General features: G+C 67.2%; 104 protein-coding genes and 1 riboswitch (2 of these 105 running past the window's edge). Of the genes, 44 read left to right on the top strand and 60 right to left on the bottom strand.

Annotated elements, in window-relative coordinates; all coding sequences use genetic code 11:
* Positions 1–1,331 carry the 5' portion of a tRNA (N6-isopentenyl adenosine(37)-C2)-methylthiotransferase MiaB gene (miaB, locus tag ABKS89_RS03825; protein WP_348589710.1) on the bottom strand. 7 nt of this gene lie to the left of the window's left edge, so 1,331 of the gene's 1,338 nt are visible here — the first part of the coding sequence; the start codon lies at positions 1,329–1,331; its stop codon lies off the left edge, out of view.
* Between the two features lie 136 nt (positions 1,332–1,467).
* Between miaB and ABKS89_RS03830 the strand changes: the two genes are divergently transcribed.
* Positions 1,468–1,800, top strand: a complete 333-nt coding sequence (locus tag ABKS89_RS03830; protein ID WP_138216935.1) for a DUF1820 family protein — start codon at positions 1,468–1,470, stop codon at positions 1,798–1,800.
* Between the two features lie 142 nt (positions 1,801–1,942).
* Here ABKS89_RS03830 and ABKS89_RS03835 read toward each other — a convergent pair whose 3' ends face one another.
* The 4 genes from ABKS89_RS03835 to ABKS89_RS03850 all read right to left on the bottom strand — a co-directional run bounded on the left by ABKS89_RS03835 (position 1,943) and on the right by ABKS89_RS03850 (position 5,486).
* Complete coding sequence (locus ABKS89_RS03835) at positions 1,943–2,485, bottom strand: tetratricopeptide repeat protein (protein WP_017521798.1); 543 nt, start codon at positions 2,483–2,485, stop codon at positions 1,943–1,945.
* 229 nt (positions 2,486–2,714) lie between these two features.
* Complete coding sequence (hemL, locus tag ABKS89_RS03840) at positions 2,715–4,001, bottom strand: glutamate-1-semialdehyde 2,1-aminomutase (RefSeq protein ID WP_081517168.1); 1,287 nt, start codon at positions 3,999–4,001, stop codon at positions 2,715–2,717.
* Positions 4,002–4,042: 41 nt separating this feature from the next.
* A complete protein-coding gene (gene thiE, locus ABKS89_RS03845; protein ID WP_348589708.1) occupies positions 4,043–4,672 on the bottom strand; it encodes a thiamine phosphate synthase in 630 nt (209 codons plus the stop codon).
* Positions 4,673–4,688: 16 nt separating this feature from the next.
* On the bottom strand, positions 4,689–5,486 hold the full coding sequence (locus ABKS89_RS03850; protein ID WP_138216938.1) for a hydroxymethylpyrimidine/phosphomethylpyrimidine kinase: 798 nt from the start codon (positions 5,484–5,486) through the stop codon (positions 4,689–4,691).
* 208 nt (positions 5,487–5,694) lie between these two features.
* Between ABKS89_RS03850 and ABKS89_RS03855 the strand changes: the two genes are divergently transcribed.
* Positions 5,695–8,085 (top strand): hybrid sensor histidine kinase/response regulator, encoded by a 2,391-nt coding sequence (locus ABKS89_RS03855; protein ID WP_348589707.1) that lies wholly within the window; start codon positions 5,695–5,697, stop codon positions 8,083–8,085.
* Between the two features lie 223 nt (positions 8,086–8,308).
* Here ABKS89_RS03855 and ABKS89_RS03860 read toward each other — a convergent pair whose 3' ends face one another.
* Complete coding sequence (locus ABKS89_RS03860) at positions 8,309–9,328, bottom strand: branched-chain amino acid aminotransferase (protein ID WP_192404775.1); 1,020 nt, start codon at positions 9,326–9,328, stop codon at positions 8,309–8,311.
* 372 nt (positions 9,329–9,700) lie between these two features.
* Positions 9,701–10,516: an IclR family transcriptional regulator gene (locus tag ABKS89_RS03865; RefSeq protein ID WP_348589706.1), complete on the bottom strand. Its 816-nt coding sequence runs from the start codon at positions 10,514–10,516 to the stop codon at positions 9,701–9,703.
* Positions 10,517–10,657: 141 nt separating this feature from the next.
* On the opposite strand from ABKS89_RS03865, the gene ABKS89_RS03870 reads away from it, so the two are divergent.
* From ABKS89_RS03870 to ABKS89_RS03935, 14 genes are all read left to right on the top strand, one after another.
* Entirely contained in the window at positions 10,658–11,044 is a 387-nt protein-coding gene (locus ABKS89_RS03870) for a Zn-ribbon domain-containing OB-fold protein (RefSeq protein WP_348589704.1), read from the top strand.
* On the top strand, positions 11,041–12,192 hold the full coding sequence (locus tag ABKS89_RS03875; protein WP_348589703.1) for a thiolase family protein: 1,152 nt from the start codon (positions 11,041–11,043) through the stop codon (positions 12,190–12,192). The genes ABKS89_RS03870 and ABKS89_RS03875 overlap by 4 nt, the downstream gene beginning before the upstream one ends.
* Before the next feature lie 112 nt (positions 12,193–12,304).
* Positions 12,305–14,440, top strand: coding sequence for an acetate--CoA ligase family protein (locus ABKS89_RS03880; RefSeq protein ID WP_192224575.1), 2,136 nt, complete (start codon positions 12,305–12,307; stop codon positions 14,438–14,440).
* On the top strand, positions 14,424–15,305 hold the full coding sequence (locus ABKS89_RS03885; protein WP_081518147.1) for a MaoC/PaaZ C-terminal domain-containing protein: 882 nt from the start codon (positions 14,424–14,426) through the stop codon (positions 15,303–15,305). Before ABKS89_RS03880 ends, ABKS89_RS03885 begins: the two co-directional genes overlap by 17 nt.
* A gap of 39 nt (positions 15,306–15,344) precedes the next feature.
* Entirely contained in the window at positions 15,345–16,712 is a 1,368-nt protein-coding gene (locus ABKS89_RS03890) for an MFS transporter (protein ID WP_151189319.1), read from the top strand.
* A 50-nt stretch (positions 16,713–16,762) separates the two neighbouring features.
* Positions 16,763–17,167 (top strand): PaaI family thioesterase, encoded by a 405-nt coding sequence (locus ABKS89_RS03895; protein WP_348589790.1) that lies wholly within the window; start codon positions 16,763–16,765, stop codon positions 17,165–17,167.
* Positions 17,168–17,171: 4 nt separating this feature from the next.
* Positions 17,172–18,230, top strand: coding sequence for an acyl-CoA dehydrogenase family protein (locus ABKS89_RS03900; protein WP_348589702.1), 1,059 nt, complete (start codon positions 17,172–17,174; stop codon positions 18,228–18,230).
* Positions 18,231–18,238: 8 nt separating this feature from the next.
* On the top strand, positions 18,239–18,994 hold the full coding sequence (locus ABKS89_RS03905) for an enoyl-CoA hydratase/isomerase family protein (RefSeq protein WP_348589788.1): 756 nt from the start codon (positions 18,239–18,241) through the stop codon (positions 18,992–18,994).
* A 15-nt stretch (positions 18,995–19,009) separates the two neighbouring features.
* Positions 19,010–20,155, top strand: a complete 1,146-nt coding sequence (locus ABKS89_RS03910; protein ID WP_348589701.1) for an acyl-CoA dehydrogenase family protein — start codon at positions 19,010–19,012, stop codon at positions 20,153–20,155.
* A 49-nt stretch (positions 20,156–20,204) separates the two neighbouring features.
* Positions 20,205–21,122, top strand: a complete 918-nt coding sequence (locus tag ABKS89_RS03915; protein ID WP_348589700.1) for an SDR family NAD(P)-dependent oxidoreductase — start codon at positions 20,205–20,207, stop codon at positions 21,120–21,122.
* Between the two features lie 19 nt (positions 21,123–21,141).
* Complete coding sequence (locus ABKS89_RS03920; RefSeq protein ID WP_348589698.1) at positions 21,142–22,119, top strand: NADH:ubiquinone reductase; 978 nt, start codon at positions 21,142–21,144, stop codon at positions 22,117–22,119.
* A 246-nt stretch (positions 22,120–22,365) separates the two neighbouring features.
* The gene (locus tag ABKS89_RS03925) at positions 22,366–23,616 is read left to right on the top strand and encodes an OprD family porin (protein WP_348589697.1); all 1,251 of its coding nucleotides are present in this window, start codon (positions 22,366–22,368) and stop codon (positions 23,614–23,616) included.
* A gap of 121 nt (positions 23,617–23,737) precedes the next feature.
* A complete protein-coding gene (locus ABKS89_RS03930; protein WP_138212035.1) occupies positions 23,738–24,421 on the top strand; it encodes a TetR/AcrR family transcriptional regulator in 684 nt (227 codons plus the stop codon).
* Positions 24,418–26,067: an acyl-CoA dehydrogenase family protein gene (locus ABKS89_RS03935; RefSeq protein ID WP_348589695.1), complete on the top strand. Its 1,650-nt coding sequence runs from the start codon at positions 24,418–24,420 to the stop codon at positions 26,065–26,067. The genes ABKS89_RS03930 and ABKS89_RS03935 overlap by 4 nt, the downstream gene beginning before the upstream one ends.
* A 26-nt stretch (positions 26,068–26,093) precedes the next feature.
* Here the strand turns inward: ABKS89_RS03935 and ABKS89_RS03940 are convergent, their stop codons facing one another.
* From ABKS89_RS03940 to ABKS89_RS03950, 3 genes are all read right to left on the bottom strand, one after another.
* Complete coding sequence (locus ABKS89_RS03940; RefSeq protein WP_138212037.1) at positions 26,094–26,393, bottom strand: HigA family addiction module antitoxin; 300 nt, start codon at positions 26,391–26,393, stop codon at positions 26,094–26,096.
* Between the two features lie 12 nt (positions 26,394–26,405).
* On the bottom strand, positions 26,406–26,684 hold the full coding sequence (locus ABKS89_RS03945; protein WP_138212038.1) for a type II toxin-antitoxin system RelE/ParE family toxin: 279 nt from the start codon (positions 26,682–26,684) through the stop codon (positions 26,406–26,408).
* 207 nt (positions 26,685–26,891) lie between these two features.
* On the bottom strand, positions 26,892–27,362 hold the full coding sequence (locus ABKS89_RS03950; RefSeq protein ID WP_348589693.1) for a BRO-N domain-containing protein: 471 nt from the start codon (positions 27,360–27,362) through the stop codon (positions 26,892–26,894).
* 548 nt (positions 27,363–27,910) lie between these two features.
* Between ABKS89_RS03950 and amn the strand changes: the two genes are divergently transcribed.
* From amn to ABKS89_RS03965, 3 genes are all read left to right on the top strand, one after another.
* Entirely contained in the window at positions 27,911–29,386 is a 1,476-nt protein-coding gene (gene amn, locus ABKS89_RS03955; RefSeq protein WP_138212040.1) for an AMP nucleosidase, read from the top strand.
* A 175-nt stretch (positions 29,387–29,561) separates the two neighbouring features.
* The gene (gene deoC, locus ABKS89_RS03960; protein WP_348589692.1) at positions 29,562–30,338 is read left to right on the top strand and encodes a deoxyribose-phosphate aldolase; all 777 of its coding nucleotides are present in this window, start codon (positions 29,562–29,564) and stop codon (positions 30,336–30,338) included.
* 116 nt (positions 30,339–30,454) lie between these two features.
* Positions 30,455–31,018, top strand: a complete 564-nt coding sequence (locus ABKS89_RS03965) for a hypothetical protein (protein ID WP_348589691.1) — start codon at positions 30,455–30,457, stop codon at positions 31,016–31,018.
* Between the two features lie 221 nt (positions 31,019–31,239).
* Here ABKS89_RS03965 and ABKS89_RS03970 read toward each other — a convergent pair whose 3' ends face one another.
* On the bottom strand, positions 31,240–32,292 hold the full coding sequence (locus ABKS89_RS03970) for an MBL fold metallo-hydrolase (protein ID WP_348589689.1): 1,053 nt from the start codon (positions 32,290–32,292) through the stop codon (positions 31,240–31,242).
* Between the two features lie 151 nt (positions 32,293–32,443).
* Between ABKS89_RS03970 and ABKS89_RS03975 the strand changes: the two genes are divergently transcribed.
* From ABKS89_RS03975 to ABKS89_RS03990, 4 genes are all read left to right on the top strand, one after another.
* Entirely contained in the window at positions 32,444–33,010 is a 567-nt protein-coding gene (locus ABKS89_RS03975; protein ID WP_348589787.1) for a pseudouridine synthase, read from the top strand.
* A 155-nt stretch (positions 33,011–33,165) separates the two neighbouring features.
* Positions 33,166–34,074 (top strand): LysR substrate-binding domain-containing protein, encoded by a 909-nt coding sequence (locus ABKS89_RS03980; protein ID WP_348589687.1) that lies wholly within the window; start codon positions 33,166–33,168, stop codon positions 34,072–34,074.
* A gap of 110 nt (positions 34,075–34,184) precedes the next feature.
* Positions 34,185–35,501, top strand: a complete 1,317-nt coding sequence (locus ABKS89_RS03985) for an MFS transporter (RefSeq protein ID WP_138212046.1) — start codon at positions 34,185–34,187, stop codon at positions 35,499–35,501.
* 12 nt (positions 35,502–35,513) lie between these two features.
* On the top strand, positions 35,514–36,755 hold the full coding sequence (locus tag ABKS89_RS03990) for a metal-dependent hydrolase family protein (RefSeq protein WP_348589685.1): 1,242 nt from the start codon (positions 35,514–35,516) through the stop codon (positions 36,753–36,755).
* Positions 36,756–36,779: 24 nt separating this feature from the next.
* On the opposite strand, the gene ABKS89_RS03995 is transcribed toward ABKS89_RS03990, so the two are convergent.
* Both ABKS89_RS03995 and ABKS89_RS04000 read right to left on the bottom strand, forming a co-directional pair.
* Positions 36,780–36,983 (bottom strand): DUF2788 domain-containing protein, encoded by a 204-nt coding sequence (locus ABKS89_RS03995; protein ID WP_015475469.1) that lies wholly within the window; start codon positions 36,981–36,983, stop codon positions 36,780–36,782.
* Between the two features lie 265 nt (positions 36,984–37,248).
* Positions 37,249–37,728: an Lrp/AsnC family transcriptional regulator gene (locus tag ABKS89_RS04000; protein ID WP_017521771.1), complete on the bottom strand. Its 480-nt coding sequence runs from the start codon at positions 37,726–37,728 to the stop codon at positions 37,249–37,251.
* Between the two features lie 442 nt (positions 37,729–38,170).
* Between ABKS89_RS04000 and ABKS89_RS04005 the strand changes: the two genes are divergently transcribed.
* Positions 38,171–39,325, top strand: a complete 1,155-nt coding sequence (locus ABKS89_RS04005; RefSeq protein ID WP_348589683.1) for a DUF6515 family protein — start codon at positions 38,171–38,173, stop codon at positions 39,323–39,325.
* A 6-nt stretch (positions 39,326–39,331) separates the two neighbouring features.
* On the opposite strand, the gene ABKS89_RS04010 is transcribed toward ABKS89_RS04005, so the two are convergent.
* From ABKS89_RS04010 to pmcY, 3 genes are read right to left on the bottom strand one after another with little or no spacing between them, the layout of a single operon-like run.
* Positions 39,332–40,228, bottom strand: a complete 897-nt coding sequence (locus tag ABKS89_RS04010; protein ID WP_138212049.1) for a cation diffusion facilitator family transporter — start codon at positions 40,226–40,228, stop codon at positions 39,332–39,334.
* Positions 40,228–40,740, bottom strand: coding sequence for a DinB family protein (locus ABKS89_RS04015; RefSeq protein WP_081517196.1), 513 nt, complete (start codon positions 40,738–40,740; stop codon positions 40,228–40,230). The genes ABKS89_RS04010 and ABKS89_RS04015 overlap by 1 nt, the downstream gene beginning before the upstream one ends.
* A 1-nt stretch (position 40,741) precedes the next feature.
* Entirely contained in the window at positions 40,742–41,158 is a 417-nt protein-coding gene (gene pmcY, locus ABKS89_RS04020) for a periplasmic Zn2+ metallochaperone PmcY (RefSeq protein WP_138212050.1), read from the bottom strand.
* A gap of 193 nt (positions 41,159–41,351) precedes the next feature.
* On the opposite strand from pmcY, the gene hrpB reads away from it, so the two are divergent.
* Positions 41,352–43,883, top strand: coding sequence for an ATP-dependent helicase HrpB (hrpB, locus tag ABKS89_RS04025; protein WP_348589682.1), 2,532 nt, complete (start codon positions 41,352–41,354; stop codon positions 43,881–43,883).
* 125 nt (positions 43,884–44,008) lie between these two features.
* On the opposite strand, the gene ABKS89_RS04030 is transcribed toward hrpB, so the two are convergent.
* The gene (locus ABKS89_RS04030) at positions 44,009–44,773 is read right to left on the bottom strand and encodes a substrate-binding periplasmic protein (protein ID WP_348589680.1); all 765 of its coding nucleotides are present in this window, start codon (positions 44,771–44,773) and stop codon (positions 44,009–44,011) included.
* A gap of 104 nt (positions 44,774–44,877) precedes the next feature.
* Positions 44,878–45,960: an endonuclease/exonuclease/phosphatase family protein gene (locus ABKS89_RS04035; protein WP_348589677.1), complete on the bottom strand. Its 1,083-nt coding sequence runs from the start codon at positions 45,958–45,960 to the stop codon at positions 44,878–44,880.
* 142 nt (positions 45,961–46,102) lie between these two features.
* On the opposite strand from ABKS89_RS04035, the gene ABKS89_RS04040 reads away from it, so the two are divergent.
* On the top strand, positions 46,103–46,939 hold the full coding sequence (locus ABKS89_RS04040) for an SDR family oxidoreductase (RefSeq protein ID WP_348589676.1): 837 nt from the start codon (positions 46,103–46,105) through the stop codon (positions 46,937–46,939).
* 135 nt (positions 46,940–47,074) lie between these two features.
* On the opposite strand, the gene ABKS89_RS04045 is transcribed toward ABKS89_RS04040, so the two are convergent.
* Together ABKS89_RS04045 and ABKS89_RS04050 are read right to left on the bottom strand one after the other, a co-directional pair.
* A complete protein-coding gene (locus tag ABKS89_RS04045) occupies positions 47,075–47,506 on the bottom strand; it encodes a VOC family protein (RefSeq protein ID WP_348589675.1) in 432 nt (143 codons plus the stop codon).
* 100 nt (positions 47,507–47,606) lie between these two features.
* Entirely contained in the window at positions 47,607–48,260 is a 654-nt protein-coding gene (locus ABKS89_RS04050) for a YciC family protein (RefSeq protein ID WP_348589674.1), read from the bottom strand.
* Between the two features lie 164 nt (positions 48,261–48,424).
* On the opposite strand from ABKS89_RS04050, the gene ABKS89_RS04055 reads away from it, so the two are divergent.
* The 9 genes from ABKS89_RS04055 (at position 48,425) to ABKS89_RS04095 (ending at position 58,087) form a co-directional block, all read left to right on the top strand.
* Positions 48,425–49,174, top strand: coding sequence for a DUF2076 domain-containing protein (locus ABKS89_RS04055; protein ID WP_348589673.1), 750 nt, complete (start codon positions 48,425–48,427; stop codon positions 49,172–49,174).
* A 93-nt stretch (positions 49,175–49,267) separates the two neighbouring features.
* Positions 49,268–49,744 (top strand): LabA-like NYN domain-containing protein, encoded by a 477-nt coding sequence (locus ABKS89_RS04060; protein WP_138212058.1) that lies wholly within the window; start codon positions 49,268–49,270, stop codon positions 49,742–49,744.
* A gap of 50 nt (positions 49,745–49,794) precedes the next feature.
* The gene (rhlE1, locus tag ABKS89_RS04065; protein ID WP_348589672.1) at positions 49,795–51,177 is read left to right on the top strand and encodes an RNA helicase RhlE1; all 1,383 of its coding nucleotides are present in this window, start codon (positions 49,795–49,797) and stop codon (positions 51,175–51,177) included.
* Between the two features lie 169 nt (positions 51,178–51,346).
* The gene (locus tag ABKS89_RS04070) at positions 51,347–52,165 is read left to right on the top strand and encodes a helix-turn-helix transcriptional regulator (protein WP_348589671.1); all 819 of its coding nucleotides are present in this window, start codon (positions 51,347–51,349) and stop codon (positions 52,163–52,165) included.
* A gap of 288 nt (positions 52,166–52,453) precedes the next feature.
* On the top strand, positions 52,454–53,569 hold the full coding sequence (locus tag ABKS89_RS04075) for an ABC transporter ATP-binding protein (protein WP_348589670.1): 1,116 nt from the start codon (positions 52,454–52,456) through the stop codon (positions 53,567–53,569).
* Positions 53,570–53,619: 50 nt separating this feature from the next.
* Positions 53,620–54,762, top strand: a complete 1,143-nt coding sequence (locus tag ABKS89_RS04080) for an ABC transporter substrate-binding protein (protein ID WP_348589669.1) — start codon at positions 53,620–53,622, stop codon at positions 54,760–54,762.
* A gap of 95 nt (positions 54,763–54,857) precedes the next feature.
* Positions 54,858–55,769, top strand: a complete 912-nt coding sequence (locus tag ABKS89_RS04085; RefSeq protein ID WP_138212063.1) for an ABC transporter permease — start codon at positions 54,858–54,860, stop codon at positions 55,767–55,769.
* Between the two features lies 1 nt (position 55,770).
* On the top strand, positions 55,771–56,589 hold the full coding sequence (locus ABKS89_RS04090) for an ABC transporter permease (RefSeq protein ID WP_138212064.1): 819 nt from the start codon (positions 55,771–55,773) through the stop codon (positions 56,587–56,589).
* A 25-nt stretch (positions 56,590–56,614) separates the two neighbouring features.
* Positions 56,615–58,087 carry an aldehyde dehydrogenase family protein gene (locus tag ABKS89_RS04095; protein ID WP_348589667.1) on the top strand — a complete coding sequence of 491 codons (1,473 nt, stop codon included), beginning with the start codon at positions 56,615–56,617 and terminating at the stop codon, positions 58,085–58,087.
* A gap of 117 nt (positions 58,088–58,204) precedes the next feature.
* On the opposite strand, the gene ABKS89_RS04100 is transcribed toward ABKS89_RS04095, so the two are convergent.
* From ABKS89_RS04100 to ABKS89_RS04110, 3 genes are all read right to left on the bottom strand, one after another.
* Positions 58,205–58,573 (bottom strand): VOC family protein, encoded by a 369-nt coding sequence (locus tag ABKS89_RS04100; RefSeq protein WP_348589666.1) that lies wholly within the window; start codon positions 58,571–58,573, stop codon positions 58,205–58,207.
* An 89-nt stretch (positions 58,574–58,662) separates the two neighbouring features.
* A complete protein-coding gene (locus tag ABKS89_RS04105) occupies positions 58,663–59,268 on the bottom strand; it encodes a GNAT family N-acetyltransferase (protein WP_138212067.1) in 606 nt (201 codons plus the stop codon).
* 60 nt (positions 59,269–59,328) lie between these two features.
* Complete coding sequence (locus ABKS89_RS04110) at positions 59,329–60,570, bottom strand: TIGR03862 family flavoprotein (protein WP_348589665.1); 1,242 nt, start codon at positions 60,568–60,570, stop codon at positions 59,329–59,331.
* 311 nt (positions 60,571–60,881) lie between these two features.
* Here ABKS89_RS04110 and ABKS89_RS04115 point away from each other — a divergent pair, with 311 nt between their 5' ends.
* Positions 60,882–61,382, top strand: a complete 501-nt coding sequence (locus tag ABKS89_RS04115; RefSeq protein ID WP_171039334.1) for a hypothetical protein — start codon at positions 60,882–60,884, stop codon at positions 61,380–61,382.
* Here ABKS89_RS04115 and ABKS89_RS04120 read toward each other — a convergent pair.
* Both ABKS89_RS04120 and ABKS89_RS04125 read right to left on the bottom strand, forming a co-directional pair.
* Positions 61,367–62,290 carry a histone deacetylase family protein gene (locus ABKS89_RS04120; RefSeq protein WP_348589664.1) on the bottom strand — a complete coding sequence of 308 codons (924 nt, stop codon included), beginning with the start codon at positions 62,288–62,290 and terminating at the stop codon, positions 61,367–61,369. The two genes, ABKS89_RS04115 and ABKS89_RS04120, sit on opposite strands and share 16 nt — an antisense overlap.
* Positions 62,291–62,392: 102 nt before the next feature.
* Positions 62,393–63,598, bottom strand: coding sequence for an MFS transporter (locus ABKS89_RS04125; protein WP_348589663.1), 1,206 nt, complete (start codon positions 63,596–63,598; stop codon positions 62,393–62,395).
* Between the two features lie 209 nt (positions 63,599–63,807).
* Here ABKS89_RS04125 and ABKS89_RS04130 point away from each other — a divergent pair, with 209 nt between their 5' ends.
* Genes ABKS89_RS04130 through ABKS89_RS04145 form a run of 4 tightly spaced genes read left to right on the top strand, consistent with a single transcriptional unit; the run spans position 63,808 to position 67,442 of the window.
* Positions 63,808–64,350, top strand: a complete 543-nt coding sequence (locus ABKS89_RS04130; protein ID WP_348589662.1) for a GNAT family N-acetyltransferase — start codon at positions 63,808–63,810, stop codon at positions 64,348–64,350.
* Positions 64,347–65,963, top strand: coding sequence for a nitroreductase family protein (locus tag ABKS89_RS04135; RefSeq protein ID WP_348589661.1), 1,617 nt, complete (start codon positions 64,347–64,349; stop codon positions 65,961–65,963). Before ABKS89_RS04130 ends, ABKS89_RS04135 begins: the two co-directional genes overlap by 4 nt.
* Before the next feature lie 13 nt (positions 65,964–65,976).
* Positions 65,977–66,846: an acyl-CoA thioesterase II gene (tesB, locus tag ABKS89_RS04140; protein ID WP_138212072.1), complete on the top strand. Its 870-nt coding sequence runs from the start codon at positions 65,977–65,979 to the stop codon at positions 66,844–66,846.
* The gene (locus tag ABKS89_RS04145; protein ID WP_138212073.1) at positions 66,843–67,442 is read left to right on the top strand and encodes an HAD family hydrolase; all 600 of its coding nucleotides are present in this window, start codon (positions 66,843–66,845) and stop codon (positions 67,440–67,442) included. Before tesB ends, ABKS89_RS04145 begins: the two co-directional genes overlap by 4 nt.
* A gap of 293 nt (positions 67,443–67,735) precedes the next feature.
* Here the strand turns inward: ABKS89_RS04145 and ABKS89_RS04150 are convergent, their stop codons facing one another.
* Together ABKS89_RS04150 and dxs are read right to left on the bottom strand one after the other, a co-directional pair.
* Entirely contained in the window at positions 67,736–69,592 is a 1,857-nt protein-coding gene (locus tag ABKS89_RS04150) for a TonB-dependent receptor domain-containing protein (protein WP_138212074.1), read from the bottom strand.
* 106 nt (positions 69,593–69,698) lie between these two features.
* Positions 69,699–69,873, bottom strand: a riboswitch (cobalamin riboswitch).
* Between the two features lie 41 nt (positions 69,874–69,914).
* Positions 69,915–71,825 carry a 1-deoxy-D-xylulose-5-phosphate synthase gene (gene dxs, locus ABKS89_RS04155; protein ID WP_348589660.1) on the bottom strand — a complete coding sequence of 637 codons (1,911 nt, stop codon included), beginning with the start codon at positions 71,823–71,825 and terminating at the stop codon, positions 69,915–69,917.
* A 246-nt stretch (positions 71,826–72,071) separates the two neighbouring features.
* Between dxs and ABKS89_RS04160 the strand changes: the two genes are divergently transcribed.
* Positions 72,072–73,076 carry an Ldh family oxidoreductase gene (locus ABKS89_RS04160; RefSeq protein ID WP_348589658.1) on the top strand — a complete coding sequence of 335 codons (1,005 nt, stop codon included), beginning with the start codon at positions 72,072–72,074 and terminating at the stop codon, positions 73,074–73,076.
* A 191-nt stretch (positions 73,077–73,267) separates the two neighbouring features.
* On the opposite strand, the gene ABKS89_RS04165 is transcribed toward ABKS89_RS04160, so the two are convergent.
* The 32 genes from ABKS89_RS04165 to eat all read right to left on the bottom strand — a co-directional run bounded on the left by ABKS89_RS04165 (position 73,268) and on the right by eat (position 104,773).
* Positions 73,268–74,845: an aldehyde dehydrogenase (NADP(+)) gene (locus ABKS89_RS04165; protein ID WP_348589656.1), complete on the bottom strand. Its 1,578-nt coding sequence runs from the start codon at positions 74,843–74,845 to the stop codon at positions 73,268–73,270.
* 261 nt (positions 74,846–75,106) lie between these two features.
* Positions 75,107–76,024, bottom strand: a complete 918-nt coding sequence (locus tag ABKS89_RS04170; protein WP_015475498.1) for a dihydrodipicolinate synthase family protein — start codon at positions 76,022–76,024, stop codon at positions 75,107–75,109.
* A gap of 106 nt (positions 76,025–76,130) precedes the next feature.
* Positions 76,131–77,162, bottom strand: coding sequence for a trans-3-hydroxy-L-proline dehydratase (locus ABKS89_RS04175; protein ID WP_348589654.1), 1,032 nt, complete (start codon positions 77,160–77,162; stop codon positions 76,131–76,133).
* Between the two features lie 37 nt (positions 77,163–77,199).
* Positions 77,200–77,922: an amino acid ABC transporter ATP-binding protein gene (locus ABKS89_RS04180; protein WP_348589652.1), complete on the bottom strand. Its 723-nt coding sequence runs from the start codon at positions 77,920–77,922 to the stop codon at positions 77,200–77,202.
* On the bottom strand, positions 77,915–78,565 hold the full coding sequence (locus tag ABKS89_RS04185; protein ID WP_138212080.1) for an amino acid ABC transporter permease: 651 nt from the start codon (positions 78,563–78,565) through the stop codon (positions 77,915–77,917). The genes ABKS89_RS04180 and ABKS89_RS04185 overlap by 8 nt, the downstream gene beginning before the upstream one ends.
* Positions 78,566–78,576: 11 nt before the next feature.
* Positions 78,577–79,242, bottom strand: coding sequence for an amino acid ABC transporter permease (locus ABKS89_RS04190; RefSeq protein ID WP_045216994.1), 666 nt, complete (start codon positions 79,240–79,242; stop codon positions 78,577–78,579).
* Positions 79,242–80,960, bottom strand: a complete 1,719-nt coding sequence (gene lhpI, locus ABKS89_RS04195) for a cis-3-hydroxy-L-proline dehydratase (protein WP_348589651.1) — start codon at positions 80,958–80,960, stop codon at positions 79,242–79,244. Before lhpI ends, ABKS89_RS04190 begins: the two co-directional genes overlap by 1 nt.
* Positions 80,961–81,030: 70 nt before the next feature.
* A complete protein-coding gene (locus ABKS89_RS04200) occupies positions 81,031–81,837 on the bottom strand; it encodes an ABC transporter substrate-binding protein (protein ID WP_348589650.1) in 807 nt (268 codons plus the stop codon).
* 358 nt (positions 81,838–82,195) lie between these two features.
* The gene (locus tag ABKS89_RS04205; RefSeq protein WP_348589649.1) at positions 82,196–82,975 is read right to left on the bottom strand and encodes an AraC family transcriptional regulator; all 780 of its coding nucleotides are present in this window, start codon (positions 82,973–82,975) and stop codon (positions 82,196–82,198) included.
* Positions 82,976–83,146: 171 nt separating this feature from the next.
* The gene (locus ABKS89_RS04210) at positions 83,147–84,394 is read right to left on the bottom strand and encodes an FAD-dependent oxidoreductase (protein WP_348589647.1); all 1,248 of its coding nucleotides are present in this window, start codon (positions 84,392–84,394) and stop codon (positions 83,147–83,149) included.
* Positions 84,391–84,627: a 2Fe-2S iron-sulfur cluster-binding protein gene (locus ABKS89_RS04215; RefSeq protein ID WP_081517234.1), complete on the bottom strand. Its 237-nt coding sequence runs from the start codon at positions 84,625–84,627 to the stop codon at positions 84,391–84,393. Before ABKS89_RS04215 ends, ABKS89_RS04210 begins: the two co-directional genes overlap by 4 nt.
* Positions 84,620–85,732 carry an NAD(P)/FAD-dependent oxidoreductase gene (locus tag ABKS89_RS04220; protein WP_348589646.1) on the bottom strand — a complete coding sequence of 371 codons (1,113 nt, stop codon included), beginning with the start codon at positions 85,730–85,732 and terminating at the stop codon, positions 84,620–84,622. The genes ABKS89_RS04215 and ABKS89_RS04220 overlap by 8 nt, the downstream gene beginning before the upstream one ends.
* Entirely contained in the window at positions 85,729–86,673 is a 945-nt protein-coding gene (locus ABKS89_RS04225; RefSeq protein WP_138212086.1) for a 4-hydroxyproline epimerase, read from the bottom strand. Before ABKS89_RS04225 ends, ABKS89_RS04220 begins: the two co-directional genes overlap by 4 nt.
* A gap of 114 nt (positions 86,674–86,787) precedes the next feature.
* Positions 86,788–87,462, bottom strand: a complete 675-nt coding sequence (locus tag ABKS89_RS04230) for a GntR family transcriptional regulator (protein WP_138212087.1) — start codon at positions 87,460–87,462, stop codon at positions 86,788–86,790.
* A 132-nt stretch (positions 87,463–87,594) separates the two neighbouring features.
* Entirely contained in the window at positions 87,595–88,482 is an 888-nt protein-coding gene (ispA, locus tag ABKS89_RS04235) for a (2E,6E)-farnesyl diphosphate synthase (protein ID WP_348589645.1), read from the bottom strand.
* Entirely contained in the window at positions 88,479–88,724 is a 246-nt protein-coding gene (locus tag ABKS89_RS04240) for an exodeoxyribonuclease VII small subunit (protein ID WP_024764669.1), read from the bottom strand. The genes ispA and ABKS89_RS04240 overlap by 4 nt, the downstream gene beginning before the upstream one ends.
* 127 nt (positions 88,725–88,851) lie before the next feature.
* Positions 88,852–89,481, bottom strand: a complete 630-nt coding sequence (locus ABKS89_RS04245) for an START domain-containing protein (RefSeq protein WP_348589643.1) — start codon at positions 89,479–89,481, stop codon at positions 88,852–88,854.
* 121 nt (positions 89,482–89,602) lie between these two features.
* Positions 89,603–90,376, bottom strand: coding sequence for a hypothetical protein (locus tag ABKS89_RS04250; RefSeq protein WP_348589642.1), 774 nt, complete (start codon positions 90,374–90,376; stop codon positions 89,603–89,605).
* Between the two features lie 466 nt (positions 90,377–90,842).
* The gene (gene ppa / locus ABKS89_RS04255; RefSeq protein WP_081517241.1) at positions 90,843–91,373 is read right to left on the bottom strand and encodes an inorganic diphosphatase; all 531 of its coding nucleotides are present in this window, start codon (positions 91,371–91,373) and stop codon (positions 90,843–90,845) included.
* A gap of 80 nt (positions 91,374–91,453) precedes the next feature.
* The gene (locus ABKS89_RS04260; protein ID WP_348589641.1) at positions 91,454–92,272 is read right to left on the bottom strand and encodes a M90 family metallopeptidase; all 819 of its coding nucleotides are present in this window, start codon (positions 92,270–92,272) and stop codon (positions 91,454–91,456) included.
* Between the two features lie 7 nt (positions 92,273–92,279).
* Entirely contained in the window at positions 92,280–92,939 is a 660-nt protein-coding gene (locus ABKS89_RS04265) for a DedA family protein (RefSeq protein WP_138212091.1), read from the bottom strand.
* A gap of 195 nt (positions 92,940–93,134) precedes the next feature.
* Positions 93,135–94,019, bottom strand: coding sequence for a substrate-binding periplasmic protein (locus ABKS89_RS04270; protein ID WP_138212092.1), 885 nt, complete (start codon positions 94,017–94,019; stop codon positions 93,135–93,137).
* A gap of 101 nt (positions 94,020–94,120) precedes the next feature.
* Positions 94,121–94,585: a GNAT family N-acetyltransferase gene (locus tag ABKS89_RS04275; RefSeq protein ID WP_045217031.1), complete on the bottom strand. Its 465-nt coding sequence runs from the start codon at positions 94,583–94,585 to the stop codon at positions 94,121–94,123.
* A gap of 122 nt (positions 94,586–94,707) precedes the next feature.
* Complete coding sequence (locus ABKS89_RS04280) at positions 94,708–95,169, bottom strand: type IV pilin protein (protein WP_348589639.1); 462 nt, start codon at positions 95,167–95,169, stop codon at positions 94,708–94,710.
* Entirely contained in the window at positions 95,166–98,603 is a 3,438-nt protein-coding gene (locus ABKS89_RS04285; RefSeq protein ID WP_348589637.1) for a pilus assembly protein, read from the bottom strand. Before ABKS89_RS04285 ends, ABKS89_RS04280 begins: the two co-directional genes overlap by 4 nt.
* Positions 98,590–99,135, bottom strand: a complete 546-nt coding sequence (locus ABKS89_RS04290) for a hypothetical protein (protein ID WP_138212095.1) — start codon at positions 99,133–99,135, stop codon at positions 98,590–98,592. Before ABKS89_RS04290 ends, ABKS89_RS04285 begins: the two co-directional genes overlap by 14 nt.
* Entirely contained in the window at positions 99,132–99,878 is a 747-nt protein-coding gene (locus tag ABKS89_RS04295) for a PilW family protein (RefSeq protein ID WP_348589636.1), read from the bottom strand. Before ABKS89_RS04295 ends, ABKS89_RS04290 begins: the two co-directional genes overlap by 4 nt.
* Positions 99,875–100,480, bottom strand: coding sequence for a type IV pilus modification protein PilV (gene pilV, locus ABKS89_RS04300; RefSeq protein ID WP_348589634.1), 606 nt, complete (start codon positions 100,478–100,480; stop codon positions 99,875–99,877). Before pilV ends, ABKS89_RS04295 begins: the two co-directional genes overlap by 4 nt.
* The gene (locus ABKS89_RS04305; RefSeq protein WP_348589633.1) at positions 100,471–100,995 is read right to left on the bottom strand and encodes a GspH/FimT family pseudopilin; all 525 of its coding nucleotides are present in this window, start codon (positions 100,993–100,995) and stop codon (positions 100,471–100,473) included. The genes pilV and ABKS89_RS04305 overlap by 10 nt, the downstream gene beginning before the upstream one ends.
* 185 nt (positions 100,996–101,180) lie before the next feature.
* Positions 101,181–101,987: an ethanolamine ammonia-lyase subunit EutC gene (eutC, locus tag ABKS89_RS04310; RefSeq protein ID WP_348589631.1), complete on the bottom strand. Its 807-nt coding sequence runs from the start codon at positions 101,985–101,987 to the stop codon at positions 101,181–101,183.
* A 15-nt stretch (positions 101,988–102,002) separates the two neighbouring features.
* Entirely contained in the window at positions 102,003–103,397 is a 1,395-nt protein-coding gene (locus ABKS89_RS04315) for an ethanolamine ammonia-lyase subunit EutB (protein ID WP_348589630.1), read from the bottom strand.
* Between the two features lie 11 nt (positions 103,398–103,408).
* The gene (gene eat / locus ABKS89_RS04320) at positions 103,409–104,773 is read right to left on the bottom strand and encodes an ethanolamine permease (RefSeq protein ID WP_138212101.1); all 1,365 of its coding nucleotides are present in this window, start codon (positions 104,771–104,773) and stop codon (positions 103,409–103,411) included.
* 361 nt (positions 104,774–105,134) lie between these two features.
* On the opposite strand from eat, the gene qhpR reads away from it, so the two are divergent.
* Positions 105,135–106,187 carry an AraC-like transcriptional regulator QhpR gene (qhpR, locus tag ABKS89_RS04325; RefSeq protein WP_138212102.1) on the top strand — a complete coding sequence of 351 codons (1,053 nt, stop codon included), beginning with the start codon at positions 105,135–105,137 and terminating at the stop codon, positions 106,185–106,187.
* Positions 106,188–106,369: 182 nt separating this feature from the next.
* Here qhpR and exaC read toward each other — a convergent pair whose 3' ends face one another.
* Positions 106,370–107,890 carry an acetaldehyde dehydrogenase ExaC gene (gene exaC / locus ABKS89_RS04330; RefSeq protein ID WP_138212103.1) on the bottom strand — a complete coding sequence of 507 codons (1,521 nt, stop codon included), beginning with the start codon at positions 107,888–107,890 and terminating at the stop codon, positions 106,370–106,372.
* Between the two features lie 323 nt (positions 107,891–108,213).
* On the opposite strand from exaC, the gene ABKS89_RS04335 reads away from it, so the two are divergent.
* Both ABKS89_RS04335 and mpl read left to right on the top strand, forming a co-directional pair.
* Complete coding sequence (locus ABKS89_RS04335) at positions 108,214–110,136, top strand: sigma-54-dependent Fis family transcriptional regulator (protein ID WP_348589628.1); 1,923 nt, start codon at positions 108,214–108,216, stop codon at positions 110,134–110,136.
* Positions 110,137–110,364: 228 nt separating this feature from the next.
* Positions 110,365–110,896 carry the beginning of a UDP-N-acetylmuramate:L-alanyl-gamma-D-glutamyl-meso-diaminopimelate ligase gene (gene mpl / locus ABKS89_RS04340; RefSeq protein ID WP_348589627.1) on the top strand. 821 nt of this gene lie beyond the right edge of the window, so 532 of the gene's 1,353 nt are visible here — the first part of the coding sequence; its start codon is at positions 110,365–110,367; the stop codon falls past the right edge of the window.

Raw genomic sequence — 110,896 nt, forward strand, 5'->3', positions numbered from 1 at the left:
CGTGCTTCCACCAGGGTCGCGCGCAGGGAGTTGGGCAGCGCCTCGTAGATTTCCACGTCGACGAACTGGCCGATCAGGCGCGGATTGTCGCAGCGGAAGTTGACCACGCGGTTGTTCTCGGTGCGGCCCTGCAATTGGCCGGGGTCGCGCTTGGCGTAATCGGTGACGAGGATGCGCTGGATGCTGCCGACCATCCGTCGGCTGATCTCGAAGCCCTGGTGGTTGAGGCGGCTGTTGAGCGTCAGCAGGCGTTGCTTCTTCACCTCGTCCGGGGTGTCGTCGGCCAGGTCGGCGGCCGGGGTGCCCGGGCGCGAGCTGTAGATGAAGGAGAACGAGTAATCGAAGCCGACGTCTTCGACCAGCTTCAGGGTCTGCTCGAAGTCTTTCTCGGTTTCGCCGGGGAAGCCGATGATGAAGTCCGAGCTGATGCAGATGTCCGGCACCGCCGCCTTCAGCTTGCGAATGCGCGACTTGAACTCCAGCGCGGTGTGGTTGCGCTTCATCGCCGCGAGGATGCGGTCGGAGCCAGCCTGCACCGGCAGGTGGACGAACTTCACCAGTTGCGGCACTTCGGCGTGGGCGGCGATCAGCGAGTCGGAGAATTCCAGCGGGTGCGAGGTGGTGTAGCGGATGCGCTCGATGCCATCGACCTCGGCGACCACGCGGATCAGCTCGGCGAAGTCGGCTATGCGCCCGTCATGGGTCGGGCCGCGGTAGCCGTTGACGTTCTGGCCGAGCAGGGTGACTTCCTTCACGCCGTTCTCGGCCAGGTGGATCACCTCGGCGAGCACATCATCGAACGGCCGGCTGACTTCCTCGCCGCGGGTGTAGGGCACCACGCAGAAGGTGCAGTACTTGCTGCAACCTTCCATCACCGAGACGAACGCGGTGGGGCCGTCGACGCGGGGCTCGGGCAGGCGGTCGAACTTCTCGATCTCCGGGAAGGACACGTCCACCTGCGGTTTGCGCGTGGTGCGGGCGGCGTCGATCATCTCCGGCAGGCGGTGCAGGGTCTGCGGGCCGAACACCACGTCGACATACGGCGCGCGCTCGCGGATTGCCGCGCCTTCCTGGCTGGCCACGCAGCCACCGACGCCGATCACCAGGTTCGGGTTCTGCTGCTTCAGCGTGCGCCAGGCGCCCAGTTCGGAGAACACCTTTTCCTGGGCCTTCTCGCGGATCGAGCAGGTATTGAGCAGGATGACGTCGGCTTCTTCGGCCTTTTCGGTGATTTCCAGGGCCTGGTGTTCACCCAGCAGGTCGGCCATGCGCGAGCTGTCGTACTCGTTCATCTGGCAACCGTGGGTCTGGATGAAAAGCTTCTTGGCCATGCAACCTGTCTTGAGCTGGTTAAAAAATGACCGCGCATTATAAGCCCCGAGGCGCGCATCTACCAGCGGCGGGCTTGAGGAGCGGCTGTCTGTGCTATGCTGCGTGCCCTTTTTGCAAAGCTGTCATCCTTCGTTCATGAGCAAGCGCGAGAACCCGATCTACAAGGTGGTCTTCCTCAACCAGGGCCAGGTGTACGAGATGTACGCCAAGCAGATCTACCAGAGCGATCTGTGGGGCTTCCTGGAGATCGAGGAGTTCGTCTTCGGCGAGCGCACCCAGGTGGTGGTGGACCCCAGCGAGGAGAAGCTCAAGGCGCAGTTCGACGGCGTCATCCGCAGCTTCGTGCCGCTGCATTCGATCATCCGCATCGACGAAGTGGAGCGCCTGGGCACCGCGAAGATCAGCGAGGCCAAGCCCAGCGGCAACGTGATGCCGTTCCCCATGCCGATGCCCGGCAAGGACAACTGACGCTCGGCTCTTCATGCAGGAGCGAGCTTGCTCGCGAATCACCCGGCAGTAGGGCGAATAACCTGGAGCAGGTTATTCGCCGGGTCATTGCGGCGGATAACGCCGGCGCGTTGTGCGCCCTGCGAGAGCAAGTCGGTGTGAATCAGGGCAGCGGCGAGAACGGTGAGTTGCCGGCGGTCTGCAGTTCGATCAGGTAGTTGCGGAAGATCTGTCCGAGCACCTTGGTGGCGATGTCCAGTTCGTCCTTGTTCATCTGCTCGGCGACCAGGTCGGCGCTGTCCATGGCGTCTTCGGCGCCGTTGACCGCAGCCATCTTCAGCACGATGTAGGCCTGCACGTTGTTGGCCTTCACGCCTTCGCCGCGGAAGAACATTGTGCCCAGGCGCAGCTGTGCGTCGGCGTGGCCTTGCAGCGAAGCCTTTTCGTACCAGTGCAGGGCGGCCTGGAAGTCGCGCGGGGCGCGTTCGCCCGTATAAAAGAATTCCCCCAGTTCGAACTGTGCCTGTGCGTCGCCGGCGTTGGCGGCCTGCTGGCAGCTGGCCAGTGCCTGTTGCAGCTGTTCGGGCACAGTGTTCAGGGTGCAGCGTCCGGTGGCTGGAATCAGCAGCGAGTTGCCGCCCGCCTGAGTGAACAGGGGCAGTGCGAGCAACAGGCAACCCAGCAGGGTGCGACCGGAACGGTACATGGGGAGAAACGGCCTCCAGGATCGGGGCGGGTAAAACCCGGCCAGCGAAATGCGCCAGCCTTCACATTATGAAATAAGCAGGCGCTTCCTTACAAAGTCTTTACCTTCTTTTCTGTTTTTTTGCTGGAAACGGCTGCAACGGCGGGATGAGTGTAACGCGGACATAAAGCTCCGAAAGCATCGGAACAGAGCGGAAGGCGCCCGTTCGGGCGCCTTCGCGAGGGGCGGCTTACTTGAGCGCGGCGAAAGCGCGCTCGGCGGCGTCCAGGGTCAGTTTCAGCTCGGTTTCGCCGTGGGCGATGGAGGTGAAGCCAGCTTCGAAGGCGCTCGGGGCCAGGTAGATGCCGGCGTCCAGCATCAGGTGGAAGAAGCGCTTGAAGCGTTCGGCATCGCTGGTCATCACGTCGTCGAAGGTGACGATGTCATCGGCGCCGGTGAAGTACAGGCCGAACATCGCGGCACCCGCCTGGGTGGTCACGAAGGGAATGCCGGCGGCGTCGGCGCGCTCCTGCAGGCCTTGCAGCATGCGGGTGGTGTAGGTGGTCAGTTCGTCGTGGAAGCCGGGGCGGCTGATCAGGCGCAGGGTGGTCAGGCCGGCGGCCATGGCCAGCGGGTTGCCCGACAGGGTGCCAGCCTGGTAGACCGGGCCGAGCGGGGAAATCTGCTCCATGATCTGGCGCTTGCCGCCGAAGGCGCCCACCGGCATGCCGCCGCCGATGATCTTGCCGAAGGTCGACAGGTCCGGGGTGATGCCGTAGTGCGCCTGGGCGCCGCCCAGGGCTACGCGGAAGCCGGTCATCACTTCGTCGAAGATCAGCACCACGCCGTGCTTATCGCACAGGCTGCGCAGGCCTTCCAGGAAGCCCGGGGCCGGCGGCACGCAGTTCATGTTGCCGGCGACCGGTTCGACGATGATGCAGGCCACGTCCTTGCCGACTTCGGCCAGAGTCTTCTCGACGGCGGCGATGTCGTTGTAGGGCAGGGTCAGGGTGTGCTTGGCGAAGGCCGCCGGCACGCCGGGGGAGTTCGGCACGCCGAAAGTCAGGGCGCCGGAACCGGCCTTCACCAGCAGGCTGTCGGAGTGGCCGTGGTAGCAGCCCTCGAACTTGATGATGCTGTCGCGGCCGGTGTAGCCGCGGGCCAGGCGAATGGCGCTCATGGTGGCTTCGGTGCCTGAGCTGACCATGCGGACCATGTCCATGGACGGCACCAGGGAGCAGACCAGGTCGGCCATTTCCACTTCCAGGGCGGTCGGCGCGCCGTAGGACAGGCCGTGATCGAGCTGCTTGCGCACGGCGTCGAGGACGTCCGGGTGGCTGTGGCCGAGGATCATCGGGCCCCAGGAGCCGACGTAGTCGACATAGCGCTTGTCATCCTCGTCCACCACGTAGGCGCCTTCCGCGTGCTTGAAGAACAGCGGGGTGCCGCCGACGCTCTTGAACGCGCGCACCGGCGAGTTCACGCCACCGGGGATGTGTTTCTGGGCATTGGCGAAAAGCGTTTCGGAACGGGACATGCTGTACCTCGCGAAGCTGTGAAGGGCTGGGCGCGTGGCGCTCAGCGGGTTTCGAAGAGTTGGCTGAAGGCGCGCGCACGCTGTTCGACTTCGGCCGGAGAGTCGGCGGCGAACAGGGCGTGGATCACGGCGATCATGTCGGCGCCGCGGGCGATCAGCTCGGGCGCGTTATCCAGGGTAACGCCGCCGATGGCCACCAGCGGCACGTTGAAGCGGGCCTTGGCCTGTTCCAGCAGTTCGACGCTGGCGGCGGAGGCGCCGGGTTTGGTCTGGGAGGCGAAGAAGCGGCCGAAGGCGACGTAGCTGGCGCCCTCGGCGATGGCTTTCTCGGCCATCTCGAGGCTGGCGTGGCAGGTGCCGCCGATGACCGCGTCGCGGCCGAGCAGGGCGCGCGCGGCGGCCAGCGAGCCATCGGTCTGTCCCAGGTGCACGCTGACGCCCAGGCGCGCGGCCAGCTCGGCGTCATCGTTGATCAGCAGCGTGGCGCCGTAGCGTGCGCAAAGCTCGCGCAGGGCCTCGGCTTCGCGCAGGCGACGCGAGGCATCGTCGGATTTGTCACGGTACTGCAGCAGTTTTGCGCCGCCCTTCAGGGCGGCTTCGACGTAGGGCAGCAGGCGGCCGCCGTCGAGCAGCTGGCTGTCGGTGATGGCGTAGAGTCCGCGCAGTTTCATCAAGGCCTCGATCAGATCAGTTGCAGAAGTCCAGCGGCAGGCGGCGCGGCACGTATTGGCCGTGGCCGGGTGCTTCCGCGTCGCGCAGGGTGCGCCAGGTGTAGTCCAGGGCGCTGCGCACCGCGCTCACCAGTTCCTCGCCCAGGGCCAGGCGGCCGGCGAGGGTGCTCGCCAGGGTGCAGCCCGAGCCGTGGTAGCTGCCGGGCAGGCGCTGGCAGGTGAAGGTGTGGCGCTGGCCGTCGCGGGTATACAGTCGATTGTGCACCTCGGACTCGTCGCCATGGCCGCCGGTGATCAGCAGGGTCTGGATATAAGGCAGCAGCTTGTCGGCGCACTCGTCCGCGGTGCCCTCGGGCAGTTCGGCGAGGATGCGCGCTTCGGGCAGGTTCGGGGTAGCCACTGCGGCAATCGGCAGCAGGCGTTCACGCATGGCGTAGCCGACGTCGTCCTTGCCCAGCGAGCCGCCGCCACCGGCGCGCAGCACCGGGTCGCAGACCAGCGGGATGCCCGGCAGGGACTGCATGATCTCCACGACCGTGTCGACCATCTGCACCGAGCCGAGCATGCCCAGCTTGACCGCAGCCACCGACAGGTCGGCGATCACGGCGTTGGCCTGGGCCAGCACCCACTCGCGGTCGAGAACGCGGAAGTCGGAAACGTTGACGGTATCCTGAACGGTCAGCGCGGTGACGGTCGGCGCCGCGTGGCAGCCTTGGGCGATCAGGGCTTCGATATCGGCCTGCAGGCCGGCACCGCCACTGGGATCGTGGCCGGACAGGCAGAGCACTACTGGGCGGGAGGCAGGTGTTTTCATGGCGCGGGAGCTTATCACCAATTCGCCGCGCTGAGCTGACCGAACGGTCCAATGCGCATCGCCCGGCCGCGCCCTGCCCGGATGGTCGAATGCCACGTGGCACAAGGCCTGTGCTAGAGTTCGCCGATTCCAACACAACGCCTCCACGGCGCGCCAAAGCAGGGGATGGGGATCTCCGGCGCAGCTGTCGGCGGTACTGCGGGGCACCATGCGGCACTGGCTGATCTTCCTGATCCTTCTCATCCTCTCGCCAGTGGCGAGCGCCATCAGCTTCGACGAGCACGTCGGGCAACTGCCCCTGGGGCGGGCGATGGATGTCTTCGAGGACGTGCGCGGCACGGCCGATATCGCCGAGATCAGCTCGCCGGCGCTGGCTGCCAGTTTCCGCCACCATGAGCGTGACGTGCTCAATGCCGGCTATTCGCGCTCGGTGTTCTGGTTGCGCCTGGACCTGGACTACCAGCCCAAGGCCTCGAGCGACCCGGCCAACTGGCTGCTGGAGCTGGCCTACCCGCCGCTGGACAAGCTCGACCTCTACCTGCCCGACGGCCAGGGCGGCTTCAAGCTGGCCCAGCGCACCGGCGATACCCTGCCGTTCGACAGCCGGCCGATCCGCCAGAACAACTACCTATTCGACCTCAAGCTGGAGCCGGGCAAGCCGCTGCGCGTCTACCTGCGCCTGGAAAGCCAGGGCTCGATCCAGGCGCCGTTGACGCTCTGGTCGTCCAAGGCCTACCTGGAAGAGCAGCCGGGGCGCATCTATGTGCTGGGCATCATCTACGGCGTGCTGCTGGTGATGCTGATCTACAACCTGTTCATCTTCCTCAGCGTCCGCGACACCAGCTACCTCTATTACATCCTTTATATAGCCTCGTTCGGCTTCTACCAGGTCTCGGTCAACGGTGCGGGCATCGAGTACTTCTGGCCGAACAATCCCTGGTGGGCCAACGCCGCCACGCCCTTCCTGATCGGTTCGGCCGGCCTGTTCGGCTGCCAGTTCGCCCGCAGCTTCCTGCATACCCGCGAGCACAGCCTGTGGATCGACCGCATCCTGCGGGTGCTGATGGGCGTCGGTGCACTGGTGATGGTGCTGGCGCTGACCGTCAGCTACGCCATCGCCCTGCGCCTGGCCACCTACCTGGCGCTGGCCTTTACCGTGGTGATCTTCACCGCCGGTATCGTCGCCTGGCTGCGCGGCATGCGTGTGGCGCGCTACTTCATCTTCGCCTGGAGCGCCTTCCTGCTCGGTGGGGTCATCAACACGCTGATGGTGCTGGGCTTCCTGCCCAACATCTTCCTGACCATGTACGCCAGCCAGATCGGTTCGGCGCTGGAGGTCGGCCTGCTGTCCCTGGCGCTGGCGGACCGCATCAATGCCATGAAGGAGGAGCGCACGCGCATCCTCCAGGAAACCAGCCGCAAACTGGAGCAGCTGAACCTGGAGCTGGCCAGCAGTAACCGCCTGAAGGACGAATTCCTCGCCACCGTCACCCACGAACTGCGTACTCCCATGAGTGGGGTGATCGGTTCGCTGGAGCTGATGCAGACGGTGCCCATGGACATCGAGCTGGCGCAGTACCACAAGACCGCCACCGGCTCGGCGCGCGACATGATGCGCATGGTCAACGACATCCTCGCGCTGATCGAGTTGCAGGCCGGCAAGCTTTACCCGCGCCGCGAGCCGTTCAGCCTGCGCGGCCTGTGCGACGGTCTGCGCGCGCAGTACGCGCCGCGTGCCGAAGAGCGCGGGCTGCGCTTCGTCCTGCAGCTGGACGAGAGCCTGCCCGACACCCTCGAGGGCGATGCCGGCAAGCTCACCCAGGCGCTGGGCTACCTGATCGACAACGCCATCAAGTTCACCCATCAGGGCGGCGTGCACCTGCGGGTTGCCGGTGTGCCGAACAGCGAAGGGCTGGCGTTGCGTATCGAGGTGCAGGACAGCGGCATCGGCTTCTCGACGCCGCCGGATGGCGCGTTGTACCAGCGCTTCTTCCAGCTCGACGGATCGCTGACCCGCGAGTACGGCGGCCTTGGTATTGGCCTGGCGCTGACCCGCAAGCTGGTCGCGCTGCTGGGTGGCACCCTGACCCACGAATCCATGCCGGGGCAGGGCAGCCGCTTTGCCCTGGAGCTGCAGGTCGGCCAGCCGGTGCAGGGCATTGCGCCGCCGCCGCGTCGTGCGGGCGGTCAGGTGCTGCGCAGTCCCGACCAGTGCACCGTGCTGGTGGTGGAGGACAACGCCATCAACCAGCTGGTGATCCGCGGCATGCTGCTCAAGCTCGGTTACCGCGTGCGCACGGCCGACAACGGCGCCGAAGCCATCGAGCTGCTGCGTCGGGAAGCCATCGACACCGTGCTGCTGGATTGCCAGATGCCGGTGATGGACGGCTTCGCCACCTGCCGGGCGATCCGCACGCTGCCGCGTTGCGCCGACCTGCCGGTGCTGGCGATCACCGCCCATAGCCACAGCGGCGACCGCGAGCGCTGCCTGGCTGCGGGGATGAGCGATTACATGGCCAAGCCGGTGAAGTTCGAGGAGCTGCAGGCGCTGTTGCATGACTGGCTGCTGTGCCAGCCGGCGCTGCCCAGTCCCGCCTGACGGAAGGGGCGGCGTCTCCTGTAGGAGAAACTGTCTTCTTCTGAAAGTCCGTGCCTAGGATTTTCCCTCTCCCAAACCCTCTCCCTTCAGGGAGAGGGCGGGGGAGAGGGCCTGCCCGAGCGTAGAAGTATCCGTAGCAGCGGGCAGCCCCTCTATCGGCCCAAACAAAAACGCCGCACTACCTTCCGGTAGCGCGGCGTCTGTTTTTCGGTAAGCGGTCAGGTCAGACCTTGACGACCCAGCCTTCCGGGCCTTCCACGTCACCCTTCTGGATGCCGGTCAGCTCTTCGTAGAGGCGACGGGTCACCGGGCCGACGTCTTCGCGGCTGAAGAATACGTGCAGGTTGTCCTTGTACTGGATGCCGCCGATCGGGGTGATCACCGCCGCGGTACCGCAGGCGCCGGCTTCCTTGAAGCGGGCCAGGTCGTCGATCTGCACGTCGCCTTCGACCACTTTCAGGCCCAGGCGCTGTTCGGCCAGTTGCATCAGCGACAGGCGGGTGATGCCCGGCAGTACGGAGCTGGAGCGCGGGGTGACGAACTCGTTGTCGTGGGTGATGGCGAAGAAGTTGGCCGAGCCCACTTCCTCGATGCGGCTGTGGGTGGCCGGGTCGAGGTAGATGCAGTCGGCGAAGCCTTCTTTCTTGGCCTGGGCGCCCGGCATCAGGCTGGCAGCGTAGTTGCCGCCGACCTTGGCGGCGCCGGTGCCGTTGGGCGCGGCGCGGTCGTAGGTGGAGATCACGAAGTCATGCGGCTTCATGCCGCCCTTGAAGTAGGCGCCGACCGGGATGCAGAACACCGAGAAGATGAATTCCGGGGCCGGGCGCACGCCGATGTTGTCGCCCACGCCGATCACGAACGGGCGCAGGTACAGCGCGCCGCCGGAGCCGTACGGGGGGATGAAGCGCTCGTTGGCGCGCACGACCTGCTTGCAGGCCTCGATGAACTGCTCTTCGGACACCTGCGGCATCAGCACGCGAGCGCAGCTGCGGGCCATGCGCGCGGCGTTCTGGTCCGGGCGGAACAGGTTGATCGAGCCGTCCTTGCAGCGGTAGGCCTTCAGGCCTTCGAAGCACTGCTGGCCGTAGTGCAGGGCGGAGGAGCCCTCGCTGATATGCAGGGTGTTGTCTTCGGTCAGCTTGCCGTCGTCCCACAGACCATCGCGCCAGTGGGAGATGTAGCGGAAGTCGGTCTTGATGTAATCGAATCCGAGCGTGCCCCAATCGATGTCTTTCTGTTCCATGGTTGCCTCATTCAATGGGATTACCTGCGGCTGCCGCGAGCCATGCAAGGCCGGCGAACATCCGGGCAGAAGGTTTGGCGGGCTCTGGCGGCGGGCTGCCCGAATCGCAAGGGATTCGGGCGTGCGGCGGGAACGGTGTTCTCCGCGGGATGGTCACCGCCAGGACTCCATCAAGACTTGCCATGATACCGGCGATAGTCGCGGCTGTGGGCCCCTGGCGGCGAATATCGCTGCCATCAGTCGCATCGGGAATGCAGCGACACGGGCGCCGGCGCGCGGGGTTCCGCTGTGCGGTTTCGCGCCGGGGCTGCCGTTTCCGTTGAAATCATCCATTCACATGAATGTCATTCCATATGATGAATGATCTTCAGGTTATTTCGCCGGGCTGGTGGAGCTCTGCGGGAACAGCGAGCGGCTGATGAAGCGGGCCGTCTCGTGCAGGCTGGCGCCGATCTGCTCCAGCTTCTCGCGGTCGTGCTGGGCGCTGATGCCGATGCCGGAAATGATGAAGCGCGGCTGACGGTCGTGGTCGATGATTGCGCTGGCGACCATGCTGACGCCGCGATACAGGTGGTCCTGGTCGATGGCCCAGCCGCGCTCCAGAGCGGCGGCGGCGTCGCTGCGGTACTCCTCGAAACTCGGCGGATTCTCCCAGCGTACGCGAGTCAGGCGACGTCGCAGCTCATCCTCCGGAAGGTTGCGCAGCCCGGCGATGCAGCGCCCGGCGGCGCCCACCAGTTCCGGCAGGCGCGAGCCCACGGCGACGTTGACGTGCGCCACGGTCGGCGCGGACACGGCGATCACGCGGATGTGCGCATCGTCGGTGACCTGCCACAGGGTGATCAGGATGTGGTGGCTGGTGCTCAGGCGCTCCAGCTCCGGCTGGATCAGGTCGGCGTAGCTGCGGCCGATGAAGCTCACTGCCAGCTCCGACAGGCCCAGGCCCAGGCGGTAGGTCTTGGTCTCGTTGTCGAACGAGGTCAGCTGTTCGTTGCTCAGTGTGCGCAGGATATTGAAGGTGGTGCTCGGGCTGATGCCGGTGGCGCGGGCGATGGCGGTAGCGCCTTCGGGGCCTTCGGCGTTGGCCAGGTGGCGCAGGATCTGGATGGCGTTCACCACGGCGCCGACATCCTTGGCGCCGCCGGTGCGTTTGCTGCTGGCTTCTTCGACGGTCTTTTCAGTGGTCATATTCTGTATTCTGATTGACATTCAGTATCGTGAATGTATTCTGACCCTGCGACGCCTGCAACGGCTTCTGTGAAGCTGGCTTGGCATGGGCGGTAACGCACTTTGCAACAAAGGCAGAACAAGAACAAAGGAGAAACCTCAATGGTGGATTTCCCCGACCGCAACATGCCAGGGCCAGAGGCGCAGTACCTTGCCTTCCTCGCCCAGGGGCGCTTCATGTTGCAGCGCAGTGCCTCCACCGGCCGGCATGTGTTCTACCCGCGCATCCAGGTGCCCGGCAGCGGCGAAACGGACCTGGAATGGGTCCCAGCCAGTGGCCTGGGCACCCTTTATGCCCTGACCGTCAACCGCGCCCGCAGCGGTGACTACAACGTCGCCCTGGTCGACCTCGACGAAGGCGTGCGCATGATGTCGCGCATCGAAGGTCACCTCAGTCTGCCAATCGGCACCCGTCTCAAGGCGCGCATCGCTCAGCAGGACAGCGGCCCCGCCGTCGTCTTCGAACCCCTGACGGAGGCACAGTCATGAGCCAGGTCCTGCGCGGCAAGACCGCCATCGTCGGCATCGGCAGCGCCGGTATCGGCGAAGCCCACGGCTACAGCGCCATGGAACTGCTCGGCCAGGCCTCGATGAAGGCCATCGCCGACGCGGGGCTTGCGCTCTCGGACATCGACGCGGTGTTCTCGGCCACCAGCTCCCACGCCTTCCCGACGCTCTCGGTCTGCGAATACCTCGGCATCAAGCCGAAATTCGTCGACGGCACCAACGTCGGCGGCTCCAGCTTCGAGCTGCACCTGTTGCAGGCGACCCTGGCCCTGGAAGCCGGTCTGTGTGATGCGGCGCTGATCTGCTACGGCTCCAATCAGCGCACTGCCGGCGGCAAGCTGGTGTCGATGAGCGAGCCGCAGTGGCACGAGACGCCCTACCAGCCGCGCCACCCGATCACCGCCTACGCCCTGGCTGCCAGCCGCCACATGCATCAATACGGCACTACCCGCGAGCACCTGGCCGAAGTGGCCGTGGCGGCGCGCGGTTGGGCCAACCTGAACCCCGAGGCCTTTGCCCGTGGCCCGCTGAGCATCGATGAGGTGCTCGCCGCACGGATGGTCAGCGACCCGCTGAGCAAGGCCGACTGCTGCCTGGTCACCGATGGCGGCGGCGCCTGCGTGATGGTGCGTGCCGACCGCGCGCGCGACCTGCCCAAAGCGCCGATCTACTTCCTCGGCGCCGCCGGCGCGCAGTGGCACCGCTCCATCGTCGCCATGCCCGACCTCACCGTCACCGCCGCTTCCGAGAGCGGCCCGCGCGCCATGCAGATGGCCGGGGTGCAGCACGCGGACATCGACCTGGTGATGGTCTACGACGCCTTCACCATCAATACGATCCTGTTCCTCGAAGACCTCGGCTTCTGCCCGAAGGGCGAGGGTGGCCGCTTCGTCCAGGGCGGACGCATCGCCCCCGGCGGCGAGCTGGCGGTGAACACCAACGGCGGCGGGCTGTCCTGTGTGCATCCGGGCATGTACGGCATGTTCCTGATCATCGAGGCGGTCACCCAGCTGCGCCGCCAGGCCGGTGAGCGCCAGCTGAAGAAGGCCGACGTGGCACTGCTGCACGGCAACGGCGGGACCTTGTCCAGCCAAGTCACCGCGCTGCTCGGCACCCAAGCGGTGCTTTGACATTCGGGCACAACGCTCCCGGTGGCTGCTTCCCGCAGCCCGCCGTGGACGCGTTCGCCCTCGCGCCGGCACACAAGCTCCCGGCACCCGCATTTTGTTCAGGTGGAACGTCATGTCAGTGAGTCACTTGCAACACACCGGTTTCTCCAGCCTCACCCCCCTGGTGCAGCCGCGCTCGGTCGCCGTGGTCGGCGCCTCCAGCGACCCGCACCGCATCGGCGGTCGCCCCATCGCCTACATGCTGCGCAACGGCTTCAGCGGGCGCATCCTGCCGGTGAACCCCAACCGCACCGAGATCCAGGGCCTGCCGGCCTACGCCAGCGTCGATGCGCTGCCCGAGGCGCCGGACGTGGCGATCATCGCGGTGCCGGCGCCGCAGGTGCTGGAGACCGTCCAGGCGCTGGGCCGCAAGGGCGCGCGCAGCGCCATCGTGTTCTCCTCCGGCTTCAGCGAAGTCGGCGAGGAAGGCGTGGCCATGCAGGACGCTATCGTCGAAGCCGCCCGCGCGGCGAACATGCGCCTGCTGGGGCCGAACGCGCTGGGCGTGTTCAACGCCAACCTGGGCTACTACGCCTTCTTCTCCACCAGCCTGGAACGCGGCATTCCGCTGGCCGGGCGGGTCGGCATCGCCACCCAGTCCGGCGCCTACGGGGCGCACCTGCTCGGCCTGTCGCGGCAGCGCGGGCTGGGCACGCCGATCTGCGTCGCCACCGGCAACGAAGCCGACGTCACCCTGGGCGATGCCATCGGCTGGCTGGTGGAGTCGCCGGAGATCGACGTGGTCATGGCCTACGCCGAATCCATCCGCAACGTCGACAGCTTCCTCGCCGCCCTCGAAGCGGCTCATCGCGCCGGCAAGCCGGTGATCCTGCACAAGGTCGGGCGCAGCGAGCTGGGCGGCCGCGCGGCCATGTCGCACACCGCCTCCCTGGCGGGTGATGACAAGGTGCTCGACGCGGTGCTGGCCGACTACGCGGTGGTCCGCGCGCGCACCACCGAGGAGCTGGTGGACATCGCCTACCTCGCCACCCAGCGCATCTACCCGGTGAACAACAGCCTGGGGATGATCACCGTCAGCGGTGGCGCCGGCATCATCGTCAGCGACGCCGCCGAGGACTTCGGCCTGCCCATGCCGCCGATGCCCGAAGCGGCCCAGGCACGCCTGAAGCAGCGCCTGCACTACGCCTCACCACTCAACCCGGTGGACTGCACCGCCCAGGCGCTCAACGACCTGAGCCTGGTGCACGACTTCACCGAGTCCATGGTGGTGGACGGTGGCTACCGCTCGCTGATCGCCTTCTTCACCCAGGCCGGCACCGCCGCCTCCATTGGCCCGCGCCTCGCCGAGCAGTTCGCGCGGATCAAGGTCGATCACCCGGACCGCCTGTTCGTGGTCTCGGTGATGGGCGAGGGCGAGGAGCTGGCGCCGTACCAGAAGGCCGGCTTCGCCCTGTTCGAGGACCCGACCCGCGCGGTGCGCGCCATCCAGGCCATGGGCCAGTTGGGCGAAGCCTTCGCCCGCCCGCTGCGCAGGATTCCCGCGCCCGGCGGCGTCGAGCTGCCGGCCAGCACGCCCGGTGAGGCCGAAGCCAAGCAATTGCTGGCGCGCGCCGGTATCGAATCGGCGCCCGAGCGGGTGCTGAAAAGTGCGGCGGAAGCCGCCGCCTTCGCCGAGCAGATCGGCTTCCCGGTGGTGCTGAAAATCGCCTCGGCGGACATCCTGCACAAGTCGGAAATCGGCGGCGTGCTGCTCAACGTCAGCAGCTCCCAGGCCGTGCGCGAAGGCTACGATCTGCTGCTGCAACGCGCTGCCGAACATGCGCCGAACGCCCGCCTCGACGGCGTGCTGGTGGCCCGTCAGCTGCAGGGTGGCGTGGAGTGCTTCATGGGTATCCAGCGCGACCCGCAGTTCGGACCAGTAGCCGTGTTCGGTCTCGGCGGCATCTTCGTCGAAGTGCTCAAGGACGTGGTGTTCCGCCGCTGCCCGTTCGGCGTCGACGAGGCCGAGCAGATGATCCGCAGCATCAAGGGCGCACCGCTGCTGCTGGGCGCCCGGGGTCGCCCGGTGACCGACATCCAGGCGCTGTCGCGGGTGCTCGCGCAGCTCTCGCAGTTCGCCGCCGAGGCCGGTCCGCGCCTGCGTTCGGTCGACCTCAACCCGGTCTTCGCCATGCCCGAGGGGCAGGGCGCGTGGGCCGCCGATGCGGTGCTGGAAGTGGAGGAGGTGGCCCATGGCGCTGAATCCTGAGCACCTGCTGAACTACCCGATCCCCGAAGTGCGGCAGCGTTTCAGCCGCCAGGACAGCGCTTTCTACGCGCTGTCGGTGGGCCTCGGCGCCGACCCGATGGATGAGCACCAGCTGACCTTCGTCGACGCCAACCGCGACCTCCAGGCGCTGCCCTGCATGGCCGTGGTGCTCGGCCATCCCGGCTTCTGGCTGGGCAACCCGGACACCGGCGTCGATGCGCTGCGCCTGGTCCATGGCGAGCAAAGTATCGAGTGGCTGAAACCGCTGCCGGTGGAAGGCGAAGTGATCGGCCGCACCCGCGTCACCGGTCTGGTGGACAAGGGAGCCGGCAAGGGCGCGCTGCTCTACAGCGAGAAGGTCGTCAGCGACGCGCAGAGCGGCGAGGTGCTGGCGATTGCCCGTGGCACCACTTTCCTGCGCGGTGACGGCGGCTTCGGCGGCGACAGTCAGTCGCTCAGCCAGCCGCACCGTCTGCCCGAGCAGGCGCCGGACCTGGTCATCGACTTGCCGACACGCCCGGAACAGGCGCTGCACTACCGCCTCAACGGCGACGACAACCCGATCCACGCCAGCCCCGCGGCGGCCGCTCGCGGTGGTTTCCCGCGGCCGATCCTGCACGGCCTGTGCACCCTCGGCGTGGCCTTCCATGCGCTGCTGCGCGGCTTCGCCGACTACCGCGCGGAGCGCTTCGCCCACCTGCAGGTGCGCTTCTCGGCACCGGTGTTCCCCGGCGAAACCCTGCGTACGGAAATCTGGAATGACGGCTCCTTCCGCACCCGCGTCGTCGAGCGCGACGTGGTGGTGCTGGACAACGGCCGCGTAAGCCTGACCCCGGAGGGTGGAGAACCAGCCGGGCGGGCCTAGCGCGACGACGACCTCAACCAACCTGCGAGAACAACAACAATGAACGCACCCGACAGCTTGGCCCAGAGCGCCGCGATACCGCGGCGGACCCTGGTGATCGCCTTCTTCTTCTGCTTCCTGGGTCTGCTCGCCGATGGCGCCGACCTGATGTTCCTCGCCTACAGCCTGAACAGCCTCAAGGCCGAGTTCGGCCTGTCCAACTTCGAGGCCGGCTCGCTGGGCAGCATCACCCTGGCCGGCATGGCCATCGGCGGCATCTACGGCGGCTGGGCGTGCGACCGCTTCGGCCGGGTGCGCGTGGTGACCTGGACCATCCTGGTGTTCTCCGTCGGTACCGCGCTGCTGGGCCTGGCGCACAACTACTGGGCCTTCGCACTGATCCGCTTCGTTTCCTCGCTGGGCCTGGGCTCGCTGTTCGTGGCCTGCAACATCCTGATGTCCGAGTTCGTCACCGCCAAGTACCGCACTACCATCCTGGCGACCATGCAGGCCGGCTGGACCGTGGGCTACCTGGTGGCGACCATCCTCGCCGGGCAGATCATCCCGGACTACGGCTGGCGCGCGCTGTTCTTCACCGCCATCGGCGCGGCGCTGATCTGCCTGGCGCTGCGGCCCTGGGTGCCGGAGTCGCCGTCCTGGCTGGCGGCTCGTGCGCAACGCGCGCAGCAGGCCAGCAGTCGCCAGCAGAGCGCGCCCAGCGGCGGCATGCGCCAATTGCTGGTCGATCCGTCCACCCGCCGCATGTTCGTGCTCTGGAGCATCACCTCGTGCTTCCTGCTGTTCGGCTACTACGGCACCAACAACTGGATGCCCTCGTACCTGGAAAGCGAGCTGGGCATGAACTTCAAGTCCATGACCGGCTACATGGTCGGCACCTACACCGCGATGATCCTCGGCAAGGTGCTCGCCGGGATCGCCTCGGACCGCTTCGGCCGCCGCGCCACCTTCGCCGCCGGCGCCATCGGCACCGCGATCTTCATGCCGGTGATCGTGTTCTGGCACACCCCGGACAACATCGTCTGGATCCTCGCGCTGTTCGGCTTCATCTACGGCGTACCGGTGGGCGTGCTGGCCACCTACATGACCGAGAGCTTCTCCACCCAGGTGCGCGGCGCCGCCGTGGGCACTTCCTACAACCTCGGCCGCATCGGCGCGGCGGTGGCCCCGGCGGCCATCGGCCTGCTGGCCTCCCACGTGTCCATCGGCGCGGGCTTCCTGGTCATGGGCATCACCTACGTCATCACCGGCCTGATCCCTGCGCTGATGATCCCCAACCGCCTGTATGACCCGAACCGCGAGGCGCGCAGCCCGCAGCCGGATGCCGCACCTGCAGCGCCCGCGCGCCCGGCGGTACAAGGCGTGGCCCGCCCGGTGGGTCAGCCTGCCACGGAGGAAAGCGTTCGATGACCGATCTCACCTCGACCCGCGCCGCTGCACCTGCTGAGGGTGGCCTGGAGATGTTCCCCAGCGGCCGCTTCACCTTCCAGGAGTTCCTTGGCCTGGAGCGCTGGATCGATGGCGACGTGGTGCGGGTGCGCCTGCCTCACCGCCCGGAGCTGATGAACTACATCGGCAGCTTCCACGGCGGCGTGCTGATGAGCGTGCTCGATGCCGCCATGGCCGGGGCGATCCGCGCGCAGATGCCGGGTTGCTCGATGGTCACCATCGACATGGCCACCCACTTCATGGGCAGCACCAGCGGCGAGATCAACGCCGTCGGCCGGGTGCTGCGGCGGACCCGCACGCTGTGCTTCTGCGCGGCGGAAATCTTCGACGGGGCCGGCGAACTGGTCGCCAGCGCCACCGGCAGTTTCAAGTACCGGCCCGCTGCGGCCGGCACTGTTCAACCGACACGGGAATGACGAAATGACCGACAACACCGCGATGGCCGAGGAGCGCGAAGAGCGCCTGCGGATGATCCGTGACAGCGCCGCCTCCCTGGTGCCGCGTGGCGGCGACCTGGGCCGGGTGCGCCGCCTGCGCTTCCAGGCGCAGGGCCTCGACCGCGACGCCTGGGCCGAAGTCTGCGCCATGGGCTGGCCGGGCCTGCGCCTGGCCGAAGAACTGGGCGGCAGTGGGCTGGGCATGGGCGAGTACACCGCGCTGCTGGAAGAACTCGGACGCGGCCTGCTGCCCGAACCGCTGATCGAGGCGAGCCTGGTCGCGCCCTTGCTGCCCGCCGCCGAGCGCGATGCGCTGCTGGCCGGCGAGCGGCTGATCCTGCCCGCGGGCATCGGCTATGAAGCCGGCGCCGCCTTGCCGGTACTGCGCGATGGGCAACTGCGCGGCGAGATCGCCCACGTCGCTCTGGGTGCTGCCGCTGATGCGTGGCTGGTGGCCTGCAACGCCGGCCTCGCGCTGGTGCAGCGCAATGCCGAAGGGCTGAGCGTTCACCAGGAACCAACCCAGGACGGCGGCCACCTGGCGCGCCTGCGCTTCGACGGCACGCCCGCTCAACTCGTCGAAGCTGCGCCCGCTGCCCTCGACGAGTCGGCACTGGCTTGCGCCGCCTACCTGGTCGGCCTGATGGATGCGGCCTTCGAACAGACCCGCGACTATCTCGGCGTGCGCCGCCAGTTCGGCCGCGAGATCGGCAGCTTCCAGTCGCTGCAGCACCGCATGGTCGACCTGAAACTGCAGATCGAACTGGCCCGCGCCATCGTCGGCGAAGCGGCCACCGCGCTGGACGAAGGCGCGCCGGTCGCGCAGGTGCAGCGCCTGGTATCCACCGCCAAGGTGCGCGCCGCCGAAGCGGCCATGCTGGTGACCCGCCTGGCGATCCAGCTGCACGGCGGCATCGGCTACACCGACGAGGCCGACATCGGCCTGTTCCTGCGCCGCGCCATGGTGCTGCTCAACAGCCAGGGTTCGCTGGCCTTCCACCGGGCACGCTACATCGCCCTGCTGCAGGCGGAGGTGGCGTGATGAGCGAGATGCTGCTGCAGGAAACACTCGGTACGGTGCGCCTTCTGCGCTTCAACAATCCGACGCGGCGCAATGCGCTGTCCCCGGCGTTGCGCGCCGAGCTGCTCGAAGCGCTGCGCGAAGCGGACGCCGATTCCGCCGTGCGCAGCGTGGTCCTCACCGGTTCGGCGGAAGTCTTCAGCGCCGGCGGCGACCTCAGCGACATGCACGTCACCGACCTCAACGCTGGCCGGGTGCGCATGCAGAAGAACGCTGACCTGATCCGCCAGATGCTGCGCATGGGCAAGCCGATCATCGCTGCCATCGAAGGCTGGGCGGTGGGCGCCGGGCTGTCGGTGGCGCTGGCCTGCGACAGCCTGGTGTGTGGCGGCACGGCACGCTTCGCCGCCGGCTTCGGCAAGGTCGGGCTGATCGCCGATCTTGGCCAGCTGCACACCTTGCCGGCGCGCATCGGTGTCGGCCGCGCGCGGCAGGTGCTGATGTTCGGGCAGGTCATCGACGCCGAGGAAGCTCAGCGCATCGGCCTGGTGGACCAGCTCTGCGCGCCGGGTGCCGCGCTGGACGCCGCCCTCGCGCTGGCCGCCAAGCTCGAGCAACAGGCGCCGCTGCCGCTGGCCTTGACCAAGGCCCTGCTGGCCGACGGCCTGGAGCTGCTGCTCGAGCGCGAAGGCGATTTCCAGAGCCAGCTGTTCCTCAGCGCCGACCATGCCGAAGGCAAGGCGGCCTTCCTCGACAAGCGTTCTCCCGTATTCAAAGGCCAGTGAGCTGAGGACATTGAAATGACCGATTACAACGCCCTCGACGATGGCGAGTTCCGCAGGCTGGTGCGCGACTGGGTCGCCGCCAACTACCCGCAGCGCATCCGCAACCCGGCCCATCGCCTGGGCCGCGACGACACCTGGGAGTGGTACCAGGCACTGTCGAAAAAAGGCTGGCTGTGCCCCGGCTGGCCGGTGCAGTTCGGCGGCATGGGCCTCGCCGCTGGCAAGCAGCTGATCATGATCGAGGAGATGGAAAACTACGGCTGCGCGCGCCTGCCCGACAGCGGCATCACCATGCTCGGCCCGCTGCTGATCCGCTACGGCACCGATGCCCAGCGCGAGCGGTTCCTGCCGCGCATCCTGAGCGGTGAAGACATCTGGTGCCAGGGCTACAGCGAGCCCAACGCCGGCTCCGACCTCGCCAGCCTGCGCACCGAGGCGGTGCTGCGTGACGGCGAGTGGGTCATCAATGGCCAGAAGACCTGGACCACCATGGGCACCGAGGCCAACTGGATCTTCGTGCTGGCGCGCACCGAGCGTAGCGCCAAGGCGCAGCAGGGCATCAGCTTCCTGCTGGTACCGATGGATAGCCCGGGCGTCGAGGTACGGCCGATCCTCAATCTCGAACTGCAGGGCGAGTTCTGCGAGGTGTTCTTCAACGACGTGCGCGTGCCCCAGGAGAACCTCGTCGGCGCGGTCAACCACGGCTGGGGCATGGCCAAGGCGCTGCTCGGCTTCGAGCGCATCTTCCTCGGCTCGCCCAAGCAGGCCACCTTCGCCCTCGAGCGCCTGGTGCGCCTGGCTCGTCACCAGGGCCTGTGGGATGACCCGGTGTTCGCCCAGCGTTTCGCCGCGCTGAGCATGGACCTGGACTGTCACAAGGCGCTCTACGAGCGCTTCGCCGAACGCCTGCGGCGCGGCGAGGAGCTGGGCCCGGACGTTTCCCTGCTGAAGATCCACCAGTCCGAGCTGTACCAGCGCATCAGCGAGCTGGGACTGGAGATCGCCGGGGCGGATTCGGCGCTGCTCAACCCGTTTGCCGACGATGCCGAGCTGCACCCGGCGGGCATCTTCATCCAGTCGCGGCCGACCACCATCTACGGCGGCACCAACGAAATCCAGCGCAACATCCTGGCCAAGGCCGTGCTCGGCCTGCCGAGCTGATCCTGCGCGCAACGAACTCCCTGATTGAACGAACAGTAAGGAATTAGCGATGACCCAACGACTCAACGAAGGCAAGGTAGCGATCGTCACCGGCGCCGGTGGCGGCATCGGCCGCGAGATCGCCCTGGCCCTGGCCGACAGCGGTGCGCGGGTGCTGATCAACGACATCGGCGTGTCCCTGCAGGGCGAGGGCGGCTCGTCTTCCCCGGCTGAGGAAACCCTCGGGTTGATCCGCCAGCGCGGCGGCGACGGCGCCATCAACACCGACAGCGTGTCGGACTGGGACAGCGCCCGGCGCATCGTCTCCAGCGCCATCGACGCCTTCGGCCGCGTCGACATCGTGGTGAACAATGCCGGCATCCTGCGCGACACCATCTTCCACAAGATGAGCGCCGAGGACTGGCTGTCGGTCATCAACGTGCACCTCAATGGCAGCTTCTTCGTCAGCCGTGCCGCCGCCGAGCACTTCCGCGCGCAGAACAGCGGCGCCTTCGTACACATGACCAGCACCTCGGGGCTGATCGGCAACTTCGGCCAGGCCAACTACTCGGCAGCCAAGCTCGGCATCGTCGCCCTGAGCAAGTCCATCGCCCTCGACATGCAGCGCTACAACGTACGCTCCAACTGCATCGCGCCGTTCGCCTGGAGCCGCATGACCGACTCCATCCCGGCCGAGACGCCGGAGCAGAAGGCACGGGTGGAAAACCTGCAGCGCATGACCCCGGACAAGAACGCACCGCTGGCCGTCTACCTGGCTTCCGACGCGGCCAGTGCGGTCAACGGCCAGGTGTTCGCCGCGCGCAACCACGAGATCTTCCTGATGAGCCAGAGCCGTCCGCTGCGCAGCGTGCACAGCGACAACGGCTGGACCCCGCAGAGCATCGCCGAGCACGGCATGCCCGCATTGCGTGGCAGCTTCATGGACCTGGCGCGCAGCCCGGACGTGTTCTCCTGGGACCCGATCTGAACCGCCGGAGGACAGGCGCATGTTCAAGACCCGATTCACTGAAACCTTCGGCGTCGAACACCCGATCATGCAGGGCGGCATGCAGTGGGTGGGGCGCGCCGAGATGGCCGCGGCAGTGGCCAATGCCGGCGGGCTGGCAACGCTCTCGGCGCTGACCCAGCCGACCCCGCAGGCGCTGGCCGATGAAATCGCGCGTTGCCGCGAACTCACCGACAAGCCCTTCGGCGTCAACCTCACGCTGCTGCCGACGCAGAAGCCGATCCCCTATGCCGAGTACCGCGCGGCGATCATCGAGGGCGGCATCGGCGTGGTCGAAACCGCTGGCAACAACCCCGGCGAGCACATCGCCGAGTTCCGCCAGCACGGGATCAAGGTCATCCACAAATGCACCGCCGTGCGCCATGCGCTCAAGGCCGAGCAACTGGGCGTGGACGCGGTGTCCATCGACGGTTTCGAGTGCGCCGGCCATCCGGGCGAGGACGACATTCCCGGCCTGGTCCTGCTGCCTGCGGCGGCCAACCGGCTGCGCGTGCCGATCATCGCTTCCGGTGGCTTCGCCGACGGTCGCGGGCTGGTGGCGGCGCTGGCGCTGGGGGCCGATGCGATCAACATGGGCACACGCTTCCTCAGCACCCGCGAGTGCCCGATCCACCCGCAGGTCAAGGCGGCCATCCGCGCGGCGGACGAGCGCTCCACGGACGTGATCATGCGTTCGTTGCGCAACAGTGCGCGGGTCGCCCGCAACGCCATCAGCCAGGAAGTACTGGCCATCGAGGCGCGCGGCAACGCCACCTACGCCGACATCGCCACGCTGGTCAGCGGCCTGCGCGGACGCACCGTCTACGAGCAGGGCGACACCGACCTGGGGATCTGGTCGGCGGGCATGGTCCAGGGCCTGATCGATGACGAACCCAGCTGCGAGGAACTGCTGCGCGACATCGTCGAACAGGCGCGCCAGTTGATCCGCCAACGACTGGAGGGCCTGCTCATCCAGTGATTTTCAACTTGGCGGCGTGGGAGCAACCGTTCTTTCTGGGCGCTTGTGCCTGGGCTTGCCCTCTCCCCCCGCCCTCTCCCTGAAGGGAGAGGGAGCTGTCCGTGCCGGCTGACGCCAAGGTTTCAACCTGCACCGAACGGTCCCCTCTCCCTTCAGGGAGAGGGTTAGGGGGAGGGAATGGGCCTGCACGGACTTTCACGAAGCAGCGGCGCCGCCTTCACCTCACCTGACGAAGAGACAACAACAATGAAAAATCTTCCCGTACGGGCGCTCGTTTCGAGCTTCGCCTGCCTGCCCCTGTTCGCCCACGCGGACTTCATCGCGGACAGCAAGGCGAGCCTGGAGCTGCGCAATTTCTACTTCAACCGCGACTACCGCCAGAGCGGTGCCGCGCAGTCGAAATCCGAGGAGTGGGCGCAAGGTTTCCTGCTGCGCTTCGAGTCGGGCTACACCGAAGGCACGGTGGGCGTGGGCGTCGATGCCCTTGGCCTGCTGGGGATCAAGCTGGACTCCAGCCCTGATCGCACCGGCTCCGGCCTGCTGCCGTATTCGGCCAGCGACAAGCGCGCCGCCGATGACTACAGCTCCCTCGGCGTGACGGCCAAGCTGCGCGCCTCGAAGAGCACCCTGAAGGTCGGCACCCTGCTGCCCAAGCTGCCGGTGGTGCAGTACAACGACACCCGCCTGGCGCCGCAGACCTTCCAGGGCGGCCTTGCCGAGGTCAACGAGATCGACGGCCTCACCGCGCAACTCGGCCAGCTGCGCCAGGTCAAGCAACGCGACTCGACCAACGACGAAGACCTGTCGATGACCCGCGGCAACAAGCGCAACATCGTGCTCGGCAGCCACACCAGCAGCGACCGCTTCAACCTCGCCGGCGGCACCTACCGCTGGACCGACAACCTCAGCACCAGCTACCACTACGGAGGCCTGGAAAACTTCTACCGCCAGCACTACCTGAGCGTGGTACACACCCTGCCGATCGCAGAGGGCCAGTCGCTCAAGTCGGATATCCGCTGGGCGCGCTCCACCGATGACGGCGGCAGCAACGTCGACAACCGCGCGCTCAACGCGCTGTTCACCTACCGCATCGGCGGCAGCGGATTCGGCGTCGGCTACCAGCGCATGTCCGGCGACACCGGCTTCGCCTACCTCAGCGGCACTGACCCGTACCTGACCAACTTCGTGCAGATCGGCGACTTCGCCAACAAGGACGAACGCTCCTGGCAGGCGCGCTACGACTACGACTTCGCCGGCCTCGGCCTACCCGGCCTGACCTTCATGACCCGCTACCTGCAAGGCGACCACATCGACCTGCTGAACGGCCAGGGGCGCGGCAAGGAGTGGGAGCGCGACACCGATATCGGCTACGTGGTGCAGAACGGCCCGCTGAAGAACCTCGGCTTCAAGGTGCGCAACGGCGCCTTCCGCAGCGACTTCGGCAACGATATCGACGAAACGCGGGTGATCGTCAGCTACCAGATGCCGCTCTGGTAACCGTCCTAACGGGCGGGGGCGGTTTGGCCAGAATCGCTCCGCCCGTGGCGGGAATGTCCCTTTCAGCAAAGGTCTGAACCGTGATTCACTGAATTTCATGCAGTGAATCCGGATTCAGATCATGGCCTACCGACACTCCCCAGCACGGCTGCAAAAGGACGGCGAACTGCGCGAGCGCATTCTCGAGCTGGCGCTGGCGCGGGTGGCCGACGGTGGTTTCGCCGCCCTGACCATGCAGAGCCTGGCGGACGCCGCCGGCATCGCCACCGGCAGCCTCTACCGGCACTTCAGCGGCAAGGGCGAACTGGCCGCCGAGGTCTTCGCCCGTGCCAGCCAGCACGAGGTCGATACCCTCGGTGCGCTGCTGAAAGCTCCCGGCAGCGCTTCCGAACGCCTGAACCTGGGCCTGCAACAGTTCGCCGCGCGCGCCTGGGGCAGCCGCCAGCTGGCCTTCGCGCTGATCGCCGAGCCGGTCGACCCGGAAGTGGACGAGCAGCGCCTGATCTACCGCGAAGCCTACGCTGCACTGTTCGTCACCCTGCTGGAGCAGGGCATCGCCGCCGGTGAATTCCAGCCCCAGCCGGTGCAGCTGACCGCCGCCTGCCTGGTCGGCGCCATCGCCGAAGCCCTGATCGGCCCGCTTTCGCCGCCCGCCCGCGCCGCGCGGGATGCCGGCCAGTCCAACGTTTCCCTGGAGGACGTCAGCGACGCCCTCGCCAGCTTCTGCCTGCGCGCCGTCGGCGCGTCCACATCTGCCTTGCCCAAGCCAGCCAAGCCCACGCCCGTTATGGAGGACCAGCCATGATCCCGCACCCGTACGCCGAAACCCACGAAGTGACCAATCAGGTGCCGCCGCTGGACGGCGCCAACCTCTATCGCGTCGACGTGCCGCTGCAGGAGTGGGTGCGCCGTTACGGCGGAGGCTGGGCCGAACAGAAGCTCGACGCCTACGGCGCGCTGGCCGGCGGGCCGCTGATGGCAGCGGGCTTCCTTGCCAACGAGAACAAGCCGGTATTCAAGTCCCACGACCGCTTCGGCCACCGCGTCGACCTGGTGGAGTTCCACCCGGCCTACCACGAGCTGATGCGCGCGGCCATCGAGGCCGGCCTGCCCTCCATGCCCTGGACCGACCCGCGCGCTGGCGCCCATGTCGCCCGTGCGGGCCTGAGCTACCTGCACAGCCAGGCCGAGGCCGGCACCGGCTGCCCGTTGACCATGACCTTCGCCAGCGTGCCTGCCCTGCGTTTGCAGCCGGACCTCGCCGAGAAGTGGTTGCCGAAGATCCTCTCCACCGAATACGACCCGCGCAACCTGCCCATCGAGCAGAAGACCGGCGCCACCATCGGCATGGCCATGACCGAGAAGCAGGGCGGCACCGACGTGCGTGCCAACACCACCCGCGCCTACCCGGTGGGCATCCCCGGTCCGGGCCAGGCCTACGAACTGGTCGGCCACAAGTGGTTCTGCTCGGCGCCGATGTGCGACGCCTTCCTCACCCTGGCTTATACCGACAAGGGCCTGACCTGCTTCCTGCTGCCGCGCCACCGCCCGGACGGCAGCCGCAACGAGTTCTACATCCAGCGCCTGAAGAACAAGCTGGGCAACTGGTCCAACGCCTCCAGCGAAGTGGAATACCGCGGCGCGCTGGCCTGGATGGTCGGCGAGGAAGGCCGTGGCGTACCCACCATCATCGAGATGGTCGCCATGACCCGCTTCGACTGCATGGTCGGCTCCAGCTCGCTGATGCGCCAGGCACTGACCCAGGCCGCGCACCACTGCGCCTACCGCCAGGTCGGCGGCCGCGTGCTGGCCGAACAGCCGCTGATGCAGAACGTGCTGGCCGACCTCGCCCTGGAAAGCGAAGCCGCACTGGCCCTGACCATGCGCATGGGCCGCGCCCTGGACAATCTGCACGACGAACAGGAAGACAAGTTCGCCCGGCTGGTGACCGCCGTGGGCAAGTACTGGATCTGCAAACGCGCCCCCGCGATGATCAACGAGGCCGCTGAATGCCTGGGCGGCGCCGGCTACGTCGAGGACACCATCCTCCCGCGCCTGTACCGCGAAGCGCCGGTCAACTCCACCTGGGAAGGCTCGGGCAACGTGCAGTGCCTGGATGTGCTGCGTGCCCTGTCGAAGGAACCCGGCGTGCTCGACGCGCTGTTCAGCGAACTCGGCGACGGCCACGGCGACGCGCGCCTGGCGTCGTTCATCGGCAACCTCAAGGCCTCCTTCGCCGACACCCAGGACATCCAGTACCGCGCCCGCCAGCTCACCGAAAACGTCGCCATCGCCCTGCAGGCCAAGCTGCTGCTGGAAGCGGGCAACTCGGTGGTCTCCGACGCCTTCATCGCCAGCCGCCTGGACGACGGCGGCCGCGTCTACGGCACCCTGCCGCGCGGGGTGGACGCGGAAGCGCTGGTGGCGCGGGCGACGCCGCATCTGGTGTGAAGTTGAACCATGGGCTCAGGGCGGTGCTATGCCGCCCTTGGCTTGATCTCGTCGATGATCTGCTGTCCCGATTCCAATTCCGCGACGCGTAGATCGAAGGCTGTCTGCAGGTTGACCCACGATTGAGCGTCACCTCCGAAGTAGCGTGCCAGGCGCAGCGCAGTGTCTGCCGTGATGCTGCGACGCTCGTTGACGATCTCGTGGATTCGGGTAGCGGGGACTCGCAGGGCTGTGGCCAAGGCGTTGGCCGACATTTCCAGCGGTGCCAGATATTCCTCCCGGAGGATTTCGCCCGGGTGAACCGGGCGCATGCGATTTTGCGTCATGTCTGTTTACCTTTAGTGGTAGTCCACTATCTCAACGTCGTGCACGTTGCCATCGACCCAGCGAAAGCAGATTCTCCATTGCCCGTTGATGCGGATGCTGTACTGGCCGGCCCTGCTACCCTGCAGCCCTTCCAGGCGGTTGCCCGGTGGCGACCTGAGAAAGTCCAGCGTCGCAGCGGCATCCAGCATTTGTAGCTTCCGTTCCGCCTGAGCCTGAAAGGCTCTGAAAGCTTTCGGACAGGTCCCTTCGAACAGCGCTTGCGTGTGTTTGCAGGCGAACGACGTGATCATGGTTGAACGGTATCACGGTTGGCGTATAACGCAATGCGTAATACGCTTTGCGTTAAGGTGCTGAAGAAAATCCGTTGTGACATGGTGTCGGGCTCCTTGCCGGCGGCGTGTACTTGGTTTCGTAGGGCGCATAACGCGTCAGCGCTTATCCGCCGGGGAGGTTCCGGCGGATAACCTGTTCCAGGTTATGCGCCCTACGAGGGTTGGTCAGGCTCCTACGCGCCAGAGCGAGTGCCACCAGGCGGGGCGCGGTGGTGTGACAGGTTTGGGTTGCAGGAGCTGCGGCACGTCGCTGTAGCGGACCCAGAGCTGGTCGTTCCATTCCAGCAGGGCGATGTCGCGGCTTTCCCAGCGCAGCAGGGAGCGGCGCGGGTGCTGGACGGGGAGGGTGGGGCCGCGCAGGGCGGGGATGACTTCGTGGGTGATCCACTGCCGCAGGCTGCGGTTTTCCGGGTGGCGGTAGCGCGATAGGAGATTGAAGAAGCCGGCTTCGCAGACCAGCCAGGTGTCCTGTTCGCCGCTCTGGGTTTGCAGCCGTTCCCGGCGCTTGAGGTCGGCGTCGAGGCGGTGCTCGGTGAAGTGCTCCGCCGGGCAGCCCATCAGGGCGCCCAGATCGCTGGCGGCGAACCAGGGTTGGTTCTCCAGCATCAGGGCGCGTAAAGGACGTTGGTAACGCATGAATACGCTAGATGTATGAACGTCATGGTTCATGGCAGTACTCCAAAGTGATTGGGAGCAGCTACCGTCCATCGCCGTCAATCGAAGGGCGGCAAACCGCGCAGGGTTGACGGACCGGCTCCAGCGACACCGGCAGGCTCCTCTCGGGAGCCTCCCTGCGCGATCTGCCATTGAACTTCACGATCATTACTCGTGGGTGCACCAATAGATGCAGAGAGGTACGCCATCTCTGCATGCGTCGGAAGACGCCATCGCGCTACTAGAGTCAGGCCGTCAAACCCGGCTGCGGGGTTGACCGCAGCGCGGCCAATCTAGCGGCGGCGCCTCGATAAACAAGGCGCTTCCGGCAGCTTGGGACGGCCCGACAAGCAATATACGAAAATGGAATACAGTCGCTTCATCGCGGCTGTCATCCGCACTCGAGGTCACGGATTCTGTCATAGGCTTTCCTCAACCCTTCCGCTCGTCCTGCCGGTTCGGAATCTGTCATCCCTTTCTGTGACGGAAGCAGGCAAGATGGAGCTGATCGTTCAGACAGGATGCCCACCATGAGTCTTACGACTGGCGACGAGTTCTTCGTCGCGCAGACGGCCGAAGAGGCCGTCGATCGACTGGCCGTGCTCCACGAGCGCGCCACCGGCGCCCTGAACCAGGCGCTCAAGCGGTACCTGAAGGACCGCGAAGTCCCCGACGCGCAGCAGCGCGAACAATTCCGCTACCCGCTGCTGCGGGTGACCTACCTGTGCCAGGGCGAAGTGCCCTCGACCACCCGCGCCTACGCCAAGGTCCAGGTGCCCGGCACCTACGCCGTGACCATCACCCAGCCCAAGGCTTTCCGCAAATACCTGCTGGAGCAGCTGCGCCCGCTGATGGAAGACTTCACCGTGCGCGTGGAAGTCGGTGTCAGCGCGCAGAACATTCCGTATCCCTATGTGGTGGAGGGCGGTGATGAACTGGGTGGCTCGGGCGTGACCGCCGCCGAGCTGGCGCGGGTGTTCCCCAGCACCGATCTGTCGGCCACTTCTGACGGTGTGGCGGACGGCCTGTACGAATGGGAGAACGCCGATCCGATGCCGCTGGCGCTGTTCGACGCCGCACGCACCGACTTTTCCCTGCGCCGCATGGTGCATTACACCGGCAGCGACTGGCGCCACGTGCAGCCGTGGATCCTGCTGACCAACTACCACCGTTACGTCGACCAGTTCATCCACCTGGGCCTGGAGCGCCTGCGCGACGACCCGCGCTTCGTGCGTATGGTCCTGCCGGGCAACGTGATCATCGAGCGCGGCACGGATGAGGGCGAGGCCAATGCCATCGTCGCCAGCGTCGAGTGGCACCGCTTCCAGATGCCGGCCTACCACCTGATCGCCGAGGACGGCGACGGCGTGACGCTGGTCAACATCGGCGTCGGCCCGTCCAACGCGAAGAACATCACCGACCACCTCGCCGTGCTGCGTCCGCACTGCTGGCTGATGGTAGGCCACTGCGGCGGCCTGCGGCAGTCGCAGACCATTGGCGACTACGTGCTGGCACACGCCTACATGCGCCGCGACGGCATCCTCGACCGCGTGCTGCCGCCGCACATCCCGATCCCGGCGCTGGCCGAGGTGCAGTTGGCGCTGCAGGAAGCTGCCGCGCTGGTGACTGGCGAGCGCGGCGACCAGCTCAAGCGCCGCCTGCGCACCGGTACCGTGCTCACCTACGACGACCGCAACTGGGAGCTGCACTGGGCCCAGGAGCGCCCGCTGATCAACCTGGCGCGGGCCATCGCGGTGGATATGGAAAGCGGCACTATCGCCGCTCAGGGTTACCGCCTGCGGGTGCCTTACGGCACGCTGCTGTGCGTGTCGGACAAGCCGCTGCACAGCGAGATCAAGCTGCCAGGCGCCGCCACGGCTTTCTACCAGCGCGCGGTGAGCCAGCACCTGTCCATCGGTGTTGCCGCCGTGGACCTGCTGCGCACCCAGCTCAACTCGCTGCACTCGCGCAAGCTGCGCAGCTTCGACGAGCCGCCGTTCCGCTGATCTGCGACAGGGCACGAGGCGGCCGCCAGAGAGATGGTGGTCGTCTCAGCACATCATGGAAGCTCCGTAGGGCGGATAGCCTGGAACAGGTTGTCCGCCGCAACGTTCGCGGCGGATAACGCTGGCGCGTTATGCGCCCTACGGGGCTGAAGAAAGCCGATGGAGAGTGTTGCCGATGACCGATCCTCGCAAGACCCCGGCGGGCCGCGTGCTCGCCCTGCTGGACCTGACTTCGCTGAATGCCGGCGATGACCTGCAAAGCACCGTGGACCTCTGCCGCCTCGCGCTGACGCCTTATGGCGAAGTGGCTGCGGTGTGCGTGTGGCCGAAGCTGGTGCACGTTGCCCGGCGCACGCTCAACACCCTGGGCGGACGCGGCGTGAAGGTTGCCAGCGTGTGCAACTTCCCCGGCGGCGACGCACCGCTGGCCGATGTGGTGGAAGAGGTGCGCAAGACCCTCGCCGAGGGCGCCGACGAGATCGATCTGGTCTACCCCTGGCGCAAGCTCAAGGCCGGTCAGGACACCGGTGCGGTGGAGCTGATCCGTGCCTGCAAGACGCTGTGCGGGCCGTACCACCGGCTCAAGGTGATCCTGGAAACCGGCGAACTGGCCGACCCGGAACTGATCCGCACGGCCTGCCGCGAAGCCATTGCCGGCGGCGCCGACTTCCTCAAGACCAGCACCGGCAAGGCGACGGTGAACGCCACGCCCGAAGCCGTGCAGGTGATGCTCGAAACCATCGGGGAGGAGGGCGGCAAGGTCGGCCTGAAAGTCGCCGGCGGTCTGCGTACGCTGGCCGATGCGCAGGTCTACCAGAAGCTGGCGGAGGAGCGTTTCGGCGCGAGCTGGATCAAGCCGGAACATCTGCGTTTCGGTGCGTCTGCACTGCTCGATGACCTGCTGCGCGAGCTGAGCGGCGAGGCGAAGCCGATCTCCACGCGGGACTATTGATCGCCCCGCGTTGACGCCGCCCGAGGCGAGCCTAGAATGCTCGCCTCCCGCGCCACGGGGAACCGTGGCGCGTCCCTCCGGTCGGACCTTCGCCGACCATTTCCGCTGGTGATTCCATGCCGTTCCGCGCCCCCTCGCACCTCACCAATCCCCTGCGCCGTTTCGCCCGCCGACTGGTGGAAAACGGCGCGCCCGAAGTCGCCGCACCGCTGCCGCTGCCTGACAGCATTGCCGGCGAACCCTGGTTCTCCGTGGGCAAGGCGGTGGCGGGCCTGGGCGGCGAGCGGGTAGATGGCTGGTGCCTGGAAGAGTGGCCGGGCCTGGCCTTGCGCGCCCGTTTCAGCGCCTGCTGGCGCGACGCCCAGGGTCGCCTGTGGAACGTGCTGCCGGGCGGTGAAGCCATCGCCTTCCTGCCCGACCCGAAGCGCCGCTACGAAGGCGTTCCGGTCGCCGAACAGCTTCACGCGCTGGAGCGTGACGAGCTGCTGGAGGATTACCTCTGGCTCAGCCGCGAGCTGAGCAAACCGCAGCAGGACGACGAGCGCCGGGAAGTCCGCGAATCCATGCGCCAGCGCCTGGAAAGCTGGCTGGAGCTGGGCGGTCGCGGCGACAAAACGTGCCCGTGCAACAGCGGCAAGCGCTATCGCAACTGCTGCAGCAAGCGGGTGCGGGAGCACTGAGGTTATCGCCATGCACCTTTAGAAGAAACCGCTTGCGTCCGGAACTCCGTGCCAGCGTCTGCCCTCTCCCGGAGGGAGAGGGGGCAGATCGCTCCGGCTGATGCTGTGGTTTCATCCTGCAACGAACGGTCGCCTCTCCCGCTTGCGGGAGAGAGTTAGGGTGAGGGGCTCTAAATCTTGCAGGAGCGGACTTTGTCCGCGCTTGCGCGCATGGCCCGCTCCTACAGGGAACTGTCCGGCATCGGTGGAACGAGCCACTGCTCGCCCGGCTTCGGCGCGCGGAAACGCTCCGCCGCCACGCCACGTTGCTGTAGCGCTGCCGCCAGGTCGCTGACCGGGGTGAACTGGCCTTCGTCGCTCAGGCGGAAGGTGCCGAAGTGGATCGCCATGCTGCACTGCGAGTCGAGGTGCTGGTGCGCCTGCACCGCGTCGTCCGGGTTCATGTGGTGGTGGCGCATGAACCAGCGCGGCTCGTAGGCGCCGATGGGCAGGGCGGCGAAACGCATGGGGCCGAAGCGCTCGTGCATCAGGCCGAATTCTTCGCCCAGCCCGGTATCGCCGGGGAACAGCAGCGGGCCGTCCGGCGACTCCAGCACGAAGCCCATCCACAGCGTACGGTTGGTGTCGCGCCGCGAGCGCGCCGACCAGTGCTGCGCGGGCACGCCGGTGAGCAGCATGCCTTCGGGCATCGGCAGGCTCTGCCACCAGTCCAGCTCGGCGATGTCGGTGAAGCCGCAGGCGCGGATCAGCTCGCCATTGCCCAGCCCGGTCGCCACCTTCGCCGACGGGAAGCGCCGCGCCAGTTCGCGCAGGCTGTGGATATCCAGGTGGTCGTAGTGGTTGTGGCTGACCAGGATCAGGTTGATCGGCGGCAGCTCGTCCAGCGCCAGGCCCGGCGGATGCACGCGCTTGGGACCGACGAAGCGGAACGGGCTGGTTCGCTCGCACCAGAGCGGGTCGGTAAGGATGTTCAGGCCGCGGTGCTGGATCAGCAGGGTGGCGTGGTTGATGTAGGTGACGCGCAGTTCGTCGCCTTCGACGCGGGTCGGCGTTTCCGGGCGGGTGTCGGGGCCGGGCTGGGCGATCCATTCCTGCTGGCGGCCACGTTCGCGCTGCCATTTCAGGAAGGCGCGCAGGCCGTTGTGCGGTTGGCGGTCGAGATTATGAAAACGGGCACCGTCGAAATGCGCCGTCTGCGGGCCGCGATAGCGGGCGCCGAGGCGGCCGCTGAGGTTCTGCAAGGTGATCAGCCAGGTGGGGTGGCTCATGGGCATGCTCGTGCGTGCTCTTGCGATGAGTACTCGGCACAACCTAGCATGCCGGGCATTCGCCGTACCCCTAACCTCGGTTACCAGTCTTTTCGCCATGCCCCGTCCTCCGCGTCCCGCCAATCGTCGTCCCGCCACCCGCCCTGCGCCTCGCCGCGTGGCCAAGGCGCCGCCGGCGCAACCGAAGCTGATCCTGTTGAACAAGCCGTTCGACGTGCTGACGCAGTTCAACGACAGCGAGGGCCGCGCGACGCTGAAGGATTTCGTCGATGTGCCGGGGATCTACCCGGCCGGCCGCCTGGACCGCGACAGCGAAGGCCTGTTGCTGCTGACCAACGACGGCCGCCTGCAGGCGCGCATCGCCGATCCGAAGCACAAGCTGCCGAAGACGTACTGGGTACAGGTGGAGGGCGAGCCGAGCGACGAGCAGCTCGACCAACTGCGCAAGGGCGTGCAGCTCAATGACGGCCCGACCTTGCCGGCCGAGGCCCGGCGGCTGGAGGAGCCGCAGCTGTGGGAGCGCGACCCGCCGGTACGCTTCCGCAAGTCGATACCGACGGCCTGGCTGGAACTGGTGATCCGCGAGGGGCGCAACCGCCAGGTGCGACGGATGACGGCGGCGGTCGGCCTGCCCACGCTGCGCCTGGTACGCGTGCGCATCGGACCATGGCAGCTGGAGGGACTGCAGCCGGGACAGTGGCGGGAAGTCAGCCCCGAGCTCTGATCGCCTGACCTGCTCCGTGCGTGCGGCCTGAAAGCAGCTGGGTCGTATTCTGTAGGACTTTTCCTGAATATCCCCGGCGCAATTGTTGCTCCTGCTGCGCGCGCGCATCCTCGCCTGAACCCCAGTCGTGGTCGTTCAGGGAGCGACGGCTCGCCATGCGCATCAATCCCTTGCCGCCCTTGCAGAGCCTGGTGGCCTTCGAAGCGTCGGTGCGCCACGCCAGCTTCACCCGCGCCGCCGATGAGTTGCACCTGACACAGAGCGCGATCAGCCGGCAAGTGCAGCAACTGGAGGGCTATCTCGGACGGCCGCTGTTCATTCGCGAGCACCGCTCGTTGCGCCTTACGCCGATGGGCGAGCGCTATGCCATCGAGGTGCGGCGATTGCTCGCCCTGTGCGCCGAGGCAACCTTCGATGTGATGAAGCATCAGGGCGAGCTGGACCTCACGGTTGCCTGTTCCTCGGGAGTCGCTTCGCTCTGGCTGACGCCGCGCCTGCCACGCTTTCGCGCAGCGCATCCGGGGGCCCGCCTGCGGCTGCTGGTGCGCGATGGGCTGAGCAGCATGTCGCCGGCGGAGTTCGATGTCGGCCTGTACTACCTGCGCCGCCCCGATTGCCCGGAGTACAGCGTGCGCCGCCTGTTCGACGAGGAGGTGTTCCCGGTCTGCTCCGTGGAGTACCGCGATGGACGAATGCTGCGGCCCGATGAGCTGGTCGGGGAGACCCTGCTGCATCTGGACGATGGGCAGCGCCAGTGGATGTCCTGGAGCGAGTGGCTGGGCTGCAACGGCCTTGACTCTGCGCGTACGCGGCCTGGACTGACTGCCAATCACTACCCGCAACTGGTCGAGCTGGCCGTGCTGGGGCAGGGGGTGGCGCTGGGCTGGCGCTACATGATCGACGGGCATCTGGCGGACGGTCGATTGCGACGGTTGACCCTGGCCTCGGCCAGCCATGGCGGCGGCTACTTCATCCTCGCTCCGGCAGATCGCATGCAGAACCATGCCTGCCGGCTGTTCACCCGCTGGTTGCTGGAGGAAGCACGGCTACAGGGCTGGCGCTGACGCCCTGGCATGCGTATGGCGCATGGCGGCATGCAAATCTTTCGTTTCAGCAGCGGCCCGGTGGCTCCTTAGCATCGCAGTCTCGTCGATTGCTCAGGACAACAAAAATCATGCACGCCACCTTCTCTGCGCCGTCTGCCGCGGCGATAGCGCTCAGCGAGTCGCAGCGCCGCCGCGCGATCATCGCCACCGTTCTGGGCAATGGCCTGGAGTGGTTCGACTTCACGGTCTACAGCTTCTTCGCGGTGATCATCGCGCGGTTGTACTTCCCGGTGGACGATGAGCTGGGCTCGATGCTGCTGGCGGTGGCCACCTTCGGCGTCGGCTTCGTCATGCGCCCGGTGGGCGGGCTGGTGCTGGGGGTGTATGCCGACAAGGCCGGGCGCAAGGCGGCGCTGTCGTTGACCATCCTGCTGATGGCGGTGGGCACCGCGATCATCGGTCTGGCGCCGACCTATGAGCAGGCCGGCCTGTTCGCCCCCTTGCTGATCGTCTTCGCGCGCTTGCTGCAGGGGTTCTCCGCGGGTGGCGAGATGGGCGGGGCTACGGCCTTCCTCACAGAACATGCGCCAGCGCAGCAGCGTGCCTATTACTCCAGCTGGATTCAGTCGAGCATTGGTTTTGCCGTGCTGCTCGGTGCGGCCTGCGGGACGCTGGTGACCTCGCTGCTGGATGAGCAGGCGCTGCACAGCTGGGGCTGGCGCGTGCCCTTCCTGCTCGGGCTGCTGATCGGCCCGGTGGGTTATTTCATCCGCCGGCACGTGGACGAGACGCCAGCCTTCGCCGAGCTGCAGGCGCAGCCCGCCGAGCATTCGCCGCTGCGCGAGGTGTTCTCGCGTTTTCCGCGGGAAACCTTCGCCAGCTTCTCCCTGGTGATTCTCTGGACCGTCTGCACCTACGTGCTGCTGTTCTATATGCCGACCTATTCGGTGCGCACGCTGGGCCAGCCCCAGGCCACCGGGCTGGCCGCCGGCATGCTCGGCGGCGCGACGATCATGTGCTGCGCGCCGCTGGTCGGACGCCTGGCGGATCGCTGGGGTAGGCGGGTGTTCCTCAGCAGTTCGGCGCTGGCGATCCTGCTCCTGAGCTGGCCGCTGTTCGCGTGGATCAATCACTCGCCGGGGCTGCTCTCGCTGTTGGCGTTCCAGGCACTGTTCGGCGTGCTGATCGCCGCCTACACCGGCCCCATCCTGGCCGTCTTCGCCGAGCTGTTCCCGACCCGCGTGCTCTCCACCGGCCTGTCGGTGGCCTACAACGCCTCGGTGACCCTGTTCGGCGGCTTCGCTCCCTTCTTCATCACCTGGCTGATCGCCCGCACCGGCAGCGACATGGCGCCTGCGTTCTATGTCATGGCGGCTGCCGCCATCAGCCTGGCCGGCACGTTCCTGATCGAGGATGCGCGCGGCCGACCTTCCACGAAGCGCTGAGGAATCTTGCCAATGACCACGACTGTGACTGTGCTGCAAGGCGGCAACGTGCTCGATCTGGATCGGGGCGTCCTGCTGAAGAACCACCAGGTCGTCATCGAGGGTGAGCGCATCATCGAGGTGAGCGCACATCCCGTGGCGCGACCGGGAGCGCGGGTGCTGGATGTGACCGGCAAGACCGTGATGCCTGGCCTGATCGATTGCCACGTGCATGTACTGGCGTCATCCGCCAACCTGGGCGCCAATGCCGGCCAGCCGAGCGTTCTGGCGACTATCCGCGCGCTGCCGATTCTCAAGGCCATGCTGGCGCGGGGGTTCACCAGCGTAAGGGATGCCGGTGGTGCCGATTGGGGGCTGATGCAGGCGGTGGACTCTGGGCTGATTCCCGGCCCGCGGATATTCCCGTCCGGCAAGGCCCTGTCGCAGACCGGCGGGCATGGCGATTTCCGGGCCCGGGGGGATGTGCTGGAGCCGTGCTCCTGCTGCTTCCGCACGGGAGCCATCGCGCGGGTGGTGGATGGTGTGGAAGCGGTGCGCATGGCCGTGCGCGAGGAGCTGCAGATGGGGGCCTCGCAGATCAAGATCATGGCGTCGGGAGGTGTGGCATCGCCCACCGACCCCATCGCCAATACCCAGTATTCCCGCGAGGAAATCTGCGCCATTGTCGACGAGGCAGAGGCAGCGAATACCTATGTGATGGCGCATGCCTACACGCCGCGAGCGATCAAGCGTGCCGTCGGTTGCGGAGTGCGCTGCATCGAACACGGCAACCTGGTGGATGCGGACACGGCCGACTTCATGCGGGTGCAGGGGGCCTATGTGGTGCCGACACTGGTCACCTACGACGCACTGGCAACCCACGGTCCCCAGTTCGAGTTGCCGCCGGAGTCGGTGGCGAAGGTGGCGGCAGTGCGCGAGGCCGGCCGTCGCTCTCTGGGAATCTATGCCCAGGCGGGTGTATCGATGGGCTTCGGCTCGGACCTGCTGGGCGACATGCATCGCTTTCAGTGCGACGAGTTCCGCATTCGCGCCGAGGTGCTCGGCAATCTGGAAGCACTGCGGTCTGCCACCAGCGTCGCTGCTGACATTCTGCAGCAGCGCGGCGAGCTCGGCGTGATCACGCCGGGCGCCATTGCCGATGTGCTGATCGTCGAAGGAAACCCGCTGGATGACATCGGTGTGCTATCCGGTGAAGGAGAGCAGGTGACATACGTGTTTCAGCGCGGCCGCCTGGTCAAGGACAGCGCCAGCTGAAGCCCACCGCGAGTGACGATGGGGTCAGAAGCCGCCTTCGAGACCGGCGACGACCACGGACTTGATCAGGAAGCCGAGTACGCCCAGGCCCAGTGCGAAGAACAGCACCATGGTGCCCATGCGGCCGGCCTTGGACTTCTTGGCGAGGTCCCAGACGATGAAGGCCATGAACAGGATCAGGCCGGTGACCAGGCCATACATCATCCAGTCTTCGAAACTTTCGTTCATTACAGCTCCTGCCCGGTGCGGACGGTGTCCGAGGGACGCCGGGGCGCGGTGGTGGTGAAGAAGGCGCGCATTATACGCATGCGGCGCTTTGTCGTTCAGAACCGTTCATAAAATGATCAGTTCCTGCTGCGGGACGGGGTGAATGCCACGCAATTCCCCGCCGCGGCGCGGCTGGCGGGGAAATCTGCGGTATTGATTTCGTTCTGCGGGAGGCAGGGTGCGGTGCTGTGTCGCAGGAGGGCGTCGGCTGTGCCCGCGACAGCAATCAGACCCGCAGGTGATCCAGCGGCAATTCGGTGCTCGCCATCACGTTGCGCAGCACAAAGCTCGAGCGCACGCTGGTCACGCCTTCGATGCGGGTCAGGGTGCCGAGCAGGAAGTGCTGGTAGTGTTCCATGTCCGGCACCATCACCTTGAGCTGGTAGTCCGCGTCCATCCCTGTCACCAGGCTGCACTCCAGTACCTCGGGGCACTTGCCGATGATCTGCTGGAAGTGCTCGAAACGTTCCGGTGTGTGGCGGTCCATGCCGATCAGCACGAAGGCGGTGAGGCTCAGGCCGAGCTTCTTGCTGTCCAGCAGGGCGACCTGGCGGACGATGTAGCCGTCGTCCTCGAGCTGCTTGACTCGCCGCGAGCAGGGGGAGGGCGACAGTCCGATGCGTTCGGCCAGCTCCTGATTGGAGATGCGTGCGTCGCGTTGCAGTTCGGCAAGAATTCGCAGGTCGTAGCGGTCCAGCTTGTCCATGAAAGCCTCATGTTTCGATTGAATTGCGCTTGTGGCGTAATTTTTAGGTATTTGTTGCTCAGGTGGTGCCTGTATGAGCAATCTTAGCAATCATTTCCCCGATCTGTCGCTTTACTATTTCTTCCAGATTCACAGCCCGGACATCACGTCCCTTTGCGATCCGCCCAATCAGGCGCTTCGCGGCCCGCCGACCCAACAGGATCGCGCCGGCCACCGGGCTACGCACTGCCCAGAAGGCGGAGCGAGGTGAGCCGGCGCCAACAGCGACGAGCAGGACGAGATTCCGAAAGGGAGGCTGACGAGCCTCCCTTTTTTCTTGCCCGCGATTTACCCCCGCCATCTTTACCCTGACTTTACCCAGCGCCCTGCAATGGCGGCTTTGCGCCGTGGTCTATGGCAATGTCGCATCACTGTTTTCGGCCGTCGCCGAAGTGAGGAATCCATGAAGTCGGGCATCGGGCGGTTCGCCTCGTTCGCTGTGCTTTCTCTGGCCGTCGTGGTCCAGGCGGTGGCGGCCGAGGGGCCCGATATGCAGGGCCACGCGCCATCGAACGGCGGTGGCGGGCAATCCCAGGGCCGCCCGCCGGGCAACAATGGTGGCCAGGAGCACGGGCGTCCGCAGGGCAACAATGGCGGTCAGTGGCAAGGGCGTCCGCAAGGCAACAACGGTGGCCAGGAGCATGAGCGTCCGCAGGGCAATAACGGCGGCCAGTGGCAGGGGCGTCCGCAGGGCAACAACGGCGGCCAGTGGCAAGGGCGCCCTCAGGGCAACAACGGTGGCCAGTGGCAAGGCCACCCGCAAGGCAACAACGGCGGGCAGTGGCAGGGCCATCCGCAGGGCAACAATGGTGGCCAATGGCAGGGGCGTCCGCAGGCCAACAACGGCGGCCAGGAGCAAGGGCGTCCGCCGGGCAACACTGGCGGCCAGTGGCAGGGCCATCCGCCGGGCAACAACGGCAGCCAGTGGCAAGGTCGCCCGCAAGGCAACGACCACGGCAGCGCCGGTTGGCAGGGCGGCAATCGTCCGCCGTCGGCCGGCTGGCAGGGTCGCCCGCCGCCTTCCCACGGCAACTGGGGCCCGCATCCGTCCTACTGGCGGCCGGGCTATGTAGTCAACGCCATGCCGAGCGGGCACTACCGCGTGCCCTATCGCGGCAGCGACTACTACTTCAACGATGGCTACTGGTATCGCCCTTACGGCTCACGCTATGTGGTGGTGACGCCGCCTTACGGTGTGCGCGTGCGCTACCTGCCGTCCTACGCCGAGCAGGTGTGGATCGGCAGCATCGGCTACTTCCTTGCGGCCGGTACCTACTACCTGTGGCAGGCCGGTTCACAGGATTACGAAGTGGTGGAGCCGCCGCAGCAGCAGGTGGCCAGCGTGGCGCAGTCGGCTTATGACGTGATGGCTTATCCGATGTACAACCAGGGCCCGGACCAGCAGGCCCGCGATCGCTATGAATGCCACCGCTGGGCCGCCGACCAGAGCGGCTTCGACCCGGCCCTGGCGAGCTATGCGCCGCCGGCCTACGTCGCCGACAACTATCGCCGCGCCCTGGGCGCCTGCCTGAGCGGGCGCGGCTACAGCGTCAACTGATGCTCTCTAGCTGATGGTCTCTTTGCCCACCACTTCCTGCGGGTCGGCGTGCACCAGCACTTCGGCCCGCGGGAATTCCTTGTGGATCGCCAGCACCGCCTCGTCGCACAGATGATGCGCCTTCGACAGTGACAGCTCGCCGGGCAGCTCCAGGTGCAACTGGACGAACCAGTGCGTGCCGGAAATCCGTGTGCGCAGGTCATGGGCGCCGAGCACGCCGGGCACTTCGCGCACCAGTTCGAGCATGCGCGTGCTGACGTCCGGCGGCAGTTCCTCGTCCATCAGCACAGCGACCGATTCGCGGGCGATCTGGAAGGAGCTCCAGAGGATATAGAAGGCGATGCCCAGGCCGAAGATGGCGTCCATCTGCTGCCAGCCGAACTGCGCCAGCAGCAGTGCCACCAGGATGCTGCTGTTGAGCAGCAGGTCCGAGCGGTAGTGCAGCGAATCGGCGCGGATGGCATTGGAGCCGGTAATCTTCACCACGTAGCCCTGCACCAGCAGCAGGCCGGCGGTGAGCGCCAGCGACAGGATCATCACGGCGACGCCCCAGCCCACGGCTTCCACCGGTTCCGGGTGTTGCAGGCGGTCGATGGCCTGGGTGCCGACCAGCACGGCGCTGACCGCGATGAACAGCGCCTGGGCCAGCCCTGACAGCGATTCCGCCTTGCCGTGGCCGTAGCGGTGGTCGTCGTCCGCCGGGCGGATGGCGTAGTGAACCGCCAGCAGGTTGAGGAAGGACGCGGCGCCGTCGAGCAGCGAGTCGGTGAGGCCGGCCAGCAGGCTGACCGAGCCGCTGAGCCACCAGGCGATGGCCTTGGCGACGATCAGGGTGGTGGCAACGCCGAGCGACGCAAAGGTCGCCAGCCGCATGAGGTGGGCGTGGCTGGCGTGCTTGAGCATCAGGTGTCCAGGCGGTTGGGCAGGAAGTAGATGTAGTCCAGCAGCGGCGCCTTGTGGCCCAGTGCGGTGAGCGCGGCGCTCATCTGCCCGCGGTGGTGGGTGCCGTGGTTGACCAGGTGCTGGACGATATTCGCCAGGCTCTGGCGGTGTTCCTGCCCGGCCATGTTGCGGTAGTCCAGCTGGGTGCCGAGGGTGGCGTCGCTCTGCTTGCTCAGCCACAGGCGCCAGGCGCCGACACCGTCACCCAGGAAATCGGCGAGGCCGGCGCGGTCGGGCGCGGCCTCGGCGTCGAGCCGTTCGAACTGCCAGGGCTCTCGCTGCACACGGGCGAACCAGATGCGATCGACCACCGCGAGGTGGTTGAGGGTGCCGTGCAGGCTGCCGAAGAACAGCCCGCGCGGTGCGCGATAGGCCTCTTCATCCAGCGGCGCGACGGCCTCCAGGATGCGTTCGTAGGCCCATTGGTGGTACGCCAGGAGTTGCTGAAGGTGTGAAGCGAGAGCGCCGTGCATATCAGGCCTCCGGGCGCAGGCCCAGGCTGGCGAGTTGTTGGAGGCCGCCGCTGCGCTGGATCAGACGCGGATCATCCAGGGGCAGGCTGCGGCCGGTTTCACGCTCGAGGATCGCCTTGAGTTTAGCCTTGTCCACGGTGCCGTCTTCGCTCACGGCATCCTTGAGCTTCTCCGGCGCCACCGAGTACTTCTCGTCGGGCAGGTAGATCGCGCCGGTGGCGAAGTCTACGCCGAAGGCGATCAGGCCCGGGATGATGTAGAACAACAGTCCGACGGCGTCCAGGGCAGCGACTGCCGGGTCGATGCGGCCGTCGATCTGGCCGCGGCGATCGGGGTAGAACAGGGTGCCGCAGGCCGTCAGCTGGCTGAACAGGGCGGCGCTCAGAACTGCACAGGAGACTCGGGTGGCAAGACGCATGAAAAAACCTCCGGGAGGATGATGCGGACAACTATATCAATGAGCTTGCTGTCGCTGCTGGCAGATTCGCACTAGCCAGCGTTCTCGTTGCTTCTATGACTGCTGGGTTGGCACCGTGGTTCGCCCGCTATAATCGCCGCCCCCCGCGTAGTCCGGGTTACCGCCTTATGAAATCCGAGTTCCAGGAGCCGGCATGAACGCCCTTCCCATCGACAGCGTCCTTCCCGCCCTGCGCCAGGCTTTGGCCGGGCGCCACGAGGTGGTGCTGGAAGCGCCGCCCGGCGCCGGCAAGACCACCCGCGTACCGCTGGCGCTGCTGGGCGAGGCGTGGTTGGCGGGCCAGTCGATCCTGATGCTGGAGCCGCGCCGGCTGGCCGCTCGCGCGGCCGCTGAAAGATTGGCCGCGGAGCTGGGCGAGAAGGTCGGCGAGACCGTCGGCTACCGCATCCGCCTGGAGAGCAAGGTCGGCCCCGGGACGCGCATCGAGGTGGTCACCGAGGGCATCCTCGCCCGCCGCCTGCAGGATGACCCGGCGCTGGAGGGCGTGGGGCTGGTGATCTTCGACGAATTCCACGAGCGCTCACTGGATGCCGATCTCGCCCTCGCGCTGACCCTCAATGGCCGCGCGCTGCTGCGCGACGAGCCGCCGCTCAAGGTGCTGGTGATGTCGGCCACGCTGGAAGGCGAGCGCCTGTCCGCGCTGCTGGGCGACGCGCCTGTCGTACGTAGCGAGGGCCGCATGTTCCCGGTGGATCTCCGCTGGGGCCGCCCCTGGCAGGCCGGCGAGTTCATCGAGCCGCGCGTGGTGCAGACGGTCCAGCAGGCGCTGGCCGACGAGCCCGGCAGCCTGCTGGTGTTCCTGCCCGGCCAGGCGGAGATTCGCCGCGTCGCCGAGCAGTTGGGCGAGCCCCTGGCCGGTCGCCCTGACATCCTGCTCTGCCCGCTGCATGGCGAACTCGACCTCGAGGCCCAACGCGCTGCCATCGAGCCGGCGCCGGCGGGCAAGCGCAAGGTGGTGCTGGCGACCAACATCGCCGAGACCAGCCTGACCATCGACGGCGTGCGCGTCGTCGTGGACGCCGGGCTGGCGCGGGTGCCGCGTTTCGATCCGGGCAGCGGCATGACCCGCCTGGAAACCCAGCGCATCTCCCGCGCCTCTGCCACCCAGCGCGCCGGCCGTGCCGGGCGGCTGGAGCCGGGCGTCTGCTACCGCCTGTGGTCCGAGGCGCAGCACGATCAACTGCCGGCCTATGGCGCGGCGGAAATCCTCCAGGCCGATCTGGCCGGCCTCGCCCTGCAGCTGGCGCGCTGGGGTGTTGCCCCGCAGGAGCTGGCCTGGCTCGACCTGCCGCCCGCCGCCGCTTATGCACAGGCCCAGGACCTGCTGGAGCGCCTCGGCGCGCTGGCCTCCCGCGCCGGTGGCGGCAGCCTCACGCCCCACGGTCAGGCCATGGCCGAAGTGCCGGCGCACCCGCGCATTGCCCACCTGCTGCTGCGCGGCCATGCACTGGGGCTGGGGCAACTGGCCTGCGACCTGGCCGCCTTGCTGGGTGAGCGCGACATCCTGCGCGGCAACGACGCCGACCTGCATCACCGTATCGCCCTGCTGGCCGGCGAGCAGAACGGCCCGCGCGCCAGCCGTGGTGCGGTGCAGCGCGTGCGCCAGCTGGCGCGGCAATTCAAGGGCTACCTGCGCGGCCCGGCCCGCGAGCCGGTGGCCGACCCCGATCACCCGCGCTGGCTGGGCGGCCTGCTGGCCTTTGCCTACCCGGACCGCATCGCCCGCCAGCGCCGCGCCGGTGGCGGTGAATATCGCCTGGCCAACGGCCGCGCCGCGTTGTTTGGCGAGCCGGATGCGCTGATGAAGGAAGCCTGGCTGGTGATCGCCGACCTCGGCAGCCGCCAGGGCCAGCGCGAGGAGCGCATCTACCTGGCGGCGGCGCTGGAGCCGGCGCTGTTCGAGTCGACCCTCGCCGAGCAGGTCAGCGTCCACGACGAGTTGGAGTGGGACGAGCGCGAAGGCGTGCTGCGCGCCGAGCGCCAGCGCAAAGTCGGCGAGCTGGTGCTGTCCACCGAGGCGCTGCCCAACCTCGACGTCGAGGCGCGCAGCCGAGCGCTGCTCGGGCTGGTGCGGCGCAAGGGGCTGGAGCTGTTGCCGTGGACGCCGGAACTGCGCCAGTGGCAGGCGCGCATCGCCTTGCTGCGCCGGCTCGGTCTGGAGGGCAAGGGCGAGAGCGAGTGGCCGGATGTCAGCGACGCCGCGCTGCTGGCTTCGCTGGAAGACTGGTTGCTGCCCTACCTGGGCAAGGTCTCGCGGCTGTCGCACTTCGCCAACCTGGAGCTGAGCGGGATTCTCCACGGGCTGCTGCCCTGGCCACTGCCGCAACGGCTGGACGAGCTGGCGCCACGCGCGCTGCAGGTGCCGTCCGGCTCGAATATCCGCCTGGACTACAGCGAGTTTCCCCCGGTGCTCGCCGTGCGCCTGCAGGAGCTGTTCGGCCTGGCTGATACGCCGCGCATTGCCGGTGGGCGGGTGGCGGTGAAGCTGCACCTGTTGTCGCCAGCGCAGCGGCCGGTGCAGGTGACCCAGGACCTGGCCAACTTCTGGCGCAGCACCTATGCGGAAGTGAAAAAGGACCTGAAGGGGCGCTACCCGAAGCACTACTGGCCGGATGATCCGCTGATCGCCGAGCCGACGGCGCGGGCCAAGCCGCGCAAGGGATAGGTTCGGCACAGACGTGATGTGCTTCCTGTAGGAGCGGGCCATGCCCGCGATCGCGCGCATGGCGCGCTCCTACAGGTCGTCTCCGTCGCTTGAGTACGCTCCTGCGCCATTCCCGCCTTACGGAGTCAGGGCAACTTCATCTCGTAACCCGCCGACTGCAGTTCGTCGTAGGCGTGGTCCAGCTGCGCGCGCAGGCCTTCGGCGTCGGGGGCGTGGCGGGAAACGATGAGCTTGGTCGGCACGCTGTAGAGGTTGTCGAAGGCCAGCGGCGCCATGTTCAGTTCCCGGCGCGCCTGTTCCACCGGGGTCTGGTAGTCGATCAGGTAATCGCCGCGGCCGCGTTCGAGCATCTGCAGGGCGGCGGTGTGGGTGCTGGTGCGGTGCACTTCCAGTTGCAGCTTCGGGTCGCCCAGCATCTCGGTGATCGGCCGCCAGTAGCTGTAGCCGCTGATCAGGATCACCCGACTGCCGCTCAAGCCCTCGGGCAGCTTCGGCGAGGTCCGCGTGGCCAGGCGATAGAGGTTCAGCTCGACATGCCCCAGCACGCGTTCGCACTCCAGTGTGCTGCCCAGCAGTTCCGGCTTGCCCGGCGCGCCGGCCCAGAGCTGCACGCTGCCGTCCTGCAGGCCGAGGTACAGGCGGGCGCTGGGCAAGGGGCGGAAGTCAGCGCGGTAGCCGGCCTTGAGCAGGATGCGCCGGACCATCTCGGCGCCGCTGCCACGGGTGCTGCCGTCCGGGGCGGTGTAGGTGTAGGGCGGGAATTCGTAGTAGCCGACGGTCAAGGCCGGTAGCGGGTGCGGCAGCCGGTCGGCCAGCGTGGGCCGGTCGACGGCGAAGGCGTTGAGGCACAGCAGGGCGACGATCAGCCCGAGGAGACGGCGAAAGTGCATGGATACCCGGGGTGCGTGTTGTCGTTGTTATGCGGTGCGGGCCGAGCATGGGGCCGCCGCGCCTCGCTTGTCCAGCCTGGCCCGGCGGCGATGTGCCGCGGCGCTCAGTGGGGCAGCAGGAAGCGCGCGGACAGCGGCAGGTGGTTGGAGATGCGCAGGGTGTCGTGGCTGCGCACGCCGGCATCGAGGCGGTTCAGGCTGGGGCTGTGGAACAGGTAGTCGAGGGTGCGGTCGGGCTTGTGCACGCGCGGGTCATTGGGGAAGTGGGTGTACCACTTCTCCTGCTCGGCGCCGCTGGATTCCTCCACCGCCGGGACCACCGGGAAGCGCGCCGCCAGCAGGTTCAGCTCGCTGTTGGCGCGGTAGGGCGCGCGCAGCACCTCTGGCAGGTAGGGATACTGGCCCAGCGGCAGCAGGCCGAGGTCACCGCCCAGCAGCCAGGGGCGGCCGGCAGCCTGCAGGGTGTTCAGGTGGGCTTGGACGGCTTCGACCTGGCGCTGCGGGGTGTCGTCGCCGTTGGGGCGCTCCAGGCGCGTGTTGATCACGCTGAGCTGGCCGCCGCCGCGGATCGGCAGGTCGCTCTGCAGTAGCGCCGGCTGCGGGGCGAACAGGTGCAGCAGCGGGATGGACGAGCGCTGCGGCAGGGCGATGCGCTCGCCACCGCTGATCTGGAAGCGACTGAAGGTCACCAGCTTGCGCCCGGCGCTGCCGAATACATGGGGGGTGGGGTCGAAGCGTGCCTTCCAGTCGAAGGCAGCGGTGGAGCAGGGGTAGAGATCAGTCAGGCGGTCGCCGATCAGCGCCTGCTGGTCCTGCTTGCCGGTGGCGGCGGCGCCGTCGTCGACTTCCTGCAGCAGGACGATGTCCGGGGCTTCGTCGCGGATCACCCGTACCACTTCGTCGAGGCTGTAGGCGATGTCCTCGGGGCTGGGGCTGTCGTCGGGACCTGTGGTGTCGGGCAGGTCGTCCCAGAAGATATAGCGCTTGCCGGCCAGGTACTGGACGTTCCAGGTCATCACCTTCAGCGCCTGCCCTGGCTGCAGTTGCGGCGCGGGTGCGCGGCACTGCGCGGCGACGGTCTCGCGTTCGGCGGGGTGCCAGGCCAGCAGCCAGGCGGCAGCGGTGACGGCGAGCAGCAGGGCGATGAACAGCACGAAGAGGAAGCGGCGGCGAAGCGAGAGGCTCATGGGTGACCAGGGGCTATGCTTGTTGGGTCCAGAGGATAGTGTCTGTGCCCGCGCATTTCACCTGCGCATTTGCCGCGCGAAGCATCCTGCAACCTTGAAGCAGGCCCTACACCGCGCGCAGCGCCTGCTCCGGGAGGTCGCCATGCCACGCTCGTTGTTCTCGCACTCGGTGTACCGGCGCAAGGTGGTGCTGGTCAGCGGCGGCTGTTCCGGCATCGGTCGCGCACTGGTGCTGCGCTTCGCCCAGGCCGGCGCGCATCCGGTGATCCTCGACCTCGACCAGGCGGCGCTGGACAGCCTGGTGCAGCACCTGCGCGAGCACCTGAACGTCGAGGCCCTCGGCCTGCGCTGCGACATCGCCGACGCCGAGGCGGTGGAACGCGCGGTGGCGCTCGCCGTCGAGCGCTTCGGCGGCATTGACGTGCTGGTGAACAATGCCGGCATCACTCACCGCAGCCTGTTCATCGAGACCGAACTGGCAGTGTTCCGGCGGGTGATGGCGGTGAACTTCTATGGCGCGCTGCACTGTACTCAGGCGGCGTTGCCCAGCCTGCTGGCACGGCACGGGCAGATCGTCGTGCTCAGCTCGCTGACCGGCTTCGCCCCGCTGCTCTATCGCAGCGCCTACAACGCCAGCAAGCACGCGCTGCATGGGCTGTTCGACACGCTGCGCATGGAGCTGGACGGTACCGGCGTGGCGATCACTCTGGCCTGCCCGGGCTTCACCGCCACCGACCTGCGCAAGAACGCCCTGGTGGGCGACGGTTCGGTGATCCGCCAGCCGGCTCTGGTGCCGGGTGCGGAAGTGGCCTCGCCGCGCGATGTGGCCGAGGCGATCTACCAGGGTGCGCTGCGTCGCCGGCGTTTGCTGGTGCTGTCCAACGTCAACTGGCGTGCGCGGCTGCTGGCGCGCTTCTGCCCGCGGCTGTTCGAGAAGCTGCTGGTGCCGAAGATGTCGGGGCTGCGCCCCGGACACTGAGCCGGTCCGAGGTAAAACTCGGGACAACTGTAGGAGCGGGCCATGCCCGCGACCCGTGAGCGGCGCTCACGTCGCTCTTGCAGAGCGCGGACTTTGTCCGCCATCGCGGGCATGGCCCGCTCCTACAGGTCGAGGTTAGTGGGAGTGGGTATCGAACCCGCCGCCGGCCAGCGCCATGTCCCAGAACGATGCCTCGATCTTGTGCCCGTCCAGGTCACGGAGGAAGCAGCCGTAGTAAGGGTCGCCATACAACGGGCGCGGGCCGGGGGCGCCTTCGTCGGTGGCACCGGCAGCTATCGCGGCGCGATAGAAAGCGTCCACCTCCTCGCGGGAATTGGCCATGAAGCCGAAGTGCGTGCCGTTGCCGACGCTGGCCGGGCGGCCGTCGATGGGCGTCTGCAGCCAGAACTCGGGGAACACCCGGCCGTAGGCCACGGCTCCAGGGTGCTCCATGATCGGCTGGCAGCCCAGGGTCGGCAGCACGGCGTCGTAGAACGCCTTGGCACGCGGGTAGTCGTTGGTGCCGATGGAAATGTGCGAAAGGCAGCTGGGCGGGAAGTCGCTCACGGGAGTCTCCTTACTCGGGATTTTCGGGGGAGGGAGGGAGACTCCAGCGTAGAACCCCGGCGCGCGCCGCGCCGGGGGATTTGTTGCGACTTGCTGCCGCTCAGGCGGCCGCCTCGCGGCCGAGCAGGATGAAGATGCGGTAGGCGGCCACCGTCAGCAGCAGCTGGAAGAACCCGCTCAGCGAGTGCAGCACGACGCTGAGCACCGGCGCGTCCCGGCCGGCGTCGGCGATCCAGCCTTCGGCGATCCAAACCGGCGCGAGGATGGCCAGGGAGGTCATCAGCAACAGGAAGAAGTGCCCGGTGGTCAGCGCGAAGCTTTCGCGCATCGCGTCGATGGGCGAGCGGCCGCGCTGCACGAGGAGGAATTCGGCGAAGGCCAGCTTGATCATCACGAAGATGCCCGGCAGCACCATCAGGTACAGGCCGATCACGATCAGCAGCGAGGTGATCGCCGAGAGCAGGGCGAAGGCCGGCCACAGCCGCAGCGCCGCGCTCCACAGCTCGCGCACGCTGCGCTGCACACCGTCGCCGGTGTCGATCATGAACAGGATCAGGCTGGCGGTGTAGATCGGGTAGAACACCAGGCCCGCGGCCATGCCCCAGGGCGCGAAGTTCTGCGGGCCGGCGGCGACGTTGATCTGCTGCTGGACCAGCGTCTCGATGACGATCCAGGGCAGGCACAGCGGCACCAGGATGCCGAGGTGACGGGAGAAGAAGAACCAGGTGTCGCGGAGGATGGAAAGGGGATTCATCAGTAACCCGATACTGTCCGAGGGCTTCGACTCTAACTTAAGCAAACCCTCAGCTGAAGACGCCAGAATTCTGCGACCGGAACTTGTTTTTTTCCGACTTGATCCAATGTTTCAGTCAGCAATGATTCACCCGCAGCGATCCACCCGCTCATTTGAGGCCTGCCATGAATTCCGAAGAGCAATCCCTGATCGATGGTCTGTTCACCCGCCTGCGTGATGCGCAGGCGCAGACCGCGCCGCGCGACGCCGATGCGGAGGCGCAGATCAACCGGCACCTGGTGCAGCAGCCGGCCGCGCCTTACTACATGGCCCAGGCGATGCTGATCCAGGAAGCAGCGATCAAGCGTCTGGACCAGCGCGTCAAGGAACTGGAAGCGCAGCAGGCCAGGGCGCAGGAGCAGCGCCCAAGCAGCGGCGGCTTCCTCGCCGGGTTGTTCGGCGGCGGCCAGAGCCCGCAATCGCGCCAGGAACAGGCGCAGCAGCGCCCGGACGGCTGGGGCCAGACGCGCTTCTCGCAACCGGCCGGCGGCAACGCGACTTACGCCAACAACCCCGGCGCCAGCAATCCGAACGACTTCAGGCCCGCCCAGCCTGCGCCAGCAGCGCCTCAGGGCGGCGGCTTCATGCGCGGCGCGCTGCAGACCGCTGCGGGCGTGGCTGGTGGCGTGATGGTGGCGGACCTGCTGACCAGCATGTTCCACCACAACCAGCCGCAGGAAATCGTCGAGGTGATCCAGGAACAGCCAGTGCAACCGGAGCCGTCCAGCTTCGACGACGGGCGCGGCGATGACTCGTCCCTGGGCGGCGACCGCTATGCCGACAACGGCTTCAACGATGCGAATTACGACGACAGCGGCAGCTTTGGCGACGATTCGAACTTCTTCGGTGACGACGACGGCGACCTGTTTAGCTGAGCCGAATGCGGGGTCATCCCGCCCGCCGGGACTGGCGGGGGCGCGCCGCTGTGCCGATAATGCGCCCCCGCTGTTCGAGTCCCGGAGTCACCGTTGAAGACCATCGCCCTGTTCGCCGACGTGCAGAACCTCTACTACACCGTGCGTCAGGCCTACGGCTGCCACTTCAACTACGCCGCGCTGTGGGCCGAGCTGAGTGCCCAGGGCACCATCGTCCAGGCCTACGCCTACGCCATCGACCGTGGCGACGCCAGGCAGCAGCAGTTCCAGCAGATCCTGCGCAAGCTCGGCTTCACCGTGAAGCTCAAGCCCTACATCCAGCGCGCCGACGGCTCGGCCAAGGGTGACTGGGACGTGGGCATCACCATCGATATCCTCGACGCCGCGCCGAACGTGGACGAGGTCGTGCTGGCCTCCGGCGACGGCGATTTCGACCTGCTGCTCGACCGCGTCCGCGCCGGCGGCACCGACGCCACCGCCTACGGCGTGCCGGGCCTCACCGCCCAGGCGCTGATCCGCGCGGCCAGCCGCTACGTGCCCATCGAAGGCGCTCTGCTGCTGCGCTCCTGACCCTTGCGGCTACAATGCCGCCCATTCCGAATCGTTTCTGCGAGCGCTCCATGACCTTCGCCAATCTCGGCCTGATCGATCCCCTCCTGCACGCCCTCGACGGGCTCGGCTACCAGAACCCGACGGCGGTGCAGGCCCAGGCCATCCCGGCCGTGCTCAAGGGGCGCGACCTGCTGGCCGCCGCCCAGACCGGCACCGGCAAGACCGCCGGCTTCGCCCTGCCGCTGCTGCAGAAACTGCTGCAGGAAGGCCCGCAGGTGGCGGCCAACTCGATCCGCGCGCTGGTGCTGGTGCCGACCCGCGAGCTGGCCGAGCAGGTGCACGAGAGCTTCCGCGCCTATGGCCAGCACGTGCCGTTGCGCACCGCCGTGGCTTACGGCGGGGTCAGCATCAACCCGCAGATGATGAAGCTGCGCAAGGGCGTCGACGTACTGGTGGCCACGCCCGGCCGCCTGCTCGACCTGTACCGGCAGAACGCCCTGAAATTCACCCAGTTGCAGGTGCTGGTGCTGGACGAGGCCGACCGCATGCTCGACCTCGGCTTCGCCCGCGAACTGGACGAAGTCTTCGCCGCGCTGCCAAAACGCCGGCAGACCCTGCTGTTCTCCGCGACCTTCTCCGATGCTATTCGCCAGATGGCCCGCACCCTGCTGCGCGACCCGCTGACCATTGACGTGGCACCGCGCAACACGGCGGCGAAGACGGTGAAGCAGCACCTGCTCACCGTCGACAAGAAGCGCAAGGCCGAGCTGTTCCTGCACCTGCTGCGCGAGCAGGGCTGGCGCCAGGCGCTGGTGTTCGCCAAGACCCGCAAGGGCGTCGACGAGCTGGTCGACCTGCTGCTGCGCGAAGACATCCGCGCCGACTCGATCCACGGCGACAAGCCGCAGCCCTCGCGCCTGCGCGCTCTGGCGCGGTTCAAGGCCGGCGAGGTGGACTTCCTCATCGCCACCGACGTCGCCGCGCGCGGCCTGGATATCGAGGAGATGCCGCTGGTGGTCAACTTTGACCTGCCCATCGTCCCCGAGGATTACGTGCACCGCATCGGCCGGACCGGCCGTGCCGGCGCCAGCGGGCAGGCGATCTCGCTGGTCTGCGCCGATGAAGTACAGCAGCTGGCCGCCATCGAGACGCTGATCGGCCAGACCCTGCAGCGCCAGGAAGAGGACGGTTTCGAGGCGGAGCACCGGGTGCCCGTCACCGCTCCGGGTGGCCAGATCACCAAGAAGCCGAAGAAGCCCAAGCAACCCAAGGTGCCCGAAGGCAAGCCGGGCAAGGTGCACCTCGGCTCGCTGCTGGACGACAAGCCGCAGGTCAAGGCGGTGCGCAAGGCGCCGGGCTTCGGCCTCGGCGGTAAACCGGCCGCCGGCAAGCCTTCTTCCGGCAAATCCTCCGCCGGAAAGCCGGGCGGCAAGGGCGCTCGCCGGCCCTGAGCCGATTCGGCGCGCGCCTGCTTCATCGCGGTGCGCGCCAGAGCCTGAATCAGCCGCTGTCTTCAGGCGCGGCGGGGTCTTGCGGGGTGTGGCGCAAAAGCTGCATTTCCGTGTGGAATCCCGAACGCCTATAGTGTGCCCATCGCGCACACAACAAGAACGACAGCCCATGCGCCACAAGGAACTCAAAGCCTGGACCGGCGGAGTCGCCCACCTGCTCCCGCTGGCCGCCGGTCGTCCGCGCCTGCTCGGCCTCAGCCAGTGGCTGCAGCAGGTCTGCGCGGTGGATAACTTCGTGCTCTTCGTCTACGAAGGCAACCACCGGCCGCTGGACCTGTTCGACACCTTCCCGGCCGACGTCCGCCACGTCTACGTCGAGGACTACCAGGTCGGCCCCTACCTGCTCGATCCCTTCTACCTCGCCTGCACCCGCCAGCAGGCGCCGGGGCTGTGGCGCCTGCGGCAGTTCGCGCCGGACCACTTCTACCTGGGCGAGTACTACCAGACGTATTACCAGCAGACCGGCCTGACCGAGGAGATCGCCTTCTTCATCGACCTCGCCGACGGCGCCACCGCCGTGCTCTCGCTGATGCGCAAGACCTCCAGCCCCGCCTACAGCCGCGATGAGATGCAGCTGCTGGAGTGCGCGCGGCCGGTGGTCGAGCAGGTGGTGCGCGAGGCCTGGGAACTGCGCCGCGCGCAACCGCGCCCGGCGCAGGACCTGGACTACCAGATCCGCGAGGCCTTCGACCAGTTCGGCGCCCAGTTGCTCACGCCCCGCGAGCAGGAGATCGTCCAGCTGCTGCTGCGCGGCCACTCCAGCGCCTCGGTGGCCGAACAGCTGGACATCAGTCCCGGCACGGTGAAGATCCACCGCAAGAACATTTACGCCAAGCTCGGCATCGGCAGCCAGTCGGAGCTGCTCGGGCTGTTCATCCGCGAACTCGCGGGGCGCGATGCGGCGGGTGGGATGCTGGCGGTTGGCTGACTGTAGGGCGAATAACCGTTCACGGTTATCCGCCGTTGTCTCTGGCTGCGTTGCTCGTGGCGGATAACCTGTTCCAGGTTATGCGCCCTACAGTCATCGGAAGCTCCGGGCGCCCATTGTAGGAGCTGGCCATGCCCGCGATCGCGCGCATGGCGCGCTCCTACAGGGAGAGTCAGCGCGCGCACCGGGCGATCCAATCCCGACATCTATCCCCCGAGGGATATATACACCCCGAAAGCCCCGTTGCTAGCGTGAGCCCCAACAAGAACAAAGTGGGAGCGCGCGGTGATGGAGAGCGGTCAGGACTTCGATATCGAATTCCGCAACGTGGTCAAGCGCTACGGTAGCGTGCCGGCGGTCAACGGGCTGAGCTTCAGGGTGAAGCGCGGCGCCTTCCATTCCTTCCTCGGCAGCTCCGGCTGCGGCAAGACCACCACCCTGCGGATGATCGCCGGCTTCGAGCAGCCCAGCGAAGGCGAGGTGTTGCTGGCGGGCAAGGCGGTGGCCGGGGTGCCGGCGCACCAGCGTGCGGTGAACATGGTGTTCCAGCATTACGCGCTGTTCCCGCACCTGACGGTGGCCGACAACATCGCCTATGGCCTGCGCTACCGCACGCCGCGCCCGGACCGCGCGCAGCAGCGCCGCATGGCCGACGAGGCGCTGGAGATGGTGCGCCTGTCCGGCTTCGGCACGCGCAAGCCCCACGAGCTTTCCGGCGGCCAGCAGCAACGCGTGGCGCTGGCCCGCGCGCTGGTGAACAAGCCCACCGTGCTGCTGCTCGACGAGCCGCTCGCCGCACTCGACCGCAAGTTGCGCAAGGAGATGCAGTCGGAGCTGCTGCGCCTGCAGCGCGAGGTCGGCATCACCTTCGTGCTGGTTACCCATGACCAGGAAGAAGCGCTGTCGATGAGCGACAGCATCAGCATCATGAAGGACGGCCTGATCATCCAGACCGCCACCCCCGAGGCGCTCTACGAAACCCCGGCGAGCCGCTACGTGGCCGACTTCATCGGCGAGTCCAACCTGTTCTCCGGCACCGTGCGCCGCCTCGACTCCGGCCGCGTGGTGCTGGGCACCCCGGCCGGGCTGGAACTGAGCAGCCCGCCGACGCCCACCGGCCCCGCGCTGGCGCCCCAGGCCGAGGGCTGCATCGCGGTGCGCCCGGAGCTGGTTGGCATCGCTGCCGCCGATTCGGACCTGCAGCGCGAAGTGCGCCTGAAGGGCCGCGTCGAAGACCGCATCTACCTGGGCAACCTCACTGAATACCGCGTACGCACCGACGCTTTCGGCATCGTCTGCGTGCGCGTGCCGCGCAAGGCCGGCGGCGAGGCGGAAGCCTTCGAGCATGGCGCGCCGGTGCAGGTCGGCTGGAACCAGGCCAGCGGCCTGGCCATGGCCCTTTGAGTTCGACGATCCAACCATAACGACAATCAGCAGACAGGCGGGGAGTGACGATGGACAAGAAGAGCTTCATCAAGACGATGCGCAGCTGGGAAAACGGCTCTATCACGCGGCGCGATTTCCTCGGCAAGACCGGCCTCGGGCTGGCGATGGCGGTGGTCGCTGCCAACACTCCCGGCCTGCTGAGCGGCAAGGCCTACGCAGCCGAAGGCAGCAACATCGGTGACCGCCTGGCCCTGGCCACCTGGCCGAACTACCACAGCCAGGAAAACTTCGACGCCTTCGCCAAGGCTACCGGCGCGCGGGTGCAGATGAACGTCTTCGGCTCCAACGAGGAGATGCTCGCCAAGCTGCAGGCCGGCGGCAGCGGCTGGGACGTCTTCGTGCCGACCAACTACACCATCAGCACCTACGTGCAGCTCGGGCTGATCGAACCGCTGGAACTCTCGCGTATTCCCAACTTCGACCCCAAGGCCTTCGAGGAGCGCTTCATGGCCCAGGGCACGGTGGACGGCAAGGTCTACGCGGTGCCGAAGAACTGGGGCACCACCGGCATCGTCTATGACGCCAGTCGTGTGAAGGACAGCCCGGATTCCTGGAAGCAGTTCTGGGACCTGACATTGACCAGCGCCTCGGGCCGCACCATCGTCCATGACTACCAGCTCACCGCCATCGGCAACGCGCTCAAGTACTACGGCTACAGCTTCAACTCGCTGGACCCGAAGGAGCTGGCCGAGGCCGAGAAGCTGCTGATCCAGGCCAAGCCGCACCTGTTCGCGATCAACTCCGACATCCAGCCCTCGCTGCGCAACGGCGACGCCTGGATGGCCATGGCCTGGACCGGCGACGCCTCCCAGCTGCACCGCGACAATCCGGACATGACCTTCGTGCTGGGCAAGGAAGGTGGCGAGATCTGGAGCGACTTCTTCGCCATTCCCAAGAGCGCCGAGCACCGCGATGCCGCCTACGCGTTCATCAACTACCTGCTCGACCCGCAGCACAACAAACTGGAGGTGCTCTCCCACGGCTACCCGAGCGGGGACAAGCGCGTCGATGCGCTGCTCTCCAAGGAGATGCTCGACGACCCGATCATGTACCCGGCGGCCGAGCGCCTGTCGCCGCTGGAGTTCGGCGCCGCGGCGACCCTTACCAGCCCGGCGCGCGCCGAACTGATGGCGCGGTTCAAGGCTGCCTGATCGGCAATTCTGGCGCTTGTGCGGAATGCGGCGGATAACGCTGGCGCGTTATTCGCCCTACCGCGAAGGTCCGTTCCATGCGTAGGGAATCGAACATGAACATCGCTGTCAGCGCCCCGTTGCCGCAGACCCAGGCGACGCCCAGCGCCTCGCGCGCAAAAAGCCTCGGCCGGCGCGTCACGCTCCTGCTGCTGTTGCCGTCCACCCTGTGGTTCCTGCTGCTGCTCCTGATGCCGCTGGTGATCATCCTGGTCTTCAGCTTCGGCGAGCGCAGCGCCGTGGGTGGCTACGGCGGCGGGCTGACGCTGGAGAACTACCTGAACCTCGGCTCCCGCGCCCAGGCCTTCTGGAACACCCTGACCCTGGCGCCGCTGGGCACCCTGGCGTGCCTGCTGGCGGCCTACCCGCTGGCCTACTTCCTGGCGGTGAAGGTGCAACGCAACAAGTCGCTGCTGCTCACGCTGGTGATCGTGCCGTTCTGGACCAGCTTCCTGATCCGCACCTACGCCTGGATCTTCCTGCTCAGCGGCCGCGGCATCCCGGCGCTGCTGGAGACCTTCGGCATCGCCGATGTGCGCCTGATCAACACGCCCTACGCGGTGCTGATCGGCATCGTCTACGGCTACCTGCCGCTGATGGTGTTCCCCATCTACGTGACCCTGGAGAAGCTCGACAAGCGCCTGCTGGAAGCCTCCGGCGACCTCGGAGCGAGCGCCTTCGAGACCTTCCGCCGGATCACCCTGCCGCTGTCCGCGCCCGGGGTGATCACCGGGGTGATGCTGGTGTTCATCCTGCTCATGGGCGAGTTCCTGATCCCGGCCATTCTCGGTGGCGGCAAGGTGTTCTTCGTCGGCAACGCGCTGGTCGACCTGTTCCTGCAATCGCGCAACTGGGCGTTCGGCAGCGCGGTGGCGATGACCCTGGTGGCGATGATGCTGGTGATCATCGGCGTCTACCTGAAACTCGTGGCCCGTTACGGCGGCTCGCGCAACGACGGAGTGCTCTGACATGTGGCTGCGCAGTTACTCCACCTCGGTCTACCTGTTCCTCTACGCGCCCATCGCGCTGATCATGCTCTTCGCCTTCAACGCCGGGCGCAGCGGGCTGAGCTTCCAGTGCTGCTCGGTGCAGTGGTTCGGCCGCGCCTTCGACAACCCCTTCATCATGGAAGCCCTGGGCAACAGCGCGCTGATTGCCCTGTGCTCGGCGCTGATTGCCACCCTGTTCGGCACCCTCGCGGTGTTCGGCCTGCAGCGGGTCGGCAAGCGCGTGCGCCTGCTGTTCGACGCGCTGACCTACTGCGCGATCATCGTGCCGGGGATCGTCATCGGCATCGCCACGCTGATCGCCTTCATCACCCTGTTCGACGTGCTCAACCCGCTGCTGGCACTGCTGGACATCGGCCTGCCGAAACTCAACATGGGCTTCGGCACCGTGGTGGCGGCACACTCGCTGTTCACCATGGCGCTGGTGATGGTGATCGTCCGCACCCGCGTCGAGGCGATGGACAAGTCGCTGCTGGAAGCCTCCGCCGACCTCTACGCGCCGCCGCTGGACACCTTCTGGCGGGTGACCCTGCCGCAGATCGCCCCGGCCATCCTCGCCGGCTTCCTGTTGGCGTTCACCTTCAGCTTCGACGATTTCATCATCGCCTTCTTCGTCGCCGGCTCCGAGACCACGCTGCCGATCTACATCTTCTCGTCGATCCGCCGGGGCATCACGCCGGAGATCAACGCCATCTCCACGGTGATCATCTGCGCCTCGCTGGCGCTGCTGTTCACCTCCCGCTACCTGCAGAACCGCCGCACCGGCGTTCAGGCCGCCTGAGGGCCGCCTTCAAGGAGACTCGAGGATGCGTGACCAGCTCTACATCAACGGGCAGTGGGTCAGGCCGGACCTGGGCGGCCGCTTCACCAGCTTCGACCCGGCCACCGGCCAGCCCCTGCAGGAAGTGCCGGCGGCTACCGAGGAAGACGTCGACCACGCCGTGCGTGCGGCGCGCACCGCGTTCAATCGCGGCTGGGGGCAGAGCCGAGGCAGCGAGCGCGCCGAATGGCTGGAGGCGCTGGCCGGGGAGTTGGAGCGCAACCAGGATTCACTGGCCGAACTGGAGGTGCGCGACAACGGCAAGCCGCTGCCCGAGGCGCAGTGGGACGTGGCCGATGCCATCGGCTGCTTCCGCTACTACGCCGAGCTGGCGCGGGAGCTGGATCAGCGCCAGGACCAGTTGCTGGCGCTGCCCGACGAGCGCTTCCGCTGCCGCATCCGCCAGGAGCCGGTGGGCGTGGCGGGGCAGATCATCCCCTGGAACTACCCGCTGCTGATGGCGGCGTGGAAGGTCGCGCCGGCCCTGGCGGCGGGCGCCACCTGCGTACTCAAACCCTCGGAGCTGACGCCGCTGAGTGCGCTGGAACTGGCCGCCGCGGCGGACGCCGTGGGCCTGCCGGCAGGCGTGCTCAACGTGCTGCCGGGCCTCGGCGCGGAGGCCGGCGGGCCGCTGAGCCAGCATCCGGGTGTGGACAAGCTGGCCTTCACCGGCAGCGTGCCGACCGGCTCGCGGATCATGTCGGCGGCGGCCCAGGACATCAAGAACGTCAGCCTGGAGCTGGGCGGCAAGTCGGCCTTCATCGTCTTCGACGACAGCGATGTCGAGGCGGCGGTGGAGTGGATCCTGTTCGGCATCTTCTGGAACCAGGGCCAGGTGTGCAGCGCTACCTCGCGCCTGCTGGTGCAGGAAGGCATCGCCCCGCGCCTGATCGAGCGGCTGGTGGAAGCGACCCGCGCCATCACCATCGGCAACGGCCTCCAGCCGGGCGTGCTGCTCGGTCCGCTGGTCAGTCAGGGGCAGCACGAGAAGGTGCTCGGCTTCATCGACAAGGGCCGCGCCGGCGGCGCGCGGTTGCTCACTGGCGGCAAGCGTCCGGCGGGACTGGACGAGGGTTGGTTCATCGAGCCGGCGATCTTCGACGAGCCGGCCGAGGATGCGCTTATCTGGCGCGAGGAAATCTTCGGCCCAGTGCTCTGCGTGAAGCGCTTCAGGACCGAAGCCGAGGCCCTGCGCCTGGCCAACGACAGCCGCTTCGGCCTGGCCGGCGCGGTGATGTCGGGCGATCCGCAGCGTGCCGCGCGGGTGGCCGACGGGCTGCGCGCGGGGATCGTCTGGGTCAACTGCTCGCAGCCGACCTTCACCCAGGCGCCCTGGGGCGGCATGAAACACAGCGGCATCGGCCGCGAGCTGGGCGTGTGGGGGCTGGAGAACTACCTGGAGGTGAAGCAGGTGACCGAGTACATCTCGGATCAACCGTGGGGCTGGTACCTGAAATGACCGCTCCTGAACGTCAGACTCGTAGGGCGCATAACGCGTCAGCGTTATCCGCCGTCATGGCAACGGCGCATAACCCGTTCCGGGTTATGCGCCCTACGTACTGTAGGAGCGGGGGACTCAGTCGAGGTTATGCCCGATCCGCCAGAGCACGCCGCTCGGGTCGTGCAGGGTGAAGTCGCGCATCTTCCACGGCTGGTCTTCCAGCGCGCCAAGGCGCACGCCGTAGCGCTCGGCAAGGCCGGAGTCGCGGACTCTCGCGTACCAGGCGTCGGCGTCTTCCACCAGCAGGTGCAGCATCAGGTTCTCGGCGAACTCCCTGACGTAGTAGTTCTGCAGCAGGAAGGCGCAGTGGTCGCCATGGTGGAAGTAGGCAAGCTCGTCGGAGTTCCACGGCGAGAGGAATCCCAGGTCCTTGTAGAACTGCTGGGACAGCGCGAAATCGCGGGCGGGGACGAAGACTTTCAGTTCAACGCTGGCAGTGCTCATGGGCAACCTTCCTGGTTAATGCGTGAGCAGGCTTTCACGACGGCAACGGAGCAGGCCGCCTCTGGCGGGCGGCTGGCCGCGAGTCTAACTCAGAGCTGGCGCTGCATGTAGCGACTGCCGGCCACGCCCGGCAGGGTCGAGGTGCGCTCCACTTGTACGCTGAAACCCAGCCGCTCGTAGAGCGCCTGGGCCTTGGGGTTGGCCGTCGAGACATCCAGCGCCGCCATGGGCAAGCCGCTGCGGCGGCCGATCTGCAGGAAGTGGTCGATCAGCTGGCTGCCCAGGCCTTCGCCGCGCAGCGTCGGCATGACGCCCAGGTGCGCGAGGTACAGGGTCTTGCGGGGCGGCGGGCAGATGATCTTTTCCAGTTGCAGACCGCGACGGATCACGCCGGCCGAGCCCACGCCGAAGTAGCCGAGAATCTGCCGCGTGGCCGCGAGCATGTAGCCCAGGTTCACTTCGCCGCCAAATACCGTGCCGGCCGCCACCACCTGACCGTCCTGTTCGCCGACCCAGTGCTGGCGCCAGCCGAACTGCCCGCCACCCTGGGCGAAGGCGTAGCGCAGGAAGTCCTCGGCGCTGTTGCGGCCGGGGCGGGCGAAGGCATAGTCGAAGGCGTCGGGGCCGGAGCTGTAGATCAGCGGGACGGCGGCGTCGACATCATCGGGACGGGCGCGGCGGAAGGTCAGCGGCATGCAGGCGACTCCTGGGTGGGAGTCGAGAATCTAGCACCATGGTTCCATAAAGTGCAGAGCTCAGCCTTGCCTTTCTAGCCAACGCAATGCGCCGAGCCCGGCGGCGCGGCCGCTGGCGAAGCAGGCGGTGAGCAGGTAGCCGCCGGTGGGCGCTTCCCAGTCGAGCATCTCCCCGGCACAGAACACGCCCGGCAGCGCCTTGAGCATCAGTTGCTCGTCCATCGCCTCGAAGGTTACGCCGCCGGCGCTGCTGATGGCCTCGTCCAGCGGACGCGTGCGCACCACGGTCAGCGGCAGTGCCTTGATCAGTTCGGCGAGGCGCTGCGGGTCGGCGTAGTCGGCGGCTGTGGACAACTCGCGCAACAGCCCGGCGCGCACGCCGTCCAGCCCCAGACGACCGCGCAGGTGGTTGGCCATGGACTTGGAGCCGCGCGGCTGGGCGACGGCCTTGGCGACCTGTTCCAGGCTGCGGTTGGGCAGCAGGTCCAGGTGCACGGTGGCGCTGCCGGTCTGCCCGATGCGCTCGCGGATACCGGCGGAAAGCGCATAGACCAGACTGCCTTCGATGCCGCCGGCGGTGACCACGAACTCGCCCTGGCGCGGCGTGCCACCGGCCAGCGCGAGCGCCACCGGCTTGACCGGCGCGCCGGCGAACTTGTCGCGGAAGAACTCGCTCCAGCCGGCCACCTCGAAACCGCAGTTGGCCGGCCGCAGCGGCGAGATATCCACCGCGCGCTCGGCGAGCAGCGGCACCCAGGTGCCGTCCGAGCCCAGGCGCTGCCAGCTGCCGCCGCCGAGGGCCAGCACTGTCGCGTCGGCGCTCAGGCTGCGCTGGCCGTCCGGCCCGTCGATCAGCAGCGCGCCGTTGGCGTCCCAGCCCTGCCAGCGGTGGCGTGTGTGGATGATCACGCCGGCTTCGCGCAGGCGCTTGAGCCAGACGCGCAGCAGCGGTGCGGCCTTCATGTCGGTGGGGAAGACGCGACCGGAGGTGCCGACGAAGGTCTCGATGCCCAGGCCATGAATCCACGCGCACAGCGCCTGGTTGTCGAAGGCGTCGATCAGCGGCGCGAGGGTTTTCGCGCGCTGGCCGTAGCGTGACAGGAAGGGCGCGCGCTCCTCGGAGTGAGTGATGTTCATGCCGCCCACGCCGGCCAGCAGGAACTTGCGCCCGACCGAGGGCATGGCGTCGAACAGCTCCACCTGTACGCCAGCGCCGGCCAGGACTTCGGCCGCCATCAGGCCGGCAGGGCCGCCGCCAATGACGAGGGCGGTGCGGGAGGCGAGCGGGTGGGAATCGGTCATGCAGAGGGCCAGGCGAAGGAGGGCGGGAAGGGGCGCAATTCTAGCGCAGGGGCACTGGGCGCCGGTTGCTCATTTTTTGCCCAGCTGGCCCGGAGCCGGCGGGGGCGGGCGTGTCAGCTGCTTTCCCGCAGCTTATCCACAGGCCGCTCCACAGTTGTCGTGGAAAACCACGGGAGGTGAGGAAAAGCCGTTTCGATCCCGGAATGGTAGGGGTTGCGAGAATTCCTACAGGGGATCGGGATTGCGCCGATGTTGGCGCTTTTGTGAATCCATCAGCATGCGGGCCTCTTGCAACCTTGGTCCGACTGTCGATGAAAGTCCGTGATTACCTACGCTCCCACGAGGCCCACCTATGGGTGGAAGGCAGCGACACCCGCGTGCGGGTGAATGGCCTCGATATTGTCATCCGCAGCCTCCCCAGCGATGAAATCCGCGCGCTGCTCAACGAGGCTGTGGCCCACATGGTGGTGCGCCTGAACAAGAATCTGCAGGGTTCGAAACAGAAGTTCGAGCAACGCGTGCTGGAGTTGCTGTCGATCCAGATCGCGCTGCACAACCTCTACGTGTTCACCAACTGGAGCCGCCTGCTGCCGCGCTACCTGCAGTATGCAGGGCCATTGCGCGCCCAGGAGCTGCTGCTGCACCACGTGCCCGAGCAGGTGATGCGCTTCTGCGAAAAACACTACGCCGCGGATTGCCGGCCACGCGCCGCCGCGCTGCTGGGCTTCTCCGATCACGAGATGATGCGCTGGGAGCAGCAGCGCCTGCCCACGCGCATGGACACCAACAACGCGCGCTACCGGTCCAACTGAAACTCGCGCGCCACCCGCGCGGCGCTGTGGTGCAGGATACCGTGGCGCCGGGCCAGCGCGTGGCGGTCCTTGTCGTAGCCGCCACCGATTACGCCCACCACCGGGATGTCGCTGGACAGGCAGCGGCGGATGACGTGCTCATCGCGCGCCGCCAGTCCCGCATCGGTGAGCTGCAGATAGCCCAGGGCATCGTCCTTGTGCACGTCCACGCCGGCGTCGTAGAGCACGATGTCCGGCTGGTACAGCGGCAGCAGGTAGTCCAGCGCGTCCTGTACCACCTTCAGGTATTCCGCGTCGCCCAGGTGCAGCGGCAGGGGAATGTCCCAGTCGCTCTGCGCCTTGCGCGCGGGGAAGTTCTTCTCGCAGTGCAGGGACACCGTCACCGCATCCGGCACGTTCTCCAGGATGCACGCAGTGCCGTCGCCCTGGTGCACGTCGCAGTCGAAGATCAGCACGCGGCTGGCCTTGCCGCTTTCCAGCAGGTAGAGGCTGATCACCGCCAGGTCGTTGAAGATGCAGAAGCCCGAGGCATGGTCGTGGTGCGCGTGGTGCGTACCGCCGGCGAGATGGCAGGCCAGGCCGTGCTTCAGCGCCAGTTCCGCGCTGAGCAGCGAGCCGCCTACCGCGCGCACCGTGCGGCGCGCCAGGGCTTCAGTCCAGGGCAGGCCGAGGCGGCGCAGCTCCTCGCGGCTCATCTCTCCGCTGCAGTAGCGCTCGATGTAGTCGCGGTCGTGGGCCAGGGCGAGGACGTCCTGCGGGCAGAGTTCCGGGCGCAGCAGTTGCGCGTCTTCCACCAGGGCGCTGTCCACCAGGTGGTCGCGCAGCAGGCGGAACTTCTCCATGGGGAAGCGATGGTTGTCCGGGAAGGGCGGACTGTAGTCGTCGTGGTAGACCAGGGGCAGCGGCATGGTGTCGGCGGATCGGGATTGTGCTGCACAGGGTACGTCGGCGCGATGCGCAGACGAAAGGGCCGGCATTGCGCCGGCCACTTTTCATTCGAGCCCGCGTTTTCAGCCTTCGTTGGAGAGGGCGGTGTCGCGTCGCGCGCTGCGGCTGGTGGCCATCGAGATCGACCACAGCACGAAGCCGCCGATGGCCAGCAGGCTGCCGACCCAGCCCGGCGAGGTCCAGCCGTAGCCGGCCGCCAGGGCCAGGCCGCCGAGGTACGGGCCCAGCGCGTTGGCGAAGTTGAAGGCCGAGTGGTTCAGCGCCGCGGCCAGGCCCTGGGCATCTTCGGCGACGTCCATCAGGCGGGTCTGCAGCACGGTGCCCAGCGCCCCGCCGAAGCCGACGAAGAACACGCAGATCGAGATGGCCCAGATGTTCCCTGCGGTGAACGGGAAGATCGCCAGCACCACCGCGCTCCACACCAGCAGGCCGCCGGCGGTGGGCATCACGGCGCGGTCGGCGAGTACCGGGATGAACAGGTTGCCCAGGGTCATGCCGATGCCGAACACCGCCAGGATCAGCGGCACGATGCTCGGCGAAACGTGGGTCACCGCGCCGAGGATGTCGGCCAGGTAGGTGTACACCGCGAACAGTCCGCCGAAGCCGATGGCGCCGATACCCAGGGTCAGCCAGACCTGGCCGCGCTTGAGCGCACCCAGCTCGCGCAGCGGGCTGGAGTCCGGCTCGGCGGGCGAATAGGGCGCCAGCAGGCGCACGCAGATCATGGTCAACACGCCCAGCGCGGCCACCAGCGCGAAGCTCCAGCGCCAGCCCACGGCCTGGCTCAGCCAGTTGGCCAGCGGCACGCCGATGATGGTGGCGACGGTGAGGCCGAGGAACATCCGCCCGACCGCCACGGTGCGCCGGTGCGGCGGCACGATGGAGGCGGCGACCAGCGCGGCGATGCCGAAGTAGGCGCCGTGGGGCAGGCCGCTGATGAAGCGGAACAGCAGCATCCAGTGGTAGGTCGGCGCCAGGGCGCTGAGGCCATTGCCGACGGCGAACAGCGCCATCAGCAGGACCAGCAGGGTACGCCGCGGCAGACGCGCGCCTAGCACTGCCAGCAGCGGCGCACCGACCACCACGCCCAGGGCGTAGGCGCTGATCACGTGGCCGGCGGTCGGGGCATCGATGCCCAGCGCCGGGGCGAAGTAGGGCAGCAGGCTCATGGTGGCGAATTCGGTGGTGCCGATGGCGAAGCCGCCGACAGCCAATGCGAAAAGCACCAGGGCCGTACTGCGTTGCAGTCCGGTGGTGGAGGTCGTCATGGGAGTTCCTTGGTCTTTTTTGAGGTGCGCCCTGGCGGCGCGGCTGTCTGCGTGAGCACGGTCAAGGCAGTGACCGACAGCGAAGGTGGGAGAAAAATACCAGATGAGGGCCTTTCCTGCTGAATCGATTGCGCCTCGTCTGACGGATTGCGTCCTACAGGCCCGTCGCCGGGTATCATGGAGACCTTTGCTGATCCGCGATGATTCCCATGGATTTTCCCAGCCTGACCACCGAACGCCTGCTGCTGCGGCCGTGGCGCCATGACGACCTGGCACCCTTCGCTGCGCTGAACGCCGACGCCGAGGTGATGCGCCATTTCCCCGCCTGCATGAGCCGCGAGGACAGCGACCTGCTGGCCGCCCGCATCCTCAAGCACTTCGACGAGCACGGCTTCGGCCAGTGGGTAGTCGAACGTCGCGGGGATGGCGCCTTCATTGGCGTGCTTGGTTTGCAGCGGGTGTCCTTCGACGCGCCGTTCACTCCGGCGGTGGAAATCGGCTGGCGCTTCAACACGGCTTACTGGCGGCAGGGCTATGCGCTGGAGGCGGCTCGCGCGGCGCTGGCCTTCGCCTTCGAGCAGTTGCGGCTGGAGGAAGTGGTCGCCTTCACCGTGCCGGCCAACCTGCCGTCCCAGGGGCTGATGCAGCGCCTGGGCATGCAGCGTGATGAGGCCGGAGACTTCGAGCATCCGCGCCTGCCGCAAGGCCATCCGCTGCGCCAGCATGTGCTCTACCGGATTCGTCGCCCATGAAGCCGATCGAAGGCGTCCGCGTCTATCACGAGCTGAGCAGCCATCGCCCGGAGCGTTTCGCCCCCGGCCCCGGCCAGCTCGACTGGGCGACCCAGCCTGCCGCCTTCCGCCGCTATGCCGGGGCGCGCTGCATCGAGCTGCTGCACCGGCCACAGGAAGAGTCGCCGGGATATGACGAGGTGTTCGCCGGGCCCCTCGGTACGCCCGCGCCGCTGAACCTCGCCAGCGTCTCGCAACTGCTCTACGACAGCCTGGCGCTGTCGGCCTGGAAGGACGCCGGCAGCAGCCGCTGGGCGCTGCGGGTCAACCCGTCGAGCGGCAACCTGCACCCGACCGAGGCCTATCTGTTGCTGCCCGCCGGGGCTGTGGATAACGCTGCGCTGCTGGCGCACTACAGCGCCGACGAGCATGTGCTGGAGGTGCGCGCCGAGCTGCCTGCGCCGCTGGCCAGCCAACTGAACGATGCATTGCCCGCCGGTGGATTCGTGCTGGCGCTGGCGAGCATTCCCTGGCGCGAGGCCTGGAAGTACGGCGAGCGCGCCTACCGCTACTGCAATCACGACCTTGGCCACGCGCTGGCCTGTCTCGCCATTGCCGCGGCGATCCAGGGCTGGGAAGTGCGTTTGCTGCGCGGCGTCGCCGAAGCGCAATTGGATACGTTGATCGGCCTCGACCGCGACGGCTTCAGCGAGCACGAATTCGCCGATGCACTGCTGTGGATCGGCCCGGCGCAATCTGCCGAATTCACGCTGCCGAACACGCTGCTCAAGGGCCTCGCCGAGCTGCCGCTGACGGGGATGCCCAATCGCCTGTCGCGTGACTATCGCCACTGGCCGGAGCTGGAGCGGGTGCATCAGCTGTGCCGTGCTCCTGCGCTGCCAACGCACGACTGGTCGACATCAGAAGCCGAGGCGGCTGTGGGTAACCCCGGCCTGCCGCTGCGCCCGATCCTGCATCGCCGACGCAGCGCACAGTCCATGGACGGCCGCAGCGGCATTCACGCCGAACTGTTGTATGCCTGGCTGCGCCGTCTGATGCCCGAGCGCTCGCCCGTGCCCTTCGCCTGTACTGGCGAGCCGGCGCGCCTCGACCTGCTGCTGTTCGTCCACCGCGTCCAGGGCCTGGAGCCGGGCCTTTACTGGTTGGGCCGCAGCGGCCGCGAGGCGGGCGGGCTGCGCGAGGATTACCTGTGGCAGAGCGTGGAGGAGAGCGGCGTGCCGCTGTACCGCCTGCTGTCCGGCGACGCACGCGGGCTGTCGGCGTTTCTCTCCTGCGGGCAGGACATCGCCAGCGACGGCTGCGTCGCTTTCGCCATGCTGGCTGATCTCGATGCCGCGCTGACCGAGGGCGCGTGGACCTACCCGCGCCTGTACTGGGAAGCCGGACAGGTTGGCCAGTTGCTCTACCTGGAAGCCGAAGCGGCGGGCCTGTCGGGCACCGGTATCGGCTGCTATTTCGACCCGGCGCTGGACGAATTGCTCGGCGGTGGTCCGGACTGCCCGGTCAGCCTCTATCATTTCACCATCGGCCGCGCGGTCTGGGACGAACGCCTCAGCAGCCTTCCCGCTTATCCGTCGCCACGCCGACTCCCACTTCAGCAAGACCGCAATTGAGGAAACAACGCGCATGACCCAGATCCTGGACAACCTGGTGGCTCTGCTGAGCCTGGAACAGATCGAAGAGAACCTGTTCCGCGGCATGAGCCAGGACCTCGGGTTCCGCCAGCTGTACGGCGGGCAGGTACTCGGCCAGGCGCTGTCGGCGGCCAGCCAGACCGTCGAGCCGGAGCGTCATGTGCACTCGATGCATGGCTACTTCCTGCGCCCGGGTGACGCCAGCAAGCCGGTCGTCTATCAGGTCGACCGCGTGCGCGACGGCGGCACCTTCAGCACCCGCCGCGTCACCGCGATCCAGAAGGGCCAGCCGATCTTCGCCCTGAGCACTTCGTTCCAGACCGACGAGGGCGGCTTCGAGCACCAGATCGCCATGCCCGACGTGGTCGGCCCGGAGAACCTGCCGACCGATCAGGAACTGAAGAAGCGCAGTGCCGCGCAGTTCCCCGAGCGCATCCGCGACAAGCTGCTCTATCCCAAGCCCATCGAAATCCGCCCGGTGACCGAGAACGACCCGTACGACCCCGAGGTCGGCGAGCCGATCAAGTACCTCTGGCTGCGCGCCGACGGCAAGCTGCCGGACATCCCGGCACTGCACAAGTACATCCTCGCCTACGCCTCGGACTTCGGCTTCCTCACCACCTCGCTGCTGCCCCACGGCCGCTCGGTGTGGCAGAAGGACATGCAGGTCGCCACCATCGACCATTCCGTGTGGTTCCACCGCGACCTGCGCGCGGACGAGTGGCTGCTCTACGCCATCGACAGCCCCTGGGCCGGCAATGGCCGCGGCTTCGTGCGCGGCAGCATCTTCAACCGTGACGGTCAGCTGGTCGCTTCCTCGACCCAGGAAGGCCTGATCCGCCACCGCGAGGACTGGGCATGACGCTGGAAGGCATCCGCCACTGGGTGTTCGACATGGACGGCACCCTGACCCTGGCGGTGCATGACTTCCCGGCGATCAAGCGCGCCCTGGGGATTCCCCAGGAGCACGACATCCTCACTCACCTGGCCGCGCTGCCGGAGGACGAGGCGGCGGCCAAGCATGCCTGGCTGCTGGAGCACGAGCGCGAGCTGGCGGTGGCTTCCACTGCGGCTCCCGGCGCAGTCGAGCTGGTGCGTGCGCTGCATGGCGCCGGTTATCGCCTGGGCATCCTCACCCGCAATGCCCATGAGCTGGCGCTGATTACGCTGGCGGCGATCGGTATCGGTGATTGCTTCCTGACCGAGGATGTCCTCGGCCGTGGCGAGGCTGACCCCAAGCCCAGCCCGGACGGCCTGCTGCGCCTCGCCGCGCGCTGGGACGTGGCGCCGCAGCGGATGCTGATGGTCGGCGATTACCGCTTCGACCTCGACTGCGCCCGCGCCGCCGGCGCGCACAGTGCGTTGGTGAACCTTGCCGAGAACCCCTGGCCAGAGCTGACCGACTGGCACGCGCAGGACTGCGCGGAGCTGGGGCGGATGGCGGGGGTTCTGGGCTGACCTCATACCCACACCGATGGCTGGGTGGGTGGAGGTCGCATAACGCGCCAGCGTTATCCGCCGGAGTAACGTGCGGCGGATAACCTGTTCCAGGTTATGCGCCCTACGAAACTGTCTTCTTTCCGGCAAGTCTGTGCCGACGTTTCCCCCTCACCCCAGCCCTGGCTGCGCGCCCCGCTCCTGGGGGAGAGGGAGCAGATTGTGCCGGCTGACGCTGTAGTTTCATCCTGCGCCGAACGGTCCCCTCTCCCTTCGGGAGAGGGTTAGGGTGAGGGGCCGTCAGGCCGCTTCTCTTAAAGCTCCGGCGTCCAGGTCACCGCCAGCAGCGCGGTGCGGCCAGGTTCCTGGTAGGGGCGTGCTTCGCCCATGAAGTCCATCGGGCTGGTCGGGCGCAGGTAGTCGCCCAGGGTGTAGTCGCGGTCCAGGGCGTTATCCAGCTTCAGGTCGAAGCGAATCTCGTCGCTGGCCAGCCAGCTGGTGCGCAGGTCGAGCACGCCGTAGCCGGACAGCTCGCGGGTGTTGGCCGCATCGTCGTAGCGCTGGCTGACCGCACGCCAGGTGCCGCCGACGCCGAAGGCGCCGAACTGGCGATCCAGGTCCAGGCTCAGGGTGCGCCGCGCGCGGTACGGCAGGGTGTGGCCGGTGTCGCGGTCGCGCGGGTCGATCAGGCTCAGGCCGAGCGCGGCCTGCCAGCCGAGCACGTCGCGGGCGACGCTGGCCTCGAAGCCATTGATGCGCGCCTTGTTGATGTTCTCGGGCTGGTTGCTGGTGCTGTCCCAGGCGATCAGGTCGTCGATCTCGGTGCGGTACAGCGAGGCTTCCAGGTGCGTTCCTTCGATGTCCCCGCGCCATTGCAGCTCGTAGGTCTTCGAGGTCTCGGCCTTCAGGTCCGGGTTGCTCGCGCCGGGGTAGTAGAGGTCGCTGAAGGTCGGCGCGCGAAAGCCTTCGCCGTAACTGGCGATCCAGGTCTGGTTGTCGCCCACCGGCAGGCTGAAGGCGGCGTTCCAGCTGTTCTGGCTGCCGTAGGCCTGGTTGTTGTCGTGGCGGATACCCAGCTCGGTGCCGAAGCTGTCGCCCTTGAAGCTGTGCTGGGCGAAGAAGGCGCGGTTGCTGCGCTGGTCGTCGGCGAAGGCGGTGGTGCCGTCGACCTTGTCTTCGTACCAGTCGGTGCCCAGGGCGAGCTGGTTGGCGTCGTCCAGTTGCAGGCGGTTGATCCAGCTCGCCGAGTGGCGGGTGGTTTCCAGCGTGCCGTTGTTCCAGCTGTCGGCGGCACCCACGGCCTTGTTGCGGTCGAAGCTGCGGCCCAGCTCCAGGCGGCTGTTCCACATCTTGGTGATCTGGCCGTCGAGGTAGGCGCTGTAACTGCTGACGCGGAATTCGTCGCGGGGCGAGCCCGGCTCGAAGTTGTAGGCGTCGTCGTATTCGTTCTTGCCGCGCTGGTCGTTGAGGTTCAGGCCGGCCTTCCAGTCCTCGCTGAAGCGATGGTCCAGGTTCAGGTGTACGGCCTTGTTGCGCTGGGCATCGTGGTCGTTGTCGGCACCGACGTTGTCGCTGGTGCGGTCCCAGCCCTGGCTCTCGTCGAGGCTGCCGCCGAGGTTGTAGCGGGTCTGCTCATTGCCGCCGGACAGGCTCAGGCTGCGCTCGAAGGTGCCGTGGCTGCCGGCGGCCAGGCGTACTTCGGGGTGCAGGCCGGCTTCGCCGCGACGGGTGAAGATCTGGATGACCCCACCGATGGCGTCGGCGCCGTACAGCGCGGAACGTGGGCCGCGGGTCACTTCGACGCGCTCGATGCTGTCGATGCTCAGGTAGTCCAGGCGGGCGATTCCGCTGCTGGCCGAGGCGACGCGCTGGCCGTCCACCAGGACCAGGGTCTGCGCGGTGCTGGTGCCGCGCACGGAGTACGAGACCACGCCGCCGGAGCTGCCCATCTGCACGCCGGGCACGCGGGCGAGCAGGGCGGGCACGCTGCGAACTTGCAGCCGCTCGATGTCGGCACGGGTGAATACGCTGTTGGCCGAAGTGGCTTCGGCACGCGGCTGGGCCTGGCGTGCGGAGGTGATCACCTGGTCGGAGAGCCGGTAGATGTCGTCGGCGGCGAAGGCCAGGCCGGGCAACAGGCTGGTGGCCAGGGCGAGTCGGGTCAGTTTCATGGAACGTCCTCAAAAGCGGTCGGATGACTTTCGAGGAGGGCGTGGCAAGGGCGGCAGGCCGCACTTGACGGTGCGGCCCTCCGCAACACCTGTCGGGGCGTGTCGAGGGCGGTCTCCGGGCTGCCGACGTCACATCGCCGCCTTCCCGCATTCAGCAGTGGCGGATGGCGATGCTGCGCTCCTTAAGGGGCGCGTCGGTTACCGTTGCGGGGGCAGCGCAGGTCTTTCACCTGCTTCCCGTTACCTCGAACGAAAACGGGCGCACCTTAGTCGGTGCGCCCGTCACTGGCAATACTCCCGGGGAGGGATGCGCCGATCGGTCTCAGCGGTTGCCGAGGGCATCCAGGCGCGCCTTCACCGAGGCTTCGATGCCGGCGGCGTCTAGCCCGCACTCCGCGAGCATCTGCGCGGGTTTGGCGTGCTCGACGTAGTAGTCCGGCAGGCCCAGGTGCAGGATCGGCTGCTGCAGGTTCTCGCGGGCGAGGAATTCGCTGACGGCGGCGCCGGCGCCACCCATCACCGAGTTCTCCTCGATGGTCACCAGCAACTCGTGGCTGGCGGCCAGTTGGCGCACCAGCTCTTCGTCCAGCGGCTTGACGAAGCGCATGTCGGCAACGGTGGCATCGAACTGCTCGGCCACTTTCAGCGCTTCGGCCAGCTGCACGCCGAACACCAGGAAGGCGACCTTGCCGGCCTTGCCTTCGCGGCGCAGCACGCCCTTGCCGATCTCGACCGGTTCCAGCGCCGCCTCGATGGGGGCGTTGGGGCCGGTGCCGCGCGGGTAGCGCACCGCCGCCGGGCCTTCGAAATGATGGCCGGTGGTGAGCAGCTTGCGCAGTTCGTTCTCGTCGCTGGGGGTCATCACCAGCATGCCGGGAATGCAGCGCAGGTAGGAGAGGTCGAAGCTGCCGGCGTGGGTCGGGCCGTCTTCGCCCACCAGACCGGCGCGGTCGATGGCGAACAGTACGTCGAGGTTCTGCACCGCGACGTCGTGGACCAGCTGGTCGTAGCCGCGCTGCAGGAAGGTGGAGTAGATCGCCACCACCGGCTTGGCGCCATCGCAGGCCATGCCGGCCGCGAGGGTCACGGCGTGCTGCTCGGCGATGGCGACGTCGAAGTAGCGGTCCGGGAATCGGTCGGCGAAGGCGACCAGGTCGGAGCCTTCCTTCATTGCCGGGGTGATGCCGACCAGGCGCGGGTCCTGGGCAGCCATGTCGCACAGCCACTGGCCGAATACGCTGGAGTACTTCGGCCCGCCGGCCTTCTTCGGCACGGCGTGGGCGGGGGCGCCCTCGGGCTCCAGCTTGGTGATGGCGTGGTAGCCGATCGGGTCGATCTCGGCCGGGCCGAAGCCCTTGCCCTTCTTGGTCACCACGTGGAGGAACTGCGGGCCCTTGAGGTCACGCATGTTGCGCAGGGTGGCGATCAAGGTTGGCAGGTCGTGGCCGTCGATGGGGCCGATGTAGTTCCAGCCCAGCTCCTCGAAGAGCGTGCCGGGGACCAGCATGCCCTTGGCGTATTCCTCGGTGCGGCGGGCGATCTCCCAGGCGCCGGGCAGGCGCGAGAGCACCTTCTTGCTGCCTTCGCGCATGCTGCTATAGGTGCGGCTGGAAAGGATCTTGGCCAGGTAGTTGGACAGGCCACCGACATTGTTCGAGATCGACATGTCGTTGTCGTTGAGGATCACCAGCATGTCGGCCTTGACCTCCGACGCGTGGTTGAGCGCCTCGAAGGCCATGCCGGCGGTGAGTGCGCCGTCGCCGATCACCGCCACCGACTTGCGACCGGAGCCCTGCATGCGCGCGGCGATGGCCATGCCCAGGGCGGCGCTGATGGAGGTGCTGGAGTGGCCGACGCCAAAGGTGTCGTACTCGCTCTCCGAGCGGCGCGGGAAGGCGGCCAGGCCGTCCTTCTGGCGCAGGCTGCCCATGCGCTCGCGGCGACCGGTGAGGATCTTGTGCGGGTAGGCCTGGTGGCCGACGTCCCACACCAGGCGGTCGTCCGGGGTGTCGAAGACGTAGTGCAGGGCGACCGTCAGTTCGATGACGCCCAGGCCCGCGCCGAAGTGCCCGCCAGTCTGGCCGACGCTGTACAGCAGGTACTGGCGCAGTTCGTCAGCGAGGGTCAGCAGCTCCGCTTCGCCCAGGCGACGCAGTTCGACCGGCGTGCTGGCGCGGTCGAGCAGGGGCGTGGCAGGGCGCGCGCGGGGAATCTCGTGAAACGTCGTGGGCATCAGGCTGATCGTTATGAGAAGGCAAAGATGCGGAAGTTTACCTGATGCGCGGAAATGGCCCAAGCAACGTGGGGCCAATCCTTTGGACGACCGGATGGTCGGGATGTTGTCGTCAGGCTGTGCCGAAATCGTCGTCGCTGCCGGCGATTGCGCGCAAGCGGGGCCGGGCGCGAGACTCCATGGTAGACCGATCACCGACCGGCGGCGGTTTGCCGCAGGCTTTTGTTGCAATCTGAGGAGAATGGCGTGGCCCGACTGACCCTGGATGAACTGCGCGAACTGTCGGTGGCGATCCTGCGCCACAACGGCTTCAGCGAACCCCACGTACAGGCGGTGACCGACACCGTGCTGGCCGGCGAGCGCGACGGCTGCACATCCCACGGCGTCTGGCGGCTGCTGGGCTGCATCCATACCGTGCGTGCCGGCAAGGTGGTGGCCGATGCCGTGCCGGAACTGTCCGAGCCCGCGCCGGCACTGGTGCGCGTGGATGCCAAGGGCGGCTTCTCGCAATGCGCCTTCGATCTCGGCCTGCCGAAGCTGGTGGAGAAGGCCCGCAGCCAGGGCCTGGCTGCGCTGGCGATCAACCATTGCGTGCACTTTTCGGCGCTGTGGGTGGAGATCGAGCGGATCACCGCCCAGGGCCTGGTCGCGCTGGCGGTTACTCCGGCCCAGGCCTATGTCGCGCCGGCTGGCGGGACTCGGCCGTTGTTCGGCACCAACCCCATCGCCTTCGGTTGGCCGCGCGCAGAGAACGATCCCTATGTCTTCGACTTCGCCACCACGGTGGTGGCGCGCGGGGAAATCCAGCTGCACGAGCGCGAGGGCAAGGCGATTCCGCTGGGCTGGGGCATCGATGCCCAGGGCAACCCCAGCACCGACCCGAGCGCGGTGCTCGATGGCGCCATGCTGACCTTCGGCGGGCACAAGGGCTCGGCGCTGGCGACCATGGTCGAGCTGATCGCCGGCCCGCTGATCGGCGACCTGACCAGTGCGGAATCTTCGGTATTCGACGAAGGGACAAAATCCTCGCCCTACCACGGCGAGTTGCTGATCGCGCTGGACCCGGCGCGCTTCCTCGGCGGGGATGCCCCGCAACATCTGGCTCGGGCGGAGAAGCTGTTCGAGTCCATCGTCGACATGGGCGCGCGGCTGCCGTCGCAGCGGCGTTTCGCGGCGCGCCAGCGCAGCCTGGCCGAGGGTGTGGAGATCAGCGATTCGCTGTATGCCGATTTGCGCAAGCTGCTGGAGTAACGCCGCTCCTACAGGTCCCTTCTGCGGATGGGGCCGCGAGAGCGTAGGGCGGATAACGCTGGCGCGTTATGCGCCCTACGGCTAAGCGCAGTCCTCGAACCTGTTTCCGACATAAAAAAGCCCCGGCGCAAGGCCGGGGCTGAGCATCGGCGCGGGACTGGCCGACAGTTCACTCCCGCGCCGACGAACCCTCAGCGAGTCACCGCACTGCGCGTCGTCTCGCCATCCACCAGCCGCGCGATACCCAGCGGGTTGGCGTCCTTCAGCGCTTCGGGCAACAGCGCGTCCGGGTAGTTCTGGTAGCACACCGGGCGCAGGAAGCGGTCGATGGCCAGGCTGCCGACCGAGGTGCCGCGTGCGTCGGAGGTGGCCGGGTAGGGGCCGCCGTGGACCATCGTGTCGCAGACTTCCACGCCGGTCGGGTAGCCGTTGATCAGCAGGCGCCCGGCCTTGCGCTCCAGCACCGGCACCAGCGCGGCGAAACGCGACAGGTCCTCGGCTTCGGCGATCAGCGTGGCGGTGAGCTGGCCGTGCAGGCCGTCCAGCGCGCGACGCAGCTCGGCATCGTCGGCCACTTCGACGACGATGGTGGTCGGGCCGAAGACTTCTTCCTGCAGCAGCTCCTCGCCTGCCAGCAGCAGTTCGGCCTTGGCCTGGAACAGCTGCGGCAGGGCCTGGTTGCCTTCCTGCGGCTGACCGGCGAGGTGGCGGATGGCGGGGTGGGTGAGCAGGCGGGCGATGCCTTTTTCGTAGCTCTTCAGGGTGCCGGCGTTGAGCATGGTCTGCGCCGGGCGCTGGCCGATCTCGGCGATCAGGTTGGCGACGAACAGGCTGAACGCCGGCGAGGCGATGCCGATGACCAGGCCGGGGTTGGTGCAGAACTGGCCGCAGCCCATGACGACCGAATCCACCAGCTCGCGGGCAATCTTCTCGCCGCGTGCTTCCAGGGCGGTGGGCAGCACCAGCACCGGGTTGATGCTGCTCATCTCGGCAAACACCGGGATCGGTTGCGGACGCGCGGCAGCCAGGTCGCACAGTGCGCGGCCGCCCTTGAGCGAGCCGGTGAAGCCGACCGCCTGGATCGCCGGGTGCTTCACCAGCGGTTCGCCGACGCCGGCGCCGTAGATCATGTTGAACACGCCGGCCGGCATGGTGGTGGATTCGGCCGCGCGGGTGATTGCCTCGCCGACGAATTCGGCGGTGGCCATGTGGCCGCTGTGGGCCTTCACCACCACCGGGCAACCGGCGGCCAGTGCAGCGGCGGTATCGCCACCGGCGGTGGAGAAGGCCAGCGGGAAGTTGCTGGCGCCGAACACGGCCACCGGGCCGACGCCGGTGCGGTACTGGCGCAGGTCCGGGCGAGGCAGCGGCTGGCGCTCGGGCAGCGCGCGGTCGATCCGCGCGCCGAGGAAATCGCCACGGCGCAGGACCTTGGCGAACAGGCGCATTTGATTGGCGGTGCGGCCACGCTCGCCCTGGATGCGCGCGGCGGGCAGCGCGGTCTCGCGGCAGACGGTGGCGATGAAGTCGTCGCCAAGGGCTTCGAGTTCGCTGGCGATGGCGTCGAGGAACTGCGCGCGGCGCTCCGGCGACAGGGCGTTGTAGGCCGGGAAGGCGGCTTCGGCGGCGCGGGCGGCGGCGTCGACTTCAGCCTCGGTGGCCTGGAGGAATTCCCGGGGCAGGGCTTCGCCGGTGCTGGCGTCGAGGCTCTGCAGGCGGACAGTGCCGGCGCCGATGCGCTGGCCGGCGATGAAGTTGTGGGCGGTCATGGGCAGGCTCTCTGGGGCTGGATTTCGGTGTGGCGTAGAGCCCCTCTCCCCAGCCCTCTCCCTGAAGGGAGAGGGAGTGTCCGAGTGGCTTTGGCGGCCGTGCTTTGCTGATGCCTTGATTGCAGGCGGAGCACGCGGGTTCCCTTTACGCCGAACCAGTTCCCTCTCCCTGAAGGGAGAGGGTTAGGGAGAGGGCGCGGCTGACCGGGGGCTCAGGTGTCCCGGCTGGCACGAAACGCTCTCAACTCTGCTGTGTTTACCTTAGAGCCCCACATCCGGCAGCTTCGGCCGATTGGCCAGCGCCTTGGCCATGATCGTCTCCACATGCTCGCGATCAGCACCTTGCAGCGCCAGGCGCGGCGGGCGGGTGAGGGCGGTGCCGCGGCCGGCGATCTCTTCGCAGAGCTTGATGCACTGCACCAGGTCCGGGCGGGCGTCGAGGTGGAGGATCGGCATCAGCCATTCGTAGATCGGCATGGCTTCTTCGTAACGACCCGCCTTGCACAGGCGGAAGATGGTCTCGCCTTCCTGCGGGAAGACGTTGGACATGCCGGAAATCCAGCCCTCGGCGCCCACCGCGATGCTTTCCAGAACCACGTCGTCGAGGCCGGCGAAGAGGATGAAGCGGTTGCCGACTTCATTGCGCACGTCGATGAAGCGGCGGGTGTCGCCGGAGCTGTCCTTGAAGCAGACGATGTTCTCGCAGTCGGCCAGGGAGATGAGGATGTCCGGGGTGACGTCGTTCTTGTAGATCGGCGGGTTGTTGTAGACCATCACCGGCAGATCGGTGCTGGTGGCCACGCTGCGGAAGTGCGCGGCGGTCTCGTGGGGCTTGGAGGAGTAGACCAGGGCGGGCATCACCATGATGCCGTCGACACCGACCTTCTGCACCGCCTTGGCTACCTGGGAGGCGCCGTGGCTGGTGAACTCGGCGATACCGCAGATCACCGGCACGCGGCCGCCGGAGGCGTCCTTGGCGACCTCGGTGACAGCCATCTTCTCCTCGATGGACAGCGAGGTGTTCTCGCCGACGCTGCCGCACACTACCAGGCCCGACACGCCATCGCGCACCAGGTTGGAGATCACCTTGTGGGTGGCTTCCAGGTTGACCGAGAAATCGTCGTTGAACTGAGTGGTCACCGCGGGGAACACGCCACTCCAATTGACCTTCTTGCTCATGTTTGTCTCCAATTGTCGTATTTCGTATACGAAAGTTCTGGAAGGTTTTCCTGAAATTTCGTCGTCGGGTGCCGCTACGCGGCGAATCAGGGTTGAAAAGGGGAAATCAGTAGCCGTTCGGCCAGGTGTCCGAGAGCCGGTAGCCTTCGGGCCACGGATCGGACGGGTCGAGCAGGTGCTGGTGGGTGCCGGTGATCCAGGCACGGCCGGAAATGCACGGGTGGATCGCCGGTTTGCCGCCGACGCTGGTGAGGCCGTCGATGCGGCAGTGGAACTTGGAATCGATGATCGAGTGGCCGACGAAGCGTTCGCCGTCTTTCAGCTGACCCTTGGCATGCAATACCGCCATACGCGCCGAGCAGCCGGTGCCGCAGGGCGAGCGGTCGATCTTGCCGGGGCGGATGACCACCGCGTTGCGGCCGTGCAGTACGCCGTCGACGCGCTCCACCGGAGCGGTCAGCTGGCAGAAGGAGATGTGCGCCCAGTCGTGGTTTTCCGGGTGCTTGAAGCCCAGTTGCTGGTTCGCCGCCTGGGTGATCTTCAGGCCGGTGGCGACCAGGTCGGCGGCCTCCGAGGCGTGCAGGGTGAAGCCCAGGGCGTGGGCATCGGCGAGCACGAAGCTGTCGCCGCCGTAGGCGGTATCCACCTGCAGCGAGCCCAGGCCTTCCACTTCGATCCAGGCATCGAGCTTGTCGGCGAAGGAGGGCAGGTTGCGCACTTCCACGCGCTGGACCTTGCCGTCCTTGCAGTCGGCCACGGCTTCGATCAGCCCGCCGGGAGCTTCCAGGGTCAGGCGCGTCTGCGGTTCCTGCATCGGCAGGATGCCACTGTCGAGCAGCACGGTGCTGACGCACAGCGAGTTGGAGCCGGACATTGGCGGCACATCGGCCGGCTCCATGATGATCCAGGCCATCTGCGCGCGCGGGTCCTTCGGCGGCACCAGCAGGTTCACGTGGCGGAACACGCCGCCGCGCGGTTCGTTGAGGACGAAGTTGCGCAGCACGTTGTCGCTGGCGATGTAGCGCGACTGCGCCCACACGGTGTCGCCCGGCGGCGGGGCGACGCCGCCGACGATGACATCGCCGACCTCGCCTTCGGCATGGCAACTGACCACGTGGATGATCTTGCTCGAACGCATGTCTGTCTCCTGTGCGAATGGGCCAATGAACGCGCGGTCAGTTCACCGAGCGAAGGAACTCCGCCGTCTCCGCCCGCTGCGGGTTGACGATCACCTGTTCCGGCGTGCCGATCTCGTGGACCAGCCCGTCGCGGAAGAACGCCACGCGGTCGGACACGTCACGGGCGAAGCGGATTTCATGGGTCACCAGGACCATGGTCATGCCCTCTTCGGCGAGCAGGCGCATGGTGTCGAGCACCTCGCCCACCAGTTGCGGGTCAAGCGCCGAGGTGGCTTCGTCGAACAGCATGTAGTCCGGCGACATGGCCAGCGCGCGGGCGATCGCCATGCGCTGCTGCTGCCCGCCGGAAAGCTTCTGCGGGAACACCTTGAGCTTGTCGCCCAGGCCCACGTGCTTGAGCTGCTTCACCGCCATCGCCTCGGCTTCTTCCTTGGACAGGCCGAGCACCTTGCGCGGGGCGAGCATGACGTTCTCCAGCACGGTCAGGTGCGGGAAGGCATTCCACTGCTGGAAGACGATGCCGATCTTCTGCCGCAGCTTGTTCAGGTCGGTGGTCTTGGCGTGGACCTCGATGCCGTCGACGCGGATCTTGCCGCGCTGGATCGGCTCCAGGCCGTTGATGCACATCAGCAGGGTGGACTTGCCCGAACCGGAGCCGCCGATGATCGAGACCACTTCGCCTTTCTTCACGGTCAGGCTCACGCCCTTGACCACTTCCAGATCGCCGTAGGCTTTGTGCACGTTGTCGATTTCAATCATTTTCCTGCCACCTTTTTTCCAGCCGGGCACCGAGGCGCGCCACGACCCAACTCATGAGGTAATAGATGACCCCGGCGACGCACAGCACCAGCAGGGGTTCCTGGATGCGCGTCACGATGGTCTGCGAGGCGCGGAGCAGTTCGACGATGCCGATCCACATGACCAGCGCGGTGTCCTTCATCACCCCCAGAACCAGGTTCAGCCAGCCGGGGAAGGCCACTCGCGCGGCCAGCGGCAGCACGATGTAGCGCAGGTCCTGCCAGTAGCTCAGACCCAGCGAGCGGCTGGCCCGACGGATGCTCGGACCGACGGCGAGGATGCCGCTGCGGATGATCTCGGTGCAGAACGCCGCCGCGTAGATGCCCAGTACCAGGCAGCCGACGGTGAAGGCGCTCCAGTTCAGGCCGACGATGCTTTTCAGCGAGTTGAACAGCACGAACTGGATCAGCAGAGGCACGCTGCGGAAGATGTCGAGGAACCAGCCGACCGGCATCGTGGCCCGTGGCAGGGCGGCGCGCAGCCAGCCCAGCACGACGCCGGCGAGGGTGCCGATGAGCATGGCGCCGACGGTCAGCTTGACGGTGACCCAGGCCCCTTGCAGCAGGAACATCAGGTCATTGACGGTGAAGCTCGTGGAAAACATGCGCGCTTCTCCTAGTAGCGGAACAGCCGCCAGCTCAACAGGCGGGCGACCGCCACGATGACCTTGGCGATGATGTAATAGAGCACCGCGGCCAGGGCGAAGTACTCGAAGGTGCGGAAGGTGCGCACGTTGAAGTCCTGGGTCACGCCGGTGAGGTCGTTGTTCAGGCCCACCACCACGCCCAGCGAAGTCATCAGCACCGCCCAGACCATTTGGTTGGTCAGCGGGTAGTAGACGATGCGCAGCAGCTGCGGAACGATGATCATCCGGTATGCTTGGAAGGCGCTCATGCCCAGCGAGCGCGCGGCGCGCATCTGGGTGTCCGGCACGGCCTTGAGGCCGCCGCGGAAGTTCTCCGCGAGGTAGCCGGCGTTGTTGAAGGTAATCCCCGCCAGCAGCGCCACCCAGGAGCTGACGTGCAGGCCGAAGGAACCCAGGCCGAAGTACAGGATGTAGATCTGGAACAGCGATGGGGTGTTGCGCGCGATCGACACCCAGGTGTCGGCGAAGCCCTTGAGCAGCGGGTTCTTCATCTGCCGCATGACGGTCAGCAGCAGCGCGATGAGTACGCCGAGGATCATCGACAGCGCGGCTGTCTCCAGGGTGACCCAGGCGCCGCCGAGCATGTCCGGCAGGGCCTTGAACGCGGAACGCCAGTGGAAGCTGTAGTTGAACATCAGCGCACCCCCTCGCTCAGCCAGCTGGGCACGCCGCCATCGGCGCGAGCGCTGCAGGCAGCCTCGACGCACGCGGCAAGGCTGCCGAAATGCACCTGGCGTCCGGCCAGGCCCGGACCATAGTGGGCGTACTTCGCCGAGTTGGTCATCAGCGTGGTGCAGGCCGGTGGGATCACCGGTTCGCCGATCATGCACCAGCAGGTGTCGTTGAGCAGTTGCGCGCCGAAGTCTTCCAGCACCTTCACGTCTCCGGCGGCGCGGGCCTTCTCCTGCACGGCGCGGCCCAGCGCGATGACCAGCGCGACGCCCGGATGCTTGCGGCGCCCGGCGACCAGTTTCGCCAGGTCCGCGCATTCGCTGGCGGAGAAGTGCGGGTTGCCCAGCGAGACCAGTTGCACGGTCGGTTCGCTGGCGTGGTCCAGTTCGCGCCAGGAGGCGACCAGGTCCGCCGGGGTGACGCGCAGGTGTTGCAGCGGCGCCTTGTTGCCCAGGGCGGTGGTGGCGTCCGGCGCTTCCGGGGTGACCCCGGCGATGTGGAACATCGGCGCGGCGGAGGTGGTGGCGAAGGCCGCGCCAAATGCTTTCAGCGCATCGCTGTCCGGCGCCAGCGGCTGCAGGCCGTCGACCACCGGGATGCGCGAGCCGCACAGCTCGCCGATGTGGTAGCCGAGCAGTGGGAAGATCGATTCGTCGTGTGCGGCCGGCAGTTCGACATCGATCCGCAGCGTGGCCAGCCGGCCTTCGTCACGGTGGCTGCCGACGTTGGGCGCGCGGCCGGTGAGGGCGATGCAGATATCGAGGTAATCCGGGTACTTCAGGGTCCGCGCGCCGAGCACGCTATTGGCGTAAACCACGGCGTTGGATTCGGCCCAGACTACCTGTTCGCCGAGGCTCGGCTTGCTGTCCAGCAGGTAGGGCGCGCAGGTGTAGCTCATCTGCGCGCCCATCTCCATGTAGGCATCGCCCAGCGCGGCGGCGGGTTCGCCGAAGGCCTTGTCGACGCCCAGCTCGCGCCAGCGGCGGTGGTCCACGGAGATGGAATTGAGGGTCGTCGGCACCTTCACCTGGCCGCCCCAGTCCGCCAACTGGCGGGCGAAGCGCAGGCTCGCGGGGCCGGTATAGATGCAGCCGTCGATGTGCGCCTGGGCGACGTCGAGCAGGTCTTTCGCGCCTTGCAGCGCGGCCATGCGCAGGACGATCTGCATGGCGGCCTGGGCGGCCTTGCCGTGCTTGCCGTCGAGCAGCTCATGGTCGCCGGCATTCAGTGCCAGGCCTGCCGGCAGCGGGCCGGCGTCGCTGGCCATCACGCCCTGCCAGCCATCGGCAGGGCGCTCGGCGCTGAGTGTTACCTGACCGTCTTCGATACGGGCCCAGCCGCCCGTGGACAACTGCTCGAAGCCCTCGCTCCCCAGGCACAGCACCGGGATGGAGCGGCCGAACAGCGCCTGCGCCACCAGCACACCCAGGGTGAGGATCTCGTCCGGCTCGGCCAGCAGCAGGGCTGCCGGCGCGTGGCCGTTGAGCAGTATTTCCAGCATCACGCTACTGCCGGTACAGGAGCCGCGTCCGCTGGGAATCGCCAGCACCCGGCCGGGCAGGAAGCTGCCCGACAGCGGATGGTGGCGGTCGATGACCTCGCCCGTGAAAGGCTCGACGCCTCCCCAGAAGCTCAGCCCGGTGTCGGCGGACAGTAGCGCCCCTTCGGCGCTACCCCCCATCAGGACCCGCCCTGTCAGGCGTGAGTCCCGCACCCTTGAAGCCTGCATCGAAGACATGTCGCACCCGCTGTCAGTAGTACACGTGGGGAACGGTGAGATCGACCGGGGCGCCGCCGACCCACTTCTCGTACAGCTCGGCGTAGCGGCCGGTGCGGACCTGCTGGTTGACGAAGAGGTTGAGGTAATGGATCAGGCCGTACTCGTTGCGCGCGGCGGCCAGCGAGACGTAGTCGATGACATAGGGCGCGTTACCGACGACCTTCAGGCCCTTGTACTTGCCGGACTTGAGGGTGGAGGCGGCGACGGTGTTGGTCACCACGGTGGCGTCGATGTGGCCCTGGGCGACGGCGAGGATGGTGTCGTTCTGGCTCTGGTAGGCGCGGAAGCTGCCCTTGCCGGCCCACTTCTTCACATCCTTCTCCAGCGCGATGGCTTCATAGGTGCCGCTGGTGTTGCCCACCGGGCGGTCCTTGAGGTCGTCGTACTTGGTGATGCCGGTGTCGTCGCGGGTCAGCACCACCATCTGGAAGGCGAAGTAGGGGATGGTCATGGCGACCGTCTTGGCGCGCTCCAGGGTGTCGGAGGTGGAGGCGACGATCACGTCGGCGCGGCCGGAAACCAGCGCAGGGATACGATCGGGGAAGGGCGTCTCGACGACTTCGGCGGTGACGCCCAGCACTTTCGCCAGGTCGTTGCAGTAGTCCACGTCGAAGCCGACCGGGTTGTTCTGTGCATCGCGCGAGCCCATGGGCGGGAAGTCCAGGGTCACGGCGCAGCGCAGCTTGCCGGATTCGATGATGTCGTCGAGCTTGTCGGCCTGGGCCTGGCCGACGATGAACACAGCGGTGAGGGCTAGAGCAATTCGGGAGAATTTCATTGGGGCCTCTCTGAGTCAGTGTTGTGCAGCAGTTTTTGTATTATGGATTTCGTATACGATATTTTTCAGAGCAAGGCATGTGCCAGAAACCACTCGGGTGTGACCCATGGGTCGCAAAGCCCGGTGTTCAGGGGATTGGTTGCTGGGAGCCTTCCGAATTAACTGTAGGCGGGTTCTGCGCGCTGTTACCAAATGAAGCAGGAAGGCGTTTCGCTGCCCCTTATGGGAGCACTCCACCGCACAGCGTTCCCCTGTAGGAGCGGGCCATGCCCGCGATCGCGCCCATGGGGCGCTCCTACAGGGAACATCGCTGCTGGAGGGATCACGAACAGTCCCGCCGTCGCGGACAGGTGGTCCGTCAGCTGGGAGCGGTTTGCGACTCGCGATACTGCGTCGGCGACAGCCCGGTCAGCGCGCGGAACTGCCGGCTGAAAGCGCTGTGGTCGGTGTAGCCGCAACGCAGGGCGATCTCGGTGATTGGCAGGTCTTCACCCAGCAGGCGGGTGGCCGCGCCCAGGCGCGCCTTGTGGATCATCTGCCGTGGGGTGAGCTGGAAGATGCGTTTGCAGTGGCGCTCCAACTGGGCGACGGACAGCCCGGCCAACTCGGTCAGCTCGCCGAGGTTGATCGGCTTGTCGAAGTGCTCGCGGATGTAGGCGTCCACCGCTGCCAGGCGCTGGTACGCCGGGTGCGTGGATTGCGCCGCCTGCAGGTCGCTGGAAATCCCTGCCATGCCGATCACCGCGCCGGCCGCATCGCGCAGCGCCAGCTTGTGGGTCAGGCACCAGCCGGGTTGGCGGCCGGGATAGAGGTGCAGCTCCAGCTGATCGCTGAGCTGGCCGCCGGTTTCCAGCACGCGGCGGTCCTGCTCGGTGTAGACCGGGCCGAAGCGCGAGGGAAAGACGTCCTCGGCGGTGCGCCCGAGCAGTTCACTGGCGTCCTTCACGCCGCAGCGCCGCGCCAGGGTCTGGTTGACCAGCACGTAGCGCGCCGCAGTGTCCTTGATGAAGAACACCACGCCGGGCATGGCATCGAGCAGCGGGGCTATCTGCCGGAAAGTCTGCAGCAGGCTGTCCAGGTCGCGGGCGCCCTGGGGGATCAGGTCGTGCATCGGGAAGCGGGTCGGCTGTCGGAACATGGAGAATACGGGGCGAAGGGCCTTCGTGGTAGGGCGAATAACGCCTCGGGCGTTATTCGCCGTGGTCAATTTGGGGAGGCAGAGGCGGCGGATAAAGCGTGCCGCTTTATGCGCCCTACGGAGTGCGCGTAGGGCGCATAACGCCCCAAGCGTTATCCGCCGTTCGCTCTTTCAGTCTTCGGCCAACTGCAACAGGGTCTCCACCCGCGCCGGGCTGAACGGCGGGCGCGGCGCCGGCGGTTGCCAGCCGAACAGCTGCTTTGCCGCTGCGCCGCACACGCGGCCCTGGCAGGCGCCCATGCCGCAGCGGCTGGCGAGCTTGGCGGCGGTCCAGTCCGGTTTGCCGGCCAGCATCGAGTAGGGCACGTCTTCGCAGCGGCAGACGAGGGTGTCCGGCTGGGCCAGTTGGTTCAGGCGTGGGTCGAGGGCGAAATCGCGCTTGAGGGCGTCGGCGAATCCCTGCCAGCGCTGGCGCTGCGACCAGAGCTCGCGGGCGCGGTCGTGCTCACCCACCGCCGCGTGGCCGGCGATGCGGCCTTCCACCAGGGCTTTCTCCGAACCGCCGAAGCCGGTGCATTCGCCCGCCGCGTAGATGCCATCGCGGCTGCTCGCCTGCCAGGCATCCACACGGATCGCGCCGTCGTCCACTGTGCAGCCCAGCGCCTGGCCGAGCTGCACGTTGGGGATCAGGCCAAAGCCGCAGGCCAGCCGGTCGCAGGCGATTTCCTTCAGCTTGCCGCCCTGGTTGATGCGTACGCCTTCCAGGTGATCGCTACCCAGGGCGGCGACCACATGGCTGCCGGCGCGGTAGGCCGGGTCATACAGACCGAAGGACTGCAGCAGTTTGTTCGGCCAGCGCGGCAGGTTCATGGCGAAACGCGCGAGCGCAGGCCAGGACGCCTGTTCGGCGATGCGCAGGATTTTTGCGCCGTTGGCGCGGGCAGTGGCTGCGCTGGCGAGCAACAGCGGGCCGCTGCCGGCAATCACCACGCGCATCCCATCGACCGGCACGCCGCCTTTGACCAGCGCCTGCAGGCCGCCCGCGCCGGTGACGCCGGGCAGCGTCCAGCCGGGGAAGGGCAGCAGCAGTTCGCGGGCGCCGGTGCAGAGGATCAGCTTGCGGTAGTCCAGCCGCCAGCCGCGCTCGAAGTCTTCCAGCAGCAGGCCGCGCTCGCCGGCCAGCGCAACCACGCGCGTGCCGTTGTGAGTCCTGATATTGGCGCAGGCAGCCACTTGCTCGCGCAGCTCGGTGGCGGCACGGGGCAGGTGTGCTTTGGGCCCGTCGCGCCAGATTTGCCCGCCGGGCAGCGGGTTGTCGTCGAGGATGACGATGCTCGCGCCGCTCGGCGCGGCGGCGAGGGCGGCGGACAGCCCGGCCGGGCCGGCACCGATGATGACGATATCGGCCGCAGCGTTCATGGGCGGGTCTCCACCTGCATGCCGTCGCGGCACAGGGTCTGACAGGCCAGGCGGCGCTGGCCGTCGATGCTCACCCGGCATTCCTGGCAGACGCCCATGCCGCACAGTGGCGCGCGACGCTGGCCGCTGACCGAGGTGCGCGTAGTGCCGTCACCGCCCAGGGCGAGCGCGGCGGCGACCGTGGTGCCGGCGGCGACCCGCAGCGGGCGGCCGTCGAGGATCAGCTCAGGCATGGGTGTTGGCTCCAAGAAAGCGGTGCGGGGAATAGGGCTCGGCCGGTAGCGGCAGCGGCTCATCGCACAGCTGCGCGGCGAGCAGGTCAGCGGTGCCGGGGGCGGTGGTCACACCCAGGCCTTCGTGGCCGACCGCCAGCCACAGGCCGGGGCGCTGCGGGTGTTCGCCCACCAGCGGCATGCCGTCGGGGCTGGCGGCGCGGAACCCGGCCCAGCTGCGGATCACATTGAGTTTGGCCAGGCCGGGCATGTAGTCCACGGCGCGGCGCAGCATCTTTGCCAGCATCCAGCCTTCCACCTGCGGGTCAGTGGTGCCGAACTGCCGCGAGGCGCCGATGAACAGCTGGCCGGTGGGGCGAGGCTGGATGTTGCAGGCCACCGACGGGCCGCTGGCGTTGTGCGCGCTTGTCACGTAGCCCAGCTCGACCAGGGTGCGGCGCACCATGCCGGGGTAGCGGTCGGTGATCAGCAGGTGGCCCTTCTTCGGCTCGATGGGCAGGCCGGGGCACAGCTCGCCGGCCTGGATGCCGTTGGCCAGCACCACGGCCTTGGCGCTCAGCCACTGGCCGTTGTCGAGGCGCACGCGGGGTTCGTCGATCTCCACCACTTTTGCCTGATGCTGGCGGATCGGTTTCAGCGCCGATTCCAGCAGCCAGGCGGCGGCGCGCGGTGCGTAGAGAATGCCGTCGCCGGTGATCTCCAGCCCGCCGTGCAGGTCGCTGCGCAGCTCGGGTTCTTCCTGCTGCAGCTCGGCGTTGTTCAGTAGTTTGGCGGCGACGCCGTGCTCGCGGAGGACGGCGAACTTGCGTTCCGCTTCGGCCATCTCTTCATCATTGGCGGCCAGCCACATCGTGCCGTTGCTGCGGTAGGCGCACTCGGCGGGCATGTCGTGGCCCCATTCGCGCCAGCGTTGCAGCGAGTAGTTGCTCAGCGCCAGTTCGGCGGCGTTGTCGTCGAGCACCAGCAGGTGGCCCATGCCGACGGCGGTGGCGCCGGGCAGGCGCGCGTCCAGCACCAGCACGTCCAGCCCCCGGCGGGCGAGGGCATGGGCGCAGGCGGCGCCGACTATGCCGGCGCCGATGACGATGATGTCCGCATCGCTCACGGGCGGATGCCCCAGGCAAAGGGGTCGTCCTCTTCCAGCAGCAGGGTCGCCTCGGCACTGATATTGGCGCGGCCACGGATGGTCGGGATGATGCGCCCTTCGGCCGGCTCGCCGGCCCACTCGAAGCGGCCCTCGAACTGGCTGCCGATCACGCTGGCCTGGCGCCAGGCAGCGCCGGCGGCGAGCTTGCCGTCAGCCGCCAGGCACGCCAGCTTGGCGCTGGTGCCGGTGCCGCAGGGCGAGCGGTCGTAGGCCTTGCCAGGGCAGAGCACGTAGTTGCGGCTGTCCGCTTCGGGGTCGTCGGCAAACAGTTCGATATGGTCGATCAGGCCGCCGTCTTCGCCGCGGATGCCCTGGTCTTCCAGCGCCTTCTGTACGGCGACGGTGTACGCGGTCAGCTCATCGAGGTTGTCGCCGGCGACACGCAGGCCGTGATCGGAGATCAGGAAGAACCAGTTGCCGCCCCAGGCGATGTCGCCGTGCACCAGCCCGTGGCCGGGCACTTCTACCGGCACCTGCTTGCGGTAGCGGTAGGAGGGAACGTTGCGCACGCTCACCGAGCGGTCGCCGTGCAGGGTCGCTTCGACGGTGCCCACCGGAGTCTCGATCTTGTGCGTGCCGGGGCCGATGCGCCCCAGGTGCGCCAGCGAGACCACCAGGCCGATGGTGCCGTGGCCGCACATGCCCAGGTAGCCGGTGTTGTTGAAGAAGATCACTCCGGCACAGGCGCTCGGGTCCACCGGTTCGCAGAGCAGCGCGCCGACCAGCACGTCACTGCCGCGCGGCTCCAGCACGGTCGCGGCGCGCCAGCTGTCATGCTGCTCGGCCAGCAGCGCGCGGCGCTCGGCCATGCTGCCCCTGCCCAGATCGGGAAAGCCGTCGAGCACCAGGCGAGTGGGTTCGCCGCCGGTGTGGGAATCGAGAACCTGGATGCGTTTCATGCTGCCCCCTGGGGTGGTCTTGTGATTGACCCTAGGGTGGCGCGGGGCGGGGATTGCAGCTTGAGGGTTTTCCGCCGGACCGATGATGAAATCGGCACAGCGGGGAGTTTCTGCTCAGCTCGGCGTGGGGCGGTTCGGCAGGTGCTCGTAAAGCGTGCGGCAGACGCCGTTGATGTGCTCTTCCAACAGGCGCGCAGCCAGCTCGCCATCGCCGGCACGGCAGGCGTCGAGGATGTCATGGTGCTCGTGGTCGGCGCGCTCCTTGCCGGAGGACAGGCTCATCTGCATGCGCAGGTAGCGCTCCAGCTTGTCGTGGATCGAGCGGATCAGGCCAACCAGGTAGGGACGCTGCGCCGGCTCATAGAGGCAGGCATGCAGTTCCCAGTTCAGTTCTGCCCAGCGGCCGACATCGTCTTCGCCGACGAACTCGGCACAGATGCGCTCGGCGCGCTCGAACGTTTCGGCGGTCATGTTGGGCACGGCGAGCCGGAGTGCCTGCGCCTCGAGGACCACGCGCACCTCGAACATCTGCGCCAGTTCCGGCTCGGAAATCTTCGTCACCAGCGCGCCCTTGTTGCGCTGGAACTCCACCAGGCCTTCGGCTTCCAGGCGCTTGAGCGCTTCGCGCACGGGGATCTTGCTGACGTTGAAGATCTGCGCGATGTCGTCCTGGCGGATCGGCTCGTGCTCCGCCATCTGGCCGGAAATGATCGCTTCGCGCAGGTGCTTGGCGATGGTCTCCGAGGCGGAGGGGACGATACCCAGGTTGGGTGCGTTGCGTAGCGGCACGATGCAGTCCGGTCAGGTGGTTGTTGTCGGATATGGTATACGAAATCCCTGTGATGCAGTGAAGCACCGGCAAGCGGTCATCGCAATGGGCGCATCACGGGATTTGCACACGCAATGCGCGTGCCGGAGGGATCAGTTGCGGCGTTCGACGATATAGCGGGCGAGGGCGCGCAGCGGCTCGGCGTTGTCGCCGAAACCTTCCAGCGCGGCCAGCGCCTGGTCGCGCAGGGCCAGGGCGTAGGCCTTGGCGGCGTCGAGACCGAGCAGAGCGGGGTAGGTCGGCTTGTCGTGGGCCTGATCCTTGCCCTGGGTCTTGCCGAGGGTCGCGGTGTCGCTTTCCACGTCGAGGATGTCGTCCTGCACCTGGAACGCCAGGCCCACGGCCTCGGCATAACGGCGCAGGGCTTCCAGGGACGTGGCGTCGGCGCGGCCGCTGGCCAGGGCGCCCAGCTGCACGCTGGCTTCGATCAGCGCGCCGGTCTTGTGCCGGTGCATGGTCTCCAGCGCCGCCTGGTCGATCTTGCGGCCGACGGATTCCAGATCGATGGCCTGGCCGCCGACCATGCCGGCGGAACCGGCGGCGCGGGTCAGGGCCAGCAGCATGTCCAGACGGGTCTGGGCATCCTGCGGATTGAGTCGGGCGTTACCGATCACCTCGAACGCCAGCGCCTGCAGGCCGTCGCCGGCAAGGATCGCGCAGGCTTCGTCGAAGGCGATGTGGGTGGTCGGCTGGCCGCGGCGCAGGTCGTCGTCGTCCATGGCCGGCAGGTCGTCGTGCACCAGGGAATAGGCGTGGATCAGCTCCACCGCGCAGGCCGCGCCATCGGCGCGTTCGGCATCGCCACCCAGGGCTTCGCAGGCCGCGTAGGCCAGCAGCGGACGCACGCGCTTGCCGCCGTTGACCACGCTGTAGCGCATGGCGGCGTAGATACGGGTGAGTTCTTCACGGGGGGCGACGAAGAGTTTTTCCAGCGCAGCATCGACGCGCGCCGTACAGCGCGCCTGGTACGCGGCGATCATGCGTCTTCGCCTTCCGGATCGAAGGGCGCTTCGCTCAGCTCGCCGTCGCGTTCCAGCAGGATCTGCACCTTCTGCTCCGCCTGGGTCAGCGCCGCCTGGCAGTCGCGGGTCAGGCGGATGCCCTGCTCGAAGGCACCCAGCGAGTCCTCCAGCGACAGCTCGCCGCTTTCCAGGCGCTCCACCAGCGTTTGCAGCTCGGCGAGGGACTGTTCGAAGTCGAGGGAAGCTTTCTTGCGGGCCATGCGGACATCTCGGCGGGGGTATTCGGAAACCTCGCGACACTAGCAGAGACGGGCTTTGCGGGCAAATCTTCGGTCAGTTCGCCGGCGACGGTGCGAGTGCTGCCAGCGGCGCATTCGGCCCTGTTTTCTAGTAGCCGCCGTCGCGGACGCCCTGGTGCTCCGCCACCACTTTCAGCATGCGCAGCGACTCGAAGGGAGCGTCCACCACGAACTGGTTGGCCAGCCACGACGGCACGCTGCCGCCGGGTTCGCCGCGCATTTCGTAGGTGACTTCGGTGAGCTTCGGGCCCTTGGGGACCATCCGCCAGGTGCCGGAGACGCTGGGCACGCGGATGCGGTCCTTCACCGGCGGGATGTAGTCCGGCGCGGCCTGCAGGTGGCGGATCATGCCGCCGTCGGGGGTTTCCTCGGTGCTCACCTTCAGCACCAGGTCGCGCGGGGCGGCGGGCCAGGGGAGTTTGGTGTCGAGGTAGACCCAGATGGCTTCGTCGCTGAACTTGAGCAGGCGCATCTGCGCGCAGGCATACAGCCACGCGCAGGAGACGCGCAGGTTCTCCTGCAGGTGGCCGAGGGTGGAGACGTCGGCCTTCACCAGCGTCACGCCGCGGAAGCTCTTGTAGCGCGAACCGGGCACTTCGCTCAGGTAGACCTGCACGCCGTCCTTGTCCTTGGCCAGCTTCCAGTCTGCCGCCTGCGCCTGGGCAAGCGCGGGGGCAGTCAGCAGCAGGGCGAGCAGCAGGAGCGGCGAGCGTTTCATGACAGCGGACCGGCGGGGGAATAGTCCGATCTTATGCCTGGCCCGTGACAGTGGCGCATTGGCCGGCGAGCGGTCTGGCGCAGGGGGCGCGCCTTCGGGCAAGGGGATGCGCAGTCGGAGATTACTGTAGGGCGACGTCGGTGAACTTGAGGGTCTGGGTTTCGCTGTTCCGGTTGCTGAACACCAGTTTGATGGCCGGGGTGCGGGTCAGTTTGTCGTTCGCGCGCTGGAATGTCAGCGTGGCGCGGGTAGGGACATTGCGGACCAATTGGAACTGCAACCCATAGTAGTCCTCGACCTGCCCGACCCGAATGGTGGCGGGTTGCAGCGGGCCGCCAGTCTCATCGAACAGGCGAGTGGCCCCGTCAAAGCGGAAGTCCCTGTCGACATCCAGGTTGGTCAGTTCGAAGGTGCAGGTCGGCAGGCGGCCGATATTCTCGCAGCCAGACAGCTCGACTCGCACGTTGTCCAGCACCTCCATGCGCTTGCCGAGCAGGTTGGCGCCTTCGTTTTCCACGATCTTCGATTGTACCTTGGCGAACTCGAAGGAGGGCTTGGCGTACTCGGTGCCCAGAATGAAGAAGATCGCCGACAGTCCAGTGATGAGCAGGAATTGCATCGAGCCGCGCAGCATTGCCGGCAGGTTGCGCATCTGCCAGCTGATCGACAATGCGCCCAGAACGGTGAAAGTGCTTACCAGAAGCACGACGTTCTTCCAGTTGATGAAGCTGAATCCGAAGACGCTGGGGTCGGGCACCACGTAGGTGATCAACGCCCACATCAGGCCGAGGACGACCCCCAGACCTGTCATGACCCGAGCGACCAGCGAGGCGACCTTGCTGGCGGGGGCCGGCGCGACGGGGGCGTTGGGGAGGGGAAGATCCTGCTGCGTCATGATGGGCTCCATTTCCATTCTTCGGGTCCTGTCCAGGTTCCCTTGCGGCAAAAGCTCGAAACCGGGGCTGCCGCAGTGGCGGCGTGATTGGTGGCGGGTGGCCATTATCCAGTTGGGGGCGGATTGGTAAAGACTTGCCTGTCATTGCAAGGGGCGGACAAGTGCCGGGCGCGGTAGATCGCTCGAGTGCCGTGGCGGCGAAGGAAGCTGCTGGTGCAGTAGCATGCGCGGCTGGCAGGAGGGGCGGGCAAATCGCAGGCATTAAAAAAGCCGGCTTGTGGCCGGCTTTCAGGGGGTGGTCCAACCTTACTTCTGGTAGGGCGGACCGCCTTGATTCTGTGGCAGCGCAGCGAGCTGCGTGCGGGGGGCGAAGATGGTAGCAAAGTCGGGACGAAAAGCCTAATCCCGGTCATGAAAAAGCCCCGCCTGGGCGGGGCTCTTCACGGCGCGGTCACCCGCGCCACCATCACTTGGCCTGGAAGGCAGCGACGGCCTTGTTGATGTAGTCGTGAGCCTGGGCAGTGTCGCCCCAGCCTTCGACCTTCACCCACTTGCCCTTCTCGAGATCCTTGTAGTTCTCGAAGAAGTGCTTGATCTGCTCCAGCAGCAGGGCCGGCAGGTCGGTGTATTCCTTCACGTCGTGGTACAGCACGCTCAGCTTGTCGTGCGGTACGGCGATCAGCTTGGCGTCGCCGCCGGCTTCGTCGCTCATGTTCAGCACGCCAACCGGACGGGCGCGGATCACGGAGCCCGGAGCGACCGGGTACGGGGTCACGACGAGCACGTCCAGGGGGTCACCGTCGTCGGCCAGGGTGTTCGGGATGAAGCCGTAGTTGGCCGGGTAGAACATCGGGGTGGCCATGAAACGGTCGACGAACAGGCAGTCGGTGTCCTTGTCGATTTCGTACTTGATCGGCGCGTGGTTGGCCGGGATCTCGATGGCGACGTAAATGTCGTTCGGCAGGTCTTTGCCAGCCGGGATGCTGCTGTAGCTCATGGACGACTCCAGATAGTGGTCGGGCCGAAAAAGTGCGGCGGATTATAGGCAGATTGCCGTGTCCAAGCCACAGACATCGCCTAGTGCGCCTGAGTTTCCTGATATTCGGGGTGATCGGCCTGAAGCTTGTGCAGGCGCGAGAGCGGATCTTGCCGGTAGAACAGCGAAAGCTGTTCATAGACTTTGGGATAGGCCGCCCAAAGGAGGTCCGGAGCGGTAAAGAAGTACTCGCTGGTGACGGCAAAGAACTCGGCCGGATTCTCCGCCGCGTACGGGTCGATGGCGGTGTGCGCCTGCGGGTTGTGGTCGAGCTGGCGGTTCAGGTCGTCGTAGGCGGCCTGCATGGCGGCGGCCCAGTCGGCGACACGCATGTCGCGGTGCAGCGGTGGCATGCCGTTGGCATCGCCATTGAGCATGTCGAGCTTGTGCGCCAGTTCGTGGATCACCAGGTTGTAGGCTTCCCAGCCACCGCCGCTTTCCACGCCGGGCCAGGCAAGGATCACCGGGCCCTGCAGCGAGGTTTCGCCGGCGCGCTCGTCGTCGAATTCGTGCATGACGCCCGCCGGGTCGCGGTGCTTCTGCGGGCTGACGAAGTCGTCGGGATAGAGGACCAGCTCATGGAAGCCGCCGTACCAGTTCAGGTCCGGCAGGTGCAGCAGCGGCAGCTCGGCCTGGGTGGCCAGCAGCAGGCGGCGGTAGTCGTCCAGCTCGATGCCCGGCAGCGGCGAGAGGCGCTTGTCGCGCAGGAACAGCAGCGCCCGCTCGCCGAGCCGGTGCAGTTCCTCTTCGCTCAGGCCGTCGAGGATCGGCAGGTGGCGGCGCACCTGCGCCCACAGCTGTGCATCGAGCGGATAGCGGGCGAGGAAGCGCCGGCGGCGCCAGGCGCTGAAGGACCACATGGGCGGGTCAGTGCTCGCCGGGCTGGGCCTTGGCGGCGGGGCGCATCTTGTGGCGGATGAAGCCGATCAGCATGGGCACCAGCGAGAAGGCGATGATGGCGATGATCATCACCGAGAGGTTCTGCTTGATGAACGGCACGTTGCCGAAGAAGAAGCCCAGGGTCACCAGGCCGCCGACCCAGGCGATGCTGCCGGCCACGCTGAAGAACAGGAAGCGCGCGTAGGGCATGTAGGCCATGCCGGCGACGAAGGGCGCGAAGGTGCGCACGATGGGCAGGAAGCGCGCCAGGGTCACGGTCTTGCCGCCATGGCGTTCGTAGAAGGCGTGGGTCTGGTCCAGGTAGTCGCGGCGGAAGACCTTCGACTTCGGGTTGCTGAACAGGCGTTTGCCCAGGGTTCGTCCGATCACGTAGTTGGTGCTGTCGCCGGTGATGGCTGCGACCAGCAACAGGCCGCCAAGCAGCCAGGGGTCCATGCCGCCAGCGGCGCAGATGGCGCCAGCAATGAACAGCAGGGAGTCGCCCGGCAGAAAGGGCGTCACCACCAGGCCGGTCTCGCAGAAGATCACCAGGAAGAGGATGGCGTAGATCCAGGTGCCATAGTTGGCTACCGCCAGCGACAGGTAGGTGTCGAGGTGGAGAATCAGGTCGATCGGGTTGAATTCCATGAGAAGCCTGTCTGACAACAAGGTGAACGGCCGGGCCGCCCATTATAAGGCGCGGCCGGGCTGCCGGGGGCGCGCTCCGTCGAGTCCTGCGACGAAGGTCCGCGGGAGGATATTACAGCTTCTGCGTGAAAATCCTGTCGCTGTGAGCGCGGCAACGCTTTGTGACAAATGCCGGGGCAGTGCCGGATGGGCGCTTCAGAGCAGGCTTGCCTGCCAGCTCAGCAGGTCCGTTGTCGCCCTGGGCGTCAAGGCGGCGCCGTGCTGATCGCTGGTCGCCGGCACCTGCTCGGCCAGCGGATGCGCGGCGACTTCGCGGGTGTTCATCGCGCTTTCCAGACGGGCCTCGGCGATCAGCTGCTGAAGACGACCGCTGCGGCGCAGGGTGCGCAGGCCGCGGTCGAGGCTGGCAGCCAGGGCCTCGCCTTCGGCGCGCTTCTTTGGCACCAGCACGTAGAGCGGCTTGACCTCCAGCGGCGGGTCGACGAACTCCAGTTGTTCACGCAGCGCCGGGGCGTTCTGGCTGAGCAGCTGGTAGCCGGTATAGCGGTCCACCACGGCCAGGTCGATGCGCCCGCGCAGGAGTTTTTCCAGGTTCTGCCAGTCGCTGCTGACTACGTCCTTGTTGAGGAAGTCGGCGGCGTCGAATCGCTCCTGATTGACGTAGCCGCGCACCACGCCGATGCGGTACGGGCGCAGTGTGTCGAGGTCGCGTGGGTTGATCGGCAGGGCGCGGTCGCGGCGGCGGAAGAAGCCGAGCTGGGAGTCCAGCAGCGGCATCGAGGTGTAGAAGTCCTGGCTGCGGTCCGGTGACAGGTAGGCCGGCATCAGTGCGTCGAAGCGGCCTTCGCGGGTTTCGTTGAGGGCCCGTTGCCAGGGCAGGAAGACCAGCTCGGCCTTGTCGCCGTTGAGCGCCAGGGCTTCGTTCAGGATGCGGCTGGCCAGCCCGTTGCCCGGCAGGTCGCTGCCGACGTAGGGCGCCCACTCGAGAGTGGCGACGCGCAGGGTCTGGGCCTGGGCGTTGGCGCCCAGGATGGCGAGACAGAGACAGGCGGTGCGCAGAACAAGCAGGGAAATACGCATGGGATCCCTTCATGCGGAGGCCGCGGTGATTCCGCTGATTGCACTCTAATGCGCCGGGCCCGCCGATGCCAGCGGGCCGCCCCGCACTTTGGAGCAGGGCCTCAGTTGAGGTCGTCGCTGATCGGCAGGATGTAGTTCTTGAACTCGCTGTCCTCGCGGAAGCCGATGGATTCGTAGACCTTCTGTGCCACTTCGTTGTTGACGCTGGTGGACACGCGCATGCGCACGGCCTGGGTTTCGCGGGCCATCTGCCGGGCGGTCTGCAGCAGGTGGTCGGCGACCAGCTGGCGGCGAGCCTCTTCGGCGACGTAGATGTCGTTGAGGATCCACACGCGCTTGAGCGACAGCGAGGAGTAGCTCGGGTAGAGCTGACAGAAGCCCATCAGCTTGCTGTCGTCGTCATCCGGCAAGGCCAGGTAGATCACCGATTCCTTGCGGCGCAGGCGCTTCTCCAGAAACTTTCGCGAGGACTCGGGGTAGGGGAGCATGCCGTAGAACTCGCGGTATTTGACGAACAGCGGAGCGAGCAGATCGAGGTGGTCGAGCGTGGCTTGCACGATGCGCATAAGCGGGCCTCGGCGGGAGGTGAGTGGGCTGGTATGGCAATGCAGGGGCTATGCCAGTGGATAGCCATTGGTCCGATGCTGCACCAGAATTTGTTGAAAGCGCAATCCAAGCGAGCGTTTGATCAACGCCAGCAGCTGTCGACGCTTCCTGCACTCACGCCGCGGGTGCCTCGCTCGTCCAGGGTGAAGTCGCCGCAGTCCGGGTCGCCCGCCTGCGTGCCCCGTCGCAGGGCAGTCAGGCGATAGCGGCGGGTGTCGCCCTGGGGATGCTCAGTGGCCAGTTCGTACAGCTGGTGTGTCGAGAGGCGCTTGCCGTCCGCCGAGAGCGGGTAGGTGAACGCCAGCTTCGTGGGATCGTCGGTGTACTTGCTGTATTGCGCCAGGTAGCGCTCCTGTTGGGCTGCGGCATCGCGCAGCAGGGTCTGCGCTTCGCTGCGGTTGGCCCGCAGGATGAACTGGCGGTAGCTGGGAATGGCGATACCGGCGAGCAGGGCCAGGATGGAAACCACCACCATCAGTTCGACCAGGGTGAATCCGCCAACTTTCGTGAAGTGCGGCACAGGTACCGAAGGCAGGGCTCTCATGGGTAACTCACGGGCAGGTTGTAGTTCATGATCCGCCAGTTGAAGCGGCCCTGATTCACCGGGTTGAACAGCTGCACGGGGAGACGGTTTCCATCCGGGGTGTAAAGGCTGTCGCCGATGCGGGTCACCGGTCCGTCGATGCGCATGCCGCTGGCGGCCTCGCTGAAGGAGCCGTCGCCCACCAGGTCGAACACGTTGAAGTCCAGCGCGCCGCCGGTCTTCGGGTTCACTGCCAGCAGCCAGTAGGTGATGCCCGCGCTGCAGGGGTCGGCGTTGGGTTGGCCGACGGTGACGAACAGCACGTCGCCGAGCATGAAGGGCTGGTCGAGGACCCTCTCGCCATCGGCCAGGTCGAAGTACCAGCCACGGATTCCAACGCCGCGCTTGCCACTGCTGTCCCAGGCCACGGGGGTGCTGCTCAGTTGGCGGACCTCGGTGGTGCCGGCGCTGTGGGTGACGGTTTCCCGGGTCAGTGTCTGGGCCTGCAGATCGGAAAGTTTGTTCAGCGCAGTAGGTGCGCCGGCTCCGTCGACGTGGGCGAGGTAATCGGTCTGGTCCCAGAAACCGTACAGGGACTGGCGGCTGACGGCGCCTTCCTTGTCGCCCCCCTCGAAGTACTTGCCGGTGCCGGCGATCACCAGCTGCCCGCCGCGTGGGTGCTGGGTGACCTCGCCGGCGGCGCTCAGCGGCTGGCTGCGGCTGGCAGGGATGCTGGCAAGCACGCTGGAGGCGACGTCGAGACCGGCCTGCCGGTAGAGCTGGCCCTGCAGGCTGCCGTAGTAGCGCTGGGCGAGTTCGCCGGGACTGTCGGCGCGGGTCCAGGCGACCGTGCTGCCGACTTCGCCGTCGCCAGTGGCGGACTGGCTGGCAGCGCTGATGAGTCCATCCTCCAGGCGGATCGACAGTGAGTAGCCCTTGGCGGTGTCGTAGCCGTTTCCGCTGAGCACATAGGCAACCCCGTCGGAGATGGAGATCACCGGCCGATCGAGTATGTAGCCGAAGTCGATGTCCTTGCCGTTCTCGCTGCTGGCGCTGCCTGCGTACTCCCAGAGCAGGCGGGGCTGGTCGGCGTTGGTGATGTCCAGGGCGAACAGGCCGCGCCCGCCGCGTCCGGGCGCCATGACCAGCACGGTGTGCCAGCTGCCATCGAAATGCACATCGCGGGTGACCGCGCTGCCGTCGACGTAGAAGCGGTGCAGGCTGTTGGTGTTTTCCTCCTCCGAGCGCGCGGCGTAGCGGGTGTCGGAGAGGTAGTTGAGCTGTCCGTACACGGCGGCGGGAATGAAGGCCCAGCGTTCCCGGCCGGTCTCGTCGAAGGCGTGCAGCATGCCGTCGTTGGCGCCGACGTAGAGACGACTCTCACGAGCGGCATTGGCCTGCCGGAAGGCGTCGTAGCCGGTCGCACCGGCGGCCTTCTCCAGGTAATAGGTGACGGCGGACGGTGGGCCGACGACCACGGGCGAGGAGTAGATGATGTCGCCCAGCAGATGGTTGCGGGCGCGGAAGGTGTCGCCTTCGTCACTGCGATCCCCACGTAGCCAGGCGACGCGTTTCTCTCCCAGGTGGTCCTCACGCTGGGTACCCGGAGTGCGGTTGAGCAGCTGTTGCTGCTGGGCTGCGAGGTTGCCCCAGGTGAAGGACTGCAGGTGGCCATTGGCGCTGTCCGGTGCGGTGTTGGTGTAGATGCTGCGGCTGGCCGGTGAGCGCTGGTTGAGCTGGTTGCGGAACGACAACGCGGAGTTCGCCTGGGTATTGCCCTGGGCGTCCAGGCGGTACTGCAGGAGGTCGCCGCTCCAGTCGGTGGGTTGGTAGCTGGCGCGATAGAGGTGGGTGTCGGTGCTCAGCGAGGTGGAGCTGGCGCCGGCGGCGGCCACCGCCAGCTGGTTGCTGGAGATGCTGCTGACGATGGCCTGGAAGGCCTTCACCAGTTCGCTGGTGGAGTCGGCGCTGAAGAACTCGCCGCGGGAGTTCAGCGCGCCGTGCCAGAGCGCAGCCACCTTGCCTTCGTTGGCGGTGACGGTCATGCCGTCGAGGCTGGTGCTGGCGCTTGGATTCGGCCAGCTCCGGGTGCCATCGAGCAGTTGCCGATAGGAGCCGGAATAGGTGTCGCCGTCCCACTGCAGGTACTTCAGCGTCGGGCCGAGCCCCAGGCCGACGGTGTAGGTGGTGATGTGCTGCCAGGTGGCCGGGTCGTTCTTCGGGTTCCAGTAGTCGTTGCCGTCGCGAAAGCGCGGTGGAACCTTGTTGTCCAGGTCGGTGCGGGCATCGGTGGCCCAGCCGAGAAAGATGTTGTCGGCCAGGGTGTTCGACCATTTGTCCTGGTAGGGCGCCGTCGCGGCGAAGGCGGTGCCATCGGGCAGGGTTCGCGCGGTGCCGTCGGCATTGCTGCCGCCGGAGCCGTCGCCGAAACCATCGGTCATCAGCAGGTGGTAGCTGGGCCGGCAGGCGTACTCGGTCTTCACGTCGCGGGGGCTGCCCGGCGCGCGGGCATAGGGGTTATAGGCGGTGGTATTGCCCAGGTAGTTGTTGACCCGGTTCTGCGCCGTCCCCAGGGGCGTGCCGCCGCTGGCGGCGAGGCGGCTGGTGAAGTTGAAGAAGTCTGCCTTGTGCTGGCCGGCGAAGGCCGCGAGGGTCTGGTTGCCGCAGGCCGTGGAGTTCATGTTGAAGTTGGTGTTGTAGCAGCTGTTCAGCGCCTGCCAGGTCACCCGGATGTGCTCGGGCAGGTCGAACAGCGCCAGGTTGGCGGCGGTACGCGTGGCGAGTTGGCGGGTACGGTAGAAGGAAAACCAGTTGGCGTAGTTCTGCTTCTCCTCCGCCGTGCTGACCCAGTGCGGGGTGAAGCAGGTGCGGGTGCAGGCGCTGGCGCTGGTGAACGAGGAGTCCGCCGCGCAGTTCTGCACGGCACTGAGGCTGCTGGTGGCCACATTGCGCGCGTGCGGGCAGGACGCGTTGAACTGGTAGTAGTGGGCGTAGCGCTGGTAGCTGTCGGTGCTGTTGACCGCCTGGGTCGCGTTCTGGCTGTAGCCGTTGCCGGTATTGCGGTTCAGGTCGACGGTGCCGGTCTGGATGGTGAGAAAGCCGTCGTAGTAAGCCTTGTCGAAGCTGGTGACGTAGCGCTCGCTGACGATCCGGCCGCCGCTGAAGGTGACCTTCCACGGCGCCTCGTAGGTGATGTCCGGGTTGTAGTACATCGGGTTGTAGGCGGTGGAACGGTTGGCGATGCTGTAGGAACTCATGCCATCCGGGGTGTAGGCGCTGGTCATGCTGCCGGAGTCGTCGAGGGTGACGATCAGGTTGGGCGAGACGCCTTCCACCAGGAACAGCGGCGCCTGGCTCGGGGCTGCGGCGTGCGCACCCGTGCAGGTGAGCAGAATCGCCAGGCCGGCCAGCGCGGCGAGGCGGGGTGGCGAGTGGAGCTGGTCAGCGCTGGACACGGGCGTACTCCTGTAGTCGGACCAGGGCCTGGTCGGTGATGCCGGTGGAAAGGGCATTCATCTGCAGCAGCAAGGTGCCGTTGCCCGCCAGGCAGTCGGCCATGGCACTGGAGGAGCGGCTCTCGCATTGCGCAGCGACGTACCAGCGCGGTGCGCTGCTCAGTTCCGCCAATTGGTCGGGGTTGGCCAGGTCGTTGCCTCGGTAGGTGCGCGCCCGTGGCAGCAGTGCGCTGCTGGCGGCATTGTCCGGCTCGAGCCAGAGTCGGTCGCACAGCAGTACCTGTTGCTGGTTCTGCGCGGTGCTGATGCAGGTGTCGGCCTCGCCCACGGCCATCGACGAGCTGTAGCGGGTCCGGTCCAGGGCTTCGCTGATCGCCGAATCGGCGCCGCCCAGCGCCGCCTGGTAGTCCCTCGTCTCGGCCAGGCTGTTGTCCAGCAGCAAGCCGCTGCGCAGGTTGCCCAGGGTCAGGATGCTCAGCGCCAGCAGCATGAGCAGGGCGATCAGCAGGGTCTGGCCGCGTTGCCGGTTCATGGCTGGTTCCTCAGGTAGAGCGTCTGCGCGAAGGCGCTGCACAGGCCGCGCGCGCCGGTATTTTTCGTCGCCGCGGGGTTCAGCGGGTCCTGGTAGGTGCAGTTTTCCGGCAGCAATGCGCGGGTGGAGGTGAGCACCAGGCCGGCGCGGAGCTGGTTGGTCGAGCCGACTGCGAACATCAGGTCGTGGATGCCGCTGGCAAGGGCGACCTCGCCGGCGGACAAGGCGTTGTTGGTCTTGCACAGCAGCTCGCCGTCGGCCAGTCGCAGGTGGCTGACCAATACCTGCGGATTGCCCGCGTCGTCATCGCTGTAGAGCGCGGCGCCGGTGCAGTCCTGGTGTACCTGCGCATCGCTGCGCTGAGGACGCTGGTAGCGCAGGCACAGGCCACGCCCGCCTGCATCCAGGCTGGCGACCTTGCCGGCGCCGAAGATGCAGCCGGTGGCTGTGTCGGTCAGCGCCGGGAAGGGCCCCTCGCGATCGATGACGAAGTCGTACTGCTGCTCATCGGCCTGGGTGGCGTGGCGCACCCAGGCGCTGTAGCCGGCATACCCGCTCTCGCGCTGCAACAGGTCGAGGATGAAACGGGCATTGGCCTGGTTCTGCTGCTGGGCGTGATTGAAGGCGGCGTGATCGCTGCCCGACAGGTAGATCTGCAGCACGCCCAGCAGCACCATCACACCCAGCGCAATGGCGACCATCAGCTCGATCAGGGACAGGCCGGTCTGGCGATGCGGGCTCATGGCTGGAAACTCAGTCGGTAGCGCTCGACGCCGCCGGCATCACTGCCGGAAAGGCAGGCCGCATCGTCATCGTCAGCGGTGGTCGGGCTGCCGGCCTGGCAATTGCGGCTGTGCCAGGCCAGCTGGATCAGCAGCAGCGGCTGGCGCGAACCGGCGTCGCAGACCTTGCCGTCACTGCTGGGGCAGATGAAGGTGGCGTCGCTCAGCAGCGCATCGTCGGTGTTGAGCTTCAGGCGCAACTGTTCGACCCAGCAGGCCAGTTCGCGCCGGGCCCGGTCCGCCTTGCCCAGGCCGCTGGTGGCGCAGCTCTGGCCGCTGCCGAGACTGGGAAAGCTGCTGCCGGCCGGAACCAGGTAGGCCGCGTCGGTACTGAGCTTGCCCTTGCTGACCAGCGCCTCGCGATTGGCCTGGATGCTGCGGGCGAGGTCTGCGGCCAGCAGGAGGGCGTTCTGCCGCTGCTGGCTGTCGTGGCTGTAGGCGATGCTGCGGCTCTGCAGGGCCAGCAGGCCGAGCAGGGCGACGCTGGTGAGCATCACCGCCACCATGACCTCGATCAGATAGAAGCCCCGCTGAACCGCACGGGATCGGCGCGTCAGTCGCATGGAGCCACCGCTCCGCCGCGCTGCAGGCAGACCTTGCTCGAATAGCTGCCTGCGGTCAGGGTGAAGACTCGCGGGAAGCTGCCGCTGGCGCTGCTTGTGGCGATGCCGTTGCCGTCGAACTCCAGTGGTCCCGCCTGTTCCTGGGTGATGAGCACCGCGCCGGAATCGTCGAGCCGGGTCCTGCGCAACTCGATCTCCCGATGGCCCTCCAGATCGCCGCCGCGCATTCGACCGATGCTCAGTTCGGAGGTCCAGTCTCCGCTGCTCTGCGGAGTCACTCGCACCGGCTGCTGGCCGATCTGCGCCTGGGCGCGGGCGTATTGAAGCACCGCGACCAATTGCTTGCCGGTGCTCTGGGCACGGTTGCGATTGATCAGCAGGTCGAAGGAGGGCACCGCGATGCCCAGCAGGATCGCCAGGATCGCGATGGTCACCATCGCTTCGATCAGGGTGAAGCCACGCTGAACAGGCAGGGGGCTGACCGGAGCGTGCAACTGAGTGTTGGGTGAATCCATCGTCTCGCCATCGTCATGAAGCGCCGTGCGCGGGCGCTTCCTTTCGTGCGCTGGGCACGGTCCTTGATGGCGTGGTTTTTATCGCGACGGGTGGCGAGGGTGATTTAAGACGATTCTTAAAGACGGCGGCCCGCTGCGCGGCATGTGGTCGCGTTCACGCTGCGGGCGATGCAGGGCTGCCCGCCTCAGCCACCGACAAGAAAGTTGCCAGACCTGCCGGCGCTCTCGCCCTCCAATGCGGGGAGTTCCGCCTCGTCCTTCAGGTTCACCCCCGACAGCTGCCGGCGGCAGGCTTCGCGCATCAGGTAGAGCAGGCGGTGGGTGGCGAGGCCGTAGCTGAGGCCTTCCAGGCGCACGTTGGAGATGCAGTTGCGGTAGGCATCATTCAGCCCGACCTTCGGCGCCCAGGTGAAGTACAGGCCCAGGCTGTCGGGCGAGGACAGGCCGGGGCGCTCGCCGATCAGGATCACCACCATCTTCGCCCGCAGCAGCTCGGCGACTTCGTCGGCCACGGCGACCCGGCCCTGTTGCACCAGCGCGACCGGCGACAGGCTCCAGCCTTCATTGCGCGCCTGCTCCTCCATACGCTGGAGGAAGGGCAGGCTGTGACGCTGCACGGCCAGCGACGAGAGACCGTCGGCGATCACCACGGCGAGGTCGTAGCCCTGGGGATGGCGGTCGGCGTGGCGGCGCAGGATGTCCGCCGATTCCTCGTTCAGCCGGCGGCCCAGGTCGGGGCGTTGCAGGTAGGTGTCGCGGTCGGCGGCGGCGCTGTGCAGCAGCAGGGTGTCGCGGCCGCGCTCGGCCAGTTGCGCGGCCAGGCCATCGCGGTCGAAGGGCAGGTGCACGGCGTCGCGCGCCTGGGCGTGGGCGAACTGGAAGTCCAGTTGCGCGCCAGTAGGCAGGCTGGTGCCGGCGCGGCCCAGGGCTATGCGCGCGGAGGTCAGGCGGCGCAGTTCCTGCCAGGGGTTGGGGGTGAAGCTGTCGCTCATCGAAGACTCCTCAACTCAGGACAGCTGCGCGAGCGCGTGGCGGAAGGCGCCGGGGAGCTGGCTGGCCATGTGTACGCGGCCGTCCTGCTGGCGGAGGATTTCCATGCGCGCAAGCCATGCCTCGAATTCCGGTGCCGGCCGCAGACCCAGCGTCTGGCGCGCGTAGAGTGCGTCGTGGAAGGAGGTGGTCTGGTAGTTGAGCATCACATCGTCGGAGCCGGGGATGCCCATGATGAAATTGATGCCGGCCACGCCCAGCAGGGTCAGGAGCATGTCCATGTCGTCCTGGTCGGCTTCGGCGTGGTTGGTGTAGCAGATGTCGCAACCCATGGGCACGCCGAGCAGCTTGGCGCAGAAGTGGTCTTCCAGCCCGGCGCGGATGATCTGCTTGCCGTTGTACAGGTACTCCGGGCCGATGAAGCCGACCACGGTGTTCACCAGGAACGGCTTGAAGTGCCGCGCCACCGCGTAGGCGCGGGTCTCGCAGGTCTGCTGGTCGACGCCGTGGTGGGCGTTGGCCGACAGCGCGCTGCCCTGGCCGGTCTCGAAGTACATCAGGTTGTCCCCCAGCGTGCCGCGTTTCTGCGACAGACCGGCCTCGTAGCCTTCCTGGAGGATCGACAGGCTCACGCCGAAGCTGGCGTTTGCCGCTTCGGTGCCGGCGATGGACTGGAACACCAGGTCCAGCGGCGCGCCCCGGTTGATTGCCTCGATGGAGCTGGTGACGTGGGTGAGCACGCAGGACTGGGTGGGAATCTCGTAGCGCTGGATGATCGCGTCGAGCATCTCCAGCAGGGTGCAGATCGACTGCAGGCTGTCGGTGGCCGGGTTGATGCCGAGCATGGCGTCGCCGTTGCCGTAGAGCAGGCCGTCGAGCACGCTGGCGGCGATGCCGGCGGGATCGTCCGTCGGGTGGTTGGGCTGCAGCCTTGTGGACATGCGCCCGCGCAGCCCCATGGTGTTGCGGAAGCGGGTGACCACGCGGATTTTCTGCGCGACCAGCACCAGGTCCTGCACTCGCATGATCTTCGATACCGCGGCTGCCATTTCCGGTGTCAGCCCGGGCGCCAGGGCGCGCAGGCTGGCTTCGTCGGCGGCATCGCCGAGCAGCCAGTCGCGCAGGCCGCCCACCGTGAGGTGGCTGACCGGCGCGAAGGCTTGGCGGTCGTGGCTGTCGATGATCAGCCGGGTGACTTCGTCACTCTCGTAGGGAATCAGCGCCTCGTCGAGGAAGTGCTTGAGCGGGATGTCGGCCAGCGCCATCTGCGCGGCGACGCGCTCGGCGTCGCTGCCGGCGGCGACCCCGGCGAGGCGGTCGCCGGAGCGCGCCGGGCTGGCCTTGGCCATCACCTCGCGGAGGCTGTCGAAGCGCCAGGTCTGGCCACCGACGCTGTGGACGAATCCGGACATGGCGCTACTCCTCAGCCCTGGCTGGCGAACGATGCGTCAGTGCCGCGATTGAGGCTGATGACGATGCTGCAGATGGAGCAGCCGCCGATCATCAGCACCAGGAACACCGAGGCGATGACGCTGTTGAACCAGAGCATGGCGGCCAGGCAGACCAGCGCCAGGACCAGCGCGATGGCCGGCACCACCGGGTAGCCCGGTGCGCGGAAGCTGCGCTCCAGGTCCGGCTCGCTGCGGCGCAGCTTGAACAGGCTGAACATGCTCATGATGTACATGACGATGGCGCCGAACACGCTCATGGTGATCATCGCCGCGGTCAGGGTCATGCCTTGCAGGCTGATCAGGCCGTCACTGAATATCGCCGCGATGCCCACGGCGCCGCCGGCGAGGATGGCGCGGTGCGGGGTCTGGAAGCGCGACAGCTTGGCCAGGCTGCGCGGCAGGAAGCCGGCGCGGGCGAGGGCGAAGAACTGCCGCGAGTAACCCAGGATGATGCCGTGGAAGCTCGCCACCAGGCCGAACAGGCCGATCCACACCAGCATGTGCATCCAGGTGGAGTTGTTGCCCACCACGGCTTTCATCGCCTGCGGCAGCGGGTCGTTGATGTTCGACAGGGCGCGCCAGTCACCCACGCCGCCGGCGAAGATCATCACGCCGATGGCCAGGGTCACCAGGGTCAGGATGCCGGCGATGTAGGCGCGCGGGATGGTGCGTTTGGGGTCTTTCGCCTCCTCGGCCGCCATGGCCGCGCCCTCGATGGCGAGGAAGAACCAGATGGCGAAGGGGATCGCGGCGAAGATGCCGGCCATGGCGGTGGAGCCGAACACATCCGAGCCGGCCCAGCCGTTGAGCACGAAGTTGCTGAAGCTGAAACCCGGCGCGACCACGCCCATAAATACCAGCAACTCGGCCACTGCCAGCACCGTCACCACCAGTTCGAAGGTGGCGGCGATGCTCACGCCGAGGATGTTCAGGGTCATGAAGATGAAGTAGGCGCCGGTGGCCGCCCACTTCGGATCGAGGCCGGGGAACTGCACGTTGAGGTAGGCGCCGATGGCCATGGCGATGGCCGGCGGGGCGAAGACGAATTCGATCAGGGTGGCGATGCCGGCGATCATCCCGCCGGTCTTGCCGAACGCCCGCAGGCTGTAGGCGAAGGGCCCGCCGGCGTGGGGGATGGCGGTGGTCAGTTCGGTGTAGCTGAAGATGAAGCAGGTGTACATCACCGCGACGATCAACGTGGTGACGAGGAAGCCCAGGGTCCCGGCGGCGGCCCAGCCGTAGCTCCAGCCGAAGTACTCGCCGGAGATCACCAGGCCCACGGCGAGCCCCCAGAGGTGCAGGGTGCCAAGCGTTGGTTTGAGTTGTGATGCGCTCATTGTTGTTATTCCTCTTCCGCAAGGGATAGGCCGCAAGTGGGGCGGGTCGCAGGGGCGTGGACGGATACCTGAGGCTCGATGGTAGTGGCGCACTGCCGCGCAAGACTTGACCGCTGGAACCGGCTTTCGCCGTGCAGGGTCAACTGGTTGTTACCCATCGCCCCATCGTGTGCGCGGTGCTCGCTTCTGGTGCCGGAAATCGCCTGTCTGCCCCGCGCTGTGGCAGCTGCAGGCCAGGCGTGGCGCCGTGTCGGGGTTGTTGGTAACGGATCGGCGAGGCACGGGATTTGCTTTGTTTTCTCGTTCCCTGTTCCCGCGTGCGACGTGCCCCGAGCACCTCATAACAAGATCGGTAACCGACATGAGCCAGCCTCTGTTTTCCCCGTCCGGCCTGAGCCTGCCCCTGGCCAGCAACATCGGCGTGCTGTCCGCTGCCGCCAGCGGCCTGGGTCGCTTCATCGGCGACCAGGGCGGCGACATCGATCGCGTCTTCGGCCGCGCCGGTATCGATCCCGAGCGCCTGCTGCATCCGACCCTGAGCCTGGCGCTGACCAACTACTGCCAGGTGCTGGAAGAGGCCGCGCGACAGTCGGGCTGCGACAACTTCGGGCTGCGCTACGGCGAGCAGTTCCGCCCCCGTGAGCTGGGCCTGCTGGGCTACGTCGGGCTGTGTTCGGAGACGTTGGAAGAGGCGCTGAAGAACTTCGCCGCCGCTTTCCCCTATCACCAGCACGACACCCTGATCCGCCTGGTGGATTGCGGGGAGTGCTATCGCTTCGACTACCAGGTTCGCCACGGCGCGATCCTTGACCGCCGCCAGGACGCCGAGCTGACCTTGGGCATGGCGCTGAACCTGATGCGCCACGCGCTCGGCTCCGAGTGGGCGCCGCGCGCGGTGAGCTTCGAGCACGCGCGTCCAGAAGGCTGGCAGGAACATGGCCGGGTGTTCGATGCGCCGGTGCTGTTCCAGCGCGGCTGCAATTCGATGCTGATTCCCAAGCGCGACCTCTACGGGCGGCAGATGCCCGAGCGCGACGCCAACTTGCTGTTCCTGGTGCAGGACGTCATCCGTCGGCTGGGCGAGCAGGGCGGTGCGCCCAATCTGGTGGAGGACGCCGGCACGCAGATTCGCCTGGCGCTGGCGGATGGCGAGCCGTCGCTGGAGATCATTGCCGAGCAGCTGGAGCTCACTACCGCCGGCCTGCAGCGGCGCCTGCGCGAGGCCGGGCTGAGTTTCAGCCAACTCGTGGAAAACACCCGCCGTGAGCTGGCGCTGCACTACCTGCGCCAGCCGCAGCGGCCGATCTCCGAGTTGGCGCCGCTGCTGGGGTATTCCGAGACCAGTGCGTTCTCCCGCGCCTTCCGCCGGTGGTTCGGGGTGAGCCCTCGGCAGTGGCGTAGCGACGCGCATTGACCAGTTCTTCGTGGGGCGCCGGCTATGCCGGCTGCCTGCATGCGGATCGCGGGCGTGGCCCGCTCCTACAGGTTCGCGATGACTTTCCCGCTGGCATAAAAAAGCGCGGCCCGTGGGCCGCGCAAAAGATCGATTCGGGGGAGACCGCCCGGCTCGTGCCGGGCGGATGACTCAGGAAAAACTCAGAAGAAGCCCAGCGGGTTGATGTCGTAGCTCACCAGCAGGTTCTTGGTCTGCTGGTAGTGGTCGAGCATCATCTTGTGGGTCTCGCGGCCCACGCCGGATTTCTTGTAGCCACCGAAGGCGGCATGCGCCGGATACAGGTGGTAGCAGTTGGTCCACACGCGGCCAGCCTTGATGCCACGGCCCATGCGGTACGCACGGTTGATGTCGCGGGTCCAGACGCCCGCGCCCAGGCCGTACTCGGTGTCGTTGGCGATCGCCAGCGCTTCGGCTTCATCCTTGAAGGTGGTGACGCCCACCACCGGCCCGAAGATTTCCTCCTGGAACACGCGCATCTTGTTGCTGCCCTTGAGCAGGGTCGGCTGGATGTAATAGCCGGTGGACAGGTTGCCATCGAGCTTCTCGACCGAGCCGCCGACCAGGATCTGTGCGCCTTCCTGCTGGGCGATGTCGAGGTAGGAGAGGATCTTCTCGTACTGCTGCTGCGAAGCCTGGGCGCCGACCATGGTGTCGGTATCCAGCGGGTCGCCGCGCTTGATCGCCTTCACCTTCTTCATCACCACGTCCATGAACTGCGGGTAAATGGACTCCTGCACCAGCGCGCGGGACGGGCAGGTGCACACCTCGCCCTGGTTGAAGAAGGCCAGCACCAGGCCTTCGGCAGCCTTCTCGATGAAGGTCGGCTCGGCCTGCATGATGTCTTCGAAGTAGATGTTCGGGCTCTTGCCGCCCAGCTCCACGGTGGACGGAATGATGTTCTCGGCGGCGCACTTGAGGATGTGCGAGCCCACCGGAGTGGAGCCGGTGAAGGCGATCTTGGCGATGCGCTTGCTGGTGGCCAGCGCTTCACCGGCTTCCTTGCCGAAGCCCTGGACGACGTTGAGCACGCCCTTGGGCAGCAGGTCGCCGATCACTTCCATCAGCACGCAGATGCCCAGCGGGGTCTGCTCGGCCGGCTTGAGCACCACGCAGTTGCCGGCGGCCAGGGCCGGGGCCAGTTTCCAGGCTGCCATCAGCAGCGGGAAGTTCCACGGGATGATCTGCCCGACCACGCCCAGCGGCTCGTGGATGTGGTACGCGACGGTGCTGTCGTTGATCTCGGCGGCGCTGCCTTCCTGCGCGCGGATGCAGCCGGCGAAGTAGCGGAAGTGGTCGGCGGCCAGCGGGATGTCGGCGTTGAGGGTTTCGCGGATCGGCTTGCCGTTGTCCCAGGTCTCGGTGACGGCCAGCAGTTCCAGGTTCTGTTCGATGCGGTCGGCGATCTTCAGCAGCACCAGCGAGCGGTCCTGCACCGAGGTGCGGCCCCAGGCATCGGCGGCGGCGTGGGCGGCGTCCAGCGCCTTGTCGATGTCTTCGGCGGTGGAGCGGGGGAATTCGGCGATGGGCTGGCCATTCACTGGCGAGGTATTGGTGAAGTACTGACCCTTCACCGGCGGGACGAATTCGCCGCCGATGTAGTTGCCGTAGCGCGCCTTGAACGAAACGATGGCGCCTTCGCTACCGGGATGGGCATAACGCATGGTCGGATCTCCTGGGTCTTGTGCTTGTTGGGGAGGACGTTGATCAAGCGTAGAGCAAGGGCCGGGCCATGCCAGTGAAAGGCACGTCGCGCATGGGCTGGGCGGGTGGCTGGTGAGGCTCCGGAAAGCGCGCTGTTACGCCTCTGGCACAGTGCCTCGTGACACTTTGTCCCGTTTCCGTGACAGTCGTGACCTGACGGTCGGCCGGGCGTTGCATTGGGCTGGCGCGTGGGGGATGCTGTCCTGCGTTCTGCTGAATTGTCCTACAGGATTCGACAGAGCCTCGGGGCTGCCTCCCCGTCCCCAAGCGGAGAACAACAAGAATGCGCGCCAACGATTTGAGCCGCCACGCCCGCCAGGTCATGACCGTGGCCGAGGGCAAGGCCCCCGCCGGTGCCCCCGGTGCGGACCCGTCGATCGCCCGCTCCTGGATGCGCTGCCTGGAGCAGTACCACCTCGACCCGGCGCAGCCCATGGCGCCGGCCGTGCTGGAACACGCGCGCATGCTCGAAGTCCGCGAGCGCCACCGCCAGGTGCTGGAGATCGCCAGCGACGAGATGAACAGCCTGCACCAGCAACTGTCCGGCGCCGGCCATGCGGTGCTGCTCACCGATTCCCGCGGGGTGATCCTCAACTGCGTCAGCGAAGCCGCCGAGCGGCGCACCTTCGAGCAGGCCGGGTTGTGGCTCGGCGCCGACTGGAGCGAAGCCCGCGAAGGCACCAACGGCATCGGCACCTGCCTGGTGGAGCGCCAGGCGCTGACCATTCACCAGGACGAACATTTCCGCAGCCGCCACACCGGGCTGACCTGCTCGGCCAGTCCGGTATTCGACCCGCAGGGCGAACTGCTGGCGGTGCTCGACGTTTCCTCCGCGCGCCGCGACGTGTCGCGGCAGAGCCAGTTCCACACCATGGCGCTGGTCAACCTGTCGGCCAAGGCCATCGAGAGCTGCTACTTCCTGCGCCATTTCGAGGACCAGTGGCTGCTGCGCTTCCACCTGCAACCCGACGGCCTCGGGCTGTTCAGCGAAGGCATGCTGGCCTTCGGCGGCGACGGGCGCATCCGCGCGGCCAACCAGAGCGCCATCAACCTGCTCGGCAGCCGCCGGGAAAGTCTGATCGGCCGCTCGCTGGAACAGTGCTTCGATTGCCGGCTGGACGACCTGTTCAGCCGCGCCGACCCGCATCCCAACGCCAGCTGGCCGCTGCGCACCCACGCCGGGCGCACCCTGTATGCGCTGCTGCGCGGCAAGCGACCCATTGCCGCCGCGCCGGTCCTGCCGCGCGCGCCCCTGGCGAAAGGCTTGTGCATTGACGACCCGCAACTGGCCCACGATTTCCGCCGTGCGCTGAAGGTCTACGCCCACGACGTGCCACTGCTGCTGCAGGGCGAGACCGGCACCGGCAAGGAGGCTTTCGCCCGCGCCGTGCACCTGGGCGGCGAGCGCGCCGGCAAGAGCTTCGTCGCGCTGAACTGCGCGGCGATTCCCGAGACCCTGATCGAGAGCGAGCTGTTCGGCTATCGCGGCGGCAGCTTCACCGGTGCGCGCAAGGAAGGCATGCGCGGCAAGCTGCAGCAGGCCGACGGCGGCACGCTGTTCCTCGACGAAATCGGCGACATGCCGCTGGCGCTGCAGACCCGCCTGCTGCGTGTGCTGGAAGAGCGCCAGGTGGTGCCCATCGGTGGTGAGCCGCAGGATGTGGATATCCGCCTGATCAGCGCCAGCCACCGTGACCTGGAAGCACTGGTAGCCGCCGGGCAGTTCCGCGAAGACCTCTACTACCGCCTCAACGGCCTGGTGGTGGCGCTGCCGCCGCTGCGCGAGCGCGAAGACCGCGGCGCATTGCTCGACCACTTGCTGGCCGAGGAGAGCAAGGGCCGCAGCGTGCGCCTGGATGACGACGTGCGCCGGCACCTGCTGGACTTCCCCTGGCCGGGCAACGTGCGCCAGTTGCGCAACGTGCTGCGCACGCTCTGTGCGCTGTGCGACGGCGGCCGCATCCAGATGGCCGACCTGCCGCCTGACCTGCGCCGCGCGCCGGCTGCCGCTGCCGCTGCCGCTCCGGTCGCCTTGGCCGGGGAGGGCGGTGACACCCTCGGCGTGGCCGAACGCACTGCGCTGCTGGAAGTGCTCGAAGCGCAGCGCTGGCACATCAGCCGTGCCGCGCAACAGCTGGGCATCAGCCGCAATACCCTGTACCGCAAGCTCAACCGCCACGGTCTTAGCAGGAAGAGTCTCTCGTAGGATGGGTGGAGCGAAGCGATACCCATCGATACCGGGCACCGGGTCAGCATGGGTATCGCTTCGCTCCACCCATCCTACGGTTCACGCTCGTAAGCGGATTCTGCTCCCACCGGGAACCGCCTCCCCACCTCGTCGTCTGATGCCCCGGCGGCGGGCCGCGCGGGGGCGCGCTGTGCTACTCTGCCGCCCATTCGAAGCGCCTTGAAAGGCTTGATTGCAGGAGTCTGCATGCATATCCACATCCTCGGCATCTGCGGCACCTTCATGGGGTCGCTGGCCGTCCTGGCCAAGGAACTGGGCCACCGCGTGACCGGCTCCGACGCCAACGTCTACCCGCCCATGAGCACCCAGCTGCAAGCCCAGGGCATCGAGCTGATGCAGGGCTACGATCCCGCGCACCTGGAGCCGGCTCCGGACCTGGTGGTGGTCGGCAACGCGCTGTCGCGCGGCAACCCGGCAGTGGAATACGTGCTGAACAAGGGCCTGCCCTACGTCTCCGGCCCGCAGTGGCTGGCCGATCACGTGCTGCAGGACCGCTGGGTCCTGGCGGCCGCTGGCACCCACGGCAAGACCACCACCAGCAGCATGCTGGCCTGGGTGCTGGAACACGCGGGCATGAGTCCGGGCTTCCTGATCGGCGGCGTGCCGCAGAACTTCGGCGTCTCCGCGCGCCTGGGCGGCACCCCGTTCTTCGTGGTCGAGGCCGACGAGTACGACAGCGCCTTCTTCGACAAGCGTTCCAAGTTCGTCCACTACCACC

Source organism: Pseudomonas sp. LABIM340, from assembly GCF_040017195.2.
Lineage (GTDB): Bacteria > Pseudomonadota > Gammaproteobacteria > Pseudomonadales > Pseudomonadaceae > Pseudomonas.

What these genes read in the sequence shown, in the direction of transcription:
- ABKS89_RS03830 (WP_138216935.1), top strand. Translation starts at nt 1,468, where the DNA reads ATGAGCAAGCGCGAGAACCCGATCTACAAGGTGGTCTTCCTCAACCAG.
- ABKS89_RS03835 (WP_017521798.1), bottom strand. Translation starts at nt 2,485, where the DNA reads ATGTACCGTTCCGGTCGCACCCTGCTGGGTTGCCTGTTGCTCGCACTG.
- hemL (WP_081517168.1), bottom strand. Translation starts at nt 4,001, where the DNA reads ATGTCCCGTTCCGAAACGCTTTTCGCCAATGCCCAGAAACACATCCCC.
- thiE (WP_348589708.1), bottom strand. Translation starts at nt 4,672, where the DNA reads ATGAAACTGCGCGGACTCTACGCCATCACCGACAGCCAGCTGCTCGAC.
- ABKS89_RS03850 (WP_138216938.1), bottom strand. Translation starts at nt 5,486, where the DNA reads ATGAAAACACCTGCCTCCCGCCCAGTAGTGCTCTGCCTGTCCGGCCAC.
- ABKS89_RS03855 (WP_348589707.1), top strand. Translation starts at nt 5,695, where the DNA reads ATGCGGCACTGGCTGATCTTCCTGATCCTTCTCATCCTCTCGCCAGTG.
- ABKS89_RS03860 (WP_192404775.1), bottom strand. Translation starts at nt 9,328, where the DNA reads ATGGAACAGAAAGACATCGATTGGGGCACGCTCGGATTCGATTACATC.
- ABKS89_RS03865 (WP_348589706.1), bottom strand. Translation starts at nt 10,516, where the DNA reads ATGACCACTGAAAAGACCGTCGAAGAAGCCAGCAGCAAACGCACCGGC.
- ABKS89_RS03870 (WP_348589704.1), top strand. Translation starts at nt 10,658, where the DNA reads ATGGTGGATTTCCCCGACCGCAACATGCCAGGGCCAGAGGCGCAGTAC.
- ABKS89_RS03875 (WP_348589703.1), top strand. Translation starts at nt 11,041, where the DNA reads ATGAGCCAGGTCCTGCGCGGCAAGACCGCCATCGTCGGCATCGGCAGC.
- ABKS89_RS03880 (WP_192224575.1), top strand. Translation starts at nt 12,305, where the DNA reads ATGTCAGTGAGTCACTTGCAACACACCGGTTTCTCCAGCCTCACCCCC.
- ABKS89_RS03885 (WP_081518147.1), top strand. Translation starts at nt 14,424, where the DNA reads ATGGCGCTGAATCCTGAGCACCTGCTGAACTACCCGATCCCCGAAGTG.
- ABKS89_RS03890 (WP_151189319.1), top strand. Translation starts at nt 15,345, where the DNA reads ATGAACGCACCCGACAGCTTGGCCCAGAGCGCCGCGATACCGCGGCGG.
- ABKS89_RS03895 (WP_348589790.1), top strand. Translation starts at nt 16,763, where the DNA reads ATGTTCCCCAGCGGCCGCTTCACCTTCCAGGAGTTCCTTGGCCTGGAG.
- ABKS89_RS03900 (WP_348589702.1), top strand. Translation starts at nt 17,172, where the DNA reads ATGACCGACAACACCGCGATGGCCGAGGAGCGCGAAGAGCGCCTGCGG.
- ABKS89_RS03905 (WP_348589788.1), top strand. Translation starts at nt 18,239, where the DNA reads ATGCTGCTGCAGGAAACACTCGGTACGGTGCGCCTTCTGCGCTTCAAC.
- ABKS89_RS03910 (WP_348589701.1), top strand. Translation starts at nt 19,010, where the DNA reads ATGACCGATTACAACGCCCTCGACGATGGCGAGTTCCGCAGGCTGGTG.
- ABKS89_RS03915 (WP_348589700.1), top strand. Translation starts at nt 20,205, where the DNA reads ATGACCCAACGACTCAACGAAGGCAAGGTAGCGATCGTCACCGGCGCC.
- ABKS89_RS03920 (WP_348589698.1), top strand. Translation starts at nt 21,142, where the DNA reads ATGTTCAAGACCCGATTCACTGAAACCTTCGGCGTCGAACACCCGATC.
- ABKS89_RS03925 (WP_348589697.1), top strand. Translation starts at nt 22,366, where the DNA reads ATGAAAAATCTTCCCGTACGGGCGCTCGTTTCGAGCTTCGCCTGCCTG.
- ABKS89_RS03930 (WP_138212035.1), top strand. Translation starts at nt 23,738, where the DNA reads ATGGCCTACCGACACTCCCCAGCACGGCTGCAAAAGGACGGCGAACTG.
- ABKS89_RS03935 (WP_348589695.1), top strand. Translation starts at nt 24,418, where the DNA reads ATGATCCCGCACCCGTACGCCGAAACCCACGAAGTGACCAATCAGGTG.
- ABKS89_RS03940 (WP_138212037.1), bottom strand. Translation starts at nt 26,393, where the DNA reads ATGACGCAAAATCGCATGCGCCCGGTTCACCCGGGCGAAATCCTCCGG.
- ABKS89_RS03945 (WP_138212038.1), bottom strand. Translation starts at nt 26,684, where the DNA reads ATGATCACGTCGTTCGCCTGCAAACACACGCAAGCGCTGTTCGAAGGG.
- ABKS89_RS03950 (WP_348589693.1), bottom strand. Translation starts at nt 27,362, where the DNA reads ATGCGTTACCAACGTCCTTTACGCGCCCTGATGCTGGAGAACCAACCC.
- amn (WP_138212040.1), top strand. Translation starts at nt 27,911, where the DNA reads ATGAGTCTTACGACTGGCGACGAGTTCTTCGTCGCGCAGACGGCCGAA.
- deoC (WP_348589692.1), top strand. Translation starts at nt 29,562, where the DNA reads ATGACCGATCCTCGCAAGACCCCGGCGGGCCGCGTGCTCGCCCTGCTG.
- ABKS89_RS03965 (WP_348589691.1), top strand. Translation starts at nt 30,455, where the DNA reads ATGCCGTTCCGCGCCCCCTCGCACCTCACCAATCCCCTGCGCCGTTTC.
- ABKS89_RS03970 (WP_348589689.1), bottom strand. Translation starts at nt 32,292, where the DNA reads ATGCCCATGAGCCACCCCACCTGGCTGATCACCTTGCAGAACCTCAGC.
- ABKS89_RS03980 (WP_348589687.1), top strand. Translation starts at nt 33,166, where the DNA reads ATGCGCATCAATCCCTTGCCGCCCTTGCAGAGCCTGGTGGCCTTCGAA.
- ABKS89_RS03985 (WP_138212046.1), top strand. Translation starts at nt 34,185, where the DNA reads ATGCACGCCACCTTCTCTGCGCCGTCTGCCGCGGCGATAGCGCTCAGC.
- ABKS89_RS03990 (WP_348589685.1), top strand. Translation starts at nt 35,514, where the DNA reads ATGACCACGACTGTGACTGTGCTGCAAGGCGGCAACGTGCTCGATCTG.
- ABKS89_RS03995 (WP_015475469.1), bottom strand. Translation starts at nt 36,983, where the DNA reads ATGAACGAAAGTTTCGAAGACTGGATGATGTATGGCCTGGTCACCGGC.
- ABKS89_RS04000 (WP_017521771.1), bottom strand. Translation starts at nt 37,728, where the DNA reads ATGGACAAGCTGGACCGCTACGACCTGCGAATTCTTGCCGAACTGCAA.
- ABKS89_RS04005 (WP_348589683.1), top strand. Translation starts at nt 38,171, where the DNA reads ATGAAGTCGGGCATCGGGCGGTTCGCCTCGTTCGCTGTGCTTTCTCTG.
- ABKS89_RS04010 (WP_138212049.1), bottom strand. Translation starts at nt 40,228, where the DNA reads ATGCTCAAGCACGCCAGCCACGCCCACCTCATGCGGCTGGCGACCTTT.
- ABKS89_RS04015 (WP_081517196.1), bottom strand. Translation starts at nt 40,740, where the DNA reads ATGCACGGCGCTCTCGCTTCACACCTTCAGCAACTCCTGGCGTACCAC.
- pmcY (WP_138212050.1), bottom strand. Translation starts at nt 41,158, where the DNA reads ATGCGTCTTGCCACCCGAGTCTCCTGTGCAGTTCTGAGCGCCGCCCTG.
- hrpB (WP_348589682.1), top strand. Translation starts at nt 41,352, where the DNA reads ATGAACGCCCTTCCCATCGACAGCGTCCTTCCCGCCCTGCGCCAGGCT.
- ABKS89_RS04030 (WP_348589680.1), bottom strand. Translation starts at nt 44,773, where the DNA reads ATGCACTTTCGCCGTCTCCTCGGGCTGATCGTCGCCCTGCTGTGCCTC.
- ABKS89_RS04035 (WP_348589677.1), bottom strand. Translation starts at nt 45,960, where the DNA reads ATGAGCCTCTCGCTTCGCCGCCGCTTCCTCTTCGTGCTGTTCATCGCC.
- ABKS89_RS04040 (WP_348589676.1), top strand. Translation starts at nt 46,103, where the DNA reads ATGCCACGCTCGTTGTTCTCGCACTCGGTGTACCGGCGCAAGGTGGTG.
- ABKS89_RS04050 (WP_348589674.1), bottom strand. Translation starts at nt 48,260, where the DNA reads ATGAATCCCCTTTCCATCCTCCGCGACACCTGGTTCTTCTTCTCCCGT.
- ABKS89_RS04055 (WP_348589673.1), top strand. Translation starts at nt 48,425, where the DNA reads ATGAATTCCGAAGAGCAATCCCTGATCGATGGTCTGTTCACCCGCCTG.
- rhlE1 (WP_348589672.1), top strand. Translation starts at nt 49,795, where the DNA reads ATGACCTTCGCCAATCTCGGCCTGATCGATCCCCTCCTGCACGCCCTC.
- ABKS89_RS04070 (WP_348589671.1), top strand. Translation starts at nt 51,347, where the DNA reads ATGCGCCACAAGGAACTCAAAGCCTGGACCGGCGGAGTCGCCCACCTG.
- ABKS89_RS04075 (WP_348589670.1), top strand. Translation starts at nt 52,454, where the DNA reads ATGGAGAGCGGTCAGGACTTCGATATCGAATTCCGCAACGTGGTCAAG.
- ABKS89_RS04080 (WP_348589669.1), top strand. Translation starts at nt 53,620, where the DNA reads ATGGACAAGAAGAGCTTCATCAAGACGATGCGCAGCTGGGAAAACGGC.
- ABKS89_RS04085 (WP_138212063.1), top strand. Translation starts at nt 54,858, where the DNA reads ATGAACATCGCTGTCAGCGCCCCGTTGCCGCAGACCCAGGCGACGCCC.
- ABKS89_RS04090 (WP_138212064.1), top strand. Translation starts at nt 55,771, where the DNA reads ATGTGGCTGCGCAGTTACTCCACCTCGGTCTACCTGTTCCTCTACGCG.
- ABKS89_RS04095 (WP_348589667.1), top strand. Translation starts at nt 56,615, where the DNA reads ATGCGTGACCAGCTCTACATCAACGGGCAGTGGGTCAGGCCGGACCTG.
- ABKS89_RS04100 (WP_348589666.1), bottom strand. Translation starts at nt 58,573, where the DNA reads ATGAGCACTGCCAGCGTTGAACTGAAAGTCTTCGTCCCCGCCCGCGAT.
- ABKS89_RS04105 (WP_138212067.1), bottom strand. Translation starts at nt 59,268, where the DNA reads ATGCCGCTGACCTTCCGCCGCGCCCGTCCCGATGATGTCGACGCCGCC.
- ABKS89_RS04110 (WP_348589665.1), bottom strand. Translation starts at nt 60,570, where the DNA reads ATGACCGATTCCCACCCGCTCGCCTCCCGCACCGCCCTCGTCATTGGC.
- ABKS89_RS04115 (WP_171039334.1), top strand. Translation starts at nt 60,882, where the DNA reads ATGAAAGTCCGTGATTACCTACGCTCCCACGAGGCCCACCTATGGGTG.
- ABKS89_RS04120 (WP_348589664.1), bottom strand. Translation starts at nt 62,290, where the DNA reads ATGCCGCTGCCCCTGGTCTACCACGACGACTACAGTCCGCCCTTCCCG.
- ABKS89_RS04125 (WP_348589663.1), bottom strand. Translation starts at nt 63,598, where the DNA reads ATGACGACCTCCACCACCGGACTGCAACGCAGTACGGCCCTGGTGCTT.
- ABKS89_RS04130 (WP_348589662.1), top strand. Translation starts at nt 63,808, where the DNA reads ATGGATTTTCCCAGCCTGACCACCGAACGCCTGCTGCTGCGGCCGTGG.
- ABKS89_RS04135 (WP_348589661.1), top strand. Translation starts at nt 64,347, where the DNA reads ATGAAGCCGATCGAAGGCGTCCGCGTCTATCACGAGCTGAGCAGCCAT.
- tesB (WP_138212072.1), top strand. Translation starts at nt 65,977, where the DNA reads ATGACCCAGATCCTGGACAACCTGGTGGCTCTGCTGAGCCTGGAACAG.
- ABKS89_RS04145 (WP_138212073.1), top strand. Translation starts at nt 66,843, where the DNA reads ATGACGCTGGAAGGCATCCGCCACTGGGTGTTCGACATGGACGGCACC.
- ABKS89_RS04150 (WP_138212074.1), bottom strand. Translation starts at nt 69,592, where the DNA reads ATGAAACTGACCCGACTCGCCCTGGCCACCAGCCTGTTGCCCGGCCTG.
- dxs (WP_348589660.1), bottom strand. Translation starts at nt 71,825, where the DNA reads ATGCCCACGACGTTTCACGAGATTCCCCGCGCGCGCCCTGCCACGCCC.
- ABKS89_RS04165 (WP_348589656.1), bottom strand. Translation starts at nt 74,845, where the DNA reads ATGACCGCCCACAACTTCATCGCCGGCCAGCGCATCGGCGCCGGCACT.
- ABKS89_RS04170 (WP_015475498.1), bottom strand. Translation starts at nt 76,024, where the DNA reads ATGAGCAAGAAGGTCAATTGGAGTGGCGTGTTCCCCGCGGTGACCACT.
- ABKS89_RS04175 (WP_348589654.1), bottom strand. Translation starts at nt 77,162, where the DNA reads ATGCGTTCGAGCAAGATCATCCACGTGGTCAGTTGCCATGCCGAAGGC.
- ABKS89_RS04180 (WP_348589652.1), bottom strand. Translation starts at nt 77,922, where the DNA reads ATGATTGAAATCGACAACGTGCACAAAGCCTACGGCGATCTGGAAGTG.
- ABKS89_RS04185 (WP_138212080.1), bottom strand. Translation starts at nt 78,565, where the DNA reads ATGTTTTCCACGAGCTTCACCGTCAATGACCTGATGTTCCTGCTGCAA.
- ABKS89_RS04190 (WP_045216994.1), bottom strand. Translation starts at nt 79,242, where the DNA reads ATGTTCAACTACAGCTTCCACTGGCGTTCCGCGTTCAAGGCCCTGCCG.
- lhpI (WP_348589651.1), bottom strand. Translation starts at nt 80,960, where the DNA reads ATGGGGGGTAGCGCCGAAGGGGCGCTACTGTCCGCCGACACCGGGCTG.
- ABKS89_RS04200 (WP_348589650.1), bottom strand. Translation starts at nt 81,837, where the DNA reads ATGAAATTCTCCCGAATTGCTCTAGCCCTCACCGCTGTGTTCATCGTC.
- ABKS89_RS04205 (WP_348589649.1), bottom strand. Translation starts at nt 82,975, where the DNA reads ATGTTCCGACAGCCGACCCGCTTCCCGATGCACGACCTGATCCCCCAG.
- ABKS89_RS04210 (WP_348589647.1), bottom strand. Translation starts at nt 84,394, where the DNA reads ATGAACGCTGCGGCCGATATCGTCATCATCGGTGCCGGCCCGGCCGGG.
- ABKS89_RS04215 (WP_081517234.1), bottom strand. Translation starts at nt 84,627, where the DNA reads ATGCCTGAGCTGATCCTCGACGGCCGCCCGCTGCGGGTCGCCGCCGGC.
- ABKS89_RS04225 (WP_138212086.1), bottom strand. Translation starts at nt 86,673, where the DNA reads ATGAAACGCATCCAGGTTCTCGATTCCCACACCGGCGGCGAACCCACT.
- ispA (WP_348589645.1), bottom strand. Translation starts at nt 88,482, where the DNA reads ATGATCGCCGCGTACCAGGCGCGCTGTACGGCGCGCGTCGATGCTGCG.
- ABKS89_RS04240 (WP_024764669.1), bottom strand. Translation starts at nt 88,724, where the DNA reads ATGGCCCGCAAGAAAGCTTCCCTCGACTTCGAACAGTCCCTCGCCGAG.
- ABKS89_RS04245 (WP_348589643.1), bottom strand. Translation starts at nt 89,481, where the DNA reads ATGAAACGCTCGCCGCTCCTGCTGCTCGCCCTGCTGCTGACTGCCCCC.
- ABKS89_RS04250 (WP_348589642.1), bottom strand. Translation starts at nt 90,376, where the DNA reads ATGACGCAGCAGGATCTTCCCCTCCCCAACGCCCCCGTCGCGCCGGCC.
- ppa (WP_081517241.1), bottom strand. Translation starts at nt 91,373, where the DNA reads ATGAGCTACAGCAGCATCCCGGCTGGCAAAGACCTGCCGAACGACATT.
- ABKS89_RS04260 (WP_348589641.1), bottom strand. Translation starts at nt 92,272, where the DNA reads ATGTGGTCCTTCAGCGCCTGGCGCCGCCGGCGCTTCCTCGCCCGCTAT.
- ABKS89_RS04265 (WP_138212091.1), bottom strand. Translation starts at nt 92,939, where the DNA reads ATGGAATTCAACCCGATCGACCTGATTCTCCACCTCGACACCTACCTG.
- ABKS89_RS04270 (WP_138212092.1), bottom strand. Translation starts at nt 94,019, where the DNA reads ATGCGTATTTCCCTGCTTGTTCTGCGCACCGCCTGTCTCTGTCTCGCC.
- ABKS89_RS04275 (WP_045217031.1), bottom strand. Translation starts at nt 94,585, where the DNA reads ATGCGCATCGTGCAAGCCACGCTCGACCACCTCGATCTGCTCGCTCCG.
- ABKS89_RS04280 (WP_348589639.1), bottom strand. Translation starts at nt 95,169, where the DNA reads ATGAGAGCCCTGCCTTCGGTACCTGTGCCGCACTTCACGAAAGTTGGC.
- ABKS89_RS04290 (WP_138212095.1), bottom strand. Translation starts at nt 99,135, where the DNA reads ATGAACCGGCAACGCGGCCAGACCCTGCTGATCGCCCTGCTCATGCTG.
- ABKS89_RS04295 (WP_348589636.1), bottom strand. Translation starts at nt 99,878, where the DNA reads ATGAGCCCGCATCGCCAGACCGGCCTGTCCCTGATCGAGCTGATGGTC.
- pilV (WP_348589634.1), bottom strand. Translation starts at nt 100,480, where the DNA reads ATGCGACTGACGCGCCGATCCCGTGCGGTTCAGCGGGGCTTCTATCTG.
- ABKS89_RS04305 (WP_348589633.1), bottom strand. Translation starts at nt 100,995, where the DNA reads ATGGATTCACCCAACACTCAGTTGCACGCTCCGGTCAGCCCCCTGCCT.
- eutC (WP_348589631.1), bottom strand. Translation starts at nt 101,987, where the DNA reads ATGAGCGACAGCTTCACCCCCAACCCCTGGCAGGAACTGCGCCGCCTG.
- ABKS89_RS04315 (WP_348589630.1), bottom strand. Translation starts at nt 103,397, where the DNA reads ATGTCCGGATTCGTCCACAGCGTCGGTGGCCAGACCTGGCGCTTCGAC.
- eat (WP_138212101.1), bottom strand. Translation starts at nt 104,773, where the DNA reads ATGAGCGCATCACAACTCAAACCAACGCTTGGCACCCTGCACCTCTGG.
- qhpR (WP_138212102.1), top strand. Translation starts at nt 105,135, where the DNA reads ATGAGCCAGCCTCTGTTTTCCCCGTCCGGCCTGAGCCTGCCCCTGGCC.
- exaC (WP_138212103.1), bottom strand. Translation starts at nt 107,890, where the DNA reads ATGCGTTATGCCCATCCCGGTAGCGAAGGCGCCATCGTTTCGTTCAAG.
- ABKS89_RS04335 (WP_348589628.1), top strand. Translation starts at nt 108,214, where the DNA reads ATGCGCGCCAACGATTTGAGCCGCCACGCCCGCCAGGTCATGACCGTG.